Genomic DNA, 110,754 nt, shown 5'->3' with positions numbered 1-110,754 from the left:
CGTCGCGGTCGGAGTCCAGCCAGAACCGCGCACCGCCGGAGTGCGCGTCGAGACCGGCGAAGGTCCAGCCCACGGGCACGCTCTCCACGCACGGCACCCAGGCTGCCGTCGGCACCGCCTGCGCCATGAGGACGACGCCGTGGGCCGCGGTCGCGTCGTCCCCGCTCGCGCACGCCGGCAGCTCGTCGCTGACGCTGGTGCTGCCGCCGCCGCAGGCGGCGGCCGACAGCGGGGCGGCGAGCAGGGCGACCGCCGCGGCGGTGCGCCGGGCCCGGCTCACAGCGGCGACCCGAGCAGGTCGACCCCGACGGCGACGGCGAGCAGCAGCGCCAGCCCGGTGACCAGGCTCAGCCCGACGCGGCGCCAGGTCCACCGCTGGATGCGCACGGGCGGCAGCCGGTAGGGCAGCAGCCGGAGGAACTCCGCGTGCAGGTCGCGGCCCTGCGCCCGCAGCATCCGGCGCAGCTGCGAGGGCATGGTCAGCCCGCGGGTGGCCGCGAACGCCTCGGCGATCTCCTCGTCGGAGAAGTACACCCGGGCCCGGGCGTACACGCGCTCGGCGTCGGTGGCCAGCGCCAGGACCAGCATCATGTTGGCCAGGTCCACGGCCTCCCGCCACGGGCTGGGCCGCACCTCGGCGAAGGCCGAGTCGATGAGGAACAGCGTGCCGTCGCGCACCATCACGTTGGCCGGCTTGATGTCGCGGTGGGCCACGCCGACCTCCCACAGCCGCCGGACGACGGCCAGGCCCTGGTCGATGACGGCGTCGTCCACGACCGTCTCGGGGTCGCCGATCTCGCGGGCGCCCTGGAGGAACTCGGCGACCAGCAGGTACTCGCGCTCCGGGGTGATCTCCACGATGCCCAGCGGGTGCGGGACGGGGAGCCCGGCGTCGGAGAGCAGCCGCAGCACGTAGTCCTCGTACTGCACCAGCCGGCGGACGCTGTGGTAGGGCTTCTCGTCCTCCAGCCGGCCGTAGAGCAGCGTGCGGCCGAGCTTGAACCAGCGGTCGGAGCGGACGTGCGTGGCGGCGTAGAGCTTGCCGAAGACGCAGCTCTCGTCCTGCTCCGCGGCGTCGGGGGCCTTGACGCTGATCCTCAGCGGGGTGGAGCCGCCCGACCCGGCCAGGCCGAAGGGCGCGACCGCCGTGGCCACCAGCCCCAGCTGGTCCTGCAGCGCCCGGACGATGGCCTCCCCGCGCGCGCCCGAGACGTCCAGGTGCGCCGGGCTGCCGCGCCGGTAGACGACCGGGTAGACCTCGTTCGGCGTCAGCATCCGGAACGCGGCCAGCGGGGCCGCCACCCCGAGGACGACGCCGGCGAGGACGTCGGTGGGGTGGTCTTGGGCCAGGTAGAGCCGCGAGGCGGCGGTGACCACCAGCAGGCCGCACACCACCCACTTGCCGATGCCGCGCGCACGGCCCGCGGGGACCAGCGAGTACAGGGTGCTGACCAGCAGGGTGGCCAGGACGGTCATCGGCACCGACGGCATGGAGAAGCCCGACCACGGGCCGAGCACCTCCACCTCGTAGGGCCGCGGCCGCTGCAGCGCGGACGCCGCGGTGGCGGCGGTGTTGATGACGACGATGCCGACGCCGAGCCACACGAACAGGTGCCGCCAGCGCCGGAAGACGGCCAGGGCGACCAGGTCGACCACCCACAGCACGTGGATCGCCCGGCCGGTGGCGAGGACGCCGGCGACCTCGGCGACCTCGGTGAGCCCGGGGGAGCGGATCGTGCTGATCGCCTGCAGGACCCGGGTGTCGACCAGGTCGAAGAACGCCGCGCTGCCGGTGGCGACGACGACGACCCAGCTGACGAGCACGACGGCGCTCAGGCCCAGCCACCACTTGCCGGAGGCGTTGAGGTGCCGCGGCAGCGGCGGCGGCTCACCGGAGGGCCGGCGGCGGCGGTGGACGCGCTGGATCGGCGGTGGGTCGGGGCGACGGACGCCCCCCACCGCCGAGGCCGGCGCCGCGGGGGCCCGCGGTGCGGGTACCTGCGCCGCCGGCGTCCCTGTCGTGGCCGCCATGCCCGCCGATGCTGCACCCGATGCGTCCGCAAGACCATCGACCTTGGTCCCGTGCGCGGGCTAGCGTGACGAAGGACCCCCGTGCCCCACCACTCGCACGTTCGCGGCGGGCCCCTGCACGGGGGCCGTGGGCGGCTCCACCGCGGGGCGCCGCCTCCTGGAGGGGGTCTGCGATGCGGGGCCGAGTGCTCGCCGCCGTGCTGCTCCTGACGCTGGCCGTGTGCGGTTGCGGCGACACGCCCGCCGACCCCGCCCCGGCGGCGGAGGACGTCGTCCGCGTCGCCTCCTACGACTTCCCCGAGAACCAGACGCTGGCGGAGGTGTACGCCGAGGGGCTGCGCCGGGCCGGGCTGGCGGTGTCGGTGGAGCACGGCATCGGCACGCGGGAGGTGGTCCTCCCGGCGGTGGAGCAGGGCGTGGTCGACGTCGTCGTCGACTACCTCGGCACCGCGTCGGAGTTCCTGGAGTCCGGCGCGGGGTCGAGCAGCGCCGACCCGGCCGTGCTGCGGGACGAGCTGGCGCGCGACCTCGCGCCGCGGGGGATGACCGTGACCGCCGCCGCGGCGGCCGAGGACCAGAACGGCTTCGTCGTCCTCACCGAGCTCGCCGAGCAGCACGGGATGACCACGCTCTCGCAGCTGGCCGCGGTGGCTCCCGGGCTGGTGTTCGGCGGACCGCCCGAGTGCGCCGAGCGGCACTTCTGCCTGCCCGGCCTGCGCGAGGTCTACGGCCTGGAGTTCGCCGCCGTCCGCAGCATGCCGTCGCGGGCGGCCACCGTCGAGGCGCTGCTCACCGGGCAGGTCGACGTCGGCATGCTGGAGACGACCGACGCCCACCTCCTCGACGCCTCGCTGCTGCTGCTGCGCGACGACCGGTCGCTGCAGCCGCGCGAGAACGTGGTGCCCGTCGTGCGGACGGCGGTGCTCGAGCGGGCCGGCGAGCGGCTGCGCACGGCGCTCGACGCGGTCAGCGCCCAGCTCACGACGTTCGACCTGATCCGGCTCAACCGGGCCGTGGCCATCGACGGCCGCACCCCGGCCGAGGCCGCCGCCCAGTGGTGGGACGGCCGCTGACGGCCCCCGCGCAGGGGCCCGCCACGAGCTCGCGAGCGGTGGGGGGCGCGGGGGTCCTTGATCACGTGATGGCGCTGGTGCCGGTGATCGCGCGGCCGACGATGAGGCTGTTGACCTCGCGGGTGCCCTCGTAGGAGTAGATCGCCTCGGCGTCGGCCACGAACCGGCCCACGTGGTTCTCCAGCAGGATGCCGTTGCCGCCCATCAGTTCGCGGGCCCAGCCGACGGTCTCGCGCATGCGCATCGTGGAGTAGCCCTTCGCCATCGAGGCGTGCTCGTCGCGCAGCATCCCGCAGTCCTGCAGCTGGGAGGCCCGGGCGCACAGCGCGGCCGAGGCGGTGATGTTGCCCAGCATCCGGAACAGCAGGTCCTGCACGAGCTGGAAGGAGGTGATCGACCGGCCGAACTGGTCGCGCTCCAGGGCGTAGCGCAGCGCGTGCTCGTAGGCGCCGCGCGAGCAGCCCACCGCCGACCACGCCACGCTGACCCGGGTCGCCCGCAGCACGTTGGCGGTGTCGCGGAAGCTGTTGGCGTTCTGCAGCCGGTTCTCCTCGGGCACCCGGACGCCGTCGAGGGTGATCAGCGCGTTCTGCACCGCGCGCAGCGCGATCTTGTCCTCGAGGTCGACCGCGCTGAACCCGGGGGTGGGCTGCTCGAGGACGAAGCCGAGCACGCGGTCGGTGTCGACGTCGCGCGCCCAGATGATGACCAGGTCGGCGAAGCTGCCGTTGCCGATCCACTTCTTCTGCCCGTCGAGCACCCACTCGTCCCCGTCGCGGCGGGCCGTGGTCTGGATGCCGCGGGCGACGTCGGAGCCGTGCTCGGGCTCGGTGAGGCCGAAGGCGCCGATCAGCTCCATGCGGGCCATCGCCGGGAGCCAGCGCTCCTTCTGCTCGTCGGAGGCGCACAGCTGCAGCGTGCCCATGGCCAGGCCGCCGTGGACGCCCATGAACGTGGCCACCGAGGGGTCGCCGCGGCCCAGCTCCATCGAGACCATGCCGTCGAACAGCGACGAGCGGCCGGGGCAGCCGTAGCCGGAGTACTGGGCGCCGGCGATGCCCAGCTCGGCGATCCCGGGGATCAGCTGGCGCGGGAACTGGGCGCGGGTCCAGTACTCGTTGATGATCGGCTCGACCTGCTCGTCCATGAACGCGCGGACGCGGTGCAGCGTCTCGCGGTCCTGGTCGTCCAGCAGCGCCTCGAGCTCGTAGAAGTCCGACGTCACGGCGGTCCGGTCACCCACGGGTCTGCCTCCTCACGGCGGGGACGACGGCGTCCCGTCCGCCCGCCCTACCCGGTGACCAGCGGCACAACCGGCGCCCGGGCATGTGGGCGGACGGATCCGGGCAGGAACCCCGAGTTCCGTCCGCACGACCCGGAGGAGGGCCCCGTGCCCCGATCGATCGCCGACCAGACCGACGAGGAGCTGGGCGGCTCCGGCAGCGTGCTGGTGCGCCAGCGCGACGACCACGAGCAGCTCGACCGGCTCCTGCGCAAGCTCGACGGCAGCACCGGCCGCGCCCAGGAGGAGGTGCTCACCCGCATCGACCGGCTGGTGTTCAGCCACGCCTTCGCCGAGGAGACCGTCCTGTGGCCGGTCATCCGCCGGGTGCTGACCGACGGCGACGAGCTCACCCGCCGCATCGAGACCGAGCACCAGGAGGTCAACGAGCTCGTCGCCGCGCTGGAGGAGGGCGGTGTCGACCACCCGGATCGGCCCGCCCGGCTGGCCCGGCTCGTCAAGGTGCTGCAGGAGGACGTCCGCGACGAGGAGGACCTGCTGCTCCCGCGGCTGCAGGAACGCCTCGACCCCGCCGAGCTGCGCCGCCTGGGCCGGCAGTGGGCGCTGGTCCGACGGGTCGCACCGACCCGCCCGCACCCCACGGTGTCGCGCCGGCCGCCCGGCAACGCCCTGTCGGGCCTGCCGCTGTCGCTGCTCGACCGCAGCCGCGACCTCGTCGACGCCGTCGTCCGCCGGGTGCCGGGCCCGCTGGCGCCGGCCGGGACGGTGGTCAGCCGCGGGCTGGCCGCGGTGGCCGCCGCCGTCGAGCGGACTCCGCCGGCCCGCCGCGGCGACGGCCCGCCGACCGCCCGCTGACACGCCGGTGGCCCCCTCCCGGGCCGGGGAGGGGGCCACCGGCACGTGCTGGGTTCAGTTGGTGTTGCGGGGCTTGGGCTCGGCGCGGGCGTCGAGCTGGATCTCCTTCTCGGCCCCCGGGACGCCCTCCTGGAGCTCCTTGGTGCGCTCCTTCTCGGCGTCGAACTCGATGCCGAACAGCAGCGCCAGGTTGATCAGCCAGAACCAGATGAGGAACACGACCACGCCGGCCAGCGCGCCGTAGGTCTTGTTGTAGCTGCCGAAGTTGGCGACGTAGAACGCGAACGCGGCCGAGGCCACGACCGCGACCAGGATCGCCACGCCGGCGCCGGGGCTGATGAAGCGGAACCCGCGCAGCTTGACGTTCGGCGTCGAGTAGTAGAGGACGGCGATCATCAGCGCGAGGATCACGAGGATCACCGGCCACTTGACGACGTTCCACACGGTCAGCGCGGTGCTGCCCAGGCCGATGGCCGAGCCGATGGCCTCCACCACCGGGCCGCTGAGCACCAGCATCGCCACGATGACGGCGGCGAACAGGATGCCGATCAGGGTGACCAGCAGCTGCAGCGGCTTGAGCTTCCAGATCTTGCGACCCTCGGGCGTCTCGTAGACGACGTTCGAGGCGCGGGTGAAGGCGCCCACGTAGCCCGACGCCGACCAGATCGCGCCGACCAGACCGATGACCAGGCCGAGGCCGGCGGTGCTCTGGCTGCCGGCGACCTGCTCGATGACCGGGCCCAGGGTGTCCGCGGCGCTCGCGGGGACGACGGTGGTCAGCGCGTCGGTGAGCTGCTGCGGGGTCGTCAGCAGGCCCACGATCGAGGTCAGCGCGATGAGCGCCGGGAACAGCGCGAGGACGCCGTAGTAGGTGAGCGAGGCCGCCCAGTCGGTGAGGTTGTCCTCGCTGAACTCCTTCACGGTCCGCTTGACCGTGCCGAAGAAGGTGGGCTTGGTGTCGGTCCCGCGCGGCGCGTTGTCGAAGCGGGTCGAGTTGATCTTGTCGTCGTGCGGCACGGGGTCGCCGGCGCTGTTGCCGGAGAACCGTGCCTGCTTCGACGCCTCGGTGCTCGCGGCGCGGGAGCCGTGGGAACGGGCCATCGTCGTCCTCCGGTGCAGGGGGTGCGGATCGGGTGATCGGTTCCCCGGACGGACCACTTCCATGCAGCCCCGTGATCACCGGGCGCGTCGCGCCCGGGACCTCAGCGGATGCCCGAGACCGGCGACCACTCGCCGGCGCGCGCCGTCGCGTGCTCGACGTCGGCCAGGTCGTCGGGGTCGCCCGGGCCACGGCGGCGGGCCTGCACCATCCCCACGAGGCTGACCAGCGCGACGCCCGCGGCGGCCGCCGTGCCGAGCACCGCCACCCCGGTGAACGCCGACGCTCGGGGGAACCCGGTGGCCGGGTCCAGCGCGGCGCCCAGCAGCGCGACGGTGAGCGTGCTGCCGACCGCCTGGCCCAGCGAGCGCGCGATGGAGTTGACCGCGTTGGCCACCCCGGTCTCGCTGCGCCGGACCGCCCGGACGACCAGGGTCGGCAGCGCCGCGTACACCACGGTGACCCAGACCTGGCTGAGCAGCCCCGCGGTCACGACCAGCCAGGGCTGCGACCGGCCCAGCGCGAACACGGCGAAGCCGGCGACACCGGCGGCCGCCCCGCTGAGCAGCGTCGGCAGGGGACCGAGCCGGTCCACGACCGTGCCCGCCACCGGCGCCAGCAGGATGCCCACCACGCCGCCGGGCAGGAGGTAGACGACGGCGGCCTCGAGCACCCCGGCGCCGAAGCCGTAGCCGGCCGCGGGCGGCGTCTGCACGTACTGCATGAGGGCGAGGAACGAGACGAACAGCCCGACACCGGTCAGCAACCCGGCGAGGTTGGGCACCAGCATCCGCGGGTCGGTCAGCAGCGCCGGGCGCACCAGGGGCTGCGCGCGCCTGCGCTGCAGCAGCACCCAGCCGCCCAGCACGGCGACCGCCGCGGCCGCGCAGCCGAGCGTGGCGGAGGAGGTCCAGCCCCAGCCGTTGCCCTGGGAGACCGGCAGGAGCAGCAGGACCAGGCCGATGCCCAGCACGACGGCCCCGGCCCAGTCGACCCCGCCGGTGGCCGTCGCCGGGCGGTGGGGCAGCAGGACGGCGGCCAGCGCCAGCGACACCAGCGCCACACCCAGCCCGATCCAGAAGGGCCGGTGGTAGTCGCCGCCGTCGCCGGTGAGCAGCCCGGCCGCCACCAGCCCCACGACGCCGCCGACACCGAGCGTGCTGCTGACGACGGACATCGCCACGCTCAGCCGTTCCGGCGGCAGCTCCCGCCGCAGCACGCTGATCGACAGCGGGAACAGCCCGTAGGAGGAGCCCTGCAGCACGCGGGCCACGATCAGCAGGGGCAGCGACCGGGTGACGATGGCCAGCAGGGTGCCCAGCGCGACGGCGGCCAGGATGCCGAGGATGACCGGCCGCTCGCCGCGGGTGTCGCCGAGCCGGCCGAGCACCGGCGTGAGGACGGCGGCGGCCAGCAGGTTGGCGGTCAGCACCCACCCGGCAGCCGCGGGGGAGACGCCGAGCTGCTCGCCGATGGGGCCGAGGACGGGGACCACGAGGCTCTGCAGCAGCGACAGCGTCGTCACGGCCAGCGACAGGGCGAGGACCAGCAGGGCGGGGCGCGTCGGCGTCGGGGTGGACACGGCACCGGTACGGGGGGTTCCGGGACCGGCGGGCACGGTCCGATGACACCACGTGCCCACGGCGGCAGCCCGGCCAGGTCGCCCCCACCCCGGCGGGTGAGAACGGTCACCGACCGGCAGGTGAACAGCACCGACGATGGTTGAGACGGTGCCGGACGGGGGACTGGAGACCCTGACGATGCCGGCGGGTTCCGGATCCGCGGCTGCGAGACGGAGAGCAAGGGGACGTTCGAGATGGTGTTGTGGCCGGCTGTCGCCCTGGTCGGGTTCCTCGTCCTGACCGGACTGGTGATCGCGATGGGCACCTCGACGACCGCGCGCTACGAGCGCGAGCAGCGGGCTGCGGCCTCGCCGGCTCCCGCCCGGGCCGCCGAGCCCGTGGGGGCCCGCGCCGCCTGAGGAAGGACCCACTCGCCCCCCACGCCTCGCTCCGCTCGGCGCGGGCCCCTGCGAGGGGCCGTGCACACGACCTCCTGCGCCCCGCGCCTCCTGTCCGGAGTCGCGGGGCGCCGGTGTGTCCGGGGGCCGGCCGGTCGGGGTGGGGCTACAGGTGGGCGTCGGGGGTGTCGAGCACCGTCCGGTCCAGGGACTCCAGCAGGTCCAGCCAGGTGTGCACCTTCGGCAGCTCCCAGCGCTGGAAGAACCGCGCCGCCGCGCGCTTGCCCTCGTGGAAGTCGCTCGTCTCGTCCCGGGTGGCCAGCGCCTGCTCCAGCCACAGCCACGCGACGACCGTGTGCCCGGCGGCGTCGAGGTAGGCGCTGGCGTTGGCCAGGGCCAGCGCCGGGTCGCCGGCGCCCCACAGCGTGCCGGTCACCGCGACCAGCCGGGCGAGCGCGGCGTCGACGTCGGCGGCCAGGCCGGCGAACGGCGTGCCGGCCGCCCGCCGCGTCGTCGCGCCGATCGTCTCGGCGAGCAGCCGCAGCCCGGCCCCGCCGTGCACGGTGACCTTGCGGCCGAGCAGGTCGAGGGCCTGGATGCCGTTGGTGCCCTCGTGGATCGGGTTGAGCCGGTTGTCGCGGTAGAACTGCTCGACCGGGTAGTCGCGGGTGTAGCCGGCGCCACCGTGCACCTGGATGGCCAGGTCGTCGGCCACCGGACCCCACTGCGAGGGCCACGCCTTGGCGATGGGCGTCAGCGTGTCGAGGAGCAGGTGGGCCCGCTCGCGCTCCTCCTGCGTCTCGGCGGTCTTCTCCTCGTCGACCAGGCGCGCGCAGTACAGGCCCAGCGCCAGACCACCCTGGGCGTAGCTCTTGGCGGCCAGCAGCATGCGGCGCACGTCGGCGTGGTCGACCAGCCGCACCATCGGCGAGGACGGGTCCTTGCTGCTCGCCGAGCGGCCCTGGGTGCGGGTGCGGGCGTACTCCAGCGCGTGCAGCCAGCCGGTGTAGCCGAGCACGGTCGCGCCCATCCCGACGCCGATCCGCGCCTCGTTCATCATGTGGAACATGTAGGAGAGCCCCTTGTGCGGCTCGCCCACCAGGTAGCCGACGGCGCCGGCCCGCCCGCCGGGGGTGTGCACGCCCTCGCCGAAGTTGAGCAGGGTGTTCGTCGTCCCGCGGTAGCCCATCTTGTGGTTGAGCCCGGCCAGGACGACGTCGTTGCGCTCGCCGAGCGAGCCGTCCCCGCGCACCAGCACCTTGGGCACGATGAACAGCGAGATGCCCTTCACCCCGGGCGGACCGCCGGGGATCTTGGCGAGCACCAGGTGGACGATGTTCTCGGTCAGCTCGTGGTCGCCGGCCGAGATCCACATCTTGTTGCCGGTCAGCCGGTACGTGCCGTCGTCCTGCGGCTCGGCGCGGGTGGTGATGTCGGCCAGCGAGGACCCGGCCTGCGGCTCCGAGAGCGCCATCGTGCCGAACCAGCGGCCCTCGAGCATCGGCCGCACCCAGGTGTCCTTCTGCTCCTGCGAGCCGTGCGCGAGCAGCAGCCGCGCGTTGCCCATGGTCAGGAACGGGTAGCTCGACGTCCCGACGTTGGCCGCCTTGAACCAGGCGAAGGCCGCCTGCCCGACGGTCTGCGGCAGCTGCATGCCGCCGTACTCCTCGTCGAAGGTGCCGGCCATGATCCCCGACTCGCGGAACACCGCGAGCGCCTGCGCGACCTCGGGGATCATCTCCACCCGGCCGTCGACGAACCGCGGCTCGTTCTCGTCGGCCGTGCGGTTGTGCGGCGCGAAGTGCTCGGTGGCGATCTCCTCGGCGAGGTCCATCACCGCGTCGAAGGTCTCCCGCGAGTGCTCGGCGAAGCGGGCCCGCTTGGTCAGCGTCTCGATCTCCAGCCACTCGTGGAGCAGGAAGTCCAGGTCGCGCCGGGACAGGATGAGCGAGGGGGACACGAGGGGCCTCCACGGACGACGGTGGCGAGGAGCGCGGGCGCGGCGCCCGACCGGCCCACGATAGGCCCGCGGACGACGCCGTCCGGTCCGGCAGCCGTCCGGTCCGGCAGCCGTCCGGTTGGGCAGCCGCACCGGCCGGGTAGCCGTGCACCGGAGGCGCCGGAGGGGTGCCCGAGGGAGGACCCATGGACCTGGACCAGGTGCTCGGCCGGGCGACCGGGTGGGCCGCGCAGGCGGGTGGTGCGCTGCTGCGCGGGGTGCAGCACGTCCGCCTGCCCGGGGTCGGCCAGGCGTCGGTGACCGACGCCCCGGAGCGCGCCGCCCGCCGCTGGCGGGCGGTGACCGTGCTGCGCGACCCGGCCGACGTCGAGGCCGCGGCCCTGCCACCGCTGGCCGCGCTCGGCGACCGCATCGAGGTGCGCGTGACCGCGGCTCCCGGCGACCGCGGCGCCGAGCTGGCCGCCCGGTACCGCGGCACGCCCTCCGAGGACGAGGTCGGCGACCTGCGCGCCGCGCTGCGCGAGGCCAAGGCGCTGCTCGAGGTCGGCGAGGTGCTGCGGGTGGACCCGCAGCCGCACGGGAGGCGTGCGGCCACCCCGCAGGGTGCCGCGCTGGAGGGCGCCGCACAGGCGGCTCCGCGGGAGGGTGTGCTGTGAGGGCCGCGACCTGGACCGGCGTGAACGAGGTGTCGGTCGAGACCGTCCCGGACCCGCAGGTCCTCAACGACCACGACGTGATCCTGCGGGTGCGCCGGACGACGACCTGCGGCTCGGACCTGCACCTGCTCGGCGGCTACATCCCCGCGATGCGGGTCGGTGACGTGCTCGGCCACGAGTTCATGGGGGAGGTCGTGGAGGTCGGCCCCGGCGTCCGGGACCGCCGCGTCGGCGACCGCGTCGTCGTCAACTCCTTCATCGCCTGCGGCTCGTGCTGGTACTGCCGGCAGGAGCTGTACTCGCTGTGCGACAACGGCAACCCGAACCCGGGGATCACCGAGGGGCTGTGGGGCCAGAGCCCCGGCGGCTGCTTCGGCTACTCGCACGCGATGGGCGGGTACGCCGGGTCGCACGCGGAGTACGTCCGGGTGCCCTACGCCGACGTCGGCAGCTTCGTGATCCCCGACGAGGTCAGCGACGAGCGGGCGCTGTTCGCCTCCGACGCGGTCTCCACCGGGTGGATGGGCGCGGACATGGCCGGGACGAAGCCCGGTGACACGGTGGCCGTCTGGGGCGCCGGCGGGGTCGGGCAGATGGCCGCGCGGGCGGCGATGCTGCTCGGCGCCGAGCAGGTGTACGTGATCGACCGGCTCCCCGAGCGGCTGGCGCAGGTGCAGCAGCACGTCGGTGCCGAGGTCATCGACTACTCGGCCACCGACGTGATGGCCGAGCTGCGCGAGCGCACCGGCGGCCGCGGGCCCGACGTCTGCATCGAGGCGGTGGGCATGGAGGCGCACAGCCCCGGCGTCCACGGCCTCTACGACCAGGTCAAGCAGCAGCTGCGGCTGCAGACCGACCGGCCGAGCGCCGTCCGCGAGGCGATCACGGCCTGCCGCAAGGGCGGCAGTGTCTTCGTCCTCGGCGTCTTCGCCGGCCCGGTGGACAAGTTCCCGCTCGGTGCGGCGATGAACAAGGGGCTCACCCTGCGCGGCGCGCAGGTGCACGGCCAGCGCTACACGCCGCGCATCCTCGAGCACATGCGCCGCGGCGAGCTGGTCACCGAGCACCTGGCCACGCACGTCATGCCGCTGGAGGACGCGGCGCGCGGCTACCGCATGTTCAAGGACAAGGAGGACGGCTGCGTCCGGGCCGTCTTCACGCCCTGACCCACCGGCCGGTGGCCGACACGGTGCACCGCCGAGGACGACGCAGGCCCCTCCCCGCGGGTGCGGGGAGGGGCCTGCGTCGTGGGTGGGTGCTCAGTCGCGCGGTCGGCCGGCGCCGTCCCCCAGGTGGTCGGCGGGGACGGAGGCCAGGCCGGTGGGCACGTGGCCGCCCGCCTCGTGCCGGCCGGCCTGCTGCCGGCGGTGGGCGGCATCCTCGCCCTCCGGTGCGCCGCCGTCCGCGACGGCGTCTCCCGGCCGGCCGGCCGGCGGCGAGGTGGAGGTGGGGGCCGCGGCGCCCGCCGCCTGGGCCGCCTGCTCACCGGCGGCGTCGGCCTCCGGCTCGCCGGCGGTCTGGGCGGCCGCCTGGCGGGCCTGGATGCCCGACTTGTTGCTCAGCGCCAGCTGCGGCAGGAACAGGAACACGAGGAACCCGATCGCCGCCGCGCACGCGGCGATGAGGAAGACCAGGTCGATCGCGTTCGCGAACCCGGTCTTGAACGGCAGCGCGAGGAACGACGGCAGGCCCTGGATGAACGACGTGTCCGACAGGTCGCCGCTGCCACCCTGCAACTGACCGCTCTGCAGCGCCTGACCCACCCGCGGGTCGCTGGCCGCGGCCGAGGTCAGCGCCGACTCGATCTCCACCGGCAGCCGGCTGAACAGCACGGAGAGGAACGCGGCGGTGCCGACCGTGGCGCCCATCTGGCGGAAGAAGGTGACCGACGAGGTGGCCACCCCCATCTCGCTCGGCGGGACGGCGTTCTGCACGGCGAGGACGGCCGGCTGGAAGTTGAAGCCCAGCCCGATGCCGAGCATGATCATGAACGGCACCAGCGTCCAGATCGACGTCTCGGCACCGACGACGAAGGACAGCGACACCAGGGCCGCAGCCATCAGCACGGTGCCGGCCAGCGGGAAGACCTTGTACTTGCCGGTTTTGGAGATCGCGACGCCGGAGCTCATCGCGCCGATCATGATGCCGAGGACCAGCGGGATCATCTGCAGGCCGGCGACGGTGGCGCTGGACCCGTGCACGATCTGCAGGTACTGCGGCAGCAGCAGCAGGCCGCCGAACATGGCCGCGCCCACCACCACGCTGCCGGCGGTGGCGATGCTGAAGCTGCGGTTGCCGAACAGCCGCAGCGGGAGCAGCGCCTCACGGCCGTAGGCCCGCTCGGCCAGCAGGAAGAGCACGAGGCCGACCGCGCCGACGGCGTAGCAGACCAGGGCGCGGGTCGACGTCCAGCCCCAGATGCGGCCCTGCTCGGCCACGATCAGCAGCGGCACGATGAAGGTGATCAGCGCCAGGGCGCCGGGCCAGTCGATGCGGTGGTCCCGGCGCTCGTGCGGCAGGTGGAGCACCCGGAAGACGGCGGCGAAGGCGACGATGCCGAGCGGCACGTTGATGAAGAAGATCCAGCGCCAGCCGTCGAGGGCCAGCAGGGACGTCTGGCCGGCGAAGAACCCGCCGATGACCGGGCCCAGGACGCTCGAGGTGCCGAAGACGGCCATGAAGTAGCCCTGGTACCGGGAGCGCTCCCGCGGCGGCACGATGTCGCCGATGATCGCCAGGGCCAGCGACATGAGCCCGCCGGCGCCGATGCCCTGGACCGCCCGGAAGGCGGCCAGCTCGTACATCGAGCTCGCGATGCCGCAGAGCACCGAGCCGAGGACGAAGACGGCGATGGCGAACAGGTAGAAGGGCCGCCGGCCGTAGATGTCGGAGAGCTTGCCGTAGAGCGGCGTGGAGATCGTCGAGGTGATGAGGAACGCCGTCGTCGCCCACGCCTGGAGGTCGTAGCCGTCCAGGTCGTCGGCGATGGTGCGGATGGCCGTGGCGACGACGGTCTGGTCGAGGGCCGCCAGGAACATCGCGACCATCAGGCCGGCGATGATCGTGAGGATCTGCCGGTGGGTGAAGGCGCCGTCGTCCCCGGGGGCGGCGGCCGCCGCGCGGGCGTCCTGGCGCTCGGCCGCGCTGGTGCGGGTGGTCTGGGTCATGAGCTCTCTCTCGGGGACGGGGCGGTCGGCGCGGCGGACTCGGTGGGCAGGGACCCGGCGAGGTCGTCGACGAGGCGGCCGAACAGGGAGGTGAGGGCGCGCAGGTCCGCAGCGGACCACGCGGCCGTCACCCGGGCCAGGTGGGCCTCGCGCTCGGTGCGGAGCTGCTCCAGGGCGTCCCGTCCGGCCTCGGTGACGACGAGGAGGCTGGCCCGGCCGTCGGTCGGGTCGGCGACGCGCTGCACCAGCCCGTGCTCGATGAGGACCGCGACGTGGCGGCTGACGGTGGACGGATCGGCGTGCACCAGCTCGGCCAGGGCACCCTGCCGCAGCGGCCCGTGCCGGACCAGTGGGAAGAGCAGCACCAGCGCGGCGCGGTCGCGTCCCTCGGTGGCCTGCGCCTTGAGCGCGTGGACCACCCGGATGAAGCGGGGGAGCTGCTCGCCCAGGGAGCGCAGCTCGGCGAGCCGGTCGTCGGGGAGCGTCGTCGACCCGGGCGCTGCGGGGGAGGAGGGCACGGGACCTCCGGAGACGAGGTGGCGGGAACACGTGCACCGTACAACCCGTTGTCAGGGACAAGCAACCAGTTGTACGGCGCATGCAAGCGGGGCGGAGCACGTCCTGTCCCCCAGGGCGGGTGGGATCCTGAGAGGCGGTACCCGTCCGTGGACGGGTCACGCGCGAGGTCTGCGGCCTCCCCGCCGCCGCGTGCGCACCACCGGGGCGCCCCCGCACCGGCCCGCCACCACGATGAGGAGACCTGCGTGAGCACCCCGCCCGACGACCTGCGCGCGCGGCTGGCCGGGCTCACCCTCGACGACGAGCACCGGCTCGGCCGCCGGCTGGAGGCGCTGCGCCGGACCCGTGACGAGGCCGCGCGCGAGCGGGCGCTCGGGAAGATCGCCGCCGACGTCGCCGCCGCCGAGGAGCGGATCGCCCGCCGCCGCGCCGCCGTCCCCGCGGTCACCTACCCCGAGGCGCTGCCGGTCAGCGCGCGCCGCGACGACATCGCCGCCGCCCTCCGCGCGCACCAGGTGGTCGTCGTCGCCGGCGAGACCGGCTCGGGCAAGACCACCCAGCTGCCCAAGATCGCCCTGGAGCTCGGCCGTGGCGTGCGCGGGCGGATCGGGCACACCCAGCCGCGGCGGATCGCCGCGCGCACGGTGGCCGAGCGCATCGCCGAGGAGCTCGACACCCCCCTCGGCGGGGCGGTGGGCTGGAAGGTCCGGTTCACCGACCAGGTCGGCGACGGCACGCTGGTCAAGCTGATGACCGACGGCGTCCTGCTGGCGGAGATCGCCCGCGACCGGCTGCTGCGCCAGTACGACACCATCATCGTCGACGAGGCGCACGAGCGGAGCCTCACCATCGACTTCCTGCTGGGCTACCTCGCCCAGCTGCTGCCCCGCCGCCCCGACCTCAAGGTCGTCATCACCTCGGCCACCATCGACGTCGACCGGATCGCCAAGCACTTCGCAGGACCCGGCGACGGCGGGCAGGGCTCCGCGGACGGCGCCGACGTGCCCGTCGTCGAGGTCAGTGGCCGCACGTACCCGGTCGAGGTCCGCTACCGCCCCGTGGTGGACCCCGACGACCCGGACGCCGACCCCGACCGCGACCAGGTCACCGCGATCGGCGACGCCGTCGAGGAGCTGGCCGCCGAGGGGCCCGGCGACGTGCTGGTCTTCCTCGCCGGCGAGCGCGAGATCCGCGACACCGCCGACGTCCTCACCGAGCGGTTCCCCGGCGTCGAGGTGCTGCCGCTCTACTCGCGGCTGTCGGCCGCCGACCAGCACCGGGTGTTCCAGCCGCACACCGGACGGCGCGTCGTGCTGGCCACCAACGTGGCCGAGACGTCGCTGACCGTGCCGGGCATCCGCTACGTCGTCGACCCCGGCACCGCCCGCGTCTCCCGGTACAGCGCGCGCACCAAGGTGCAGCGACTGCCCATCGAGCCGATCAGCCAGGCCTCGGCGCGGCAGCGCTCCGGCCGCTGCGGCCGCGTCGCCGAGGGCATCGCGATCCGGCTGTACACCGAGGAGGACTTCGACGGCCGGCCGGAGTACACCGACCCGGAGATCCTGCGCACCAGCCTGGCCTCGGTGCTGCTGCAGATGGCCGCGCTCGACCTCGGTGCGGTCGAGGACTTCCCGTTCGTCGACCCCCCGGACCGGCGTGCCGTCGCCGACGGCCGCGCGCTGCTCGAGGAGCTCGGGGCCTTCGACGACCGCGGCCGGCTCACCGACACCGGGCGTGCGCTGGCCCAGCTCCCGCTCGACCCCCGGCTGGGCCGCATGGTGGTCGAGGCCGACCGGCGCGGTGTGCTGGAGGAGGTGCTGGTGATCGCCGCGGGGCTGACCATCCAGGACCCCCGCGAGCGGCCCGCCGAACACCAGCAGGCCGCCGACCAGGCGCACGCCCGCTTCGCCGACGAGCACTCGGACTTCCTCACCCTGCTCAACCTGTGGCGGTACCTCACCGAGCAGCAGGAGGCGCTGTCGGGCAGCGCGTTCCGCCGCACGATCAAGCGGGAGTTCCTGCACTACCTGCGCATCCGCGAGTGGCAGGACCTGCACGGCCAGCTGCGCGGCACCGCCCGCCGCCTCGGCATGACCCCCGGCTCCCCGGCCGCCGAGCCCGACGAGCGCGGCATCACCACCGCGCTGCTGTCCGGCCTGCTCTCCCAGGTCGGCCTCCAGCTGGAGGACACGAAGAAGCGGGACGGCGACCGGCGGCGTGGTGGCCGGGAGTACCTCGGCGCCCGCGGCGCCCGGTTCGTCATCGCCCCCGGCACGCCGCTGGCCAGGAAGCCGCCGCGCTGGGTGGTGGCCGCCGAGCTGGTGGAGACCAGCCGGCTGTTCGCGCGCACGGTCGCCCGGATCGACCCCGAGGAGGTCGAGCGGCTCGCCGGGCACCTGGTCCAGCGCGAGTACTCCGAGCCCCGGTGGGACGCCAAGCGCGGCTCCGTCGTCGCCACCGAGCGGGTCACCCTGCACGGCATCCCGCTCGTCGTCGGCCGGCGCGTGCAGTACGGCTCGATCGACCCGGTGGTGTCCCGCGAGCTGTTCATCCGGCACGCCCTCGTGCAGGGCGAGTGGACGCACCACCGCTTCTGGGCCGACAACCAGCGGGCCCTGCAGCGGGTGGCCGAGCTGGAGGAGCGGGCCCGCCGCCGCGGCATCCGGGTCGACGACGAGACCGTCTTCGAGCTCTACGACGCCCGCATCCCGGCCGACGTCGTCTCCACCCGGCACTTCGACCGGTGGTGGAAGCAGGCGCGACGGGAGACCCCCGACCTGCTCACCCTCACCCCGGAGGTGCTGACCAACGCGGCCGCTGCGGGGCAGGTGCGCGTCGAGGACTTCCCCGACGAGGTGCCGCTCACCCAAGGGCTGACCCTCCCGCTGTCCTACGCGTTCGCGCCGGGCACGCCGCAGGACGGCGTCACCGTCGACGTCCCGCTGGCCGTCCTCGACACCGTCGCCGAGCGGACGTCGGGGGAGTCGCTGGCCTTCACCGTGCCCGGCCTGCGGGAGGAGCTGGTGACGGCGCTGCTGCGGACGCTGCCCAAGCAGCTGCGGCGCGCGCTGGTGCCGATCCCCGACCGGGTCCGGGAGGTGCTGCCGCGCATCGACCCGGCCGAGCCGCTGCTCCCGGCGCTGGAGCGGGAGCTGCGCCGGTCGGCCGGTGTCGTCGTCCCGCCGGACGCCTGGGCGCCGGCGCAGGTGCCCGACCACCTGCGGGCCACCTTCCGCGTGGTCGACGAGCGCAACCGCACCCTGGCCCAGGGCAAGGAGCTGGCCGCGCTGCGTGCCGCGGTGGCGCCGCAGGCCCGGGCCAGCCTGGCCGCGGCCGCGTCCGACGTCGAGCGCACCGGGCTGACCGCCTGGACGATCGGCGAGCTGCCGCGCACCGTCGAGGTCCGCCGCGGCGGGCACGTGGTCACCGCGTACCCGGCGCTGGTCGACGAGGGCGCGACGGTCGGCGTCCGGGTGGTGTCGACCGAGCTCGAGGCGACCCGGCTGACCTGGCGCGGGGCGCGGCGCCTGCTGGTGCTGGTCGCCGGCTCACCGGCGCGGCAGGTGGTCAAGGGCCTGTCGCCGAGGACCCGGCTCGCGCTGCAGTTCAACCCCGACGGCGAGATCCCCGCGCTGGTCGACGACTGCGTGGACGCCGCCGCCGACGAGCTGCTGGCCGCCGCCGGCGGACCGCCGCGCGACGAGGCCGGCTTCGCCGCGCTGGTGACGACGGCGAAGCACCAGCTGCTGCCGCTGACGCAGGACGCCGTGCGCCGGGTCGAGGCGGTGCTCACCCAGGCCCGCGAGGTCGCCGTCGCCATCGGTGCCGCGCCGGGCCGCCGGGTGCCCGAGGCGGCGATCGCCGACCTGCGCCGACAGATGGGCGGGCTGCTGCACCGCGGCTTCGTGGCCGACGCCGGCCGCCGGCGGCTGCCGGACCTGGTGCGCTACCTGCAGGGGATGGCGCACCGGCTGGAGAAGCTGCCGGTCAACGCCGTCCGCGACGAGCTGTGGACGCAGCAGGTGGCCGCGGTGACCGCCGAGTACGAGCAGCTGCGCCGGCAGGTGCCCTCCACCGGGGCCCCGGACGACCCGGTCACCCGCGTCCGGTGGATGGTCGAGGAGCTGCGGGTCAGCCTGTTCGCGCAGGTCGTCGGCACCCCGCGGCCGGTGTCGGAGCAGCGGGTCTACAAGGCGATCGACGCGCTGACGCCCTGAGGGGAGCCCCGCGGGGCGGTGCCCGGGGTTCAGCCGACGGCGTCCTCGGGGGTGCGGGGTGCGCTCTCGCGCAGCAGGGCGGAGATCCGCTGGCGGGTGACGCCGAACAGCGTGGCGATGCGGTTGATGCTCACCCGCTCCTGCTGGAGGGCCCGGGCCTGGGCGCGCCGCCACGACGACCCGGCGCCGGAGAGGGAGGACAGCACGGTCGAGATCCGCTCGACGACCAGCGGGCGGGCCTCCGCGCTCACGATCTCCAGCCAGGTGTGCCCGGCCCGCCGCTCGGCGAGCAGGCGCTCCGCGCGCTCCCGGGCGTCCTGCAGCTCGACGGCGCAGCGGTCGATCTCGTGGAGCAGCTGCTCGAGCGCCCTGACCGCGGTGTCCTCGCCCACGGCGGCCTCCCCGGGCCCGCTCCCGTCCGCCGCCAGCATCTCCGCACTCGCCTCCACCGGACCCCCTCCGCGCCGCCGGCGCCGACCCACCGGACACCTGCACCCTAGCGCTCGCAATGCCCATTGCATGCAAGGGCTGTGGCATGCAAGGCGACATGCATGCAAGGCGGGTTGCACCGCCTGTGCGGACCTGGAATGGTCGCCTTCTATCCGGTCATGCGCAACCGACTGCCCCTGCGGTCGCTGGGAGACGAGCCTCGTGTCGACACTCACCACCCGCGTCGACCTCCTCCCGACAGCGGGCAGTGTCCCGGCGGCCCGCCACCTGGTGCGCGAGGTGCTGCGGGCGTGGGGAGCTCCCCAGGACGACGGGGACATCGCCCTGTTGGTCACCGAACTGGTCACCAACGTCGTCGACCACGTCGAGGGCGAGAGCGTCCTGTCCCTCGAGCTGGAGTTCTCCGACGGCTGGCTGCGCATCGCCGTGGCCGACGGGTCGGCCGTGCGACCCGTCGTCGGCGAGCTGCGGGGCGACCAGCCGCGGGGCCGCGGCATGCAGATCGTGGCGGCGATCGCCGACCGCTGGGGTGTCGAGGACACCGACGGCGGCAAGCGGGTCTGGTTGGTCATCGGGTCCGGGGCCGACTGACACCAGGGCCGCCGTCCGGGGTCGGCGTTTGGGGCAGGAGTCCGCCGGGGAGGGCTGGGAGGACCCCCACACGCTCGACGGAGGAGACGCGATGAGTGAGCCCACCAGCCACACCGAGGCCGCCGGCGAGGGCCTGAGCGACGAGGAGATGGTCGAGACCGTCGCCGGCCAGACCGACAGCGCCTCGGGCCACGCCTACAAGGCCGGCAAGGACTGGGACGGCGACGCGAGCGAGACGCCCGCGCCGCCGGACGACCCGGCCTGAGGAAGGACCCCCCTGCCCCTCCCGCTCGCGGGCTCGCGCCGGGCGGGAGGGGCAGGGGGGTCCGCGCGTGCGGACCGTTCCCGGGGCCCGGCGCCCAGACCCCACGCCGCTGCCGGCGGCGCCCGTCCGCGCGGGGATGGCGGAGCGGCACGACGTCCGAAATAGTGACCGGAGTCTCCCGCCGTCCCACGGAAGGTCAGCGCATGAGCATCCTCGGTACCCGCGTCGTCCGCACCGAAGACCCGCTGTTCCTCACCCGCGGGGCCACCTACACCGACGACCTGGCCGACGAGCGGCTCGCCGGGGCGCTGCACGCGACCTTCGTGCGGTCCACCGTCGCCCACGGCCGGCTGCTGTCGGTCGACACCTCCGACGCCCGCGAGGCGCCGGGGGTGGTCGCCGTCGTCACCGCCGAGGACCTCGCCGACCTCGTGCCGATCCCGCCGCCCTTCCCGTTCGTCAACGCCGCGATGACCCGGCCCTGGCTGGCCTCGGACCGCGTCCGTTTCGTGGGCGACCCGATCGCCGTCGTCCTCACCGAGGAGCGCTACCAGGGCGAGGACGCCGCCGAGATGGTCGCGGTCGACATCGACCCGCTGCCGGCGGTCGTCGGCACCGCCGCGGCGGCCTCCGACGAGGTGCTGCTCTTCCCCGAGGCGGGCACCAACGTGATGGCCGCCTTCGGCGAGCCCGCGCCGGCGGACTTCTTCGACGGCTGCGAGGTCGTCGTCACCCAGCCGATGGTCAACCAGCGGGTGGCGCCGGTGCCGCTGGAGGGGCGGGCCGCGGCCGCCGCCTGGAGCGAGGACGGCCGGCTCACCGCCTGGTGCACCAACCAGGGCGCCCAGCAGGCCCGCGGGCAGTTCGGCGACTGGCTGGGGATGGACCCCGACCTGATCCACCTGATCACCCCCGACGTCGGCGGCGGCTTCGGCGCCAAGATCGGCGCCGACCCCGAGTACGCCTTCGTCGCGTGGCTGGCCAAGCACGTCGGCCGGCCCGTGCGGTGGGCGGAGAGCCGCTCGGAGAACATGATCGGCATGCTCCACGGCCGGGGCCAGGACCAGGTGGTCACCATCGGCGGACGCCGGGACGGCACGGTCGAGGCGTACAGCATCGTGTTCGACCAGGACTGCGGCGCCTACCCGCGGATCGGCGCGGTGCTGCCCACCCTGACCATGCTCATGGCCCCCGGCGTCTACGGCTTCCCGAAGGTGCACGCCCAGGCCCGCGCCCTGGCCACCACGACGACGCCGATCGGTGCCTACCGCGGCGCCGGACGGCCGGAGGCGACCGCGGCGCTGGAGCGGGCGATCGACCGCTTCGCCGCCGAGATCGGCATGGACCCGGCCGACGTCCGCCGGAAGAACCTCCTGCCGGCGTTCGACGAGCCGCACACCACCCCGATGGGCGCCACCTACGACACCGGCGACTACACCGCCGCCCTGGACAAGGCCCTCGAGGTCGCCGGCTATGCCGACCTGCGGGCCGAGCAGGCCCGGCGCCGGGAGCGCGGGGACGTCCGGCAGCTCGGCATCGGGATGTCGGTGTACGTCGAGATCACCGGCGCCGACAACGGAGCGGGCACCGGCGAGGCCGCCTCCCTGGAGGTGCACCCCGACGGGACGGCGACCGTGCTCACCGGCACCTCCCCGCACGGCCAGGGGCACGCCACGGCCTGGGCGATGATCGCCAGCGACCAGCTCGGCATCCCGGTCGAGAAGATCACCGTCATCCACGGCGACACCGACCTCATCCCGCAGGGCGGCGGCACGATGGGCTCGCGCAGCCTGCAGCAGGGCGGCGCGGCGGTGCACCAGGCGGCCGTCGAGCTCGTCGAGCTGGCCAGGGAACGCGCCGCGGAACGTCTCGAGGTCGCCCCCGGCGACCTCGTGGTCGACCTGGGCATCGCCGGGCTCGCCGTCCGCGGGACGCCGGGGACGGGGGTCAGCTTCGCCGAGCTGGCCGGCGACGAGCCGCTGCTCGTGCAGACCCAGTTCACCGCCGCGGCCCCGACGTTCCCCTTCGGCGCCCACGTGGTGGTCGCCGAGGTCGACGTCGAGTCGGGCAAGGCCGAGGTGAGCCGGCTGGTCGCGGTCGACGACGCCGGCACCATCCTCAACCCACTGCTGGCCGAGGGGCAGCGGCACGGCGGCTACGCCCAGGGCGTGGCGCAGGCGCTGCTGGAGGAGGTCCTCTACGACGAGGACGGCAACCCGACGACGTCGACGCTGGCCGACTACCCGTTCGTCTCGGCCACGGAGCTGCCCAGCTTCGAGCTGGTCGAGATGGCCACGCCGACCCCGATGAACGTCCTGGGCGCGAAGGGCATCGGCGAGGCCGGGACGATCGGCGCCACACCCGCCGTGCAGAACGCGGTCATCGACGCGGTGGCCCACCTCGGCGTCCGGCACATCGACATGCCCACCACCCCGATGCGGGTGTTCCGGGCCATCCAGCAGGTACGGGGGGACAACTGATGCAGGTCTCGATCACCGTCAACGGGCAGCAGCGGACCGACGAGGTCGAGCCCAGGCTGCTGCTGGCGCACTACCTGCGGGAGGTGCGCGGGCTCAAGGCCACCAACATCGGGTGCGACACCACCTCCTGCGGCGCGTGCACGGTCATCGTCGACGGGCTGTCGGTGAAGTCGTGCACCGTGCTGGCGGTCCAGGCCGACGGCGCGCAGGTCACGACGCTCGAGGGCCTGGCCGGACCGGACGGCGAGCTGCACCCCGTGCAGCGGGCCTTCCGCGAGGAGCACGGCCTGCAGTGCGGGTTCTGCACCCCGGGCATGGTCATGGCGGCGGTCGGCCTGCTGGCCGACAACCCCGACCCCACCGACCGCGAGGTCCGCGAGGGGCTGGAGGGCAACCTCTGCCGGTGCACCGGCTACCACAACATCGTCCGGGCGGTGCGGTCCGCCGCCCAGGCCGGCCCGGCCGCCGGCCAGGTGCCGCAGGCGCAGGAGGTGGACGCATGATCCCGTCGCAGTTCGAGTACGTGCGGGTGCGGTCGGTGGACGAGGCCGTGGCCGCGCTCACCGAGCACGGCGAGGACGCCAAGCTGCTCGCCGGCGGGCACTCGCTGCTGCCGATCATGAAGCTGCGGCTGGCCATCCCGACCGTGCTGATCGACATCAGCGGCATCCCCGACCTGTCCTACGTCCGGGTGGAGGGGGACGAGGTCGCCATCGGTGCGGGGACCCGGCACCACGAGCTGGAGAGGGACGCCGTCGCCGCGGCGGCGGTCCCGATCCTGCCGTACGTGGCCGCCCAGGTCGGCGACCCGCAGGTGCGCCACCGCGGCACCCTCGGCGGCACGGTCGCGCACAGCGACCCGGCGTCGGACCTGCCGACGGCGCTGCTCGCCCTCGGCGGCACCATCGTCACGCAGGGCCCGGGCGGGCGCCGCGAGATCCCGATCACCGAGTTCTGGCTGGGCTTCTTCGAGACCGCCCTGCAGCCCGACGAGCTGATCGTCGAGATCCGGGTGCCGCGGACCGGCTCGGTCGGGTGGGCCTACGAGAAGTTCACCCGCCGGGCCAACGACTGGCCGATCGTCTCCGCGGCCGTGGTCGACGGCCGGGTGGCGCTGGCCAACATGGCCGGCTCGGTCGTGCGGGCCACCGCCACCGAGGAGGCCCTGGCCCGCGGCGCCTCCATCGAGGAGGCCGCGGCGCTGGCCGACCAGGGCACCAGCCCGGGCGCGGACATGCACGCCGACCAGGAGTACCGCCGGCACCTGGCCCGGCTGCTCACCCGCCGGGCGCTGGAGAAGGCGTCGGGGGGAGTCGCGGCCGCCGCCTGAACCCGGGACGCTCCCGCCGCGCCGCCTACCGGTGCGGCGGGAGCATCCCGGCGCCGACGGTGGCGTTGGTCGCCTCGTCGACGAGGATGAACCGCCCGGTGACCCGGTTGCGGTTGTAGTCGTCGACGAACAGCGGCTGCGTGGTCCGCAGCTTCACCCGGCCGATGTCGTTGAGGCCCAGCCCGGTGGCCTCGAGGTCGCGGTGCAGCGTGTTGACGTCGAGCCGGTAGGTCAGCTCCTTGACCACCGCCCGCACCGTGCGGGTGGTGTGCTTGACCGCCAGGCGCTGGCGCGGGCGCAGCGGCTCGTCGGCCATCCAGCAGACCAGGGCGTCGAGGTCCTGCGTCGCCTGCGGCACGTTGCCCGGACGGGACAGCAGGTCGCCGCGGGAGACGTCGAGGTCGTCGGTGAGCCGCACGGTGACCGCCATGGGCGCGAACGCCTCCTCGACCGGGCCCCGCGGGCCGTCGATCGCCGCGATCGTCGTCGTCAGGCCGCTGGGCAGCACCTGCACCTCGTCGCCGGGGCGCAGGACGCCGCTGGCCACCGTGCCGGCGTACCCGCGGTAGTCGTGGTGGGCGTCGGACTGCGGCCGGACGACGTACTGCACCGGGAACCGGACGTCGACGAGGTTGCGGTCGCTGGCCACATGCACGTGCTCGAGGTGGTGCAGCAGCGAGGGCCCCTGGTACCACGGCGCCCGGTCGGACCGGGTGACGACGTTGTCGCCGTGCAGCGCGGAGATCGGGACGACGGTCAGGTCGGGGACGTCGAGCTTGGCCGCGAACGCGCTGAACTCGTCGGCGATCGACTCGTAGGTGTCCTGCGACCAGTCGACGAGGTCCATCTTGTTGACCGCGACCACCAGGTGCGGCACCCGCAGCAGCGAGGCGAGGAAGGCGTGCCGGCGGCTCTGCTCGAGCATCCCCTTGCGGGCGTCGACCAGCACGATGGCGAGGTCGGCGGTGGAGGCGCCGGTGACCATGTTGCGCGTGTACTGCACGTGGCCGGGGGTGTCGGCCAGGATGAACGTGCGCCTCGGGGTGCTGAAGTACCGGTAGGCGACGTCGATGGTGATGCCCTGCTCCCGCTCGGCGCGCAGGCCGTCGGTGAGCAGCGCCAGGTCGACGTAGTCGCCCTTGCTGGCCCGCTCGATCGCCTCGTACTGGTCCTCGAACACGGCCTTGCTGTCGTAGAGCAGCCGGCCGATCAGGGTGCTCTTGCCGTCGTCCACCGAGCCGGCGGTCGCGATGCGGAGGATGTCCTTGCGCGCCGTCGCGAGCTCGGCCGCCTGCTCGGCGGCGGGGGAGTGGACGTCGACGACTGGCTCGGCCATGCCCCCCATCGTCCCAGCCGGGAGCGGACGACAGCGTCCGGGGCCGGATCAGGGGACGCTGGTGTGCGCACGGCCACGCTGGCCGGCGGGGAGGGGACGGCGTGGGCGCGTTCGTGTTGTTGGTCCCGGCGCTGCTGGTCGTGGTGGCCGGGTACGCCGTGGCCTACGTCGTCGCCGAGGCCCTGGGGGTCACCGCGCCGGAGGCGGTGGCCTGGCCGGGCGGGCTGCTGCTGCTCGTCGTCACCTGCTGGGCGCTGTGGCGCCGACGCCGCAGGCGAGCCCGTGGCCTCGGCGCAGGGGCCCGCGGGCGAGCGCGGTGAGTGACGGGAACGGCCTCGGTGCAGGAGCCCGCGCCGAGTGTGGTGAGTAGCTGGAACGGCCCTCCTGCAGGGTCCTGCGGTGGGCTCGCGAACCGTGGGGGACAGGAGGGTCCTCTCAGAAGTAGCCCTCCTTCTTCCGGTCCTCCATCGCCGCGTCGCTGACCTTGTCGTCGCCGCGAGTCGCGCCGCGCTCGGTCAGCCGGGTCACCGCGATCTCGGCGATGACCTCCTCGACCGTCCGCGCCCGGGAGCGCACCGCCGCGGTGAGGTTGGCGTCACCGACGGTCCGGTAGCGCACCGTCTCCCGGAAGACGTGCTCGCCGTCCCGGGGGCGGATGAACTCGTTGACCGCGTAGAGCATCCCCTGGCGCTCGACGACCTCCCGCTCCTGGGCGAGGTAGAGCGGCGGGATCGCGATGCCCTCGCGGGCGATGTACTGCCAGATGTCGAGCTCGGTCCAGTTCGACAGCGGGAACACCCGGATCGACTCGCCGAGGTGGATCCGGCCGTTGTAGAGGTCCCAGAGCTCGGGGCGCTGGTTCTTGGGGTCCCACTGGCCGAACTCGTCGCGGAAGGAGAACACCCGCTCCTTGGCCCGCGCCTTGTCCTCGTCGCGCCGGGCGCCGCCGAACAGCGCGGTGAAGCCGTGCTCCTCGACCGCGTCGAGCAGCACCGGGGTCTGGATCCGGTTGCGCGAGCCGTTGGGCTCCTCCTTGACCAGCCCCTGGGCCATGGCGTCGGGCACCGAGGCGACCACCAGCTGCACGCCGAGCTCGGCGACCCGCTTGTCGCGGAACTCCAGCACGTCGGGGAAGTTCAGCCCGGTGTCGACGTGCATCACCGGGAACGGGATGCGCGCCGGGGCGAAGGCCTTGCGGGCCAGCTCCAGCATGACGATGGAGTCCTTGCCGCCGGAGAACAGCAGCACGGGGCGCTCGAGCTCGGCGGCCACCTCGCGGATCACGTGGATGGACTCCGCCTCCAGCGTCTCCAGCTGGGTGAGCCGGTAGTCGGGGGTCGTCACGGCTCCAGTGTCCGCCACGCGGACCGGGCGACCCGGCCCGACCCCCTCAGCGGACGGCGGCGAGCAGGTCCCCGGCCAGCTCCGGACGGCACACGAGCAGGTCCGGCAGCGAGGGGTCGGGGTCGTTGTAGCGCAGCGGCGACCCGTCCAGCCGCAGCGCGGTCAGCCCCGCCGCCCGGGCGACGGCGACCGGGGCGGCGGAGTCCCACTGGTACATGCCGCCGGCGTGCACGTAGGCGTCGACCTCGCCGCGCACCACGGCCGTGACCTTCCAGCCGGCCGAGCCGAGGGGCACGAGCTCCCCGCCGACCGCCTCGGCGGCCCGGTCCGCCTGCGCCGGCGGGCGGGTGCGGCTGACCGCGATGCGCGGGGGCCGCGCGTCCGCCGGGGGCAGCACCGGGGCGGGGTCGGTGACCAGCACCTCGCCGACGGCGGGCAGCGCCACCGCGGCCGCGGACAGTCCTCCGCCGGCCCACAGGGCGACGTGCACGGCGAAGTCGGACCGGTCCGTCTCGCCGTACTCGCGGGTGCCGTCGAGCGGGTCGACGATCCACACCCGCCCCGCGGTCAGCCGGCTGCGGTCGTCGGCGGCCTCCTCGCTGAAGACCACGTCGTCGGGCCGGTGCGCGGCCAGCACCCGGGCGATCGCGGTCTGGGCGGCGGCGTCGCCGGCGTCGCCGAGCGCGCGGCCGCTCAGCCCGCCGGCGCGCAGCTCCACCAGCACGTCGGCGGCCGCCCGCGCCGCGGCGGCGGCCACCTCGACGTCCCTCACGCCCGGGCTCCCGACGGCGCGGTCGCGTCGGTGGGGCGCGACGGCGAGGCGTGCCGGCCGGAGGCGTCGGTGATCTCCGCGAAGTAGGCCGCGCGCAGCTCCTCCCGGGGCAGCACGAACAGGCCGCGGGCCTCCACCAGCGGGGTGCCCGGCGCCGAGGCCAGCGCGATGGTGCCGGTGACGACGGCCTTGCGGCCCGCGCTCCCGGCGACCGCGGCGCGCAGGACGACCGGCGTGTCCAGCGGCACCGGGCGGCGGTAGTCCAGCTCGAGCCGGGCCGTCATGCCCCACAGCCCGGCGCGGATGGCGGCGGCACCGAGGGCCTGGTCCATCACCAGGCCGCTCATCCCGCCGTGCAGGAACCCGGGCGGCCCCTCGTAGGCCGGCCCGAAGGAGGCCTCGGCCACCACGGTGCCGTCCTCCCCGTCGTCGGACGCCGAGCGGAAGTGCACCGGCGGCGCCAGCGCGCTGCCCACGCCGTTCACCGGGTTGTAGACGCGGCGGAAGGTCACCGGGTCGTCGAGCTCGGACAGCCGGGTCGCCGGGCGGGTGCGGACGGCCAGCCGCTCCCGGGCCGTGCGGACGACGGCGGCCACGTCCCGCAGCTCGGACGGCGGCACGGTGGTGCGCACGGAGGCGTCGACCAGGCCGCGCAGGGCCTCGCCGAGGTCGGCGACGGCGGCCATCAGCTCGGGGTCGTAGGGAGCGCCCTCGACGTCAGGAGTCACCCGCGGACGGTAGCCCGGGGCGCCCGGACGACGGCCGATCGGGCCCGGGCGGCTCCTGCGGGGCGGCCGGGACCGTGGCGTCCGGCACGGCCGGGCCCGAGCGCGGCAGCCGGACGGTGAAGACCGCGCCCCGGCCCGGGGCGGTGTCCAGCGCGACGTCGCCGCCGTGCGCGGCCACCAGCGCCGCCACGATCGACAGGCCCAGGCCGGTGCCCCCGCCGACGCGGCTGCGCGAGGCGTCGGCGCGGTAGAACCGCTCGAACACCCGGGCGGCGTCCTCGGGGGGCATGCCGGGGCCCTCGTCGGCCACCTGCAGCACCACCCGGTCGCCGCCGTCGCTGGTGTCCTCGCCGAGGGAGACGGTGACCGCGGCCGTGGGCGGGGTGTGCACCAGCGCGTTGGTCACCAGGTTGCCGACCACCTGCCGCAGCCGGGCCTCGTCGCCGAGCACCACCGGCACCTCGGTCAGCGACTCGTCCAGGCGCAGGTCGATCGGCCGGTGGGGCTGCAGCACCCGGGCGTCGTGGACGGCATCGGCGGCGACCTCGGCCAGGTCGACGGGGGTGATCGTCAGCGGCCGCTGCTGGTCCAGGCGCGCGAGCTGCAGGAGGTCCTCGACCAGCACGCCCATCCGCGACCCCTCGCTCTCGATCCGCTGCATGAGCCGGGCGGTCTCCTCGGGGCTGGCGACCGCACCCTGCCGGTACAGCTCGGCGAAGCCGCGGATGGAGGTGAGCGGGGTGCGCAGCTCGTGGCTGGCGTCGGCGACGAACCGCCGCATCCGCTCCTCCGAGGCGCGGGCCTGCTCCTCGGAGGCCTGCTGGGAGCGGAAGGAGCTCTCGATGCGGGCCAGCATGCCGTTGAGGGCCTGCGACAGCCGGCCGACCTCGGTGCGGCCGTCCCCGGCGGGCACGCGCTGCGACAGGTCGCCGGCCGCGATCGCCTGCGCCGTGCGCTCGACGGCGGTCAGCGGGCGCAGGCTGCTGCGCACCAGCCAGTAGCCGACCAGCCCGAGCAGCGCCAGCACGATCAGCCCGACGACGACCTCGATCGCGACCAGCTGGCCGATCACCCGGTCGTCGCGGTCGACGTCGCCGCCCGCCACCAGGATCAGTCCCTGTGGCAGCCGGGTGGCCGTGACCCGCCAGGCCCGGTCGCCGTCGGCGGAGGCCACCGTGGTCGCCGTGATCGCCGGCACGTCATCGGGGCCACGCGGACCGGGGCCGCGGTCGACCAGGGCGTCGAGGGCGGCGGCGTCGAGGTCCGGCAGCTCGTCGTTCGAGAGTGGCCCGGCGAGCACCAGCGGCTCGTCGCTCCCGGGGGCGAGACACGCGAAGTAGGTCCCGGGCCCGGTGAAGCGCTCCTGCTCCTCCCGCGTCCAGCAGGCGGCCAGGATCCCGCGGTCGTCGCTGAAGTCCCGCAGCGTGTTCCTCAGCTCCGCGTCCTGCTGCTGCCCGAGGTAGCGCTGCAGCAGTGAGGCGGCGGTGATGCCGGTGGCGCTGAGCGCGACGGCGACCAGCACGAGGAGCAGGGCGACCAGCGTGACGCGCAGGGGGACCCGCGACAGGCGGTTGCGCCGCGAGCTGGTCGCCGTGCTCACGCGCCGCGTGGCAGCCGCAGGGTGTAGCCCACCCCGCGGATGGTGTGCAGCAGGCGCGGCTCGGTGGTGTCGACCTTGCGCCGCAGGTAGGAGATGTAGGACTCCACGACGTTCGCCTCGCCGTTGAAGTCGTAGTTCCACACGTGGTCGAGGATCTGCGCCTTGGACAGCACCCGCCCGGCGTTGGCCATGAGGTAGCGCAGCAGCTTGAACTCCGTGGGGGAGAGGCTGACGACGGTGCCCGCCTTGACCACCTCGTGCGACTCCTCGTCGAGCTCGATGTCGGCGAAGGTCAGCCGGGGGCTCTCGACGGCGCGCTGCTGGCCCGTGCTGCGCCGCAGCACCGCCCGGATCCGCGCCAGCACCTCGTCGAGGCTGAACGGCTTGGTCACGTAGTCGTCGCCGCCGAGGGTGAGGCCGGAGACCTTGTCCTCGGCGGCGTCCCGCGCGGTGAGGAACAGCACCGGCGTGTGCCGGCCGCTCTCCCGCAGGCGCCGGACGACGCCGAAGCCGTCCAGGCCCGGCATCATCACGTCGAGCACGAGCAGGTCGGGACGGAAGGACGACGCCAGCGACAGCGCCTGCTGCCCGTCGGACGCCGTCGCGACCTCGAACCCGGCGTAGCGCAGGCTGGCCGAGAGCAGCTCGCGGATGTTCGGCTCGTCGTCGACCACCAGGAGGCGTGCCTCCGGGGTGGTGCCTCGTGAGGTGCGGGTCCCCGTCACGACCTCTCCCGTGGGACGCCTGGCTGCCGTCGTCATGTCCCGAGCCTCGCGCGCGGGGCTGCGCCCGTGCTGGACGCTACCTGTGAGCTCACTGGACGTCACGGTCCCCGTGCGCGCAGAGACCGTACGAGGGGCGGGCGGGTCCTCCCTCAGCCGGCGGGCGCCATCGCGCGGCCGCGCCGCCAGTACCCGATCGCGTGGTGCTGGGCGCGGGACAGACCCCACCGGCCGCGCAGGTCGGCGCGCACGGCCCGGACGGCCGCCGACTCCGCGGCGACCCAGGCGAAGAGGTCCTCGCCGTCGGGGCGGTCGAGCGCGGCGACGGCGTCGGCCAGCAGCGTGCTCCCGCCGGGCGGGGTGCCGCCGCGGTGCAGCCACCGCACCGCGACCCCCTCCGGTGCGGCCAGGGGCTGCTCCTCCCGCGGCCCGGCCACCTCGACGAGGGCGAGGCCGCGGGCGGCGGGATCGGCAGCGGCGAGGATGCGACTGATGGCCGGCAGCGCCGTCTCGTCGCCGGCCAGCAGCAGCGTGCCGGCGGGCCGGTCGCCCAGCGGCCCGCTGCCGGCCACCGCGAGCAGCGCGCCGGGAGCGGCGGCGGCGGCCCAGGCGGCGGCCGGCCCGTCGCCGTGCAGCACGAAGTCGATCTCCACCTCGCCATGCGCGGGGTCCTGCCGGCGGGCGGTGTAACTGCGCAGGCTCACCCCGTGCGCACCGGACGGCCAGACGATCCGCCCGTCGCGGGCCACGGCCGGCCAGCGGGGGGCCGTGTCGCCCACCCGGGGCACCAGCAGGTTGACCGTGGGGCCGGCAGCGGCCACGGCGTCCGGGCTGCCCGACAGCACGACCCGGCGCACCGACGGGGTGGCGTCGGCGACCGAGACGACGGTGAGGACGGCGACGGGGTGCGGGTCCCCGGGGAGGTCGCCGGCGGGAGCGGTCACGCGGGCGAGCGTAGAACCGGCGCCGACGTGGGCCGACCCGGCCGACCCCGGGGGAATGGGGTCGACCGGGCCGGCGATCGAGGACGGACTCCGTTACTGAGCGTGACCTCTGCTCGACTCTCAGCAGGAGGTTCGCTCAACCGGTCCCCGTCACCGTGCACGCTACGTGACTGCTGGCAGAGCGCCAGGACCCGACCGGGTGATCATGCGCCCCGGCTGTGTGATCTGGGTCTCTCGCGCTCCTGCGGCGTGTGCACAGCGCGCCATGTGTGCTCTCCCGACGGCGCGGGCACCGGGAGGGGCACGACCGAGACGAGGAGGACGGGGATGGCCGACGAGTTCGAGAAGGGTGACCACGTCACCTGGAAGAGCCACGGTGGCGAGGCCGAGGGCACGGTGAAGAGGAAGATCACCAAGGAGACCGAGGCAGCCGGCCGCACGGTCAAGGCCAGCCCCGACGACCCGCAGTACGAGGTCGAGAGCGACAAGAGCGGCAAGTCGGCGGTGCACAAGCCCTCGGCGCTGCACGAGAAGTAGGCGCGGCACCTGTACAGGCGCGGCACAGCAACCAGGAGGCGACCGTGAGCGAGACCGACGACCAGTTCGCCGGGGCATCATCGCGCAGCAACAAGCACAACCCGCGGCTCGACGAGGAGCTCGAGCACGAGATCCAGGGGATGCTCAAGGCCGAGCGGGCCACGCGCGCGCACGAGTGGCGTGAGGTGGAGCCGGTCGCCGAGGGCGAGCCGGACATCTCCGCCAACCCGGAGGGCGCGCTGGTCGGGGGCGTCCCGGTCGGGATGACCGAGGACGCCGTCGTCGCTCGTGCCGAGCTCGCCCGCTGGCTCGACCGCGCCGACTTCCCGAGCAGCGGTCCCGACCTCGTCGAGGCCGCGCTCGACCACCGTGCACCCGACGCGGTGGTCGACGAGCTGCGGCGGCTGCCCGAGGGGGAGACCTACGAGCGGATCGGCGACGTCGTCCGTGCGCTGGGGTACCCGACCGAGACCTGATCGGCAGGGCCCGGGGGAGGCTCAGGAGCCGGTGCGCTCCTGGGCCTCTTCCTCGTCCTCCCCGTCGCCGTTCTCGTTCTCGGCGATCTCCTCGGCCCCGCGCCGGCGGAAGAGCTTGGAGCCCGGGAACCCCTTCACCACCTGGCGCAGGTCCTGCATGGTGTCGACCAGGTCGTGCACGTCGGTGCCGACACCCTCCAGCGAGGACAGGACGGGGATGACCGTCTGGTCCAGCCCGTCGACGAGGGTGGGCAGCCGGTCCACCAGCGTGACCAGCGCCTCGACCTCGTGCGGTTCCAGCGTCTCGGCCAGGCGGTGCACCGACGGCGCGAGCCGGGTCAGTGGCTCCTCGTAGCGGGTCACCATCGGGTCGATCCGCCCGACCAGCCTCTCGGCGTCCCCGACCGCCTCCCCAGCGCGCCCCAGCGTGCCCTCCGCCTGCGCCACGGCGCCCTCGGCCCGCTCCACGGCACCCCGGGACCGGTCGATCGTGGTGCCGACCGCCTCGATGGCGGCGTCGGCGCGTTGCTGGGTGTCCTCGACGTTGCTGATCGCCGCATCGGCGCGCTGCTGGGTGTCCTCGACGTTGTCGATGGCCGCATCGGCGCGCTGCTGGGTCTGCTCGACGGCGCCGATGGCGGCGTCGGCGCGCTGCTGGGTCTGCTCGACCGCGCCGATCGCCGCGTCGGCGCGTTGCTGGGTGCCTTCGACGTTGCTGATGGCGGCGTCGGCGCGCTGTTGGGTCTGCTCGACGTTGCTGATGGCAGCGTCGGCGCGTTGCTGGGTGCCTTCGACGTTGCTGATGGCGGCGTCGGCGCGCTGTTGGGTCTGCTCGACCGCGCTGATGGCGGCGTCGGCGCGCTGTTGGGTCTGCTCGACCGCGCTGATGGCGGCGTCGGCGCGTTGCTGGGTGTCCTCGACCGCGCTGATGGCGGCGTCGGCGCGTTGCTGGGTGCTCTCGACGTTGCTGATCGCCGCGTCGGCGCGCTGCTGGGTGCTCTCGACGTCGCCGACCGCGGCGTCGGCCCGCGCGCGGGTCTGTTGCACGTCGCCGACCGCGGCGTCGGCCCGCGCGCGGGTGTGCTGTACGTCGCTGATCGCGGTGTCGGCCCGCTGCCGCGTCCCGCCGACCGCGTCGATCGCCTGCTCGGCCGCCTCGATGGTGCCGGCCGCGCGGGTCACCAGGCCGTCGGCGCGGTCGACCACGCCGTCGACGCGCGCCATCGCGCCGTCGACCCGGTCGACCACGCCGTCGACCCGGTCGAGCAGGCCCTCCAGTCGGGTGACCGCCGCCGCCAGCCGGGGCACCAGCGCGAGGGCCTCCGCCACCCCGTCACGCAGGCCCTCGACGGCGGAGACGACGTCGGACGGACCGGGGATGGACGGCAGCCTCACGAGCCGCACGCTACGGCCGCACGTCACCGGCCGCCTCGTCAGCGACCGGTGGGACCCCGGGCGCGGAGCCCCGGTGTGCGGTCGTCCCGGCGGGTCCGGTGTCGGGTTCCCGCTCCTGCGGCCCGCCAGCCGTATCGTTGTGTGCTGCCGCGCGTGCGGGGCGCAACGATACGGACACGACGATGGGATGCCGACACCGGTGGGGGACGAGCGTGGGCGCGACGGCCGGGCCGACGGTCACGGCGGTTCGGCCGACCCCGGGCCCATCACCGTCGAGCAGTTGATCGCCCGCTCCGGCAACGCCACCGGCCGTCGTGCGGCCCGCCGCACCGGCGAGGTGCCCATCCCGCTCGGCCCCGGTGAGTCCCTGCCCGCCCACCGCGGTCCCCTCCCGCCCGTCCCGGGTGAACGGTCCGCACCGTCCACCCCGCGGCCCGACGCCGTCCCGCACGCAGACGCGACCCCCCACGGTGACCCCGGCCCGCGCCGTGGCCTCCCGCCGGTCCCCGGCGTGCCGGTCGCCTCGCCGGTCGCCTCGCCGGCCGCCGTGCCGGCCCGCGCGCCCGCCGCCGGTCCGGTGCACCGCCCACAGCCGGTGCCGCCCCCGCCCGGTGCGCAGGGAGTGCAGTACTCGGCGCCGGTGCCACCGCTCCCGGGAGCCGCCGGCGTCCGGTACTCCGCGCCGGTCCCGCCGCTGCCGGGCCTGCCGGGCGCACCCGCCGCGGGTGTCCGCCTCTCCGCGCCGGTGCCACCGCTCCCCGGCACGCACGCGGCCGCTGCGCGTGCGGGACTCCCGTCGGTGGACCGGCCGTCCACGGTGCTGTCTCCGCACCGGTCGGTGCCCGTCCCGCCGATCCCCGGCCTGGACGCTCCTGCGATGTCCGGCGCCGGGAGCACCCGCCGCCCGGCCCTCGACCGCCGCGCCGCCCGGCGGGCGGCGCGCAGCCCCGCCCGGCGTCGGCTGATCCGCGCGGCGCTCGTCCTCGCCGCGCTCGTCGGTCTCGTCGTCACCTACCACCTGGGGCTCTACGTCTACGTCGACCGCGGCATCGACCGGGTGGCCGCCCTGGCCCCGGAGGGGCCCGAGGTCATCGCCCCGCAGCTGCAGGGCGGGTCGACCACCTACCTCGTCGTGGGTACCGGGTTGCCGGGCGCCACCGGCCCGGCGTCGGTGACCACCCTCCTCGTGCACGTCGACTCCGGCGGCGACCGGGCGGTGCTGGTCAGCGTGCCGCCGACGGCGCTGGTCGACACCCCCGGCTGCCGCACCGACGAGGGCACCGTCCGCGACCCGGTGTCGGAGGCCTTCGCCGCCTCGCTGCTGGCCGGGGGGCCGGCGTGCACGGTCCGCGCGGTGCAGCAGCTGTCGGGCCTGCGGGTCGACCACTACCTGGCCGTCGACCTCGGCCGGCTGCCCTCGCTGGTCGACGCGATCGGTGGGGTCAGCGTCTGTCTGCCCACCACCACGACCGCCGTCGCCGCGTCCGCCCGCCCCCTGCCGGCGGGCACCTCGGAGCTGACCGGGGCGCAGGCCGGCGAGTACCTGGCGCCCGGTGACGCCGGATCCGACGTCACCGGCGCGGCCGCGGCCGAGCGGACCGAGCTCCTGCTCTCGGCCACGCTGCGCTCGGCCCTCGCCGCCGGGACGCTGGGCAACCCGTGGGAGCTGACCCGCTTCCTCACCCGCGCCGCCGACGCGCTCACCCTCGACCAGCAGACCACCCTCGGCGACCTCCGCACGCTCGGCGTCGCCCTCGGTGACCTCGAGGGCGACGCCGTCCAGCGGGCGACACTGCCGGTCGCCCAGGTCGGCTACGTGCCCGCCGGTTCCGACCAGGCCTACGTCCTGCTCGACGGCGACGGCGTCCGGTCGCTGTTCGACAGGGTGATCGAGGACGGCGAGGTCCCCGCCGAGCTCGCCACCCCCGCCGTCTCGGCCGCCGCCCCGGCGCCCCCGGCGGCCGTCGAGGCCGCGGCGGCGACGACCGCAGCCGAGCAGTCGGCCGCCGGCCCCGCCGCCCAGCCGCTCACCGCCGCCCCGTCCGCCGTCACGGTCGACGTCCTCAACGGCACCGCCACCGCCGGCCTGGCGGGGACCGTGGGCGACCAGCTGCGCCAGCAGGGCTTCACGGTCGGCGAGGTCGGCAACGAGCGGGGCGTGGTGAACCAGACCGTCGTCCGCCACGGCCCGGGGGTCCTCGAGCAGGCGCGCACGGTGGCCGCCGCCGTCCCCGGTGCGGTGCTGCAGCCCAGCGACGCCATCGGCGACACCGTCCAGCTGGTCCTGGGGCCGGGCTTCTCCGGTGTCGTGCCGGTCCAGGTCGCCGCACCGGCGCCGGCCGCCGCGGCGACCCCGGCCGCGGCCAGCACTCCCGCGGCCAGCACTCCCGCGGCCAGCACTCCCGCGGCCAGCACGGAGCCCGTCAGCTGCAGCTGAGTGCGGACCGCCGTGTGCACAGGACGCCGAGCGCCCGGCCCGGCGTCCGCGCTCTCCCTCAGCCGAAGCGGCCGGAGATGTAGTCCTCGGTGGCCTTCTGGTCGGGGTTGCTGAAGATCTTCTCGGTCGGGTTGAACTCGATCAGCCGGCCGGGCTGGCCCACGCCGTTGAGGTTGAAGAAGCCGGTGGACTCGCTGACCCGCGCCGCCTGCTGCATGTTGTGCGTGACGATCACGATGGTGAAGCGGTCCTTGAGCTCGGTCATGAGGTCCTCGATCGCCAGGGTGGAGATCGGGTCCAGGGCGGAGCACGGCTCGTCCATGAGCAGCACGTCCGGCTCGACGGCGATTGCGCGGGCGATGCACAGCCGCTGCTGCTGCCCGCCGGACAGGCCCGACCCCGGGCGGTCGAGGCGGTCCTTGACCTCGTTCCACAGGTTGGCGCCGCGCAGCGACCGCTCGACGACGTCGTCGGCCTCGGCCTTCCTCATCCGCCTGTTGTTCAGCCGGTTGCCGGCGAGCACGTTCTCGTAGATCGACATCGTCGGGAACGGGTTGGGGCGCTGGAAGACCATGCCGATCTGCCGGCGGACGTCGACCGGGTCGGTGTCGGCGCCGTAGAGGTCCTGGCCGTCCATGACGACCTTGCCCTCGACGCGGGCGCCGGGGATCACCTCGTGCATCCGGTTGAGCGACCGCAGGAACGTCGACTTCCCGCAGCCCGAGGGGCCGATCAGCGCGGTGATGCTGCGCGGCTCGATGGAGACGTTGACGCCCTCCACGGCGAGGAAGTCGCCGTAGTAGATGTCGAGGTCGGAGACCTCGATGCGCTTGGCCACGTGGGGTTCCTCCGGGTCGGGTCGCTCAGCGACCGGTCTTGGGGGCGAAGAGGCGGCTGATCAGGCGGGCCACGACGTTGAGGACCATCACCAGGACGATGAGGACCAGAGCCGCGGTCCAGGCCCGGTCCAGGGACGGCTGCGGCCGCGCCCCGGGCTGGGTCAGCTGGTAGAAGGCGAACACCGGCAGCGTCGCCATGCGTCCGTCGAACGGGTTGAGGTTGGTGCCGGTGATCAGGCCAACGGTCACCAGCAGCGGCGCGGTCTCACCGACGACGCGGGCGACGGCCAGCGTCACGCCGGTGCCCAGGCCCGCGATGGCGGTCGGGACGACCACCTTGACGACCGTCCGCCACTTGGGCACGCCCAGGGCGTAGCTGGCCTCGCGCAACTCGTTGGGGACGAGCTTGAGGACCTCCTCGGAGGACCGCACGACGACCGGGATCATCAGCACCGAGAGCGCCACGGCGCCCATGACGCCCAGCCGCACGTCGTTGCCGAACAGCAGCGTGAACAGCGCGAAGGCGAACAGGCCCGCGACGATCGACGGGATGCCGGTCATCACGTCGACGAAGAAGGTGATCGCCCGCTTGAGCCGGCCGCGGCCGTACTCGACCAGGTAGATCGCCGTGAGCAGGCCGACCGGGACCGAGATGACCGCGGCGAGCGCGGTGATGACCAGGGTGCCGAGGACGGCGTGGTAGGCCCCGCCGCCCTCGCCGACCACCCGGAACATCGAGTTGCTGAAGAAGGTGCCGTCCAGCCGGGCGAGGCCGTTGTCGAGCACGGTCCAGATCAGCGAGACCAGCGGCAGCACGGCGATCGCGAACGCCGTCGTCACCAGGGCGGTGACCAGCCGGTCGGTGGCCTTGCGGCGGCCCTCGACGACGCGCGAGCCGACGTGGACGGCCAGCGTTCCGAGCACCGCCCCGTAGACGACGGTCAGCGCGACGCTGAACCCGGTGAGCGCGGACAGCAGCGCCCCGACGGCGACACCTGCGGCGTACAGGCCCAGCGGGGCCCAGCGCGGGAGGTGCGCACGGCGGGGGACCGGGCCACCCGCCACCTGGGCGACCTGCAGCCCGGGCTGCGTGGAGGTGCTCATCAGTTGGCTCCGGAGAAGTCGGCGCGCCGCTCGACGACCCAGCGGGCGAGCATGTTGACCGCCAGGGTGATCACGAACAGCACCAGGCCGCTGGCGATGAGCGTGTTGATGCCGATGCCGGTGGCCTCGGGGAACTGCAGCGCGATGTTCGCCGCGATCGTCGAGGGGTTGCTGCTGCTGATCAGGTTGACCGTGATGCCGCCGGAGCCCGACAGCACGATCGCGACGGCGAGTGTCTCGCCGAGCGCCCGGCCCAGGCCCAGCATGGCGCCGCCGATGACGCCGGACCTGCCGTGGGGGAGGACGGCCATCCGGATCATCTCCCAGCGGGTGGCGCCCAGGGCGAGCGCCGCCTCGCGGTGCAGGGCCGGTGCCTGACTGAAGACCTCCCGGGAGATGGCCGCGATGATCGGCAGGATCATGATCGCCAGCACCAGGCCGGCGGTGAGCATCGTGCGGCCGGTGGCCGAGGCGGGACCGGCGAACAGCGGGATGAAGCCGAGGTTGCGCTCCGCCCACGCGTAGAAGGGCACCAGTGCCGGCGCGAGGGCGGCCAGGCCCCAGAACCCGTAGACGACGCTGGGGATCGCGGCCAGCAGGTCGATGACGTAGCCCGTGCCCGCGGCCAGGCGGCGCGGGGCGTAGTAGGTGGTGTAGAGGGCGATCGCGACGGCGAGCGGCGTGGCGACGACCAGCGCGATGACCGCGGCGACCAGGGTGCCGAAGACGAGCGGCGCGACGTAGTGCCCGAGGCCCTCGCCGCCGGGGATGTCACCGGCGGGGGCGGTCAGCGCGGGGATCGCCTCGTTGATCAGGAACACGGCGACGCCGGCGAGGACGACCAGGATGAGGATGCCGGATCCGGTCGCGCTGGCGGCGAAGACCCGGTCGCCGGGCCGTCGCCTCGCCTCGTGCGTGGGTCGGGGCTGCGCCTTCATGGCTGTCACCGCGTGGCTCCGGTTCCGGTCGGGGTGCGGGGAGGGCCGCCCGTCCGGGCGGCCCCGTGGCCCGGGGTGTCCGGAGACACCCCGGGCCACGGGGAGGGTGCTGGTCGTCAGCCGGCGGTGATGGCGTCCACCGCGGACTGGCCCTCCTGGCGGAGCTCGTCGGAGATCGGCGCGCTGCCGGCGTTGTCGGCGGCGGCCTGCTGGCCGTCCTCGCTGATCACGTAGGACAGGAACGCCTCGACGTTGTCGGCCGTGGCCTGGTCGTCGTACCGGATGCAGCCGATGTGGTAGCTGACCAGGACGATCGGGTACTCGTCGGCGCTCTCGGTGGTGCGGTCGACCTCGATGGCGAAGTCGTACTGCCCGCGACCCTCGACGTTCGGGGAGTTCTCGACGACGGCCGCGGCGGCCTCGGCCGACGGGGCGACGAAGTCGCCGCCGACGCCGACCTCGACCACGCCCAGGTCACCGGCCTGGCTGGCGTCGGCGTAGCCGATGGTGCCGTTGCCGGCGCCGACCGCGGACACCACACCGGAGGTGCCGTTGGCGGCCTCACCGCCGGGCAGCGGCCACTCGCCGTCCGGCTCGGAGGTCCACACGTCACCGGCGGCCTGCGACAGGTAGTCGGTGAAGTTGGTGGTGGTGCCGGAGTCGTCGCCGCGGTGGACGGGGGTGATCGCGGTGTCCGGCAGCGTCGCGTCCGGGTTGTCCGCGGCGATCGCCGGGTCGTTCCAGGTGGTGATCTGGCCCGCGAAGATCCCGGCGATGGTGGCCGGCGCCAGGTTCAGGTCGTCGACGCCCTCGAGGTTGTAGACGACCGCGATCGGCGAGACGTAGTTCGGCAGCTCGAAGACGTCGCCGCCGCAGCGCTCCTGCGCCGCGGTGAGCTCCTCGTCGTCGAGTGCGGCGTCGGAGCCGGCGAAGTCGGTGGAGCCGGCGACGAACTGCTCGCGGCCACCGCCGGAGCCGACCGGGTCGTAGCTGAACTGCACGTCGGGGTGCTCGCCCGAGAAGCCGGCCTGCCAGGCCTCCATGGCCGCCTGCTGGCTGCTCGCGCCGGCGCCGACGAGGTCACCACTGAGCTGGGCGGCGCTCTCGCCGCTGCCGCCCGACGAGGCGTCCGACTCGTTGGCGGCGCCACAGGCGGCGAGCGCGAGGGTGCTGGCGAGCGCCGTGCCGAGGACGGCGGCGCGCGACCGGGTGCTGAGCTTCAAGCCGATGCCTTTCAAGGGAGCCCGGACGTCGTTGCCGGGCAGGCGGGACCGTCGAGAGGGGACGGTAGGCAGCCCAGGTGGCCGGTCCCGGGTCGATCGGTGAACGACGGGTGAACGGCCGCGGAGCCCTTGCCGACGGGGTGAGGGCGCCGTCACGACGGGTCGGTGAACGCGGGCGCGTCGGGTGGCGCCGGTCCCGCGGGTGCGGCAGCGCCGGACGGTCGGCGCCGCCCGGCTCAGCTCGAGGGGACGCGCCGCCAGGAGACGTCGACGGCGTACCGGGAGAAGCCGCGGCCCTCGTAGAGGTGCACCGCCGCGGCGTTGTCCTCCTCCACGTAGAGGAGGACCTCGTCGAGGCCGCGGCCGCGCAGGTGCGCCAGGCCGAGGTCGGTGAGCGCGCGGCCCAGGCCCAGGCCCTGCGCGCCGGGGTCGACGCCGAGGACGTACACCTCGCCGACGGCGTCCGGCCCGGCGTCCCCGGGCGGGTGCACCTTCGTCCAGTGCGAGCCGAGCAGCCCGCCGCCGGCGTCGGGGTCGCCGCGCCAGGCCAGCAGGAAGCCGGCGGGGTCGAACCAGGGTTCGGCCTCGCGCAGGTGCAGGTCCTCGGGCGTCCAGGAGCCCTGCTCGGGGTGGGTGGCGAAGGCGCGGGCGTTGACCCGCAGCCACGCCTCGTCGTCGCGGCCGGGCCGGAAGGCGGCCACGCGCACGCCGGCCGGCAGCGCGGGGCGGGGGTCGAGGTCGTCGTCGGTGAGGGGTTGGCGCATCTGCAGCAGGACCCGCGCGCGGGTGTAGCCGCGGGCGGTGGCCAGCGCGGTCGCCGCCGGCAGGTCGCCGTGGGCCCAGCCGCGCAGCGGGCGGCCGGCGGCCAGCTCCTCGACCCGGGCCAGCAGCGCCGTGCCCACCCCCCGGCCGCGGGCGCCCGGGGCGACGACGAGCTCGACCTCGGCGTCGTCGGCGGACCCGGGGGCGCCCAGCTCGAGGCGCGCGTAGCCGGTGAGCACGCCGTCGTCGGCCGTCGCGACGAGGTCGTGGCCACCCGGCGGGCCGCCGTGCTGCAGGCGCAGCTCGGCCTCCTCCGACAGCGGGCGGACGCCGTCGGCCTCGGCCGCGGCCCGCAGCAGGGCGAGGACCGCCGCGGTGTCGGCCGGGTCGAGCCGCCCGGGGTCGCGGACGGTGGGCGCGCTCAGAGGAGAGGCGCGGTGCTGCGCGCCGGGCCGGGGACGACGTCGCCGGGCTCGGGCTCGGCGCGGGCCGCGGCGGCGGTGGCGTCGGCGACCTGCTGGTCCAGCTTGTAGCCGACGTTGCGGACGGTGCCGATCAGCGCCTCGTGCTCGGTGCCGAGCTTGGCGCGCAGCCGGCGGACGTGGACGTCGACGGTGCGGGTGCCGCCGAAGTAGTCGTAGCCCCAGATCTCCTGCAGCAGCTGCGCGCGGGAGAAGACCCGGCCCGGGTGCTGCGCGAGGTACTTGAGGAGCTCGAACTCCTTGTAGGTCAGGTCCAGCGGCCGGCCGCGCAGCTTCGCCGCGTAGCTGTGCTCGTCGATGACGAGCTCGCCGGCCTGGGTGAGGCCGCTGTCGGCGCCGTCGGCCGGGGTCGCGGCCGCGAGCCGGCGGGCGGTGGCCCACCGCAGGCGCGCGTCGACCTCGGCGGGGCCGGCGGTGTCGAGCAGGACGTCGTCGACCCCCCAGTCGGCCGACAGCGCGACCAGCCCGCCCTCGGAGAGGACGGCGACCAGCGCCGAGGCCACCCCGGTCGAGGACAGCAGGCCGCACAGCGTGCGCGCCTGGACGAGGTCGTGACGGGCGTCGACGAGGACGACGTCCCCGGAGTCTCCGTCGAGCAGGCTGGACAGCTCGGGGGCGACCACGCGCACCTGGTGGCCGAGCAGCCCCAGCGCGGGCAGCACCTCGGTGGTCGCCTGACGCGCCGCGGTCATGAGCACGAGTCGCATGTCGTCTCCTCGGGGAGGGCATCGACGGCGCTGTCGAACGCGGGACAGCAGGATAGCCGACCGGCTCCGGGCGACTCGTGCACCGACGGTCACGACTGCGGAACGGTGTGGCCGGGCGCGGAGCGGCGCCGGCCCCGGACACGCCGGCCCGCACCGGCTGCGCCCGTCGAGCGTCCCGGCCCGGCGGCGTCTGCGACGATCGGGAGCGAGCGGGACCCCGCGGCGCCGCCGCGCGGGCCGGCCGGTCCGGCGAGGAGGGTGCGTGACCACCGCGCTGGAGAGCCGGCCCGGCGCCCGGGCCGGGCACCTCGGCTCCGCCGCCGCCGTCGCGGTCGCCACGGCGCTGCTGGTCCTCGCGCCGGACCTGCTCGGCACGGCCGGCCGCTCGGCCGCGGTGGTCGTCCTGCAGGTCGCGCTGGCCGCGGGCTGGGTCCTGGCCACCGTCCCGCCCGGGGCCCTCGGCGTCCTCGTCCTGGCCCTCGCCGCCGCCGGCGGCGCCGACCTGCTCGTCGGTCTGGCCGACCGGCCGGGCCCGGGCGTGCTGCTCACCGTCGCGGGCCCGGCCCTGCTCGCCGCCGTGCTGCACCAGATGCTGCGCCGGCCCCCGCGGCGCGACGTGGTGGGCTCCCTCGGCAGCACGGCGCTCCTGGTGGCGGCCGTGTGCGCCCTCGCGCTGCTCCTGCTCCCCGGGGTGGCCGGCGAGGAGGGGGAGCCGGTCGGCTCGCCGGTGCTGGTGGTGGGCGCGGCCCTGGCCGCCGGTCACCTGGCCGACGCCGCGCTGCCCCGGCCCGTCGTCGCGGCCGGGGTCGCCCGCGGGGTGCCGGGGCTGCTGCTGGCCCTGCTCGCCGGTGTCGCCGTCGCGCTGGCGGAGAGCGGCACCGGGGAGCTGGTCGACGTCCTCTCCGGGGTCACCACCGGGCTCGTGCTCGGGCTGGCCGCCGCGCTGGCCGGTCTGGCCACCTCCTTCGCCCTGACCGACGCCCTGACCGACGCCCTGACCGGCGCGCGCAGCGGCCCGGACGCCGACGCGGACGGTGCCCGGCCCGGCGCCGGCGTGCTGGTGGCGGCGGTCCTGCCGCTGGCCGTCTGCGCCCCGGTCCTGCTCGCGCTCGCGGTCGCCTGACCCGTGCGCGCACTGCTGGCCCTGCTCGCCGTCCTGGTCGTGGCCGTCCTGGTGGCCGACCCGGTCGCCGAGGGGATCGCGGAGGACCGGGTGGCCGCGCGGCTGCAGAGCGCCGGGGACCTCGCCGGCGCCCCGCAGGTCGACGTCACGGGCTGGCCGTTCCTCACCCAGGCGGTCGCCGGCACCTACGACGAGGTGCGCATCACGCTGACCGCCGCCGACCTCGGCCGGCCCGAGGGCACCCGCGCCGACGTCGCGCTGCACGGCGTGCACGTGCCGCTGTCGGACGTGCTGTCCGGCTCGGTGCGGGAGGTGCCGGTCGACCGCGTCGACGGGACCGCGACGCTGTCCTACGCGCTGCTGTCGCGGGAGCTCGGCGCCGACACCACCCTTGAGCGCGCCGGCGACGGGCTGCGGGTCACCCGCACCGTCGAGGTGCTCGGCTACACGGTGCCGCTCACCGCGGTCGGCGACGTCGTGCTGGAGGGTGACGAGCTCGTCGTCGAGGTCGACGACGCCGAGGCCGCCGGCGTGGACGTGCCCGACCTCGTCGTCGACCGCGCGGCCGCGATGCTGGACCTGCGGTACCCGGTCCGCCTGCCGTTCGGGCTGCGGCTGACCGGGGTCACGCCGGCCGACGACGGTGTCGTCGTCACGGTCGCGGCCACGGACACGGTCTTCCGCGCCACCTGACCGGGTGACCCGGGGAATGCCCGGCGTCCCGGCCGGGTTGGCGCCGGGGATGAGCGGGACCGGACTGCTGGTGCTCGCCGCCGCGCTCGTGCTCACCGCGGTGGCGGCCTGGTGGCTGCGCACCCGCGACGGGCGGCTGCGTGCCGCGGCCGACGCGACGGAGGAGGACGGCGTGGGGCCCACCGCGGTGCTCGAGGGGCTCGGGGTCCGGCCCGGCGACGCGGACCTGACCGTGGTCCAGTTCTCCACCGCCTTCTGCGGGCCGTGCCGCACCACCCGCGCCCGCCTGGAGCACCTGCGGGGTACCCGGCCCGGTCTGGCCTACGTCCACGTCGACGCCGAGAGCCACCTCGACGCCGTCCGCGAGCTCGACGTCCGGCGCACGCCGACGCTGTTCTGGCTCGACCGTCAGGGGCGGCTGCTGGGCCGCAGCAGCGGCGCGCCGCGGCCGGAGGACCTCACCGCCCTCGTCGACGCCCACACGGGAGCCCGGGCGTGATCGGTTACCCTCGCCGCGTGGGCACCCTGCTGACCTCGCGCCGCACAGTCGACCTGTGCCGCGTCGGCAGCTGCCTGTGTCACGCCTCCTGAGGGCGGCCCCGCTCCGCCCAGACGTGCCCCCACCGCCGTCCGGAGAGCCCATCTGATGCCCGACAGTCCCGCGCGCACGGTCGACGTGCGCGGTCCGCGCTTCGCCGCCTGGGTGACCAGCGCCGTCCTCGCCGTCGTCCTGCTGACCGCGAGCGGCTGGCTGGCCGCCGCACAGGCGGTCGTGTTCGCCGTCGGTGCCGCCGCCGGGCTGCGGTACGCGCCCTACGGGGTCCTCTTCCGCGCGCTCGTCGCGCCGCGGCTGGGCCCGGTGCGCGAGCGCGAGCCCGAGCCCCCGGTGCGCTTCGCCCAGCTCGTCGGCTTCGTCTTCGCCGCCGTCGGCGCGGGCGGGTACCTGGCCGGCGCCCCGGTGCTCGGCGCCGTCGCCACCGGCCTCGCGCTCGTCGCGGCCCTGCTCAACGCGGCCACCGGCTTCTGCCTGGGCTGCGAGCTGTACCTGACCGTCCGGCGGGCCCGCGCCCGCACCGTCTGATCGTCCGCACACCCACCACAGGGAGGAACACCCCCCATGAGCCGCAACGACGTGCTCGTCACCGCCGACTGGGCCCAGGAGCACCTCGGCGCCCCCGGCACCGTCTTCGTCGAGGTCGACGAGGACACCAGTGCCTACGACAAGGGCCACATCGAGGGTGCGGTGAAGCTGGACTGGAAGACCGACCTCCAGGACCCGCTGCGCCGCGACTTCGTGAGCCGGGAGCAGTTCGAGCAGCTGCTGTCCGAGCGCGGCATCAGCAACGACGACACCGTCGTCCTCTACGGCGGCAACAACAACTGGTTCGCCGCCTACGCCTACTGGTACTTCAAGCTCTACGGCCACTCCGACGTCAAGCTCCTCGACGGCGGCCGCAAGAAGTGGGAGCTCGACAGCCGCCCGCTGTCCACCGACGCCGTCTCCCGCCCCGCGACCCAGTACAAGGCCTCCGAGCCCGACACCTCGATCCGCGCCTTCCGCGACGAGGTCGTCGCCGCGATCGGCGAGAAGAACCTGGTCGACGTCCGCTCGCCCGACGAGTTCGCCGGCAAGCTGGTCGCCCCCGCGCACCTGCCGCAGGAGGGTGCGCAGCGCCCGGGCCACATCCCCACCGCGGTGAACGTGCCGTGGAGCAAGGCGGCCAACGAGGACGGCACCTTCAAGAACGACGAGGAGCTGGCCAAGCTGTACGCCGACGCCGGCCTCGACACCGGCAAGGACACCATCGCCTACTGCCGGATCGGCGAGCGCTCCAGCCACACCTGGTTCGTGCTGCGCGAGCTGCTCGGCCACCAGAACGTCAAGAACTACGACGGCTCGTGGACCGAGTACGGCTCGCTGGTCGGCGTCCCGATCGAGAAGGGGGCCTGAGCATGTGCGGTGCACCGAAGCAGGGCGGCGCCCTGGCCGGCATCGACCTCGCCACCCAGACGGTGATCCAGGGCCAGGTCTGGCACGACGGCGCCCCCGTCGCCGGCGCGTACGTCCGGCTGCTGGACTCGACCGACGAGTTCACCGCGGAGGTGGTCACCAGCCCGGAGGGTGAGTTCCGCTTCTTCGCCGCCCCGGGGGAGTGGAAGGTCCGGTCGCTGGCCCCGGTCGGCAAGGGGGAGCGCGCCCTCTCCGCCGAGGTCGGGCTGAACGAGACGACCATCGCTCTCGTGTGAGGACCACCCTTCCTCCCACGCCTCGCAGGCTCGGCGCGGGCCCCTGAAGGGTGGCCGTTCCATCGCGTCGCCAGCGCCCCTCCCGGCCCGGCCGGGAGGGGCGCTGTCGTGTCCAGGGCTACTCGACGGCTACTCGATGCCGGGCGGGAGCCGGTTGGGGCCGGCCTCGGGCGGTCGCGGACGGTCCTCGGGGTAGGTGCGGACGGCGACCAGCGCCACGTCGTCGCGGCCGTGCCCCGGGACCAGGCGGGCCAGCAGCGTGTCGCAGAGGCTCTCCAGCGGCTCCTCGCCCAGGTCGCGCAGGGCCTCCCGCAGCACCGCCGTGCCCTCGTCCAGGTCGAGGCCGGGCCGCTCGACCAGGCCGTCGGTGACCAGCAGCAGCGTCTGGCCGACGCCGAGCTCGGCGGTGTGGTCGGTGCGGCGGGCGCAGGGGTCGACGCCGAGCATCACCTCCGGGCGGGTGGTGAGCAGTGTCGTCGTCCCGTCGGGGTCGAGCAGCAGCGGCGGCAGGTGGCCGGCGTTGCTCCACCGCAGGAGGCGGGTGCCGGTCACGGGCACGTCCGGCAGCCGCTCGATGCGTGCCAGCAGCACGTGGCCAGCGTGCTCACGGCCAGGCCGCGGGCGACCCGCTCGGCGCGGGCCAGCGTCGCCGACGGCGGCTCGTCGACGTCGTAGGTCAGCGCCCGCAGCAGCCCGCGCAGCTGCCCCATCGCGGCCGCGGCGTCGCTGTCGTGGCCCACGACGTCCCCGATCGCCAGCACCGTGGCCCCGTCGGGCTGCAGGAACGCGTCGTACCAGTCGCCGCCGACCTGCGCACCGTGCGCGGCCGGCCGGTACCGCACGACCACGTGCAGGTGGTCGGGCTCGGGCGGCGGGGTCAGCAGGGCCTGCTGCAGCCGGTCGGACAGCGCGCGCTCGGCGGCGTTCTCCGCGGCCAGCCGCTGCAGCTCCGCGGCCTGGCGGCGGGCGGCCAGCCGGTCGGTGAGGTCGCGGAAGGAGACGACGACGCCGGTCACCCCGCCGTCCTCGACCATGGGGACGGCGATCAGCTCCACCGGGACCGGGGAGCCGTCGGCGTGCCAGAAGACCTCGTCGTCGGCGGCCACCGGCTGCCCGGTGGCCAGCGCCTGCCAGACCGGGCACTCCTCGCGCGGGTAGGGCGAGCCGTCGAGCCGGACGCCGTGCATGAGCTCGTGCTGGTCGTGGCCGAGCTGCTCGGGGGCGGGCCGGCCGGTGATCCGCTCGGCGGCCGGGTTGACGAACTCCACCGCCCGGCGTGGTCGAGGCCGTAGATGCCGTCGGCCACGTTGGCCAGGACGCGCTCGTAGCGGGCCGCCGTGCGGGCGAGCTCGGCCTCCACCGCGTGCAGCGGGTCGCCGTCCGGCACGGTCCGTCGGCTGTCGATGGCGCCGTCCCCTCCGCTCCGCCGGGGAGGTCCCCGGCCCGCCAGCGTGCACCACCGGTCCCGGTCGCGTCCCGGGCGGTCGCAGGTCAGGCGTCCGGACGGCGGCGGGCGCGCCGGGCCGCGGCGGCCATCGCGGCGGCGAGCAGGCCGTGCCACAGCGCCCACGCCGCGGCGCCGAGGAGGACGTCGACGGTGACGATCCCGAGGAGGCCGTGCGTCGGCCGGTCCGGGCGGCCGGGCGGGTGACAGGTCCGGGCCGGGCTCCCGGCCACGAGCGCCGGGGCCGGGAGCCCGGTGCGCAGCAGCGGCAGCACCGCCGCCTGGTGGCTCCCGGGGGACGGCACGCGACGCATCCTGCCCCACGCGCGGCGGGTCCGGCGCCGCCGGCCGGGGTGCGCGCCTACCGTGGCGCCGTGGTCGCCGCCTGGGTCCTGGTCGCGCTGTACGCGGTGGCGGCCCTCGCCTGCCTCCTCGCCGCCCGGCGCCTGGCCCGCCCCGGGCGCGCGGCGCGCCGGCAGCCGGGGGCGGCACCTCCCGGGCGCGCTCCGCGCGGCCGCTGAGCCGCCGTCCGCGGGCAGAGGCGGGCGGGCCCGCCGACTACGGTGGCGGTCATGCCTCCCCGGGACGCCGGCCGGTGACCGGCCCGACCGACCTGCCCGTCGCCGACACCGTCGACGTCCGCTCCGGCCCGGACGTGGCGCCCGGCCTGCTGTCGGTGCTGCCTCTCCTCGGCGAGTGGCACGGCGAGGGCGTCGCCGCCGGTGGGGACGCCGGCGACCGCCGCTTCGGCCAGTGGGTCCGCTTCGCGCACGACGGCCGCGACTTCCTCGCCTACGAGTCGCGCACCTGGCTGATCGGCGACGACGGCCGGGTCGAGGGGCCCGGTGTCCGGGAGTCCGGCTTCTGGCGGCCGCGCGGCCAGGACGACGTCGAGCTGCTGGTGACCAGCCCCGAGGGCATCGTCGAGCTCTACGTCGGGACGGCGCGCACGACCACCAGCTGGGAGCTCACCAGCGACGTCGTGGCCCGCACCCCCGACGCCCCGGACACCACCCGCGCCGTGCGGCTGTACGGCATCGTCGAGGGAGCGCTCATGTACGCCGTGGACCGGGCCGGGGCCGACACCCCACTGCGCCCCACCATGTCGGCCCGGCTGGAGCGCCTCCGGTGACCGGCCCGGCCGCCACGCCCCGCCAGGTCGCCGACCGCTACGTCGACGCGGTCTGCGACCTCGACCCGATCGTGGCCACGTCGCTGGGCACCCGGCCCGGCGACGACCGGCTGCCCGACCCCAGCCCGGCCGGCCTCGAGGCCGAGGCGGAGCTCACCCGGCGCACGCTCGCCGAGCTCGACGCCGTCCTCGCCGCCGACCCCGCCCTGGGCCCCGACGCCGTGGACGGGGACGCGGTCGAGCGCCGCTGCGCCCGCCTGCTGCGGGAGCGGCTGGGCGCCGAGCTGCTCGTGCACGACTCGGGCGAGGGCCTGCGCTCCCTGTCGAACCTGTTCAGCCCGGTGCACTCGATCCGCCAGGTCTTCCTGCTCATGCCGACGGCGACCGAGGAGGACTGGGCCGTCGTCGCCCGCCGGATGGCCCGGGTGCCCGAGGCCTACCGCGGCTACCTGCAGACCCTGGCCGAGGGCGCCCGGCGCGGGCTGCTCGTGGCGCCCCGGCAGGTGTCGACCGTCGTCGGCCAGCTCGGCGAGTGGCTGTCCGGGCCGTTCTTCGGCGGCCTGGCCGCCTCGGGCCCCGACGCGCTGCGCGGCGAGCTGGAGGCCGCGGCGCGGTCGGCGGACGCCGCGGTGGCCGAGGTGCGCGACTTCCTGCGCGACACCTACCTGCCGCGGGCCGAGGGGACGCCGGACGCCGTCGGCCGCGACCGGTACGCGGTCGCCGCGCGCCGCTGGAACGGGTCCGACCTCAGCACCGGGGACCGGCTGGAGGAGGCCTACGCCTGGGGCTGGTCGGAGTACCGGCGCATCCTCGGCGAGCAGCGGGCGGAGGCGCAGGCGCTGCGGCCCGGCGCCACGCCGGTCGAGGCGATGCGCTGGCTCGGCGAGCACGGCCCCGCGGTCGACGGCGTCGAGGCGATCCGCGAGCGGCTGCAGGCGATGATGGACGAGGCGATCGCGGCGCTGGACGGCACGCACTTCGACCTGGCCGAGCCGGTCCGCCGCGTGGAGGCGATGATCGCCCCGCCCGGCAGCGCCGCGGCGCCGTACTACACCCGCCCGGCGCAGGACTTCTCCCGCCCCGGACGCACCTGGCTGCCCACCCTGGGCCGCGAGCGCTTCCCGCTCTGGGACCTGGTGTCGATCTGGTACCACGAGGGCGTCCCGGGCCACCACCTGCAGTTGGCGCAGTGGGCGTACGTCTCGCGCGACCTGTCGACCTACCAGACGTCGCTGGGCTCGGTGAGCGCCAACGTCGAGGGCTGGGCGCTCTACGCCGAGCGGCTCATGGACGAGCTCGGCTACCTCACCGAGCCCGGCGCCCGCATGGGCTACCTCGACGCCCAGCAGCTCCGCGCGATCCGGGTGGTGATCGACATCGGCATGCACCTGCGGCTGCCGGTGCCCGACGACGCCGAGGGCGTGCTCGCCGAGCACCGGGGCCGGCCGTGGACGCCGGAGCTGGCGCGCGCCTTCGCCGGCGAGCACCTCGGCAGCGACCCGGCGTTCCTCGACAGCGAGCTGATCCGCTACCTCGGGCTGCCGGGGCAGGCGATCAGCTACAAGCTCGGCGAGCGCGCCTGGCGGGCCGGCCGGGACGCCGCGCGGCGGGCCCGCGGCGCGGACTTCGACCTCAAGGCGTGGCACATGGCCGCGCTGTCGCAGGGCTCGCTGGGGCTCGACGACCTCGAGGCGGAGCTCGCGCAGCTCTAGATGACTGATTCCAAGGGGTTCGGGCTGAAACCGGTGTGATCACGGGCGAGGGTGTTCAGGCTTGGCGTTGCTAACCCAACGTCGAGCCGGGAGGCCCTCGTGGACGCCGACCTGGACACCCTCGCCACGGCACTGTATGCCCGCACCGATGACCTGCTGAAGGCCGCGCCGCAGCGGCTCCCGTGGCGCCCGGCGGTGGGCATCGCTCCCCGGCTCAGCGATGCCGAGCTGGTGACCCTGGCGGTGTTGCAGGCGCTGCTGGGGTTCACCAGCGAGGCCCGCTGGCTGCGGTTCGCCGGCCAGCAGCTGCGCCCGCTGTTTCCCTACCTGCCGCACCAGCCCGGCTACAACAAGCGGCTGCGCCGCCTCGCCGGCACCGTGATCTGGCTGATCCGGGCCCTGGCGACCGACACCAGCCTGTGGGCCGATGACGTGTGGGTCATCGACTCCACGCCGATCGAATGCGCCCGCTCCCGGGAAGCGGTCCGCCGCTCGGAGCTGGCCGGCTGGGCCGAGTACGGCTACTGCGCCAGCCACACCCGCTACTTCTGGGGGCTGCGGCTGCACCTGATCGCCACCCTGCACGGACTGCCGGTCGCCTTCGCCCTCTCCGGCGCCACAGCCGACGAACGCCAGGTGCTGCTCGACCTGCTCGGCGCCGACCCCGCCCTCGTCTCGAGCCATCCCGGACAGATCCTCATCACCGACAAGCACGACTACGGCCGCCGCTTCGACGCCGAGCTGGCCGACGCCGGGCTGAGGCTGCTGCGCCGCCCCCGCCGCGGAGAACCCGACCGGCCCGGCGCATCGGTGTTCAAACCGCTGCGCCAGACCATCGAGTCGGTCTTCGACACCCTCAAAGGCCAGCTCGACCTCGAACTGCACGGCGGCCACACCCCAGCCGGCGTCCTGATCCGGGTGCTGCAGCGCCTGCTGGCCCTGACCGCGGTCATCTGGCACAACGACCACACCGGCCAATCCGTCCGCAGATCGCTACTCGCCTACGACCACTGACCCCTTGGAATCAGTCATCTTCGGCGGGCCCGAGGCCGACCAGGCGGGCCAGCTCGGCCGTCACCAGGTCGAAGTACCGGTCGGCGTCCTCGACGGAGCCGACCAGCTGGCCGAACAGCTCGAAGCCGACCGTGCCGAACAGCGCGCTGTAGGCCAGCAGGGCGCGCACCCGGACGGCGTCGTCGAGGGCGGGGTGGTCCTGGCCGAGGACCTCGACGGCGGCGTCGCCGAGCAGGCCGGGCTCCCGGCCCCCGCCGTCCCCGGTGAGCAGCCCCGCGCGGGCGGCGTCGCCGAGGACGCGGCCGAGCACGACCCCGACCCGCGAGGCCGGGGGGACGGTGTCGCGCGGCGCGGTGTAGCCGGGCACGGGGGAGCCGTAGAGCAGCGCGTACTCGTGCGGGTGGGCCCGCGCCCAGTCCCGCACCGCCGTGCACACGGCCGACCACCGCTGCTCCGGCGGCGCAGCCGGGTCGTCGGCGGCCTCGGCCGCGGCCCCGATGGCGTCGTAGCCGTCGATGATAAGCCGGGTCAGCAGGTCGTCGCGGCTGGGGAAGTAGCGGTACACCGCCGAGGAGGCCATCCCCAGCTCCCGCGCCACCGCGCGCAGCGACAGGGCGGCCGCGCCCACCTCGGCGAGCTGGTGGCGGGCCGCCGCGGTGATCTCGGCGGTGATCTCGGCGCGGACGCGGTCGCGGGCGGACGGCACCGGACCATGGTGGCGTGTCGAGAGCAGTGCGCGCAACCGTGAGCAGTGCTCTTGACGGATGCCGGCGACGGCGGGACGGTGGCAGGTGAGCGAGAGCACCGCTCTCGTCGGACCCCGAGGAGCGGACGTGGCGCTGCACGTGATCGTGGGCAAGGGACCGGTCGGCCGGACGACGGCGGAGCTGCTGGCCGACCGGGGCCACCGCGTGCGGGTGCTCTCGCGCAGCGGCGGCCCCTCGACCGAGCGGGTCGAGCACCGCCGGGTGGAGGCCGCCGACACCGCAGCGGTCACCGACGCGGCCGCCGGCGCCGCCGCGCTCTACAACGCGGTCAACCCCGCCTACCACCGCTGGACCACCGACTGGCCACCGGTGGCCGCCGCGCTGCTGGGCGCCGCCGAGCGCACCGGCGCCGTCCTGGTGACGATGTCGAACCTCTACGTCTACGGCCGCCCCACCGGGCCGATGACACCGGAGAGCCCGCTGGCCGCGACCGACGCCAAGGGGCGGGTCCGGATCGCGATGTGGCGCGAGGCGCTCGCCGCGCACGAGGCCGGCCGCGTCCGGGTGACCGAGGCGCGGGCGGGGGACTTCGTCGGGCCGCAGGTGCCGGCCGACCACTCCCACCTGGTCCGCCAGCTCCCCGCGCTGCGCCGCGGCCGCCGCGCCTGGGTGGTCGGCGACCCGGACGCGCTCCGCAGCTGGACGTACCTGCCCGACGTCGCCGCGACGCTGGCGGTCCTCGGCACCGACGAGCGGGCCCTCGGGCGGGCCTGGCACGTGCCCACGAACCCGCCGCGCTCGCAGCGGCAGGCCCTGGCCGACCTGGCCCGGGCGATGGGACGCGAGCCGGTCGCGGTCAGCGGCATCCCGTGGCCCCTGCTGCGGGCGGTGGGCCGGTTCTCGCCGACGGTGCGCGAGCTGGTCGACATCCGGCACCAGTTCGACCAGGAGTTCGTCCTCGACGCCACGGCGACGACGCGGGCGTTCGGCCTGGCGGCCACCCCGTGGGAGCAGGTGCTCATGGCGACCGCGGCCGCGACCGGGCCCGCGGCGGCGGCCTGAGGCGCTAGCGGGGCTCGACCGGGTTGACCGGGTCGCTGTCGGGGGTCACCGGGTCGCCCGGCTGCGCGGGGGCGACCTCCAGCCGGGTGGCGAGCAGGGCGTCGACGGCGTCGACGCTGCCCCCGACGTAGGTGCTCATCAGGGCCGGGTCGGTGACCACGCACCACGCCCGGTCGGCCGGCCACCACAGCGCCGCGCTCTGCTCCTGCGGTTCGGGGGCGAAGTTGGCGGTGGCCCGGTCCACGGGGCCGCGGACGAGCAGCAGGTCGCTGCGGGGGAGCCGCAACCGCGGCAGGTCGGCCGCACCGCCGTCGTCCCAGCCGAACCAGCACTCGCCGGGCGTGGCCGTCTCGGTGGCCAGCACGGCGGCGACCTCCCGGGCGACGTGCTCGACCAGGTGGCCCTCGGCGGGGGCGTCGTTCCACACCCCGGGCTGGTCGAGCTCGCTGACGAAGTCCCAGGAGCCGGTGACGCCCGGCCACTGCATGAGGCGGTGCGGGGTGGCGCCGTTGGCCGCGGCCACCTCGTCCCAGCGGACGTGGACGTCGTCGTCGCCGGCGTAGCGGACGGCGGGGTGGAACACGCGGGCGTAGGCGGGGAAGCGGGCCGGCACGAGGGCGGCCACGGTGTCGGGGGTGGCGGCGCGGACCGCCTCGGCGATCCAGCGTCCGGCCGGTGCACTGCGCGTGGCGGTGTCCACGGCCGCTCGGCCCTCCCCGGCGGGTGCGACTGGGGACCTGTCCCCAGGGACGGACGACCCCCGGGCTGCTCCACGGCGCCACCGCGAGGCGGCTGCGCGTGGGCCGACTGGACGAGTGTCGGCGGCCCGGGGGTCGGGTGACTGTCCGGTTCTCGCTCGCCGCCGTGCGACGGACGGGCGATCAGGATGCCGGCGTTCGGGTTCCACTCCGAACGGGCGGCCCATCTGGACGGCGGCTAGCGGACAGCCACCTCACGAGTCCGATAAGCATGCAAAGTACGGACCACCTCCTCTCTCGTGTACCTCGACGGTACGACGCGGTCCGGAGGTCGGCAACGACGTTCTTCAGCCGTCAGCGGAACCGCGGCGCGTCCCCGGCGCCCCGGGCGTGTCGGGGTCGCGCTGGTACACGTCGGGGATGCCGTCGGCGTCGGCGTCGACCCGCTCGAGCTCCTCGATCCGCCGGTAGCGCCGGTTGCGCAGCCGCAGCACGACCGTGGCCAGCAGCGCCGAGAGCACCGTGCCGACGAGAACGCCGACCTTGACGTGGTCGTCGCGCTCGGTGCCGACACCGAAGGCGAGCTCGCCGATGAGCAGCGAGACGGTGAACCCGATCCCGCCGAGCAGGGCCATGCCCACCAGGTCCGGCCAGCCCAGCTCGTCGGCGAACTCCGCCCGGGTGAACCGGGTGACCAGCCAGGTGGCGCCGACGATGCCGACGACCTTGCCGACGACCAGGCCCGCGACGATGCCCAGGGCCACCCGGTCGCCGAGGGACTCCACCAGGCCCGAGAGCCCGCCGACGGTGACCCCGGCGGCGCAGAAGGCGAACAGCGGCACCGCGACGCCGGCCGACAGCGGCCGGAACCGGTGCTCGAGGTGCTCGGCCAGGCCCGGCCCCGCCTCCGGACCGCCGGCCGCCTCGCTGCGCACGACGGGCACGGTGAAGGCCAGCAGCACGCCGGCCACCGTGGCGTGCACGCCGGACTCGTGGACGAGCACCCAGGTGAGCACCGCCAGCGGCAGCAGCAGCCACCAGGAGCGGACCCGCCTCTGCACCAGGAACCCGAACACCGCCAGCGGCACCAGGGCCAGCGCCAGCCAGCCGGCCGCCAGCGACGACGTGTAGAAGACCGCGATGATCGTGATGGCCAGCAGGTCGTCGACGACGGCGAGGGTGAGCAGGAAGGTCCGCAGCGCGCTGGGCAGGTGGGTGCTGATCACCGCCAGGACGGCGAGGGCGAAGGCGATGTCGGTGGCCGTGGGGATCGCCCAGCCCCGCAGCGCGCCGTCCCCGCCGAGGTTGACCAACGCGTAGAGCAGCGCCGGCACGGTCATGCCGCCCACCGCGGCGGCGACCGGCAGCACGGCCCGGCGCGGGTCGCGCAGGTCCCCGGCGACGAACTCCCGCTTGAGCTCGAGCCCGGCGACGAAGAAGAAGACCGCCAGCAGGCCGTCGGCGGCCCAGGTGCCCAGCGTCAGGTCCAGGTGCAGCGACGCCGGGCCGACGCGGGTGTCCCGCAGCGCCCCGTACGAGTCCGCCCACGGCGAGTTGGCCCAGACGAGCGCGACGACGGTGCCGGCCAGCAGCAGGACACCGCCGACGGTCTCCTTGCGCAGGACGTCGGCGATCCGGCGGGCCTCGGACCAGGAGCCGCGGGCGAAGACCCGGGTCGATCCGGCGGGGGTGGTCACGGGGCGGCTCCGCGGGGAGGGGTCGGGTGGGCTCTGCCCACTCAGGAGCAGCTCGCCGACCAGACTTCCCGGCACACCCGTCCCCACCGTATCGGGGCGGCCCCGTCGTCGCCGTCCCCGCACCGGGGGCCTCCGTAGAGTGGTCGCCGTGGACCCCCGCCCGGCGCCGCCCCCGCGGGAGCGCTCCCTCCGCCTGGCCGAGCTGGCCGGCCGGCGGGTCGGTGTGTGGGGGCACGGCCGCGAGGGGCGGGCCGCCGTCCGGGCCGCGCTGGCCGCCGGGGCCGCCGCCGTCCTGGTCGCCGACAGCCGCCCGGTCGACCCCGCGTCGCTGCCCGCCGGCGTCGCGACCGCCGGCGTCGCCGACCTCGCCGGCTGCGACGTCGTGTTCCGGTCGCCGGGCATCAGCCCGTACCGGGAGGACGCCCGGGCGCTGGCCGACCACACCGTGGTGACGACCGGCACCGGCGTGGCGCTGGCCGAGGCCGCCGACCGCGGGGTGCCGGTGCTGTGCGTCACCGGCACGAAGGGCAAGAGCACCACCAGCGCCCTGGCCGCCGCCGTCCTCACCGCCGCGGGCCGCCCGGCGGTGCACGCCGGCAACATCGGCACCCCGCTGCTCGACGTCCTGGCCGACGTCGGCGACCGCACGCTCGTCGTCGAGGTCTCCAGTTACCAGGCCGCCGCCGTCCCCGACTTCACCGGCCGTGGCGCGCTCACCTCGCTGGCGCCCGAGCACCTCGACTGGCACGGCTCGGTCGACACCTACTACCGCGACAAGCTGCGCGTCTTCGGCGCCTGCCCCGAGCGCTCGGTGGTCGTGAGCGCGCAGGCCCGGCCACTGGCGGTGCGGTTCCTCGACCCGGCGCAGCTGGTCGACCCGGCCGAGGTCGTCCCCGCCGGGCTGGCCGAGCGCGTCGTCCCGGTGCACCTGCCCGGCGCGCACAACCGCAGCAACGTCGTGGTCGCGCTGGGCGCCTGCGCGCTCATGGGCGCCGACCTGGCCGGCCGCGCCGACGCCGTCGCCGACGCCGTGGCCGGCTTCCGCGCGCTGCCGCACCGGCTCTCCCCGGTGGCCGCGCTCGGCGGGGTGACCTTCGTCGACGACACGCTCTCCACCACGCCGGTCTCGGTGCTGGCCGCCCTCGACGCGCTGGCCGGGCGCCCGGTCACGCTGGTCGCCGGGGGCCAGGACCGCGGCCTGGACTACACCGACCTGGCCCGCGCGTTGGTGGTCCGGCGGGACGCCGTCGCGCTGGTCACCATCCCCGACACCGGGGCCCGGCTGGCCGCCGACGTCCGCCGGGAGGCCGCCGGCGTCCCGGTGCGCCTGGCCGAGACGGCGTCGCTGGAGGAGGCGGTGGCGACGGCGGTCGCGACCACCCCGCCCGGCGGCGTCGTGCTGCTCTCGCCCGGCGCCCCCAGCTACAACCGCTTCCGCGACTTCGAGGAGTTGGCAGCCACCTATGAGCAGATCCTCGCCGACGCCGGCGCCGAGCGTGTCCGTGCGCTCTGAGACGGGCGCCTTCGTCGTCGCCGGCCGCTCGTTCGACCCGGCGACCGGCGAGGCCGCCTTCACCTACCGGCTCGGCGACGACGAGTTCACCGAGCGGCTGACCCTCGACCGCTCGCTGCTGACCGGGAGCGCCCCAGAGCAGGTGGAGGCCGCGCTCGACCTCGTCCACCTGGTCATGGGCACCAGCTACTACAAGCTCGCGGCGCCCGGCCGGGTGACCGTGGAGCGGCCGGTCACCGCCGCCCAGGCCGCCGTCGCCGCGGCCGCCTACACGCACGGGCTCGGTGAGTTCGCCGCGGTCAACGGGCTGGCGGTGCCGCACCGCGTCGAGTTCGACGTCGAGATCCGCGAGCCGGGCCCGGCGCCGGCCGGCGGCACCCGCGGAGCGCTGCTGCCGGTGGGCGGCGGCAAGGACTCCGCGCTGGCCCTCGTCGTCATCCCCGACGGGACCGCGCTGGCGGTCAACCCGACCGGCGCGCAGCGCGACGTCGCGCGGGCGGCCGGGGCGCCGCTGGTCGAGGTGCGCCGGCGGCTGGACCCGCTGCTGGCCGAGCGGACGGCGCAGGGGGGCCTGAACGGGCACGTGCCGGTGACCGCGATCAACTCGGCGATCTCGACGCTGGCGGCCGTCCTCGGCGGCTACGACCCGGTGGTGTTCGCCAACGAGCGCTCGGCCGACGAGGAGACGCTCACGATCGGCGGCGCGAGCGTCAACCACCAGTACTCGAAGTCCTTCGCATTCGAGCAGCTGTTCACCGCGGCCGCCGCGGAGCTCGGCGTCGGCTACTTCAGCCTCACCCGGCAGCTGTCGGAGCTGGCCACCGTCGCCGCCGTCGCCGCGCTGCCGCTGCGCGCGGACATCCTCAGCTGCAACCGCTCCTACACCCAGCGGCACACGGGCGGGCAGGCCGAGCAGCGCTGGTGCCTGCACTGCGACAAGTGCCTGTTCACCTTCCTCTGCTTCGCGGTCTTCCTCCGCCCCGCCGAGGCGGTGGAGATGTTCGGCGGCAACCCCCTGGACGACGTGTCGCTGGCCGACGGCTTCCGCGCGCTGTGGGCCACCGAGAAGCCGTTCGACTGCGTGGGGGAGCGGGCGGAGAGCGCGGCGGCGATGGCGCACCTGGCGGCCAGTGCGTCCTGGGGGAACGCCCCGGTCGTGCGGGCGGTCGGGGCGGAGGCCGCGGCGGCCGCCGAGGTCACCGGCGCGACCGTGGCCCGGTTCCTCGCCCCGCGCGGCGAGCACGCCGTCCCGGCCCGCTACCTGGAGGCGCTGTCCCGGGTGCTGGCCGGCGCCCGCAGCGCCGTCGCCTGACGGCCCCGTCCGGAGGCTCGCCCGAGCGTGCGAGGGGTGAGGGGGACGGGGTCCGTCCACACTCGCAGGCTCGCGGCGGGACCCTGCACGGGGGCCGACATAGGCTGGTCGTCGTGGCTTCCGAGCACGGTCCCGCTCCCCTGGCCGAGCGGCTGCGGGCCCGGGGCCTGCGGCTGACGCCCCAGCGCGAGCAGGTGCTCGCGGCCGTCTCCGCGCTCGACCACGCCACGCCCGAGGCCATCGGCGCGCGGCTGCGCGAGCAGGCGGGGCCCGGCGGCGCGGCACCCGACACGTCCACGGTCTACCGGACCCTCGAGCTGCTCGAGCGGCTCGGCCTGGTCTGGCACACCCACCTGGGCAAGGGGGCGCCGGTCTACCACTCCTCCGAGCACCCGCACCTGCACGTGGTCTGCGCCTCCTGCGGCGACATCGCCTCAGCCGACCCCGCGCTGCTCGACCAGGCCGCGGAACGTCTGGCGGCCGACCTGGGTTTCACCGTGGACGTGGGGCACGTCGCGCTGTCGGGGACGTGCCGCCGCTGCCGAGAGTCCGGGACGGAGCAGTCATGACCACCACCTCACCGCTGGCCGCGCGGCCGGGGGCCGTCGTCGCCGAGGGTGCGACCGCCGCCGCCCACCAGGTCGCTGTCCACTACGGCGACCCGCTGCGCGAGCAGCGGCTGCTCGCCGAGGGCGCCGGCCTCGTCGACCGCAGCGACCGCGACGTGCTCACCGTGCCCGGCGCCGACCGGCTGACCTGGCTGCACAGCCTGACCAGCCAGCACCTCGAGCGGCTGGCCGACGGCAGCGGCACCGAGGCGCTGGTCCTCTCGCCGCACGGCCACGTCGAGCACCACCTCGTCCTCGCCGAGCTCGGCGGCACCACCTGGGCCGACGTCGAGCCGGGCACGGGTGCGGAGCTGCTCACCTTCCTGCAGCGGATGGTGTTCATGCTCCGCGTCGAGCCGGCGCTGGTCACCGACACCTGGGCGCTGCTCGCGCTGGTCGGCCCCCGAGCGCCGGAGGTCCTGGCCGCCGCGGGGCTGCCCGCCCCCGACGCGCCGTCCGCCGTCGTGGCGCTGCCCGGCGGTGGCTTCGTCCGGCGCGTGCCGGCCCTCGGCGACGGCGCGGCGACGGCGTTCGACCTGCTCGTGCCGCGCGCCGAGCTGGCCGCCCGCGCCGACGCCCTGACCGCCGCCGGCGCCGGGGTCGCGGGCCTGGACGCCTACGAGGCGCTGCGGGTGGAGGCCCGCCGCCCGCGGCACGGCGTCGACACCGACCACCGCACCATCCCCAACGAGCTGGCGTGGCTCTCGACCGCCGTCCACCTCGAGAAGGGCTGCTACCGCGGGCAGGAGACCGTCGCGCGGGTGCACAACCTCGGCCGCCCGCCGCGGCGGCTGGTCCTGCTGCACCTCGACGGCGTCAGCGAGGACCTGCCCGTCCCGGGGACGCCGGTGCTGGCCGGCACCCGCGACGTCGGCCGGGTCGGCACCGTCGTGCGCCACCACGAGTTCGGCGTCGTCGCCCTGGCCCTGGTCAAGCGGTCGGTGGCCCCGGACGCCGCGCTGACCGTCGGTGGCTCGCGCGCCGCGCTCGACCCCGACGACGCCGCCGGTGACCGCGACGCGCGCGACGACACCCGGGCCGCGGCCCGCGACCGGGTCCGGGCCGTCCGGTCTGCCACCATCGGGCGGTGACCTCCGGAAGCTCCTCCCCGACCCCCGCCGGTGGGCAGGCCGTCGACGCGCTGCTGCACCCCGGCTTCCTGGAGGGCGTGGACGCGCGCCCCATGTCCGAGGTGCGGACGCTGCGCCGCCGGGCCGAGCAGGCGGAGGTCGACCTCTCCTACACGCGGCGGCTGCTGCAGGGGCGGCTCGACATCGTCCGCCGCGAGCTGCAGCGGCGCGCCGAGCACGACGGCCGCTCGCTGGTCGACCTGCTGCCGGAGATCCTCGCCGAGAAGGGCCGCGGCCCGGCGCACGGCCTGGGCCGGCACCAGACGGTGCAGCCGGCGTCCCCGGGCGGGGCCGAGTCCTGGGTGAACGGCCTGACGCCGGACGTCGACCTCTCCGCGGTCCCCGAGCTGCCCGACGCCGACCTCGAGCAGGCCGCCCGCGCGCTCGCCGCCGCCGAGGGCCAGCTGTCCGAGCGGCGCCGCGGCGTCCAGCAGGTCATGGACGCACTCGCCGGCGAGCTGGCCCGGCGCTACCGCAACGGCGAGGCCGACGTCGCCGCCCTGCTCGCCGACGAAGGTCGATGAGGGACCACGCTCCCCCCCACGCCTCGCAGGCTCGGCGCGGGCCCCTGGAGCGTGGCCGTTCCAGCACGTCACCGGGGTGGCCGGAGGCGCCGGTGCTCGTGGAGGTGTGGCGGTCGGGGTTCCTGGAGTCGGTGCACCGCGGCGCCGTCGTCGTCGTGGGCCCGGAGGGCGAGGTCCGCTGGTCGGCCGGCGACGTCGAGCGGCCGGTGCTGCCGCGCTCGGCCAACAAGCCCGTCCAGGCCACGACCTACCTGGCCGCCGGCTGGCGCCCCCGCTCGGAGGAGGAGCTGGCGATCGCCGCGGGCTCGCACTCCGGGGAGGACGGGCACCGCGACCTCGCCGCGGGCGTGCTGGCCGCCGCCGGGCTGGGCCCGGAGGCGCTCGGCTGCCCCGCGGCGCTGCCCGGGCACGAGCCGACCCGCGCCGCCTGGCTGGTCGCCGGCCGCGAGCCCGAGCGGCTGGCCATGAACTGCTCCGGCAAGCACGCCGCGATGCTGGCCGCCTGCGTCGCCGCCGGCTGGCCGACCGCGGGCTACCTCGACCGGGAGCACCCGCTGCAGCAGGCGATCGAGGCCCGGCTGGCTGCAGCGGCCGGCGAGCCGGTGGCCGCGGTCGTCGTCGACGGGTGCGGGGCACCCCAGCACGGGCTCTCGCTCACCGGGCTCGCCCGCGGCGTCGGCTCGCTGGTGGCCGCGCCGTCCGGGAGCCCGGAGCGCGCGGTGGCCGACGCGATGCGCGCGCACCCCTGGTACGTGGCCGGCACCGGCCGGGAGGACACCGACCTCATGACCGCCGTCCCCGGGCTGCTGGTCAAGGGCGGCGCCGACGGCGTGCACGTCGCCGCGCTGCCCGGGCAGGGTGCGGTGGCGCTCAAGCTCGACGACGGCGGTGACCGCGGGCGGACCCCGGTGCTCGCCGCCGCGCTGGGCCGTCTCGGCGTCGACGCCGGCGCGCTGGCGCGCTGGGCGGTCACCCCCGTGAGCGGCGGCGACGGGGTCGTCGGCGAGGTCCGGCCGTCGGCCGTCCTGGCCGGGCCCAGCCGGCCCGCCGGGGTGTGAGGGGACTCACGGGAGAGTGCTGGCGCCTGTGCTTGCAACAGCTAGCACTGCTGGTTACCGTGGAGTACGTGCAGACCCCCGGCGAGTTCGTGAGCGGTCAGGTGAGGTCGGTCCGCGAGAAGGTGGACCAGCTCGCCGGCAGCGTCGCGGAGACCGTCGCGGCCGAGGCCCAGTCGGTCTCGGCGGTGCGCTCGCAGGTGGGGGAGTACATCCGGGAGCAGCGCAGCGCCGCCCGGGTGTCCCTGCGCGAGCTCGCCCGCACCGCGGGGGTGAGCAACCCCTACCTCTCGCAGGTGGAGCGGGGGCTGCGCAAGCCGTCGGCGGAGATCCTGGCCGCCATCGCCCGGGGTCTGAAGATCTCCGCCGAGTCGCTCTACGAGCAGGCGGGCATCCTCGACCGGCGGGCCGGCAACCCCGACACCCTCGCGGCGATCCGGTCCGACGACCAGCTCTCCGAGCGGCACAAGGCCGTGCTGCTGGAGCTGTACGAGACCTACGTCCGCGAGCACGCCGCCGTCCGCGAGCGGACGGCGCCAGACACCACCGGCGCTCCCCCCGGCACCCCGGAGGACGCCGTCCAGGACCGCACCCCCGGGGCCGGACCGGCCCCCGCCCCCTCCAAGGAGTCCGCATGAGCACCACCGACACCGTCAAGCAGGTCGCCGAGCGCGGCCGCACCCCGCTGCTGGCCGCCGTCGGCGCCGGCGACCTGGCCGTCGAGCAGGCCCGCACCGCGCTCGCCACGCTGCGCTCCCGCGCCGAGGCCCTCCCCGGTGAGGCCCAGGTCCAGGTCGACCTGGCCGCCAAGGAGGCCCGCACGCGCGCCGAGCAGGCCGCCGACCGCGCCCGTCAGCTGGTCGTCGCCGTCCGTCCCGACACGGTCGCGAACAACGTCGCCGAGCTGCTCGAGACCGCTCGCACCCAGGCCGTCAGCACCATCGAGACGCTGGCCGACCGTGGCGCCGACGTTCTCCAGGAGCTGCGCCGCCAGCCGGCCTTCCGCCGGTTCGCCGGCCGCGCCGAGCAGGTCGTCGACCGCGTCGAGGACGTCGTCGAGGAGGCCATCGAGGAGACCGCCGAGGCCGTGAGCGAGGCCTCCGACGAGGTCACCTCGCTGGTCCAGAAGGCCGCCTCGAAGACCGCCAAGGCCGCCGCCAAGGCCGAGGCCGTCGTCGACGAGGCCGCCGACTCCGCGAAGGCGGCGATCGACGAGACTGCCGAGACCGTGGACGAGACCGTGGCCGAGGCCGCCCGCAAGCCGGCCACGCGCACCAGCCCGGCCGCCAAGACCGGCGCCAAGGGCACCTCGGCCCGCGTGAGCCGCGCCCGCAAGGCCACCAGCACCAACTGACGAAGGACCCCCTCCTCCCCACCCCTCGCACGCTCGGGGCGGTGCCCTGGAGGGGGCCTGAGGCCCAGGGCCCCGGAGCTGCACCCGCGCTCCGGGGCCCTGTGCCGTCCCGGGACTGCCCCCTCGGAGGGGGTGCCGGAGCCCACCCGGCGGGTACCCTCCGGGCATGTCCTTCGACGGGGTCCTGCTCGAGGGCCTGTACTGGCTCACCCTGGCGCTGGTGGCCTGGGCGCTCGTCGACGCGGTGGTCCGCCCGGCCACCGGCTACGTCGCGGCGGGCAAGCTCACCAAGCCGGCCTGGGTCGCGATCACAGCCCTCGCGGCCGTCGTGCTGTTCCTGCAGGGGCCGATGAGCTTCCTCGGCCTGCCGGCGGTCATCGCCGGCGTCGTCTACCTCGTCGACGTGCGGCCCGCGGTGCGCGGCGTCCAGCGGGGCAACAACTCCTGGTGAGTGTCGCGGCGGCCGGTCAGAACCGGTCGTCGCGCGGCATGACCAGCCACAGCACCAGGTAGGCGACGAACTGCGGCCCGGGCAGGATGCAGGAGATCACGAAGGCCAGCCGCAGGGCGCCCGTCGAGATGCCCAAGCTGCGGGCGAGGCCGGCGCAGACGCCGGCGATCATCGCGTGCTGGGTGTCGCGGGCGAGGCGGCGCGGGGCGGGGTGGGTCATGCCCCGACCTTAGGGCTCCCGGCCCCGTCCCGAGGCTCGTCCCGAGCTTGCGAGGGATGAGCCTCGGGACGGGGTCCTTCCTCAGCGGCTGAACACACCCGGAGGCGGCTCGGGGGAGGGCACGGCGTCGGCGTCGTGCACCGGCTGCGCCGTCCCGGTGAACCGGTCCAGGTCGTCCCCGGCCACCACCCGGGCCGGCATCGGGTCGGCGGCGCAGCGCCGGGTCAGGGCCGCGACCGGCAGCGGCGCGTCGGAGGCGACCGCGACCAGGTTGCCGAAGCGGCGGCCGCGCAGCGTCCCGGGCTCGGCGAGCAGGCACACGTGCCCGAACACCGCCCGCAGCGTGGCGACCTGTCCGCGGGCGAAGCGCAGCGGCGGGCCGTCGGCCACGTTGGCCGTGAGGACGCCGCCGGGCCGCAGCACCCGCCGCGCCTCGGCGGCGAACTCGACGGTGGTCAGGTGGGCCGGCGTGCGGGCGCCGGCGAAGACGTCGCTGACCACGACGTCGGCGCTTCCGGTGGGGAGGGCCGCCAGCCCGGCGCGGGCGTCGGCGGCCCGCACCCGCACGCGCGCCGCCCCCCGCGGCAGGGGCAGGTGGGTGCGCACCAGGTCGGTGAGCCGCCCGTCGAGCTCCACCACGCTCTGGCGCGAGCCCGGCCGGGTCACCGCCAGGTAGCGCGGCAGCGTCAGCGCGCCGCCCCCGAGGTGGACCGCGTCCACCGGCTCGCCCTCCGGTGCGGCCAGGTCGAGCACGTGGCCCATCCGCCGCACGTACTCGAACTCCAGGTGTGCGGGGTCGTCGAGGTCGACGTGCGACTGCGGGGTGCCGTCGACGAGCAGCACCCACGAGCCGTCGCGGTCGGCGTCGCCGAGGAGTTCGGCGGTGCCGCCGTCGACCGCCGTGGGGCCGGGCGGGACGACCGCCGGCCGCTCGCCGCGCCTCACGCGGGCGCGACCGCCGACCAGCGCACGGTCAGCTCCCCGTGCCTCCAGCGCCGGGTGGAGCCCACCAGCGGCCAGCCGTCGTCGGCGAGCGTCTGCACCGCCGCCGCCCACCGCTGCCGCGGGCCGAAGGTCGCCAGCCCCGCCGCGGCCGCCCACGCCGCGTCGAGGGCGCGCAGGAACCCGTGCACCGGCCGGCCGGGCACGTTGTGGTGGACCAGCGCCTTGGGCAGCCGCTCGGCGAGGTCGGACGGGCGGTCGAGGTCGGCGACCCGGGCGGCCAGCGTGAGCGTGAGCGGCCCGTCGGCGTCCAGCGCCACCCACGTGGCGCGGCGTCCCCACTCGTCGCAGGTGCCCTCCACCAGCAGCCCGCCCGGCCCCAGCGCGGCGCGCATGGTCTCCCACGCCCGCGCCGCCGAGGCCTCGTCGTACTGGCGCAGCACGTTGAACGCCCGCACCAGCACCGGCTGCAGCCCGGCCAGCTCGAAACCGCCGGTGCGGAAGTCGATCCGCGGCGGGTCGCGGTCCTCGGCGACGGCGGCGACCCGGGCCGGGTCGATCTCCAGGCCGACCACCTCGAGGCCGGGCACCTCCGGGGTCAGCCGCTCGGCCAGCTCGAGGGTGGTGACCGCCGAGGAGCCGTAGCCGAGGTCGACCACCAGCGGCCGGGCGGCGTCGCGCAGCCGGGGCACCTGGGTGGCGAGGATCCAGCGGTCGACGCGGCGCAGCCGGTTGGCGTTCGTCGTCCCGCGGGTCGGGAGGCCGAGGGCCCGCGCCCGGCCGGCCGCCAGGCGGGGGTGGGCCCTGCGCGGGGTGAGGCTCGCCCGGCGCTTGTGCTCGCCGCCCCCGTCGCTCACCGGTCCCGAGGGTAGCCCGCCTCCCGGGCCGGTTGGCGCCCCGCGGCTACCGTGGGACGGTGCTCGTCCGTTCCGACGCCCGTCTCGCCGACCTGACCACCCTCGGGATCGGGGGACCCGTCGGCCGGCTGGTCGAGGTCTCCGACGCCGCCGAGCTCGTCGCCGCGGTGCGGGAGGCCGACGAGGCCGGCCGGCCGCTGCTGGTGCTCGGCGGCGGGTCCAACCTCGTCGCCCCCGACGAGGGGTGGGACGGCGACGTCGTCGCCGTCCGCAGCCGCGGGGTCGAGCGGCGCGGCGACACCCTCGAGGTGCAGGCCGGTGAGGACTGGGACGACCTGGTCGCGCTGACCGTCGAGCAGGAGCTGGCCGGCATGGAGGCCCTCTCGGGCATCCCCGGCTCCACCGGCGCGACCCCCGTGCAGAACGTCGGCGCCTACGGGCAGGAGGTCGCCCAGACGATCACCGCGGTGCGCGTCTACGACCGCGCCGAGAAGACCGAGCGGACGCTCTCGAACGACCAGTGCGCCTTCGGCTACCGCGACAGCCGGCTCAAGCGCGAGCCCGGCCGCTTCGTCGTCCTCACCGTGGACTTCACGCTCGACCCCGGCCCGCTGTCGCGCCCCGTCGGCTACGCCGAGCTGGCCAAGCGGCTGGGCGTGGACCTCGGCGGCCGGGCGCCGCTGGCCGACGTCCGCGCCGCCGTGCTCGACCTGCGCCGCGGCAAGGGGATGGTCGTCGACCCGGCCGACCCCGACACCCGCAGCGCCGGGTCGTTCTTCACCAACCCCGTCGTCCCCGCCGAGCAGGCGGTGCCCGGCTGCCCGAGCTGGCCGGCCGGTGACGGGCGGGTCAAGCTCAGCGCCGCCTGGCTGGTGCAGTCGGCCGGCTTCGGGCGCGGCACGCGGGAGGGCCGGGTCGGGACGTCGTCGCGGCACAGCCTGGCGCTGACCACCGAGCCCGGGGCGACGGCGGCCGAGCTGATGGCCTTCGCCGACCGCGTCGTCGCCGCCGTCCGGGAGCGCTTCGGCGTCACGCTGGTCCCGGAGCCCACCCGGCTGTGACCGAGATCTGCACAGTGGTCGCCATCGATCGGCTGATGGCGACCACTGTGCAGATCTCGCGCGGGGCGAGGGCTGCTGGTCAGCCCTCGCGGTGCACCTTGTGCTGGGCGGCCTGCGCGCGCGGGCGGACGACGAGCAGGTCGACGTTGACGTGGTGCGGGCGGGTGAGCGCCCAGGCGATGCAGTCGGCGACGTCGTCGGCCACCAGCGGCTCGCGCACCCCGCGGTAGACGGCGTCGGCCCGCTCCTGGTCGCCGACCCGGTTGACCGCGAACTCCTCGGTGCGCACCATCCCGGGCGCGATCTCGATCACCCGCACCGGCTGGTCGAACACCTCCAGGCGCAGCGTCTCGGCCAGCGTGTGCACGCCGTGCTTGGCCGCGGTGTAGGACGCCCCGCCCTCGTAGCTGACCAGCCCCGCGGTCGAGCCGACGAACAGCACGTCGCCGGCGCCGGAGGCGACCAGCGCGGGCAGCAGCGCCTTGGTCAGCCGAACGGTGCCGAGCACGTTGACCTCGAAGGTCCGCGCCCAGGAGTCCAGGTCGGCCCGCGCCACCGGGTTGGCGTCGAACGCGCCCCCGGCGTTGTTCACCAGCACGTCCACGCGCGGCAGCTCGGCGACGAAGGCGTCGACCGAGGCGGCGTCGGTGACGTCGAGCGGCAGCGCGCGGGCGCCGATGGCGGCGGCCAGCTCGGTCAGCCGGTCCATCCGGCGCGCACCGAGGACGACGTCGAAGCCCTCGGCCGCCAGCCGGGTCGCGGTGGCGGCCCCGATGCCGCTGGAGGCACCGGTGACGACGGCGGTGCGCCCGGTCCCGGGCAGCGCGGAGGAGACGGGGGCGGACATGTGGTCATCCTGACCCTGTTGCAGGATGGGGAGTCGACAGGGGTGCTCTCACGGCGCCCGGGACGGGTCCTGGCGGGAGGTCGGTGTGCCTGCTCGCCGCCTGCTCACCCCGCGCGCGCCCCGGCGGGTGGCCACGGTCTCGGTGCACACCAGCCCGCTCGACCAGCCCGGCGCCGGCGACGCCGGGGGGATGAACGTCTACATCGTCGAGGTCTCCCGCAGGCTGGCCGCGCGGGGCATCGCCGTCGACGTGTTCACCCGGGCCACCTCCAGCGACCTGCCGCCGGTGGTCGAGATGAGCCCCGGGGTCACCGTGCGGCACGTCAGCGCGGGCCCGTTCGAGGGTCTGGGCAAGGAGGAGCTGCCCGCGCAGCTGTGCGCCTTCACCGCCGGTGTCCTGCGCGAGGAGGCGCAGCACGAGCCCGGCCACTACGACGTCGTCCACTCGCACTACTGGCTGTCCGGGCAGGTTGGCTGGCTGGCGCGCGACCGGTGGAGCGTCCCGCTCATCCACACCGCGCACACCCTCGCCAAGGTGAAGAACGCCGCGCTCGCCGCCGGCGACCGGCCCGAGCCGCGCGCCCGCGTCATCGGCGAGGAGCAGGTGGTCGCCGAGGCCGACCGGCTGGTGGCGAACACCGAGGAGGAGGCCCGCCAGCTCGTCGAGCACTACGGGGCCGACCCCCGGCGCACCCTCGTCGTCCCCCCGGGCGTCGACCTCGACCGCTTCCGCCCCGGCGACCGCGCCGCCGCCCGCCGCGCGCTGGGCGTGCCCGCCGACGCCGTCGTGCTGACCTTCGTCGGCCGGATCCAGCCGCTCAAGGCCCCCGACCTGCTGCTCGAGGCGGCCGCGCGGATGCTCGAGGACGATCCCGCCCTGCGCGGCCGGCTGCGGGTGCACGTGGTCGGCGCGCCGAGCGGGTCGGGCCTGGAGGCGCCGCGCCGGCTGGAGGAGCTGGCCGGGCGGCTGGGCATCGCCGACCGGGTGCGCTTCCTGCCGCCGCAGGCGCCCGACCGGCTGGCGCTGCACTACCGGGCCGCCGACGTCGCCGTCGTCCCGAGCCACAACGAGTCCTTCGGGCTGGTCGCGCTCGAGGCGCAGGCCTGCGGGACGCCCGTCGTGGCCGCCGCGGTGGGCGGGCTGCGGACCGCCGTGCGCGACGGCGTCTCCGGGGTGCTGGTCGAGGGCCGCGACCCGGCCGCCTACGCCGCCGCCATCCGCGCGGTGCTCGCCCGGCGCCCCCTGCTGGCCGCCGGCGCCCGCCGACACGCCGGGGACTTCTCCTGGGACCGCACCGCTGACGCGCTGGTGGCGGCCTACGGCTCCGCGGCCGCCGAGATGGCCGCGGCGGCGGCCGCCGCGCGGCGCGAGCGGGCCGTCGGTGCACTGTGGCCGGTGGCCGGGACCCAGGTGGCCTGGTGATGCGGGTGGCACGGTGAGCCGGGGAACGCGGTGAGCACCGACGGCGGCGCGCGGCCGGCGCGCGCGGACGTCGTCGCCGCGCTGGACGCGGTCATCGACCGGACGCTGCGGGATGCCGAGCTGGTGCACGAGCACCCGGCGCCGGGCCGGTGGCTGGTCGACCTGCCCGGCACCAAGAAGCTCAAGACGGTGTGCGGGCTCATCGTCGGCGAGCACGCGCTGCGGGTGGAGGCGTTCGTCTGCCGCCAGCCCGACGAGAACCGCGAGCAGCTGTGGACCTACCTGCTGCAGCACAACGCCCGCATGTACGGCGTCGCCTACTCGGTGGACCGGGTCGGGGACGTCTACCTGACCGGCCGGGTCCCGCACGCCGCGGTGACGCCCGACGAGCTCGACCGGCTGCTCGGCGCCGTCCTCAGCTACGCCGACGACCACTTCAACACGATGCTCGAGATCGGCTTCGGCAGCTCGATCCGCCGGGAGTGGGAGTGGCGGGTCAAGCGCGGGGAGTCGCTGCGCAACCTGGAGGCCTTCGCGGCCTTCGCGCAGGCCGGGAGCCGCTCGCAGACGCCGGGCGGCGCGTCCGGCCCGGCCCGGGGCGACGGGGGAGGGACCGCCCCGGACGGCGGGGCGTGACCGCGACCGGGCGGGACCGCGCGGCCGCGCCCGCCGCACCGCCCGCGCCCGCCGCACCGCCCGCGCCCGCCGCACCGGCCGCGGCGCCGGCCGGGGAGCGTCCGGGCCACGCCCGGCGGTGGTGGGTGCTGGCCACCATGACGGTCTGCCTGCTCGTGGTGATCATGGGCAACACGACGCTCAACGTGGCCATACCGACGCTGCAGCGCGAGCTCGGCGCGACCCAGGGCGAGCTGCAGTGGGCCGTGGACGCCTACATCGTCGTCTTCGCCGGGCTGCTGTTCTCCTGGGGCGTCATCGGCGACCGGATCGGCCGCCGCACGGTCCTGCTCATCGGCCTGACCGTCTTCGCGACGGGCTCGGTGCTGGCCGCCACCTCCGACAGCCCGCTGGAGCTCATCGCGTACCGGGCGGTGATGGGCGTCGGCGGCGCGGCCGTGCAGCCGACCACCCTCGCCGTCATCACCAACGTCTTCCCGGAGAGCGAGCGCGGCCGGGCGATCGGCATCTGGGCGGCCACCGCGGGCCTGGCCGTGGCCGGTGGGCCGCTGGCCAGCGGCGCGGTGCTCACCCACTTCTGGTGGGGCGCGATCTTCCTCATCGGCGTCCCGGTGGCCGCCCTCGGCGTGCTGGGCACCATCGCGTTCGTGCCGGAGTCGCGCGACCCCGAGCCGGGCCGGCTCGACGTCCCGGGGGTGCTGCTGTCGATCGCCGCCCTGGCCGGCCTGGTCTACGGGATCATCCACGGCGGCTCGGGGGTGGGCTGGGTGACGCCGGGCGTGCTCGTGCCGCTGGTCGGCGGCGTGGTGCTCATGGCGCTGTTCGTCTGGTTGCAGCGGCGGTCGACGCACCCGGCGCTCGACGTCTCGCTGTTCCGCCTGCCGGCCTTCTCCGCGGCGGCCGCGGCGCTGGGCCTGAACTTCTTCGCCCTGATGGGCGCCACCTTCTACCTCGTGTACTACCTGCAGGGGGCGCGCGGCTACGACCCGCTGCAGTCGGGTGCGGCGCTCATCCCGGTGGCACTGGGGATGGCCCTGATGGCGCCCTGCAGCTCCCGGCTGGCCGAGCGCCTGGGCGCCAAGGCCGTCTGCGCGGGCGGGTTCGTGCTCATCACGCTGTCCTTCCTGGGGTTCCAGCTGCTCGACCAGGACGCCCCGCTGTGGCTCCTGGTCACCGCGCTGAGCGTGCAGGGCCTCGGCATGGGCGCGGTGATGGCGCCGGCCACCGAGTCGATCATGTCGGTGGTGCCGCGGGAGAAGGCCGGCGCGGGCGCCGCGGTGAACAACACCGTCCGCCAGGTCGGCGGCGCCCTGGGCGTGGCCATCCTCGGCTCGCTGCTCGCCACCGCCTACGCGGCGAACGTCGGCCGGGCCGTCGACGTGCTGCCGGCCGCGGTGCGCGACGAGGCGAGCACCTCGATCGCGGCCACCCTCGAGGCCGCTCGGGTCACCGCCGTCGCGGCCCGCGCGGCCGGCGACGAGGAGCGGGCCGCCGCGGCCGAGGCGCTGGTCGGGGCCGCCCGCGAGGCGTTCGTGTCCGCCATGCACGTCACCGCCGTCGGGACGGCGACCGCCTCGGCGGTCGCCGCGGTCGTCGTCCTGGTCTGGCTCCCGGGACGGCGTCGTCCGCGGTCGACGCCGTCCTGAACACCCGCGCGTGGGCGTGCCCCGGCGCCTAGCGTGGGGCCGGTGACCGACCCGCCCGCGCAGCAGGAGCGCCTGGCCCGCGCGCTGATCGGCGTCGTCGCCGCCTCCGGGCTGGTCTACCCGCTGCTGCTGTGTGCGGTGCAGCTGGTGTTCGCCCAGCTGTTCGTCGTCGACGTGGCCGCGACCGCGCTGTGGCTGGGCGTCGCCGTCACCTGCTGCGTGGCGCTGGTCGCCGCGGTGCGGTGGGGCGCGGCCCGCCGGGTGCGCAGTCCGTGGCTGCTGGCCGGGCTGGCGCCGCCGGTCCTCTACGAGGTCTGGGTGCTCTGGCCGCTGGTGACCGGCTGAGCGCGGTTCGGGCAGGATGGGCCCGTGACGATGTCAGCGGTGAACGCCCCGGGCACCCTCGTGCTGCTCCGCCACGGCGAGAGCGAGTGGAACAAGGCCAACCTGTTCACCGGGTGGGTCGACGTCGAGCTGTCGGAGAAGGGCCGCGCCGAGGCTGCCCGCGGCGGGCAGCTGCTCGCCGAGCACGGCCTGCTGCCCGACGTCCTGCACACCTCGCTGCTCAAGCGGGCGATCACCACCGCCGAGCTCGCGCTGGCCGCCGCCGACCGGCAGTGGATCCCGGTGCGCCGGTCGTGGCGGCTCAACGAGCGGCACTACGGCGCGCTGCAGGGCAAGGACAAGGCCGCCACCCTCGCCGAGTACGGCGAGGAGCAGTTCATGGTGTGGCGCCGCTCCTACAGCACCCCGCCGCCGCCGATCGAGGCCGGCAGCGAGTACGCCCAGGACGGCGACCCGCGCTACGCGTTCCTGCCGCCGGAGGTGCGCCCGGCCACCGAGTGCCTGGCCGACGTCGTCGTCCGGATGCTGCCGTACTGGTACGACGCGATCGTGCCCGACCTCCGCAGCGGCGGCACCGTGCTCGTGGCCGCGCACGGCAACAGCCTGCGGGCGCTGGTCAAGCACCTCGACGGCATGGGGGAGGAGGAGGTCGTGGGCCTCAACATCCCCACCGGCGTCCCGCTGCGCTACGACCTCGACGCCGACCTCACGCCGGTCAAGCCCGGCGGTGAGTACCTCGACCCGGAGGCCGCCGCGGCCGCCATCGAGGCGGTCAAGAACCAGGGCAAGAAGTGACCGGTGGGCTCCGGCCCTGGGAGCCCCCGTTCACCGGCACCGAGACCGAGCACCTGCTGGGGGCGCTGGACCGGCTCCGCACCACGTTCCGCTGGAAGGCCGACGGCCTCGACGCCGCCGGCCTGCGGGCACGGGTCGGGGCCTCCGCGCTGACCCTCGGCGGGCTGTTGAAGCACCTCGCGCTGGTGGAGGACCTCACCACGACGTGGAAGCTGCGGGGGACCTCACCCGGGGAGCGCTGGGAGGCGGTCGCCCGGGCCGGTGACGTCGACCGGCCGTTCACCTCGGCCGCTGACGACGACCCCGCCGAGCTCTACGCCGTCTGGGACGACGCCGTGGCACGGTCCCGGGCGCGGCTGGCCGAGGCGGTGGCCGACGGCGGGCTCGACCGGCTCGTGCACCTCACGGGCCCCGACGGGCAGCCGGTGGGCCTGCGCCGGCTGGTGTGCGACCTCCTCGAGGAGTACGGGCGGCACACCGGGCACGCCGACCTGCTCCGCGAGGCCGTCGACGGCCGGGTCGGCGAGGACCCGCCGGAGGACTGGCGCCCCGTGAGCGGCCGGTACCGGCTCTAGCTCGCGGTCTCCTGCATCTGCCGCTCGCCGGTGACCAGGTAGACGACCCGGCGGGCGACGCTGACGGCGTGGTCGGCGAAGCGCTCGTAGTAGCGGCCGAGCAGCGTGATGTCGATGGCCGCCTCCATGCCGTGCGGCCAGCCGGGGCTCAGCAGCACGCCGAACAGCTGACGGTGCAGCGCGTCCATGAGGTCGTCGTCGCTCTCGAGCTCGGCGGCGGCCCGGACGTCGAGGCGGGCGATCACCGCGCCGGTCTTGGCGACCAGGCTCTGCGCGACGTGGCCGGCCTCGAGGAGGATCGGCCGCACCTCGGCGGGGACGGCCGACTCCGGGAAGCGCATCCGGGCCAGCTTGGCCACGTGGACGGCGAGGTCGCCCATGCGCTCGAGGTCGGCGACGATGCGCATGGCCGTGGTGATCGTGCGCAGGTCGGTGGCGACCGGCTGCTGACGGGCCAGCAGGGTGAAGCAGCGCTCCTCGATGCTCTCGCGCACCGCGTCGACGTGCTCGTCCCCGGCGATGACGAGATCGGCCAGGGACACGTCGGCGTCGAGCAGGGCGGTCGTGGCGGTGCTCATCGCCGAGCCCACCGAGTTCGCCATCTCCACCAGGCAGGCGTTGATGTCCTCGAGTTCTCCGCGGTAGTGCTCGCGCACGGGTCCTCCTCGTGGCCGGCCGCACGGAGGCCGGCGGCGGGTGCGGCCACCGTCTGATCCGGCGCGCCGTCGTCTGGATCTCGAGGGTAGGAGCCCTGGGCGTGGTGCGGATCCCCGCCCGGTGAACGGGCGGACACGCCCGCGTGAACAGTCCCCGCCCAGCGCCGCGCGGCCACCCCGACGGGGGACGACCGGGCCGCACCGCGGCTTAGCATCTGCCTCGTGAGCCCGCTGGTCGCCCTCGTGACCGGCCTCGTCGTCGGCGCGGTCGTCGCGGCCGCCGTCGTCCTGCTCGTCCGCCGCCCGGCCGGCCACCCCGAGCGGACGGCCGGCGAGCCCGACGGCGCGGCGCGGGAGGCGCAGCTGGCCCGGCGGCTGCTCGACCTCATGGACCCGGCGGTGCTCGTGCTCGACGTCGACGACGCCGTGGTGCTGGCCAACCCCGCCGCCCGCGGGCTCGGCATCGTCCGCGACCACCGGCTGCTGGTCCCCGAGCTGCTGCGCCTGGTGCGCGACGTCCGCGGCGGGGGCAGCCGCCGGGCGGACGTGACGCTGCCCGGCGACCTCGTCGGTGGCGGCCCGCGCACGGTCGGCGTCCACGGCGTGCGGCTGGAGAGCGGCCCGGCACCGGTGCCCGGCCCGGTCGCCCTGGTGCTGCAGGACGTCACCGAGGCCCGCCGGGTGGAGGCCGTCCGCCGCGACTTCGTCGCCAACGTCGGGCACGAGCTCAAGACGCCGGTCGGCGCGCTCGGGCTGCTGGCCGAGGCGGTGCAGGGCGCCGCCGACGACCCCGAGACGGTGCAGCGCTTCGCCACCCGCATGGCGCACGAGGCCGACCGGCTGGCCCGCCTGGTCCGCGAGCTCATCGACCTCTCCCGCCTGCAGGGCGCCGAGCCGCTGCCCGAGCTGGCGCCGGTCGACGTCGACACCGTGCTCGCCGAGGCCGTCGACCGCACCGGCCTCGCCGCCGCCGCCAAGGGCATCACCATCGCCGTCGGCGGTCGCCGGGGGCTCGTCGTGCGCGGTGTGGAGGCCCAGCTCTCGACGGCCGTGACCAACCTGCTGGCCAACGCCGTGGCCTACAGCCCGGACGACACCCGCATCGCCGTGGGCGCCCGGGCGCGCTCCGGCTTCGCCGAGATCGCCGTGACCGACAGCGGCATCGGCATCCCGCGCCAGGACCGGGGACGGGTCTTCGAGCGCTTCTACCGCGTGGACCAGTCACGGGCCAGCAGGACCGGGGGCACGGGGCTCGGCCTGGCGATCGTCAAGCACGTGGCCAGCAACCACGGCGGCTCGATCAGCGTGTGGAGCGAGGAGGGCCTCGGCTCCACGTTCACCCTGCGCATCCCCCTGGCGGTCGAGGACCGCCCGGACACCCCCGACGCGGCGCCCGGCGCCGCCCAGGTCCTCCAGGAAGGACGGTCATGACCCGAGTGCTGGTGGTGGAGGACGAGGAGTCCTTCTCCGACGCGCTGTCCTACATGCTCGGCCGCGAGGGGTTCGAGGCGGTCGTGGCCTCCACCGGCCCCGAGGCCCTGGCCGAGTTCGACCGCGCCGGGGCGGACATCGTCCTGCTCGACCTCATGCTGCCCGGGCTGCCGGGCACCGAGGTCTGCCGGGCGCTGCGCTCCCGCAGCAACGTCCCGATCATCATGCTGACGGCCAAGGACTCCGAGGTCGACAAGGTGGTCGGCCTGGAGCTGGGCGCCGACGACTACGTCACCAAGCCCTACTCGGCACGCGAGCTGGTCGCCCGCATCCGCGCCGTCCTGCGCCGCCGGGGGGACGTCGAGGTTCCCGCCGACGGCGCGCTGGAGGCCGGCCCGGTGCGCATGGACGTCGAGCGGCACGTCGTCGCCGTGGACGGTGAGGCGGTCGCGCTGCCGCTCAAGGAGTTCGACCTGCTCGAGCTGCTGCTCCGCAACGCCGGACGGGTGCTCACCCGCGGGCAGCTCATCGACCGGGTCTGGGGCTCGGACTACGTCGGCGACACCAAGACCCTCGACGTCCACGTCAAGCGGCTGCGCGCCAAGATCGAGCCCGACCCGGCCAACCCCAAGCACCTGGTGACCGTCCGCGGACTGGGCTACAAGTTCGAGCAGTAACACTGTCGGCCTACCGGCCGACACCGCGGCCAGGTGCCTCATCACCTGGCGCTGACCCGCTTCCCGTCAGCCCGGGGGTGGACCCTCCGGGCCCGCCGCCCGAGCTGACCGCCTGGCGGCGTCCGTACCCGTGGGGCCGGCCTCGGAGGTGTCGGTCTCGAACGACCACCTGACGGCGTCCGTCGGGGTCACTGGCCCCGGCCGGTCTCCTCCTGGAGCTCGTCGATCTTCCTCGAGGCGTCGGCCTTGGTGATGTCCTCCGGGACGTCCTCCCCGGCCTGGCGCGCCAGGGTGTGCAGGTAGCTCTTCTGCGCCCCGGTGGCGGGCTCGTCGCCGGTCACCCAGTCCGACGGGTCCTTCTCCGCGGTCGGGTCGCCGGCCTGTCCGGTGTTGACGTTCGATTCGCTCATGTGTTCGAGTCTAGGCGTGGGTGAGCTCCGCCGCAGGTCGAGCAGCCGCCACCGCGGCGCGGGCCTGCTCCCAGCGCCGGCCGGTCCGGTACACGTGCACGCTCCCGCAGGCGGGGCACTCGACCGACAGCGCGACGTGCGTCGGGTGGTTGGTGACCGATCGGATCCGCCGGTCGGCGACCAGCTCGTCGGTCCGGGTCACGGGGCAGGTGATCAGCAACATGGGAGGAGCGTGCTCCGGCTCGCGGAGTGCGACGAGTGGCGGATGTGACAGCGATCGCGTCTTTCCTGCCATGATGTCGGCGTGACCGGAACCGACCGCCCGCTCGTCGTCAGCCTGCTCGCCGGCGACGGCGTCCTGGGCGCCTTCGGCCTCGGCGTCGCCGCCGAGGTCTTCGGCTACGACTACCGCCGCCTGGGCATGCCGCGGTTCGACTTCGCCGTGGTCACCGACCGCCCGGGCATCGTGCGCACCGACACCGGCCTGGCGCTGTACGTCGAGCACGGCCTCGAGCGGCTGGACACCTCCGACGTCGTCCTGGTGACCGCGTGGGAGAAGCTGTCCGCGCCCGTCCCGCCGGCGGTCCTCGAGGCGCTGCGGGCCGTGCACGCCCGCGGTGCGCAGATCATCAGCCACTGCACCGGCGCCTTCGTCGTCGCGGAGGCCGGCCTGCTCGACGGCCGGCGGGCCACCACGCACTGGCGGTACGCCGGCGAGCTGGCCGCCCGCTACCCGCGCGTCGACGTCGACCCGCGGGTCCTCTACGTCGACGAGGGCACGATCATCACCGGCGCCGGCACGGCGAGCGGCGTCGACGCCCTGCTGCACTTCGTCCGGCGGGAGTGGGGCGCGACGGCGGCCAACGCGCTGGCCCGCGAGATGGTCGTCCCGCCGCACCGCGACGGCGGGCAGGCGCAGTACATCGACACCCCGGTCGCCCGCTGCGAGGACGACCTGCTGGGCATCGTGCTCGACTGGGCGCGGGCGCACCTGGCCGAGGACATCAGCGTCGAGGCGCTCGCGCGGCGGGCGCTGATGAGCCCACGCAGCTTCGCCCGCCGGTTCAAGGCCACCACCGGGACGACGCCGCACGCCTGGCTGCTCGCCCAGCGACTGGCCGCCGCCGAGGCGCTGCTGGAGGAGACCGAGGCGCCCGTCGAGGAGATCGCGCGGCTGGTCGGCTTCGGCACCGCTGCCGGGTTCCGCGAGCAGTTCGCCCGCCGCCGCGGGGTGTCCCCGCGGGCCTACCGGCAGACCTTCCGCACGGCCGCCGCGGTGCCGGCGGGTGAGGGCTCGGCCGCGTAGGGGCCGGCCCGCCGGTCACCGCGGGCCGCCCGGCCGCCGACCCCGCACCGCACGCGCTCGCGGTCAGGGACGGCGGGACGTCGCCCGTGCGGCGAGGCGCTCGCCCAGCCAGGCGTCCCGGCCGGTCAGCGCGGCTCGTGCCATGCCGGTGGGGTGACCGGTGAACCCGTGGGGTGACTCCGGGTACACGCGGACGTCGACGTCCACCCCCGCGGCGGAGAGCCGTGCCGCCATGACCAGGTTGTCCTCGAGCAGGACGTCCGACGCCCCGACGGTCACGAGCGTCGGCGGCAGGCCCCGCAGGTCGCCGAAGACCGGCGACACGTCGGGGACGGTGCGGTCGGCCACGTGGCCGGCGTAGGCCTCGAGGAACCACTCGTCGGCGATCCGCCGACCCGCCGGGGTCCGGCCGCTGAGGTCGTAGGTCCCGAACTGCAGGTCGGCACCGGCGAAGCGGTCCGCACGGCCCCGGTCCCGGAGCCGCAGCAGCGTCGTCACGGCGAGGGTGGCCCCGGCCGAGCTCCCGCCGATCGCCAGGTCGGTGGTGCCGAACCGGGCTCCGGCGTGCTCGACGAGCCAGAGCGCGGCGGCCTCGCAGTCGTCCGGCGCGGCCGGCCAGGGGTCCTCGGGCGCGAGCCGGTAGCCGACGCTGACGACGACGATCCCGAGCGACCCGGCGAGCGCCGCGTTGCGGGCGTCGGCGCCGGCCGTCGGCCCGAGGGAGAAGCCCCCACCCGGGATGTCGAGGTACACGCCCCGCACCTCCGCGGCCTCCGGCACCGTGATCCGCACGGGGACCTCCCGGCCCGGTGCACCCGCGACCCGCTCGGCGGTGACGCCCTCGCGCTGCGGAGCGGGGACGAGCGCGGCCCGGGCCTCCCGCAGCTCCTCCAGGGACGCGGGCCCTCGCCGCTCCCCGCGCGCGGCGTAGAACGCCCGGCTCTCCGGGACGTGCCGCAGGAGTCCTGCGTGCACCAGCCCGTCGAGACCGACCTGCACGGGATCTCCTCGTCCGCCGGGACACCGGTGCCCGGACCTGCGTGTCAGTCCAGGGGAACGGGCCGGGCCACCCCCACCAGGGAGTCCAGCCGGCCGGCGTTGGCCGGGGCCAGCGGGCTGCGCACGACCTGGGTCAGCGCGAGCCCGGCGCGGGCCAGCAGCACCGCGTGGGTGCGCGGGGTGAAGTGCCAGATGTGCTCGGCCGGCTTGAGCGTCCACCAGCGGGTGCCCAGCAGGCGCGCGGGCAGCGACGAGACGTACGGCGTGGAGAACAGGACGACGCCGTCGTCGGCCACCAGGGACCGCACCGTGCGCCAGAGGTCGAGCGGGTCGGGCACGTGCTCGACGGTGTCCCACGCGCAGACGACGTCGACGCCGGGCCGCAGCGGGGCCTCGGCGAGCTGGCCGCAGAAGACGTCGAGACCGAGCGTCTCGCGGGCGTGCCGGGCGCCGGTGCGCGACAGCTCCACCCCGCTGGTCTCCCAGCCGGCCCGCCGGGCGGCGTCCAGGAACAGCCCGTACCCGGCGCCGACCTCCAGCAGCCGGCCGCCGGGGCCGCGGCCGCGCACCCGGTCGAGCAGCGCCAGCCGACCGGCGGTCCAGGTGCGTTGCAGCAGCATCGCGGCGTCGAACCGCCGGGGCTCCCGGGCGGCGTCCCCGTAGACGCCGCCCTCGAAGTAGCCGACGTCGTCGTAGAGCCGCTGCAGGGCCGCCGGCGCCAGCCGCGGGCTGATGAAGACCAGGCCGCACCGGGGGCAGCGCACGACGCCGAAGGGGGCGAGGTCGTGCACGAGCCGGCCGCGCACGCCGCACAGGCAGCAGTCGACCTCCTCGGTGTCCTCGGTCGTCCAGGTCACCGGGGCAGTCACGCGGTCAGCCTACGGAGCCGCCGGTGTCGCGCCCGGGACCCGTCCGCGCCGCGCCGACCGGCGGTCCGGCCACGCCGACGGCGTCCTCGGTCCGGCCCTCGCCGTGCTCGGGGTAGCGCTGGGCCAGCAGCGTGCTGATCCGCCGGCGGACGGCGTCGGACACCAGGCCGCCCCCGTCGGAGGTGCCGTCGGCGCCCAGCAGCTCGCCCGGGACGACGACGTAGCGGTCGGGCGCGGCCTCGGCCTGGGCGAGGAACGCCGCGCGGACCGCGCCGGCGTCGGCGTCGGCCGGGCCGGCGGTGACGGGGGAGTCGACCACCACGGTGAGGTCGGGCAGCAGGCCGCGGGTGGCCCACAGCGAGGTGCGGAAGATGCGGTCGGCGTCCAGGCCCTGCCCGGCGCCGTGGAAGGCGATCGAGGTGTCCACGTAGTGGTTGCACACCACGACCTCGCGGCGGCCGAGCGCCGGGCGGATCACCGTGGCCACGTGCTCGGCGCGGTCGGCCGCGGCCAGCAGCGCCGCGGTGTAGGCGGCCACCGACCGGCCCTCGCCGTCGGTCACCGAGCGGTCGTCGGCCGGCTCGGGCGCCGGCGGGTAGAGCAGCCGGCGCACCTGCCGGCCCAGCGCGGTGTCGCTCGGCTCGTGGGTGGCCACCACCGGGCGGCCGGCGTCGCGGAGCACCCGGGCGAGGTCGGCGGTGTAGCGGCGGGTGAGGTCGCGGTCGGCGCCCTCGACGACGACGAACAGCCCGACCCCGCTCGAGGAGGCCGAGAGGATGTCCGAGCTGCCCCACAGGAGCCGCAGCGTGTCCCGCGGACGGGTGCGCGACCGGCCGCGCGGGGCCACCTGCCGCACGGCGTAGGCGCTGACCAGCAGGGCGATGACGCCGCCGATGAACAGGGTCAGGCCGGGACCGCTCAGGGTCAGCAGCAGCTCGCCGAAGCGCAGGTCGTGCGTGCCGAGGAGGCCGGCCAGGCCGGGCCCGACCGCGACGGCGAGCAGCAGCACGATCCGCACCGAGGAGATGACGAAGGCGAACACCCGCCCGCGCAGCCGGTCCTCGACCTCGAAGCCGATGAGCGTGTAGCCGATGATCCACGAGATCCCGGCGAACAGGCCGACCAGGAAGGCCGCGCCGGTGGCCAGGACGAAGTCCTGCAGCACCGACATCGCCAGCAGGGCGACTCCGGCCACGCCGATCGAGCGGGCGAACAGCGACCGCCGCGGCACGGTGGGCAGGATGCGCGGCCCGACCAGCATGCCCAGGGCCAGGCCGGTGAACACGATGCCGAAGACGACGCCGTACCCGGCCGTGCCGGCGTCCAGCGTGGCGATGTAGAGCTGCGCCACCCCGATGATCAGCCCGCCGGCCCCGAACGCGCCGATGACGCCGACGTAGAGCGCCCGCATGAGCGGCTGGTTGCGCAGGAAGGACACGCCCTCGACGACGAGGGAGAAGACGTTGGTCGGCGCCTCGCGGTCGACGGCCGTGGGCGGGATGAGCGCCCGCGAGAGCAGCACGGTGGTGGCCGAGACCCCGAAGCTCGCCGCGTTGAACAGCAGCGCGACGACGATCGCCGTCCGCGCGTCCGAGGTGCCGCCGCTGCCGGGGAAGACCCGGCTGACCGTGGACAGCAGCGCGAACAGCAGCGCGGCCACCGGGACCGCGCCGTAGACGCTGAACAGCGAGACCTGGTTGGCCACGGCCAGCCGCTCCCGCGGCACGATCGCGACCCAGATCGCCTGCTTGGCCGGGTTGGTGAACAGCCCGACGGCCTCGACGAGGAACTGCGCGACGTAGAGCCAGGTGAGCTCGTAGGTCAGGCCGATCGACAGGTACAGGCCCAGCGCCAGCAGGTCCCCGACGACGACGGTGGTGCGCCGGTCGAGCCGGTCGGCCAGGGCGCCGGCGAGCGGGCCGAGGACGAGGTCGGGCAGCAGCCGGGTCAGGATGACGCCGGAGATGGCCGCGCCCTGCACGGCGGTCGACTCCTGGCTGGTCAGCTGCTGGGCCATCGCGGTGGTGGCCAGCAGGCCCAGCCAGTCGCCCAGGCTGGACACGGCGATGGCCGCCCACATGCGCCGGAACACCGCGATGCGCAGCAGCGCCAGCAACGCGTTCTCGTGCACCGGCCCGCCGGCCGACGACCTCGACGCGCCCGCGCCGGAGCTCGCCGCCTGTCGGTCGCTCACAGTCCTCGCCGTCCGGTCGTCGCGGTGGTGGCGAGCAGGGTACTGGCGGACGGCGCGCTCCGGGCGCTCCCGCGGCCCGGGCGGGGCGTCGGGTCAGCCGGCCGGGTGACCCCGTCGCTGCAGGGTCAGGGACACCGGGGCGGGGCTGGCCGGGTGCGGCGCGACCAGGCCCTGGTCGAGCCGGGCCTCGGTCAGCCGGCGCAGCTCGGCGTACGCCGCCGGGCCGAGCAGCGCGGTCAGCTCGGGGCCGTAGGTGAGCACCAGCGGCTCGGGGGAGACGTGCGCGGCGGGGGAGCCGGTGCACCACCAGTGCAGGTCCGCGCCGCCCGGGCCCCAGCCGCGCCGGTCGAACTCGCCGATGGTGCTCACCAGCACGGTGCTGCCGTCGGGTCGCTCGACCTCCTCCTGCTCGCGGCGCACCGGCAGCTGCCAGCAGACGTCGGGCTTGGTGGTCAGCGGGTGGAGGTCCTCGCGCAGGGCCATGCGGTGCAGCGCGCAGCCGGTGCCGCCGGGGAAGCCGGGCCGGTTGAGGAAGACGCAGGCGCCGTCGACCAGGCGCGTGCGCAACGAGCGGACGCCGCCCTCCTCGGGGGCCTCGTCGTCGGCGGAGTCCTCCTCGGTCCAGGCGCCGCGCCCGACGGGGGCCAGCTGCCAGTCCTCGTCGTCGAGGTCGGCGACCGCGGCGGTCACCCGCATCAGGTCGTCCTCGTCGCTGAAGAACGCGCCGTGGCTGCAGCAGCCGTCGTCGGCCCGGCCGGGGACGACGCCCGCGCAGCCGCGGCCGAACACGCAGGTCCAGGCCGAGGAGAGCCAGGTGAGGTCGGCCCGCACCCGGTGCCGCGGATCGGCCGGGTCGGGGAACTCGACCCACTCGCGGGCGAAGTCGGGATCGACCTCGGGGGGCGTGTCGTGCACCGCCCCAGCGTAGAGAGAGGACCCCCTCCCCTCACGCCCCGCTCCGCTCGGCGCGAGCCTCCGGAGGGGGCCAGGCAGACTGACCGCATGCGGCTCGGGGTGCTGGACGTCGGCTCGAACACCGTCCACCTGCTGGTGGTCGACGCCCACCGCGGAGGCCAGCCGACCCCGCAGCACGACGACCGCTGGCTGCTGCGCCTCGCCGAGCACGTCGGGGACGACGACGTGCTGTCCAAGGAGGGCGAGAAGGCACTGGTCAAGGCCGTGCGCAAGGCGTGCGAGAAGGCCGAGGAGATGGGGTGCGAGGAGGTGCTCGCGCTGGTCACCTCCGCCATCCGCGAGGCGCGCAACGGCATGGAGGTGCTCGAGCGGGTCCGCCGGCAGACCGGCGTCGAGCTGCAGGTGACCAGCGGGGAGGAGGAGGCCCGGCTGACCTTCCTCGCCGTGCGCCGGTGGTACGGCTGGAGCGCCGGCCGGCTGCTGGTGCTCGACATCGGCGGCGGTTCGCTGGAGCTGGCCGGCGGCACGGACGAGGACCCCGACGTCGCCCTGTCCGTGCCGCTGGGCGCCGGCCGCATGACCCGCCGCTTCCTGCCCGAGGCGGCCACCGGCGGCCGGCCCGACCTCGCCGCGCTCACCGCCCTGGGGGAGCACGCCGCCGACGTGCTCCGGCCGGCGGCCAGGAAGCTGAAGGGCGCCGGGCCGCCGGACCTGGTGGCCGCCACGAGCAAGACGTTCCGCACGCTGGCGCGGCTGACCGGCGCCGCGCCCTACTCGGCCGGGCTCCGGGTGCACCGCGAGCTCACCGGCGACGGCCTGGGGCAGCTGATCGGCTTCGTGTCGCGGATCGAGTCGCGCGCCCTGGCCGAGCTGCGCGGCGTGTCGCCCGACCGCGCGCACCAGATCCCCGCCGGCGCGGTCGTGGCGCAGTCCGCGATGCAGGCGCTGGATCTACCCTCCGTGCGGATCTGTCCGTGGGCGCTGCGGGAGGGGGTCATCCTCCGGCGACTCGACTCGTTGGGGGACGTGGGATGAGCCAGCCGCCCAGGGACCCCGGGCCCCGCCGCGACCCGGACACCGGCGGTCGCCCGCTGGCCGACATCCTCCGCGAGGCCGGCATCGAGGCGCCGCGCAGCGTCCGGCGCCGGGGCCGCGGCGAGGACACCGGCGAGACCCCCATCCGGCAGCGCCGGCGCGATGCCGACACCGACGCCGGCCGGCCCCACCCCGGCCGGCGTGCCAGCGACACGGGCCGGGTCACCGACACCGGACGCCTGGCCCGCGACACCGGAGGGGTCCCCGGTGCCGGGCGCGTGTCCCGCGACACCGGACGGGTGTCCCGCGACACCGGACGGGTGGCCGGCGCCGGGCGCTCGTCCCGGGACGTCCCCCCGCCCGCCGCGGCCGGGAAGGGGCCGGCCGAGCCGTCCACCGCGGCCATCCCGGGGCTGCGGCCCACCGGCGGCAAGCCCGGGGTCCCGGGTGCCGCCGGAGACGCCGCGCCGGCCACCGGCCCCATCCCGGTGACCCGGGCCGACCAGCCCGAGGTGCTCGAGGACGAGCCGCTCGGCGCCCGCGAGGGCGTGGTCGCCTGGCTGCGATTCGCCGGCGAGCTGGTCCTGGCCCTGGCCGCCGGGGTGGGCATCTACTTCCTGTCCACCGTGGTCTGGGAGCAGCTGCCCCAGGTCGCGGTCGTCCTCGCGCCGCTGGCGGTGACCGCGCTGGTCGCCGGGGTGGCCGCGTGGCGGCAGCGCGCCGGCCGGGAGCCCATGGGCCCGCGGCTGGTCGCCGTCCTCGTCTTCGCCGGCACGCTGCTCACCATCGCCCCGGCGGCCGGGCTGCTCGCCGCCGCCGGCTGAGACGCCGGCGGCGGTCCCTCACTCGTCCTCGTCGTCCCCGTCGGTGGCGCCCTGCGCGAACTGCTCGACGATCGCGGCGTCGAAGGCGTCGAGGTCGTCGGGGTTGCGGCTGGTGACCAGGTTGCCGTCGACGACGACCTCCTCGTCGACCCACTTCGCACCGGCGTTGCGCAGGTCGGTCTGCAGCGAGGGCCACGACGTCATCCGCCGGCCGCGCACGACGTCGGCCTCGGCGAGCACCCACGGCGCGTGGCAGATCGCCGCCACCGGCTTGTCGGCGTCGAAGAACGCCTTCACGAAGGCGACCGCGTCGGCGTCGGCCCGCACGAAGTCGCCGTTGATGACGCCGCCGGGCAGGACCAGCGCGGCGTAGTCCTCGGGGTCGGCCGAGGCGACGGTCGTGTCGACCTTCTTCTGGTCGCCCTTGTCGATGTGCTGGTACATCGTGATCGTGCCGCCGCCGAGCGACACCAGCTCCGGCTCGGCCCCGGCCTCCTCCAGGGTCTGCCACGGCCGTTCGAGCTCCACCTGCTCGACGCCGTCGGTCGCGAGCACGGCCACCTTCATCCCGTCCAGTTCTCCTGCCATGCGGCGGCGGCTACCCGGGGCCGCGAGGTGGCACACGCCCGGCGCACTACGGTCCGACCGGGACATCGACAGGCGGGAGCAGGACATGAGCGAGCGGCGGGGCCTGGCGGTCCTGGGCGGCGGGAAGATGGGCGAGGCGCTGCTGGCCGGGCTGGTCCGGCGGTCCGGGCCCGGGGGCGTCGTCGTCTGCGAGAAGCACCCGGAGCGCGGGCAGGAGCTGGCGCAGCGGTACGGCGTCGAGGTCGTCGGCCTCGAGGAGGCCGCCGCCCGCTCGCGCGTGCTGCTGCTGGCGGTCAAGCCGCAGGACCTGCCGGCGCTGCTGCGCCTGCTCGCCCCCTCGGTCACCCCCGGGCACCTGGTGGTCAGCATCGCCGCGGGCGCGTCCACCGCCACGATCGAGGGGGCCCTGCCGGCCGGGGTGCCGGTGGTGCGGGTCATGCCGAACACCCCCGCGCTGGTCGACGAGGGCATGAGCGTGCTGTCGGCCGGGGCCTCGGCCGGGGAGGCCGAGCTCGACGAGGCCGAGGCGCTGCTGTCGACGGTCGGCCGGGTGGCCCGGGTGCCCGAGCACCAGCAGGACGCGGTGACGGCGCTGTCGGGCAGCGGCCCGGCCTACTTCTTCTACCTGGTCGAGGCGATGGTCGACGCCGGCGTGCTGCTGGGCCTGCCGCGGGCGCTGACCACCGAGCTGGTGGTGCAGACCGCGCTGGGGTCGGCGGTGATGCTGCGCGAGTCCGGCCAGCACCCGGCCCAGCTGCGCGACGCGGTGAGCAGCCCCGGCGGGACGACGATGGCCGGCATCCGCGAGCTGGAGCGCCACTCCGTCCGGTCGGCACTCATCTCGGCCATCGAGGCGGCCGCGCAGCGCTCGGTCGAGCTCGGCCGGGCCGACGGGAGCCGCTGACCGTAACCGCTACGACACGGCCGAGGGAGGACGCTGCGTCACCGAGTCGACACAGCACCTTGACGACGCGCCGATACGGCTGTGCATCGTGTTGCCTACGTGTAGTTCTGCCCAGGACGGACCGTTCCGCCTGTCCGTTTCTTCCATCGCATCTGTCACGCCGGTCCCCCTACTCTCTGTATCAGCACGTGCGTGTCCCGTAGTCGGTGGGGAAGCCGACGCCCGACGCGTGCTAGGTCTGGAGACTGATCATGACCATGCCCCAGCGCACCCACGCCGCCTACGTCCGCCCGGCCGTCCCCGGCCCGCGTCCGATGAGCCGCCCGATCCCGGCCGCCACCATGGCCCGCCCCGTCGGCCCGCAGCACCCGGCCGCCGTCCCGGTCGGCCGCCCGGTCGTCCCGCAGCAGCGCGCGACGGTCACCTTCCTGACCGTCGCCGAGGTCGCCAGCATGATGCGCGTCTCCAAGATGACCGTGTACCGCCTCGTGCACGCCGGCGAGCTCGCCGCCGTCCGCGTCGGCCGCTCCTTCCGCGTCCCCGAGCGCGCCGTCCAGGACTACCTGCGCGACGCCTACACCGACATCGCCTGAGGAAGGACCTCCCTGCCCCCCACGCCTCGCTCCGCTCGGCGCGGGCCCCTGCAGGGAGGCCGCCCTGCCCCCGCCACTCGCACGCTCGCGGCGGGACCCTGCAGAGGGGCCGCCCTGCCCCCCACGCCTCGCCTGCTCGGCGCGGGCCCCTGCAGGGAGGCCGCGCGATCCCCTCGAGTGGTGGGATCGATCCCGGCCCGGTTCCCGCGGCAGCGTCGCCGCGGGGGCGCCGGGTAGGCTCGGGCCCCGAGCGACACCCCGGCCCCGGCCGGAGCCGTCGCACACGAGCTGATCCACACTCGCGTGGCGCCCGGTTCCGCCCCTGCGGTCCGTGCCACGCGGCCACGACGTCGGGAGCAGGACATGGGTTCGGTCATCAAGAAGCGGCGCAAGCGGATGGCGAAGAAGAAGCACCGCAAGCTGCTCAAGAAGACCCGCGTGCAGCGTCGCAACAAGAAGTGAGCTGACGCTCGTGCCGCCTGCCGTCGTCCTGGTCACCGGTGTGAGCCGGTGGCTCGGCGGTGCGCTGGCGGCCGAGCTGGCTCGCGACCCCGCCATCGGGCGGGTCATCGGGGTGGACACCGTCCCCCCGTCGGCCGAGCTGCTCCGCCGCCTCGGTCGCACCGAGTTCGTCCGCGCCGACATCCGCAACCCGCTGATCGGCAAGGTCATCAGCACGGCGGGGGTCGACACCGTCGTGCACATGAACATCAGCTCCACGCCGGCCGGGTCCGGCGGGCGTGGGCCGATGAAGGAGCTCAACGTCATCGGGACGATGCAGCTCCTCGCCGCCTGCCAGCGCGCGCCGTCGGTGCGCCGGCTGGTGCTCAAGTCGACCAGCGCCGTCTACGGCGCCTCACCGCGCGACCCCGCCGTCTTCACCGAGGCCATGCAGGCCCGCCGGGTGCCGGCGGGCGGGTTCGCCAAGGACAGCCTCGACATCGAGGGCTACGCGCGGTCGTTCGCGCGCCGCCGTCCCGACGTGGGGGTCGCCGTCCTGCGGTTCACCAACTTCATCGGCCCGCGGATCGACTCGGTGCTCACCGGCTTCCTGCGCATGCCGGTCGTCCCGACCGCCCTCGGCTACGACGCCCGCGTGCAGCTGCTGCACGAGGACGACGCGCTGGGCGTGCTCACCCGGGCCACCACCGGCGAGTTCGCGGGAACGGTCAACGTCGGGGGAGAGGGCACGTTGCTGCTGTCGCAGGTCATCCGCCGGCTCGGCCGGCTGCAGCTGCCGGTGCCCTCGCCCGCGTTGGGCTCGCTGGGCCGGCTCACCCGCCGGTTCGGCTTCGTCGACTACTCCCCGGAGCAGATGCGCTTCCTCAACTTCGGCCGCGTCGTCGACACGACCGTGCTGCGCACCGAGTTCGGCTACACCCCCCGGTACAGCACGGAGGCCGCGCTGGACGACTACGCGCGCACCGTGCCCCCCGTCGTCCCCAAGGACCTCGTCGGTGAGGTCACGACGCAGGCCGAGGCGCTGGTGGCCCGCGCCGGTGCGCTGACCTCGTCGGTCGGCGGCGCGGTCCACGGCCGGCTGCGGCCGGCGCCGGCGTCCCCCGGCCTGCGGGCGGTGCGCGATGCCTGAGGCGCGCGTCATCCCGCTGCGGCCCGACGACGAGCAGTCGCACGTCCCCCCGGCGTCGGACCCGACCTGGGACGAGCAGGTGGTCGGCGGGCTGGAGTTCCTCCGCCGCCGGATGACCGGCGAGTACGGGACCGACGAGTTCGGCTTCGACCCCGACCTCACCGACCACGTGCTGCTGCCGCTGCTGCGGCCGCTGTTCCGCCGCTGGTTCCGGGTGGAGACCCACGGCGTCGAGAACGTGCCGGCGGACGGTGGGGCGCTGGTCGTGGCCAACCACTCCGGCACGATCCCGGTCGACGCCCTCATGGCCACCGTGGCGCTGCACGACGACCACCCGGCGCAGCGGCGGTTCCGGCTGCTCGGCGCCGACCTGGTCTTCGACCTGCCCGCGGTCGGCTCCCTGGCCCGCAAGTTCGGCGCCACGCTGGCCTGCACCGAGGACGCCGAGCGGTTGCTGACCGGCGGGGAGCTGGTCGGCGTGTTCCCCGAGGGGTTCAAGGGGATCGGCAAGCCGTTCCGCGACCGGTACACCCTGCAGCGCTTCGGCCGCGGGGGTTTCGTCACAGCCGCGCTGCGCACCGGCAAGCCGATCGTCCCCTGCGCCATCGTGGGCGCCGAGGAGATCTACCCGATGGTCGGCAACGCCAAGACCGTCGCCCGGCTCTTCGGCCTGCCCTACTTCCCGATCACGCCGACGTTCCCCGCGCTCGGCCCGCTCGGGCTCGTGCCGCTGCCGTCGAAGTGGCTGATCGCCTTCGGCCGCCCGATCGAGACGGCGTCCTACGGGCCCGCCGCCGCCGAGGACCCGATGCTGGTCTTCAACCTCACCGACCAGGTGCGCGAGACCATCCAGCAGTCCATCTACCAGCTGCTCCTGCAGCGCACCTCCGTGTTCTCCTGACATGGTCGGCCTCCCGGCCGACACCGCGGCCAGGTGCCGTCCTCGACCTGCGTTGAGCCCTGCCTGCCGCTCGGTCGCGGGAGCCTCCGGCCCCCACTCCTCACGGCACCTCGCAGGGCGGCTCTCGGTGGCACCCGCGGCCGAGTGCCGTCCCCGGCCGGGCGCCGCGGCCATCGTCCTGCTCCTCGTCGGGGACCCTCCGGGCCCGCTCCTCAGAGCAGCCGGCGGCGGCGGATGGCGATCGTGCCGCCGACGACGCCGCCGGTGAGCGCCGCGGCCGCGACGGTGGGGACGCCGATCCGCGCCGCCTTGCGACCGGTGCGGAAGTCGCGGATCGTCCACCCCCGCGAGCGGGCGACGGCGCGCAGTTCGCTGTCGGGGTTCACCGCCACGGCGGTCCCGGTGAGGGTGAGCATCGGCAGGTCGTTGGCCGAGTCGCTGTAGGCGGTGCACCGGGACAGGTCCAGACCCTCCCGCTCGGCCAGCGCCCGCACCGCCTCGGCCTTGGCCTCACCGTGCATGAGCTCGCCGACGAGCCGGCCGGTGTAGCAGCCGTCGACCACCTCGGACACCGTGCCGAGGGCCCCCGTGAGGCCGAGCCGGTGGGCGATGATCCGCGCCAGCTCGACCGGTGTGGCGGTCACCAGCCACACCCGCTGCCCGGCGTCGAGGTGCTGCTGGGCGAGGTTGCGCGTGCCCGACCAGATCCGGTCGGCCATGAGCTCGTCGTAGATCTCCTCGCCGGCCTGCACAATCTCGGCGACCTCGCGGCCGGAGACGAAGGCCAGCGCGCTCTCGCGGATGGTGTGCATGTCGCCGGCGCTCTCGTTGCCGGCGATGCGGAACTTGGCCTGCTGCCACACGAACCGCTTCAGGTCGCGCGAGGTCAGGTACTTGCGCGAGGCCAGGCCGCGGGCGAACCAGAACAGCGAGGCGCCCATCATCATCGTGTTGTCGACGTCGAAGAACGCGGCCGCGGTCCGGTCGACGACGACGGCCGGGACGGGCTCGACCTCCGCGGCGGCCGCGGACGCCGCACCGGCGACGTGCGCCCGGGTCTCCTCGTCCGGCACGACCTCGGCAGCCCGCCTGCGGCGGCTCCGGAACGGCAGTCCCGGCACCGGCACCTCCCTGCTCTCCCCCCGGCCGCACGGAGGCGGCACCTCCGCGACCCTAGCCGGGCCCGGGTGGCCGGGCCGACCGGGTGCTCAGCACACCACCGGTGGGAGGCACAGGGGCAGCGGCGTGTCCAGGACGGGCCCGGACGGTCCGCCGGGAGCCGGTGCCGGCGAGGTCGGGGAGCTGCCGGTCCCGTCGGGCGGCGGGTCCGACGGGTCGGGCTGCTCGCCGCCGGGCACGGCGGCCGACGACGTCTGCGCGGGCGTGCTCCCGCCCGTGGGCGCCGCGGAGGAGTCCGCGCCACCGTCGCCGGAGGGGGCGGCCGAGGTGGGCGCCGAGGCGCCGGAACCCGGCGTCGGGTCGGGCGCACCCGAGGGCTGGTCGGCGGTCGGGGGAGTCGGGTCGGGAGTGCCGGCGGACGGGGGAGCCGGGCTGGGCGGCGGTGTCGCAGGGGTCTCGCAGGAGGGAGCCGGCAGCGGGCCGAGCTCGTCGTTGCCCGTCGTCGCCGGGCCCGTGGGGCACTCGAGCACCGCCTGCAGGTCGCCGGCGCGGGTACCGACCTCGGTGACCAGGCCGAGCGAGTGGCCGGCCGCGGTGCCGGTGTCGGCGGGCAGCGCCTGCTCCAGCTCGGACAGGCCCGAGCGCTGCTCCTGCGCCCAGCCGCTGAGCACCGTCAACGTCGCGGCGTCACCGGCGTCGACCGCACGGGAGAACACCAGGGCGGCGCCCTCCTCGGTCTGCGCGTCCATGGTCGCCAGCGTGTCGCGCACCAGGTCCGCCGGTGGCGTCCCGGGAGGGCCCTCGACCAGCTCGTCGAGCTCCTGCAGCCGGGTGCTCGCGAACCCCAGCAGGGTCAGTCCGCGCTCGTCGCCGGCCAGGGCCAGCCGGGTCTGCTCGGTGCCGCGCTTGAGCCCGTAGAGCGCGTCGCCGGGCTGGGCGTCGGTCGCCAGCGCGACGAGCGCGCCCAGCGCGGTGACGGTCAGGGCGGCACCGGCCAGGCCGGCGGTCAGCCGCGCCCGCCAGAGCCGCGCCGGACCGCGCGGGATGAGCCGGCACAGGCGCCGCGGCGCCGGCGCCGGGGACCGGACGGCGGCCATCGCGACCAGCCGGGCGCGGGTGGCCGCGCGGAACCCGGGGGCCGGTTCGTCGTCGAGGTCGGTGGCGAGCGCGCGCAGGCGGCACTCCAGGGCCGCCTCGCGGTCGGGCACGGGCGCGCGGTGCGAGCCGCCCGCGCCGCCGTGCTCGGGGCTCACCGTGGTCCTCCGGTCGGTCGGGTGTGCGGTCGACCGGAGCAACGAGGCCGCTCAGGGCCCGTTGCGGCATACCGTGAGGTGACAACGCGGCAGGTGACGACGCGGGGTCCTCCGGAGTGGGTGGCGCACGTCACCGCAGCCCCTCCGGCAGCAGGCCGGCCAGCCGCCGCACCGCCCGGTGCTGCAGCGCCTTGACCGCGCCGTCCTTCTTGCCCATGACGGCGGCCGTCTCGGACACCGACAGTCCCTGCAGGAAGCGCAGCGAGATGCACTCCTGCTGCTCGCCGCCCAGTTGGCGGATGCAGGCCAGGAGCTGCTCGTTGGTCAGGCGCGCGACGACGGCGTCCTCGGGGCCGTCGGTGGCCCGGTCGGCGTCGCGCATGTCCGCGGTGACGACCTCGAGCCGGAAGCGGCCGCTCTTCACGTGGTCGCGGATGAGGTTGCGCGCGATCGTCACCAGCCACGCCGCGACGTCGTGGCCCTGGAACGACAGCGAGTCGATGCCGCGCAGCGCCCGCACGAAGGTCTCGCTCGTGAAGTCCTCGGCCTGCGCGCGGTCGCCCACCCGGTGCAGCACGTAGCGGTGGACCAGGGTCACGTAGTGGTCGTAGAGCCGGCCGAAGGCCTCGGCGTCGCCGGCCTGGGTGCTGCGGACGAGCTCCCAGACGTCGACCCGGTCGGCAGGTCGCTCCTCCCGGGGGGCGGCCGCCTTCCCGGCGGCCGCGCCGTCCTGGTCCGCGCCGTCCTGGTCCGCGCCGTCCTGGTCCGCGCCGTCCTGGGCAGCGCCGTCCTGGTCCGCGCCGTCCCCGGGCAGCTCGGCGACCACGTTCGGCTCGCGGGTGCCCGGACCGGCCGACCGCGTGACTCGGGAGTCGGCGTCGACGTCCTCCCCGGGAGCGCCGGCCGGTGCGGCGGTGCCCTCCACGTCGGAGTGGGGGAGCGGTGCGGGGCGCGGGCTGGGCCGCCGGGCCGGGACGGCGGGCGACCGCGCGTCCACCGGGCGCGACTGCGGCATGCGGGCGTCGTCCTCCTCGTCGGCCCGCCGAGCCGCGGCGGCTCGCCCGACGGGGGTCTCGCAGCCCGACGGGTGCCTGCGGCGCTGCGTGTCTTCCCCCATGGTGACGCCATCGTCGCTCCGCGTCCACATCGGCCGGTCGAGACCACCTCCACGTCCCCGTGCCCGAGGTCGGGGGTCCGACGCCGTCGCCCTCCCCACCCGCTGCGGGGCGGCGACGTCGACGGCCTCCCGCCGGTCCTGCCACACTCGCCCACCGGCGAGGTCGGCCGAGCGGGCCGGCCGCGTGGACCGGCCCCGCCCGAGGACGCCGTCACCGACGGGAGCGCACCGTGACCACCGATCCCCCCGTGCGGCTCGAGCTGCTCACCCGCGCCGGGTGCCACCTGTGCGTGACCGCCCGGGAGACGCTCACCCGGGTCGCCGCCGAGGCCGGCGTGACCAGTCGCGAGGTCGACGTCGACACCGACCCGGAGCTCCGGGCCGAGTACGGCGACCGGGTGCCGGTGGTGCTGCTCGACGGCCGCGAGCACTCCTACTTCACCGTGGACGTGTCCCGCCTGCGCGGCGACCTCGGGATCGCCTGACCGGCCGGTCACCGGCTGGAACGGCCCCTGCAGGGTCCCGCGCAGAGCGCAGCGTGGCGCGGGGGCGAGGGGGTCCTTGTTATGGTGTCGGACACAGGCAGGGCCCGTCCGTGCTGGCCCGGGACCCGGTGAGGTCACCGGGACTTTGTTCCTGCGTTCACAAGCGGCTACCGTGGCAGGCACCGGGCGGCGTTCCGTCCGGATCCCCGATGCCGTCCACCCCCCTCGGCTCCCGCCGTCGCCCGGGTGCGACCACTGTGGAGTAGGCCCGTGATGCAGCCGCGGCCCCGGATCCCGGAGGCCACCGTCGCCCGCCTGGCCGTGTACCTGCGGGTGCTCACCGGGCTCGCCGACGGCGGTCGCGGCACCGTCTCCTCCGGCGAGCTCGCCTCGGCGGCCGGCGTCAACCCGGCGGGGCTGCGCAAGGACCTCTCGCACCTGGGTCCGTGCGGCACCCGCGGCGTCGGCTACGAGGTGGCCACCCTGCGCGACCGGATCGCCGGGGTGCTCGGGATGGAGACGGCGCACGCCTGCGTCCTCGTCGGTCTGGGCAACCTCGGGTCGGCGCTGGCCGGCTACGGCGGCTTCGGCAGCCGCGGCTTCGAGTTCGTCGGCCTCTTCGACGCCTCGCCGGCCCGGGTGGGACAGCAGGTCGGCGGCCGGCCGGTCCGGCCCATCGAGGAGCTCGACGAGGTCGTCGCCGCCACCCGGGCGACGATCGGGGTCATCGCGACACCGGCCGAGGTGGCCCAGCAGGTCTGCGACCGGCTGACCGCGGCCGGGGTGAGGAGCATCTTGAACTTCGCGCCCGTGGCGCTCACCGCGCCCGCGGGGGTCGACGTCCGCCAGGTCGACCTCTCCGTGGAGCTGCAGGTCCTCGCCTTCCTCGACAAGCAGCGCGGGCCCGCGCCCGCCTCCTCCGCGGTCCTCGCCGGAGGGATGGCATGAGCCTGCTCGCCGTCGGCATCAGCCACCAGACCGCGCCGGTCGCCCTGCTCGAGCAGTTCGCGATGTCGCGCGACGACCAGGTCAAGGCGCTGCACGAGCTGGTCGAGAGCGACCACGTCAGCGAGTCGCTGGTGCTGGCCACCTGCAACCGGGTCGAGGTCTTCGCCGAGGTCGACCGCTTCCACGGCGGCGTCGCCGAGGTCAGCCGCGTGCTGGCCCGCCAGGCCGGCGCCACGGTCGAGGAGCTCTCGCCCTACGTGACCGTCCACTACGAGGACCAGGCCGTCGCCCACCTGTTCACCGTCGCCGCGGGCCTGGACTCGATGGTGGTCGGCGAGACCCAGGTGCTCGGCCAGCTGCGCGCCGCCTACGCCCTCGCCCAGGAGCTGGGCACGGTCGGCCGCGAGCTGCACCCGGTCGCCCAGCACGCCCTGCGCGTGGGCAAGCGCGTGCACGCCGAGACCGGCATCGACCGCGCCGGCGCCAACCTGGTGACCGTCTCGCTCGACCACGCCGAGGCCCGCGTCGGCCCGCTGGCCGGCCGGCCGGCGCTGGTCGTCGGTGCCGGGTCGATGGGCGCGCTGGCCGCCACCACGCTGTCCCGCCGCGGCGCGCTGGTCACGGTCGCCAGCCGGTCGCCGGAGTCGGCCGCGCGGCTGGCCGCCGCGGTGGACGGCGACACCGCCGAGCTGGCCGACCTGCCGCGGGCGATCGCCTCCGCCGACGTGCTGGTCACCTGCACCGGCGCCACCGGCCTGGTCGTGAGCACCGACGCCGTCGCCACCGCGATGGCCGGGCGCACCGGCCGGCCGCTGGCCGTCGTCGACCTGGCGCTGCCCCGCGACGTCGACCCCGGCGTCGCCGCGCTGCCCGGCGTGCACGTCGTCGACCTGGCCCTGCTGCAGGGGGAGCGCTCGGCCGCCGGCGGTGACCCGGTCACCGGGCCCGTGGGTGCCGACGACGTCTCCGCCGCGCACGTGCTCATCGAGGCCGAGACCGCGCTGCTGCGTGCCGAGCGGCAGGCCGCCGCCGTCGCGCCCACCGTGTCGGCGCTGCGCAGCCAGGCCGCCGAGGTCGTCGACGCCGAGCTGCTGCGGCTGTCCACCCGCCTGCCCGACCTCGACGCCCGCGCCCGCAACGAGATCGCCCGCACCGTGCGCCGCGTCGTCGACAAGCTGCTGCACGAGCCGACCGTGCGGGTCAAGGAGCTGGCCAGCACCCCGGGCGGTGTCGACTACGCCGACGCGCTGCGCGCCCTGTTCGGGCTGGGCATCGACGCCGAGGTCCCCACCGACGGCACGCGGCTGGCCGAGGCGGTCACCGTCGACCCCGACGAGCTGCGCCCCGGCGGCGCGGCATGACCCTCACCGCCACGGGCACGCTGCGGCTGGGCACCCGCGCCAGCCAGCTGGCCCGCACCCAGTCGCAGACGGTCGCCGACGCCATCACCGCGGCCAGCGGCGTGCCGGTCGAGCTGGTGCACATCAGCACCGAGGGAGACCGCTCGGCCGCGGCCATCGCCCAGCTCGGCGGCACCGGCGTCTTCGTCACCGCGATCCGCCGCGCGCTGCTCGAGGGCACCGTCGACGTCGCCGTGCACAGCTACAAGGACCTCCCGACCGCGCCCGAGCCGGGCCTGGCGCTGGCCGCCGTCCCCCCGCGGGAGGACCCGCGCGACGCCCTCGTCGCCCGCGACGGACTGACCCTGGGCGAGCTCCCCGTCGGCGCCCGCGTCGGCACCGGCGCCCCGCGCCGGGTCGCCCAGCTGCGCGCCCTCGGCCTGGGCCTGGAGGTCGTGCCGATCCGCGGCAACGTCGACACCCGCATGGCGCGCGTCGTCCCGGGCGACCTCGACGCCGTCGTCCTCGCCCGCGCGGGCCTGGGCCGCCTCGGCCGGCTCGACGCGGTCACCGAGACCCTCGACCCGCTGCAGGTGCTGCCCGCCCCGGCGCAGGGCGCGCTGGCCGTCGAGTGCCGGGCCGACGACGCGCGCACGCGCGAGCTGCTCGCTCCGCTCGACGACGCCGGCACCCGCGCCTGCGTGGTGGCCGAGCGGGCCACGCTGACCGCCCTCGAGGCCGGCTGCAGCGCTCCCGTCGCGGCGTACGCCGAGCTCGCCGAGGGCGACGACGGCCTGGAGCTGTGGCTGCGCGCCTCGGTCACGGCGATCGACGGCAGCGACGGCGTCCGCGACTCCGTCACCGGCCCCGTCGCCGACGCCGAGCGGCTGGGCCGTGCCCTGGCCGCCGAGCTGCTCGACCGCGGCGCCGCCGAGCTCATGGCGGCGTCCCGGTGACCCCCTCCGCCGGGCAGCCCGCCCCGGCGCCCACGACCCCCGCACACGCCCTCCCGGGGGCCACGACACCCACAAGGACCAGGAGCTCGCGATGACGCGCTTCCGCAAGACCCCAGGCCGCGTCGTCTTCGTCGGCGCCGGCCCCGGCGACCCCGGCATGCTGACCGCCCGGGCCACGGCTGCCCTGGCCGAGGCCACGGTGGTGCAGGTCGACCCCGACGTCCCCGCCGCCGTGCAGGACGCCGTCCGCGACGGCCGCCCCGGCCTCGAGCTCACCGCGGTCAGCGGCGAGCCGGCCGACGTCGCCAAGGCCGCCGTCGCCGCGGCCAAGGGCGGCGAGGTCGTCGTCCGGCTGGTCGCCGGCGACCCGTTCACCTCCGACGCCGCGGTCAAGGAGGTGCTCGCCGTCGGCCGCACCTCGGTGTCCTTCGACGTCGTCCCCGGCGTCGCGCCGGCGACCGCCGTCCCGGCCTTCGCCGGCGTCGCCCTGGGCGGCACCTCGCTGACCGCCGACCTGCGTGCCGGCGACGTCGACCTGCCGGCGCTGGCCGGTGCGGCCGGCGCGCTCGGCGCCCCGATCGTGCTGCAGGGCGCGGTCGAGGAGCTGCCCGACGCCGCCGCGCGGCTGGTCGAGGGCGGCCTGTCCGGCAGCACCCCGGTGGTCGTCACCAGCGGCGGCTCGGGCACCGGCCAGCGCAGCGTCGTGGCCAAGCTGTCGGCCGTCGCCGAGAAGACCGCCGGGCTCGACCCGTTCACCGGCCCGGTCGTGGCCACCGTGGGCTCGGCCGTCGACAAGCGCGGCAAGCTCTCCTGGTGGGAGAGCCGGCCGCTGTTCGGCTGGCGCGTCCTCGTGCCGCGCACCAAGGACCAGGCCGGCGAGATGAGCGACCGGCTGCGGGCCTACGGCGCGGTGCCGGTCGAGGTGCCGACGATCGCCGTGGAGCCGCCGCGCAGCGCCGCCCAGATGGACCGCGCCGTCAAGGGCCTGGTCACCGGCCGCTACGGCTGGATCGTCTTCACCTCGGCCAACGCGGTGAAGGCCGTCCGCGAGAAGTTCGCCGAGCTGGGCCTCGACGCCCGCGCGTTCGCTGGCGTCAAGGTCGCCTGCGTGGGCGAGCAGACCGCCGAGTCGGTGCGCGCCTTCGGCATCGTGCCGGAGCTGGTGCCCACCGGGCAGCAGTCCAGCGAGGGCCTGCTGGCCGACTTCCCCGACTACGACGACGTCCTCGACCCGATCAACCGGGTGCTGCTGCCGCGCGCCGACATCGCCACCGAGACCCTCGCCGCGGGCCTGCAGGAGCGCGGCTGGGAGATCGACGACGTGACCGCCTACCGCACCGTGCGGGCCGCCCCGCCGCCGGCGCCGGTGCGCGAGGCCATCAAGGGCGGCGGCTTCGACGCGGTGTGCTTCACCTCGTCGAGCACCGTGCGCAACCTGGTCGGCATCGCCGGCAAGCCGCACGCCAAGACCGTCGTCGCGGTGATCGGCCCCGCCACCGCCGCCACCGCGCAGGAGTTCGGCCTGCGCGTGGACGTGCAGCCCGAGACCGCCGCGGTCGGCCCGCTGGTCGACGCGCTGGCCGAGTTCGCCGAGGCCCGGCGGGCGGAGGCCGGGGAGTGACCGCCGCGCAGGGCGGGGCGAACCCGGGCTTCGCCCGCGGGCGCCGGCTGCGGTCGACCCCCGCGCTGCGCCGGCTCACCGCGCAGACCCGGGTGGCCCCGGCCGACCTCGTGCTGCCGGTCTTCGTCAAGGAGGGCATCGACGAGCCGGTCGCCATCGGCTCGATGCCTGGCGTCGTCCAGCACACGGTCGACTCGCTGCGGAAGGCCGCGCACGAGGCCGCCGAGGCCGGCATCGGCGGGCTCATCCTCTTCGGCATCCCGGCGGAGAAGGACGAGGTCGGCTCGCAGGCCGACGCCGCCGACGGCGTCGTCAACGTGGCGCTGCGCGAGCTGCGGGCCGACCTCGGCGACGAGCTGGTGCTGATGGCCGACCTGTGCCTGTGCGAGTACACCTCGCACGGGCACTGCGGCCTGATCACCCCGGCCGGCGTCGTCGACAACGACCCGACGCTGGACCGCTACGCCGCCGTGGCGATCGCGCAGGCGCGGGCCGGTGCCCACGTCATCGCCCCCAGCGGGATGATGGACGGGCAGGTGGCGGCCATCCGCCGCGCGCTGGACTCCAGCGCCTTCACCGAGACGCCGATCCTCGCCTACGCCGCCAAGTACGCCTCGGGCTTCTACGGGCCCTTCCGCGAGGCGGCCGAGGGCGCGCCGCAGTTCGGCGACCGCTCGACCTACCAGATGGACCCGCCCAACGCCGACGAGGCGCTGCGCGAGGTGGCCCAGGACCTCGCCGAGGGCGCCGACGCGGTCATGGTCAAGCCCGCGCTGCCCTACCTCGACATCGTCGCCCGGGTCGCCGACGCCGTCGACGTCCCGGTCAGCGCCTACCAGGTCAGCGGCGAGTACGCGATGGTCGAGGCGGCCGCCCGCAACGGCTGGATCGACCGCGAGCGGGCCATCCTGGAGACGCTGACCGCCATCCGGCGGGCCGGTGCCGGCCAGGTCCTGACCTACTGGGCGGTCGAGGCCGCGCGCCTGCTGCGCCGCTGATGTCCTTCGTCGAGCCCGGGGGCTCCTGGCGGCCGTCCTGGCTGACCGCCGGGGCCCTCGGGCTCCTCGCCGTCCTCGACCTGCTGCTGCCCGGGATCGACGTGCCGCCGCTGCTGTGGCTGGTCGCGGTGGCGGTGCTCGGGATCGTCGCCTCCGTCTGCTCGGCGGCGCGCCGCGTCTGGACCGTGCGGGTCGACCCGCGGGGCCCCGACGGGGCGCTCACGGTGGGCCGCGAGCGGGTGCCGCTGGCCGACGTCGACGCCGCGCACCTGCGTGCCGTCCGCGACGGGACGGCGGGCGTGGACGCCGGTGCCCCCGTGCTCGGCGGCGGCTGGTCGGTGCCGCGCGGCCGCACCGGGCTGCCGCTGCGGCTGGCCGACGGGCGCACCGTGCTCGTACCCACCCGCGACCCCGCCGCGCTGGCCGCGGCCCTGCTCGGGTCGGTGCCGGGGAGCCCGACGTCACAGGCCGCCGACCCCGACACCCCCGGCAGCCGCTCCGGGGCGAGGGGGACACTGGGGCCGTGACCTCGCTGGACACCGCTCGGTACGACTACTCGGCGCCCGTCTCGGCCGACCTGTTCGCCCGTGGGCAGCAGGTCATCCCCGGCGGCGTGAACTCCCCGGTCCGCGCCTTCCGGGCCGTGGGCGGTACCCCGCGCTTCATGGCGCAGGCCCAGGGTCCCTACCTCACCGACGCCGACGGGCGCCGCTACGTGGACCTCGTCGCGTCGTGGGGGCCGATGATCCTCGGCCACGCCCACCCGGCCGTCGTCGAGGCGGTGACCGCGGCCGCCCGCCGCGGGCTGTCCTTCGGCGCGCCCACCGAGGGCGAGCTGGAGCTGGCCGAGGAGATCATCGCCCGGATGCGCCCGGTGGAGCGGGTCCGGCTGGTCAACTCCGGCACCGAGGCGGTGCTCTCCGCGGTGCGGCTGGCCCGCGGCGCCACCGGCCGGCCCCTGGTGGTCAAGTTCGCCGGCTGCTACCACGGCCACGTCGACGCGCTGCTGGCCTCGGCCGGCTCCGGCGTCGCCACGCTGGGCCTGCCCGACACCCCGGGCGTCACCACCGGCGCGGCCGCCGACACCATCGTGCTGCCCTACAACGACGTCGCCGCGGTCGAGCAGGTCTTCGCCGAGCGCGGTGCCGACATCGCCGTCGTGGTCAGCGAGGCCGCGCCGGGCAACATGGGCGTCGTCCCGCCGCTGGACGGCTTCAACGGCCACCTGCGGCGGATCACCGCCGCGCACGGCGCGCTGCTGCTGCTCGACGAGGTCATGACCGGCTTCCGGGTGTCGCGCTCGGGCTGGTACGGCCTCGACCCCGTCGACGCCGACCTGTTCACCTTCGGCAAGGTCATGGGTGGCGGGCTGCCGGCCGCGGCCTTCGGCGGCCGCGCCGACCTCATGGACCACCTCGCCCCGACCGGGCCGGTGTACCAGGCCGGCACGCTGTCGGGGAACCCGGTCGCCGTCGCCGCCGGCCTGACCACGCTGCGGCACTGCACCGAGGAGGTCTACGCCCGCTGCGACGAGGTGGCCGTCGTCCTGCGCGGCGCGACCAGCGCGGCGCTGTTCGCCGCCGGCGTCCCCCACCGGGTGCAGCAGGCCGGCTCCATGTTCTCGGTGTTCTTCCTGCCCGACGAGCGCCAGGTGCGCGACTACGAGGACGCCCGCACCCAGGACACCGCCGCGCACCGCGCCTTCTTCCACGAGATGCTCGCCCGCGGGGTGTACCTGCCGCCCTCGGCCTTCGAGTCCTGGTTCGTCAGCGCCGCGCTCGACGACGAGGCCGTGGAGCGGGTGCTCGCCGCGCTGCCGGCCGCCGCCCGAGCGGCCGCGGCCGCCGACCCGGCCGACGCGCCGCCCGCCGAGGTCGCCAAGGACGCCCAGGAGCTGCAGCCCTGATGGAGACGACCGTCGTCCACCTGCTCCGGCACGGGGAGGTGGACAACCCCCGGGGCGTCCTCTACGGGCGGCTGCCCGGCTACCGGCTGTCCGCGGCCGGCGAGGCCATGGCCCGGACGGCGGCGGAGTGGTTCACCGGCCGCGGCGTCACGCACCTGGTGTCCAGCCCGCTGGAGCGCGCCCAGCAGACCGCGGCACCCCTCGCCGAGCGGCTGGACCTGCCGGTGGCGGTCGACGATCGGCTCATCGAGGCCGGCAACGCCTTCGAGGGGCTGCGGGTCGGTGTCGGCGACGGCGCGCTGCGCTCGCCACAGCACTGGTGGAAGCTGCGCAACCCGCTGCGGCCGTCGTGGGGCGAGCCCTACGTCGAGATCGCCGCCCGGATGCTGGCCGCCGTCGAGGCCGCCCGCGACGCCGCGCGCGGCAGCGCCGCCGTCTGCGTCAGCCACCAGCTGCCCATCTGGACGCTGCGGCTGCACCTGGAGGGCCGCCGCTACGCCCACGACCCGCGCCGCCGGCAGTGCGGGCTGGCCAGCGTCACCTCGGTGACCTACGACGGCGACCGGGTCACCGGCGTCAGCTACGCCGAGCCCGTCGGGGCCACCGACCCCGACGCGGTACCGGGCGCATGACCACCCCGCGGAGACGCTCCGCCGGCGCTCCACGTCTCCGCGGGGGCCCCGGGAGGCGTGCCCTGCTCGCCGCGACCGCGGCGCTCGCCGTCCTCACCGGCTGCTCCACCGGGGAGGGCCAGGTCGACGTCACCAACGGCGGGGAGTTCCGCTTCGTCGCGGGCACGCCCGCCGGGGAGGTCATCCCGGCGGCCGAGCGGGCCGCGGCGCCGGACTTCGGCGGCACCCTGCTCGGCGGCGGGGACTGGACCTCCGACGCGCTGGCGGGGGAGGTCGCCGTCCTCAACTTCTGGGGCTCCTGGTGCCCGCCCTGCCGGGTGGAGACGCCGCAGTTCCAGGAGGTCTACGCCGACGTCCGCGACCGGGGCGTGTCCTTCCTCGGGCTCGACGTCAAGGAGGCCGACGAGCAGTTCGCCCAGGCGTTCGTCGACAGCCAGGGCATCGAGTTCCCCTCGCTCTACGACCCCGCCGGCGAGGTGGCCCTGGCGTTCCGGGACTACCCGGCCACCGCCATCCCGTCCACCATCGTGCTGGACCGTGACGGCCGGGTGGCCGCCGTCTACACCGGCGAGGTCGCCCAGGACGACCTGCGCGCGGTGATCGACCGGCTGCTCGGCGAGGAGGCCTGAGGTGGGGCAGGAGTTCGCCGCGCTCGTCACCGACGGCCCGCTGCTCGTCGCCGCCGCCGTCGCCGCCCTCGTCGGGCTGGTCAGCTTCGCCTCGCCCTGCGTGCTGCCGCTGGTGCCCGGCTACCTCTCCTACGTCACCGGCCTCGTCGGCAGCGGGGCGGCCGGCGGCGCGCGGACCCGGGCCCCCGCACCCGCCGGGGACGGCGCCGGCGCGACCGCCACCGCCGTCCGCACCGACGAGCGCTCCCCCCGCGGGCGCATGGTCCTCGGCGCGGTCCTCTTCGTCCTCGGCTTCACCGCGGTGTTCGTGACCGTCGGCACCGCCCTGGGCGGGCTGGGCCGCCTGCTCGTCCGGTACGACGACGTCATCACCCGCGGGATGGGCGTCGTCGTCATCGTCGTGGGCCTGGCCTTCCTCGGCCGGCTGCCGTTCCTGCAGCGCACCCGGCGGCTCTCGGTCCGGCCGGTGGCCGGGCTGGCCGGGGCGCCGCTGCTCGGCGTGGTCTTCGGGCTGGGCTGGACGCCGTGCCTGGGCCCGACGCTGTCGGCGGTGTACTCGCTGGCCTACACCGAGGCCACCGCGGGCCGCGGGGCGCTGCTGTCGGTCGCCTACTGCCTGGGGCTGGGCGTCCCGTTCGTGCTCGTCGCCCTGGGCGCCCGCTGGGCGGTCGGGGCGACGACGTTCCTGCGCCGGCACGCCCGGGCCGTGACCCGCTTCGGCGGCGCCGTCCTCGTGCTGGTCGGGCTGCTGCTGGTCACCGGCGCCTGGAGCGAGATGATGGCGTGGCTGCGCGCGTGGCTCGCCGCCACCGGCCTGGGGGAGTCGCTGCTGTGACGGTCACCGCTCCGCCCCGGCCGGCGGCCGCCCCTCCGCCGCCCGCGCGCCCCTCTGCCGTCCGCCGGCTGGCCGGGTTCCTGCTGCGCCAGTGGCGCCGGCTCACCGCGATGCGCACGGCGATTGTGCTGCTGTTCCTGCTCGCGCTCGCCGCCATCCCGGGCTCGCTGCTGCCGCAGCGCTCGCTGTCGCAGAGCAAGGTCAGCCAGTACGCCACCGACCACCCCACGCTCGCGCCGCTGCTCGACCGGCTCTACCTCTTCGACGTCTTCAGCTCACCGTGGTTCGCCGCGGTCTACCTGCTGCTGTTCGTCTCGCTGATCGGTTGCGTGCTGCCCCGCGCGCTCGAGCACGCCCGCGCCCTGCGCACCCCGCCGCCGCCCGCCCCGCGCCGGCTCTCGCGGCTGCCCGACGCCGCGGAGCTGTCCACGCCGCTGCCCGCGGCGGCCGCCCTGGACGTCGTCGAGGAGGAGCTGCGGGTACGCCGCTACCGCGTCGTCCGCCGCGAGCGCGGGGGCGTGCCGGAGCTCTCGGCGGAGAAGGGGCTGCTCAAGGAGGCCGGCAACCTGGTCTTCCACCTGGCCCTGGTCGCCCTGCTGCTGGCGCTGGCCGGCGGCAAGCTGTGGGGCTACGAGGGCAGCATCCTGGTCACCGAGGGCCAGCGGTTCTGCAACTCCTTCCAGCAGTACGACACCTACTCCGCCGGCGCGCTCGTCGAGGGCAGCGACCTGACGCCGATCTGCGTCGGTCTCGACGACTTCCGCGCCGAGTACGAGGAGGACCTGACCGCGGCCTCGTTCACCGCCGACGTCACCTACGGCGCGCCGGGGGAGGCCGGCCGGCCGACGACGATCGGCGTCAACGACCCGCTGCGCGTCGACGGCGACCGGGTCTACGTGACCGGCCACGGGTTCAGCCCGACGTTCACCGTGACACTGCCCGACGGGACCACCTTCGACGACGTCTCCGCCCCGTTCCTGCCCACCGAGCAGTCCACGATGGCCAGCGAGGGCGCGCTCAAGCTGCCCGACCTCGGTGCCGGCGCGGAGGACCAGCTGGCCCTGCAGGGCTTCTTCGCCCCCACCGGCCTGGTCCAGGGCGGGATCCTCACCTCGATCGACCCGCGGCCGCTGGCGCCGCAGGTGGCGATCGTGGCCTACCAGGGCTACCTCGGCCTGGACTCCGGCCTGCCGCAGTCGGTCTACTCGCTCGACGCGTCGCAGATCGAGCGCGGCCGGCTCAGCGAGGTCGGCAGGGGCAACCTGTCGGTCGGGGAGTCCCTCACGCTGCCCGACGGGACGACGGTGACCTTCACCGGCGCCAAGGAGTTCGCCTCCCTGCAGTTTTCGCACGACCCCGGCCAGGTCTGGGTGCTCGCCGCCGCGATCGCCGTCCTGGCCGGCCTGCTCGGCATGCTCCTGCTGCGCCGGGAGCGCGTCTTCGCCCGCGCCGACACGGCTGCTGGGGACGGCGGTACCGTGCTCGGCGTCGGGGTCCTGACGCGCGGCAGCGGCGACGGCACACCACGCTTCACGGCGCTCACCGACGACCTGCGGGCGGCCCTGGCCGCCCGCGCCACCACCCGCGCCCCGTCCGCCGACGGCGGCGCACCGCGACCGGAGGCCTCCCCGCGTGACCGCTGACCAGCTGGCCGCCCTGTCCGACACGCTGTTCACGATCAGCGTCGGTCTTTACTCCCTGGCCGTCGTGGCCTCCTGCGCGCAGCTGGCCTTCGGCCGGCGCCCGCTCCGAGCTCAGGAGCTGGTGGGCGCCGGCGCCCCGGCCGGGCCGGTTGCCCCCGCGCCGGCCGCGGACCCCGCGCTGGACGCCGATCCCGCGCCGGTGCGCCGCTGGGGACAGGCGGCCATGGCGCTCACCGGGCTCGGGGCGCTGACCCACGCCGGCGTCCTGGTGACCCGCGGGATGGCCACCGGCCGGCTGCCCTGGGGCAACATGTACGAGTTCGCGACGGCGGTCGTGCTCATCGCCGTCGTGGCTTTCCTGGTGCTGGCGCTGCGCTCGCCGGGCCTGCGCCACGCCGCCGTGTTCGTGCTCGCGCCCGTCGTGGTCAGCCTCGTGGCGATCGGGCTGTTCCTCTACGCCGAGGCCGGCCCGCTGGTGGCCGCGCTGCGCTCGAGCTGGCTGGCCGTGCACGTGACCACGGCGATCCTCGGCTTCGGCGTCTTCTTCGTCAGCGGCATCGCCAGCGTCCTGTACCTGGTCCGGTCGCGGTACGAGGCCCGCGGCGGCGACGCCTCGGGGCTGGCCGCCCGCCTCCCCACCGCGGCCGCCCTCGACCGGGTCGCCCACCGCACCGCCGTCTTCGGGTTCCCCGTCTGGACCTTCGCCGTCATCGCCGGCGCCATCTGGGCCGAGAGCGCCTGGGGCCGGTTCTGGGGCTGGGACCCCAAGGAGACCTGGGCCTTCATCGCCTGGGTCGTCTACGCCGCCTACCTGCACGCCCGCACGACGGCGGGCTGGCGCGGCCGGCCCGCGGCGTGGGTGAACGTGGTGGGCCTGGCGGTCATGGTCTTCAACCTGCTCTACGTGAACATGGTGTCGACCGGGCTGCACAGCTACGGCGGGCTGAGCTGACCGCACCTCATCCGCCCCACCCGGTCACACCCGTCGCCCCTGCGCGGGGGCGTGGGCGCGTGAGGTCGGTTGCGTGCTTCCATTTCCCCATGACCGCACGCACGGGGGAGCGCCGGGGAGGACGCCGTGGGTAGGCACGCGGCGCCCGACGACGCCGGCACCGACCCCCTCGTCGCCGCCGCGCTCGCGCAGCAGCCGGCCGGCGCACCCGCCACCCGGCACGCCCCCCGCGCCGGGGGCACGGAGAGCGGCCTCGGCTGGCCGGGGGACACCACGACCGGCGGCGGGCTGGGCTGGCCCGGGTCGACCGACACCGCCTCCGGCGACACCGCACCGGGCGGGCACGACGAGACCGCCCGCATGGACGCCGTCCCGCCCGTGCCCGCACCCGGGGACGAGCCCGAGCCGCCGGGTCCGCGTGGCGGCTGGCGTCGGCTCTTCGGCGGCCGCGCGGCCTGATCGAAGGACCCCTCTGCCCCCCACGCCTCGCAAGCTCGGCGCGGGCCCCTGCAGAGGGGCCGTTCCGGCACCTCACCGGGCTCGGCGCGGGCCCCTGCAGGGAGGCCGTTCCGGCACCTCACCGGGCTCGGCGCGGGCCCCTGCAGGGAGGCCGTTCCGGCACCTCACCGGGCTCGGCGCGGGCCCTGCGGGGCCCGCCCGGGTGGCGCGCTAGGCGGGGGAGCCGTCGTCGCGGCGGACGCGGCGGCCCAGCTCGCGGAGGAACTCCGGATCGTCGTCGGGAGCCATCGGGCGGGCGGCGCGCGGCGGGCGCGGACGGCGGGCCGGGTGCTGCTGACGCAGCCCCCTCCCGGCCACGGCGGTCGCTCGCACGACGAGCACGACCACGGCCACCGCGACCGCCAGAAGCACCACGAACGCCACCGGCGCACCTCCTCGACTCGGCCTCACCGCCAATGTACGTCCGCTGGGATACTCGGGGGTGGAGCGCGACCCGCCCCGCCAGGCACCGACACGGAGGGCCCCATCGACGCCGTCGACCGGCAGCTGATCGACCTGCTGCGCGCCAACGGCCGGGCCAGCTACGCCGAGCTGGCGCGCCAGGTGGGCCTGTCCGCACCGGCGGTGCACGAACGGGTGGGCAAGCTGGAGGCCGCGGGAGTCGTCACCGGCTACCGCGCCGTCGTCGACCCCGCAGCCCTCGGCCTCGACGTGACCGCACTGGTCGGCGTCATCGAGAGCGACTCGGTCGACGACACCGGCGTCGAGGCCGCGCTGCGGGAGATGCCCGCGGTCGAGGACTGCTGGCGCGTGGCCGGCAGCGAGGGCTACGTGCTCAAGGTCAGGGTGACCGACATCCCGGCACTGGAAGCGGCCATCAGCGCGTTGAACAGGATCAAGGGCGTCGCCCGCACCCGCACCACCGTCGTCCTCTCCACCAAGTGGGAGGGGCGGACGGCGTGACGCCCGACCGCAGTCAGGAGGACCCCACGATGGCCGAGAGCCCCACCCCCAGCGCCCCGTCCGGAGGCCCGGCGACGCCGCCGCGGATCGCCCCGTGGCTGCTGCTGTACACGCTCGGCCGGCTGGTCGTCGCCGTCGTGCTCATCTCGCTGATCTGGCTGGTCGGCCTGCCCGGCTTCCCGGCGCTGCTGTTCGGCCTGCTGCTGTCGATGCCGGTGGCCTACGTGCTGCTGCGCCCGGTGCGCGACCGGCTCACCGAGGCGCTGGCCGCGCGCAACGTCGCCCGGCGCACCCGCAAGGAGCAGCTGCGCGCACGGCTCAGCGGGGACGCCTCCGCCTGATCGGCGGTCAGCCCGACAGCGCCAGCCCGGCGGCCAGCAGCACGCCGGTGGCCAGGGTGAGCAGGCCGGTGGACTGCAGGGCCGCGATCAGCGCCGGCCCGCGCCCGCCGGAGAGCACCACCCGCGACGGCGGCAGCGCCAGCGGTGCGGCCAGCAGGCCCAGCAGCGCCCACGGCCGCACGACGCCGATCGCGACGACCACGGCGAACGCGACCGCCAGCAGGCCGACGTAGAGCAGCCGGGTGGCGTGGTCGCCGAGCAGGACCGCCAGCGTCCGCTTCCCTACCAGGGCGTCCCCGTCGACGTCGCGCAGGTTGTTGACCACCAGCAGCGCCACCGACAGCAGCCCGACCGGCACCGCCGCGGCCAGCGCCAGGCCCTCGACCCGGCCGGTCTGCGCGAACGTCGTCCCGGTGACGGCGACCAGGCCGAAGAAGACGAAGACGAAGACCTCGCCCAGCGCCCGGTAGCCGTAGGGCAGCGGGCCGCCGGTGTAGGTCCAGGCGGCGACCAGGCACACCGCGCCGACGGCGACCAGCCACCAGCTCGACAGCGCGGCCAGCGCCAGCCCCGCCACCCCCGCGACGGCGAAGGCCAGCAGCGCCGCGACCAGCACCGCGCGGGCCGAGGCCGCGCCCGAGCCGACCAGCCGCATCGGCCCGACCCGGTCGGCGTCGGTGCCGCGCCGCCCGTCGGAGTAGTCGTTGGCGTAGTTGACCGCCACCTGCAGCGCCAGCGCCACGAGCAGGGCCAGCAGCGCCGCGACGAGCCGGAACCCGTCGAGCGCGGCGGCCGCGCCGGTGCCCACGAGCACGGGGGCGAGCGCGGCGGGCAGCGTGCGGGGCCGGGCACCGGCCACCCACTGCGCCGGGGTGGCCATCACGAAGGACCCCCCTGCCCCCCGCCACTCGCAGGCTCGCGGCGGGACCCGGCAGGCGGGCCGTTCCCGTCCCTCACTGCGGCGGCGACGCCGCGCCGGTCGGGCTTGCCGGTGTGCAGCGTGGGCACCGCGTCGACCAGGTGCAGCTCCCGGGGGGCCGACGGCGCGCCGAGCCGCTCGACCACCCACGGCCGCAGGGCACCCAGGTCGGGCACCGCGCCGGGTGCGGGCACGACGGCGGCCACCACCCGCTGCCCCCACTCCTCGTCGGGCCGGCCGAACACCACCGCGTCGGCCACCGAGGGGTGCTCGCGCAGGACGCCCTCGACCGCCTGCGGCGCGACGTTCACCCCGCCGGTGACGACGACGTCGTCGAGCCGGCCGGTGACGGTGAGCCGGCCGTCGGGCCGGATCGTGCCGGCGTCGCGGGTCCGGAACTCCCCGCCGGCGAACGCCTCCGCGGTGCCCCGGGGGTCGCGCCGGTAACCGAGGGCGAGCACCGGCCCGGAGATCGCGACGGCTCCTCCGCCGGGTCCTGCGGCACCGCCGTCGCCGCCCACCCGCACCCGCACGCCGTCGAGGGGGACGCCGTCGTACACGCAGCCCCCGGCGGTCTCGGTCATGCCGTAGGTGGTCACCACGGCGACGCCCTCGGCGCGGGCCCGTGCCAGCAGGGCGGGGTCGGTGGCCGCGCCGCCGACGAGGACGGCGTCGAAGGCGCGCAGCGCGTCCGGTTCGCGGTCGAGGTACCGGCGCAGCTGGGTGGGGACCAGGGCGGTGTAGCGCCGGTCGCCCTCCATGCGCGCGGCCGCGGCGGCCAGGTCCTCGCCCGGTCCGAGGACCGCGGGCACCGTGCCGGCCAGCACCGAACGGCACAGCACCTGCAGCCCCGCGATCGCCGACACCGGCAGCGCCAGCAGCCAGGTGCCCGGACCGCCGAGGCGGTCCAGCGTCGCGGTGCCCGACGCCCGCAGCGCCGGGGCCGGCAGCAGCACCCCGCGGCTGCGCCCGGTCGACCCGGACGTGACGACGACGAGGTCGGCGCCGTCCTCGAGCGGCTCGTCGGCGGCGAGCGCCGCGCGGGCCGCGCCCGCCGCCGGCCCGGCGGGCAGGACGGCGAGCGGCGCGCCGCCGTCGAGGCAGGCGCGGACGGCGGGCAGCACGGTGCCGAGGACGGCGCCGGGGGAGTCCGGCGCGGGGAGGACGGTCAGCTGCCGGGGCACGTCGAACGAGACTACGGCGAGCCCGACATACGCTGGTCGGCGTGATCACCCCCGCCGGCCTCCCCGAGGGGATCGAGCAGGTGGCGGTGTGGTCGGTGCCGATGCGGACCCGCTTCCGCGGCATCGACGTCCGCGACGGCGTCCTCGTGCGCGGCCCGGCCGGCTGGGGCGAGTTCTCCCCGTTCTGGGACTACGGCACCGTCGAGAGCCGGCGCTGGTGGGTCGCCGCCGCGGAGTCGGCGCTGACCGGCTGGCCGGCCCCGGTGCGCGACCGCGTGCCGGTGAACGTGACGGTGCCGGCGGTGGACGCCGAGCGGGCGCACGCGATCGTGGCGGAGTCGGGCTGCCGGACGGCGAAGGTGAAGGTCGCCGAGCCCGGGCAGACGCCGGCCGACGACCTCGCCCGCGTGGAGGCCGTGCGCGACGCCCTGGGTCCGGCCGGTGCGGTCCGGGTCGACGCGAACGCCGCGTGGGACGTCGACGCCGCCGTCGCTCGCATCCGGGAGCTCGACCGGGTGGGCCTGGAGTACGTCGAGCAGCCCTGCGCCACCCTCGACGAGCTCGCCGCGCTGCGCCGGCGGGTCGACGTCCGGGTGGCCGCCGACGAGGTGGTGCGGCGGGCCGACGACCCGCTCGCGGTCGACCTGCGCGCGGCCTGCGACGTCGTCGTCCTCAAGGTGCAGCCGCTGGGCGGGGTGCGGGCGGCGCTGCGCGTGGCCGAGGCGCACGGGCTGCCGTGCGTCGTCTCCTCGGCGCTGGAGTCCTCGGTCGGCATCGCGGCCGGGGTCGCGCTGGCCGCGGCGCTGCCGGAGCTGCCCTTCGCCTGCGGGCTGGCCACGGTCGCGCTGCTCTCCGGCGACGTCACCGACGCACCGCTGCTGCCGGTCGACGGCGCCCTGCCGGTGCGGGCGGTGGCGCCCGACCGGCTGGCCTCCGTGGCCGCCGCGCCCGACGTCACCGGCCGGTGGACCGGGCGGCTGACCGCGGTGCTGGCCGCGTGAACCCCTCCACCGCACTGGCCCGCGTGCTGGTCGACGAGCTGCTCCGCGGCGGGGTCACCGACGCCGTCGTGGCGCCCGGCTCCCGCTCCGCGCCCGTCGCGCTCGCCCTGGCGGCCGCGGAGCGGGAGGGCCAGCTGCGGCTGCACGTGCGCATCGACGAGCGGACGGCGTCCTTCCTCGCCCTCGGTCTGGCGCGCGCGTCGGGCCGGCCGGTGCCGGTGCTCACCACCTCGGGGACGGCGACGGCGCACCTGCACGCCGCCGTCCTCGAGGCCGACGCGAGCGGCGTCCCGCTGCTGGCGCTCACCGCCGACCGGCCGCCGGAGCTGCGGTCCACCGGGGCCAACCAGACCATCGAGCAGCCCGGCCTCTACGGCGGCGCGGTGCGCTGGGCGGCCGACGTCGGCGTCCCCGAGTCCGGCCGCGAGGAGGCGCAGAACCGCTACTGGCGCTCGGTGGTGTCGCGGGCGCTGCTGGCGGCCACCGGCGGGCTGT

117 protein-coding genes (2 of these 117 cut by a window edge) are annotated in these 110,754 nt (G+C 75.8%); 70 read left to right on the top strand and 47 right to left on the bottom strand.

Annotated features, from left to right (window positions below; translation table 11 throughout):
- Both ACU616_RS05995 and ACU616_RS05990 read right to left on the bottom strand, forming a co-directional pair.
- Positions 1 to 280: the 5' end (the start) of a hypothetical protein gene (locus ACU616_RS05995; RefSeq protein ID WP_446757563.1), read on the bottom strand. It extends 326 nt beyond the left edge of the window; 280 of the gene's 606 nt are visible here — the first part of the coding sequence; it begins with the start codon at positions 278 to 280; the stop codon falls past the left edge of the window.
- Entirely contained in the window at positions 277 to 2,031 is a 1,755-nt protein-coding gene (locus tag ACU616_RS05990) for a phosphatase PAP2 family protein (protein WP_446757562.1), read from the bottom strand. The genes ACU616_RS05995 and ACU616_RS05990 overlap by 4 nt, the downstream gene beginning before the upstream one ends.
- Positions 2,032 to 2,204: 173 nt before the next feature.
- On the opposite strand from ACU616_RS05990, the gene ACU616_RS05985 reads away from it, so the two are divergent.
- The gene (locus tag ACU616_RS05985) at positions 2,205 to 3,104 is read left to right on the top strand and encodes an ABC transporter substrate-binding protein (protein ID WP_446757561.1); all 900 of its coding nucleotides are present in this window, start codon (positions 2,205 to 2,207) and stop codon (positions 3,102 to 3,104) included.
- Between the two features lie 61 nt (positions 3,105 to 3,165).
- On the opposite strand, the gene ACU616_RS05980 is transcribed toward ACU616_RS05985, so the two are convergent.
- Complete coding sequence (locus ACU616_RS05980) at positions 3,166 to 4,347, bottom strand: acyl-CoA dehydrogenase family protein (RefSeq protein ID WP_446757560.1); 1,182 nt, start codon at positions 4,345 to 4,347, stop codon at positions 3,166 to 3,168.
- A 147-nt stretch (positions 4,348 to 4,494) separates the two neighbouring features.
- Between ACU616_RS05980 and ACU616_RS05975 the strand changes: the two genes are divergently transcribed.
- Positions 4,495 to 5,202 (top strand): hemerythrin domain-containing protein, encoded by a 708-nt coding sequence (locus ACU616_RS05975; protein ID WP_446757559.1) that lies wholly within the window; start codon positions 4,495 to 4,497, stop codon positions 5,200 to 5,202.
- Between the two features lie 54 nt (positions 5,203 to 5,256).
- On the opposite strand, the gene ACU616_RS05970 is transcribed toward ACU616_RS05975, so the two are convergent.
- Together ACU616_RS05970 and ACU616_RS05965 are read right to left on the bottom strand one after the other, a co-directional pair.
- Entirely contained in the window at positions 5,257 to 6,303 is a 1,047-nt protein-coding gene (locus ACU616_RS05970; protein WP_446757558.1) for a YihY/virulence factor BrkB family protein, read from the bottom strand.
- Positions 6,304 to 6,404: 101 nt separating this feature from the next.
- Complete coding sequence (locus tag ACU616_RS05965; protein ID WP_446757557.1) at positions 6,405 to 7,883, bottom strand: MFS transporter; 1,479 nt, start codon at positions 7,881 to 7,883, stop codon at positions 6,405 to 6,407.
- A gap of 234 nt (positions 7,884 to 8,117) precedes the next feature.
- On the opposite strand from ACU616_RS05965, the gene ACU616_RS05960 reads away from it, so the two are divergent.
- Positions 8,118 to 8,282: a hypothetical protein gene (locus ACU616_RS05960; protein ID WP_446757556.1), complete on the top strand. Its 165-nt coding sequence runs from the start codon at positions 8,118 to 8,120 to the stop codon at positions 8,280 to 8,282.
- A gap of 145 nt (positions 8,283 to 8,427) precedes the next feature.
- Here the strand turns inward: ACU616_RS05960 and ACU616_RS05955 are convergent, their stop codons facing one another.
- On the bottom strand, positions 8,428 to 10,221 hold the full coding sequence (locus tag ACU616_RS05955) for an acyl-CoA dehydrogenase (RefSeq protein WP_446757555.1): 1,794 nt from the start codon (positions 10,219 to 10,221) through the stop codon (positions 8,428 to 8,430).
- Between the two features lie 185 nt (positions 10,222 to 10,406).
- On the opposite strand from ACU616_RS05955, the gene ACU616_RS05950 reads away from it, so the two are divergent.
- Complete coding sequence (locus ACU616_RS05950; protein ID WP_446757554.1) at positions 10,407 to 10,877, top strand: hypothetical protein; 471 nt, start codon at positions 10,407 to 10,409, stop codon at positions 10,875 to 10,877.
- Positions 10,874 to 12,043: a zinc-dependent alcohol dehydrogenase gene (locus tag ACU616_RS05945; RefSeq protein ID WP_446757553.1), complete on the top strand. Its 1,170-nt coding sequence runs from the start codon at positions 10,874 to 10,876 to the stop codon at positions 12,041 to 12,043. Before ACU616_RS05950 ends, ACU616_RS05945 begins: the two co-directional genes overlap by 4 nt.
- A gap of 93 nt (positions 12,044 to 12,136) precedes the next feature.
- Here the strand turns inward: ACU616_RS05945 and ACU616_RS05940 are convergent, their stop codons facing one another.
- Positions 12,137 to 14,044, bottom strand: a complete 1,908-nt coding sequence (locus tag ACU616_RS05940; protein ID WP_446757552.1) for an MDR family MFS transporter — start codon at positions 14,042 to 14,044, stop codon at positions 12,137 to 12,139.
- Positions 14,041 to 14,562, bottom strand: coding sequence for a MarR family winged helix-turn-helix transcriptional regulator (locus ACU616_RS05935; RefSeq protein WP_446757551.1), 522 nt, complete (start codon positions 14,560 to 14,562; stop codon positions 14,041 to 14,043). The genes ACU616_RS05940 and ACU616_RS05935 overlap by 4 nt, the downstream gene beginning before the upstream one ends.
- Before the next feature lie 246 nt (positions 14,563 to 14,808).
- On the opposite strand from ACU616_RS05935, the gene hrpA reads away from it, so the two are divergent.
- On the top strand, positions 14,809 to 18,780 hold the full coding sequence (gene hrpA / locus ACU616_RS05930) for an ATP-dependent RNA helicase HrpA (protein ID WP_446757550.1): 3,972 nt from the start codon (positions 14,809 to 14,811) through the stop codon (positions 18,778 to 18,780).
- A 29-nt stretch (positions 18,781 to 18,809) separates the two neighbouring features.
- Here the strand turns inward: hrpA and ACU616_RS05925 are convergent, their stop codons facing one another.
- Entirely contained in the window at positions 18,810 to 19,172 is a 363-nt protein-coding gene (locus tag ACU616_RS05925) for a hypothetical protein (protein WP_446757549.1), read from the bottom strand.
- A 259-nt stretch (positions 19,173 to 19,431) separates the two neighbouring features.
- Between ACU616_RS05925 and ACU616_RS05920 the strand changes: the two genes are divergently transcribed.
- The 5 genes from ACU616_RS05920 to ACU616_RS05900 all read left to right on the top strand — a co-directional run bounded on the left by ACU616_RS05920 (position 19,432) and on the right by ACU616_RS05900 (position 23,896).
- Positions 19,432 to 19,821 (top strand): ATP-binding protein, encoded by a 390-nt coding sequence (locus ACU616_RS05920; RefSeq protein WP_446757548.1) that lies wholly within the window; start codon positions 19,432 to 19,434, stop codon positions 19,819 to 19,821.
- Between the two features lie 91 nt (positions 19,822 to 19,912).
- Positions 19,913 to 20,086 (top strand): hypothetical protein, encoded by a 174-nt coding sequence (locus tag ACU616_RS05915; protein WP_446757547.1) that lies wholly within the window; start codon positions 19,913 to 19,915, stop codon positions 20,084 to 20,086.
- A 203-nt stretch (positions 20,087 to 20,289) separates the two neighbouring features.
- On the top strand, positions 20,290 to 22,566 hold the full coding sequence (locus ACU616_RS05910) for a xanthine dehydrogenase family protein molybdopterin-binding subunit (protein WP_446757546.1): 2,277 nt from the start codon (positions 20,290 to 20,292) through the stop codon (positions 22,564 to 22,566).
- Positions 22,566 to 23,069: a (2Fe-2S)-binding protein gene (locus ACU616_RS05905; RefSeq protein WP_446757545.1), complete on the top strand. Its 504-nt coding sequence runs from the start codon at positions 22,566 to 22,568 to the stop codon at positions 23,067 to 23,069. The genes ACU616_RS05910 and ACU616_RS05905 overlap by 1 nt, the downstream gene beginning before the upstream one ends.
- Entirely contained in the window at positions 23,066 to 23,896 is an 831-nt protein-coding gene (locus ACU616_RS05900; protein WP_446757544.1) for an FAD binding domain-containing protein, read from the top strand. Before ACU616_RS05905 ends, ACU616_RS05900 begins: the two co-directional genes overlap by 4 nt.
- A gap of 25 nt (positions 23,897 to 23,921) precedes the next feature.
- Here ACU616_RS05900 and ACU616_RS05895 read toward each other — a convergent pair whose 3' ends face one another.
- Positions 23,922 to 25,232: a sulfate adenylyltransferase subunit 1 gene (locus ACU616_RS05895; RefSeq protein WP_446757543.1), complete on the bottom strand. Its 1,311-nt coding sequence runs from the start codon at positions 25,230 to 25,232 to the stop codon at positions 23,922 to 23,924.
- A gap of 101 nt (positions 25,233 to 25,333) precedes the next feature.
- On the opposite strand from ACU616_RS05895, the gene ACU616_RS05890 reads away from it, so the two are divergent.
- A complete protein-coding gene (locus tag ACU616_RS05890) occupies positions 25,334 to 25,552 on the top strand; it encodes a hypothetical protein (RefSeq protein ID WP_446757542.1) in 219 nt (72 codons plus the stop codon).
- Positions 25,553 to 25,667: 115 nt separating this feature from the next.
- Here the strand turns inward: ACU616_RS05890 and cysD are convergent, their stop codons facing one another.
- From cysD to ACU616_RS05860, 6 genes are all read right to left on the bottom strand, one after another.
- On the bottom strand, positions 25,668 to 26,576 hold the full coding sequence (gene cysD / locus ACU616_RS05885) for a sulfate adenylyltransferase subunit CysD (RefSeq protein WP_446757541.1): 909 nt from the start codon (positions 26,574 to 26,576) through the stop codon (positions 25,668 to 25,670).
- Positions 26,577 to 26,622: 46 nt separating this feature from the next.
- Complete coding sequence (locus ACU616_RS05880) at positions 26,623 to 27,348, bottom strand: inositol monophosphatase family protein (protein WP_446757540.1); 726 nt, start codon at positions 27,346 to 27,348, stop codon at positions 26,623 to 26,625.
- Positions 27,345 to 28,076: a PaaI family thioesterase gene (locus ACU616_RS05875; RefSeq protein ID WP_446757539.1), complete on the bottom strand. Its 732-nt coding sequence runs from the start codon at positions 28,074 to 28,076 to the stop codon at positions 27,345 to 27,347. Before ACU616_RS05875 ends, ACU616_RS05880 begins: the two co-directional genes overlap by 4 nt.
- The gene (locus ACU616_RS05870) at positions 28,066 to 29,676 is read right to left on the bottom strand and encodes a sensor histidine kinase (protein ID WP_446757538.1); all 1,611 of its coding nucleotides are present in this window, start codon (positions 29,674 to 29,676) and stop codon (positions 28,066 to 28,068) included. Before ACU616_RS05870 ends, ACU616_RS05875 begins: the two co-directional genes overlap by 11 nt.
- Complete coding sequence (locus ACU616_RS05865) at positions 29,673 to 30,401, bottom strand: response regulator transcription factor (RefSeq protein ID WP_446757537.1); 729 nt, start codon at positions 30,399 to 30,401, stop codon at positions 29,673 to 29,675. Before ACU616_RS05865 ends, ACU616_RS05870 begins: the two co-directional genes overlap by 4 nt.
- Before the next feature lie 149 nt (positions 30,402 to 30,550).
- Entirely contained in the window at positions 30,551 to 31,342 is a 792-nt protein-coding gene (locus ACU616_RS05860) for a siderophore-interacting protein (RefSeq protein WP_446757536.1), read from the bottom strand.
- Between the two features lie 327 nt (positions 31,343 to 31,669).
- On the opposite strand from ACU616_RS05860, the gene ACU616_RS05855 reads away from it, so the two are divergent.
- Positions 31,670 to 31,879, top strand: a complete 210-nt coding sequence (locus ACU616_RS05855; RefSeq protein WP_446757535.1) for a DUF2945 domain-containing protein — start codon at positions 31,670 to 31,672, stop codon at positions 31,877 to 31,879.
- A 44-nt stretch (positions 31,880 to 31,923) separates the two neighbouring features.
- Complete coding sequence (locus tag ACU616_RS05850; protein ID WP_446757534.1) at positions 31,924 to 32,355, top strand: DUF2795 domain-containing protein; 432 nt, start codon at positions 31,924 to 31,926, stop codon at positions 32,353 to 32,355.
- Between the two features lie 21 nt (positions 32,356 to 32,376).
- On the opposite strand, the gene ACU616_RS05845 is transcribed toward ACU616_RS05850, so the two are convergent.
- Positions 32,377 to 33,750, bottom strand: coding sequence for a hypothetical protein (locus tag ACU616_RS05845; RefSeq protein ID WP_446757533.1), 1,374 nt, complete (start codon positions 33,748 to 33,750; stop codon positions 32,377 to 32,379).
- A gap of 877 nt (positions 33,751 to 34,627) precedes the next feature.
- Between ACU616_RS05845 and ACU616_RS05840 the strand changes: the two genes are divergently transcribed.
- A complete protein-coding gene (locus tag ACU616_RS05840; RefSeq protein WP_446757532.1) occupies positions 34,628 to 36,187 on the top strand; it encodes an LCP family protein in 1,560 nt (519 codons plus the stop codon).
- Between the two features lie 58 nt (positions 36,188 to 36,245).
- Here ACU616_RS05840 and pstB read toward each other — a convergent pair whose 3' ends face one another.
- From pstB to ACU616_RS05810, 6 genes are all read right to left on the bottom strand, one after another.
- Complete coding sequence (gene pstB, locus ACU616_RS05835) at positions 36,246 to 37,025, bottom strand: phosphate ABC transporter ATP-binding protein PstB (RefSeq protein ID WP_446757531.1); 780 nt, start codon at positions 37,023 to 37,025, stop codon at positions 36,246 to 36,248.
- 25 nt (positions 37,026 to 37,050) lie between these two features.
- The gene (pstA, locus tag ACU616_RS05830; RefSeq protein WP_446757530.1) at positions 37,051 to 38,130 is read right to left on the bottom strand and encodes a phosphate ABC transporter permease PstA; all 1,080 of its coding nucleotides are present in this window, start codon (positions 38,128 to 38,130) and stop codon (positions 37,051 to 37,053) included.
- Positions 38,130 to 39,068, bottom strand: coding sequence for a phosphate ABC transporter permease subunit PstC (gene pstC, locus ACU616_RS05825; protein ID WP_446757529.1), 939 nt, complete (start codon positions 39,066 to 39,068; stop codon positions 38,130 to 38,132). Before pstC ends, pstA begins: the two co-directional genes overlap by 1 nt.
- Before the next feature lie 116 nt (positions 39,069 to 39,184).
- A complete protein-coding gene (gene pstS, locus ACU616_RS05820; RefSeq protein ID WP_446757528.1) occupies positions 39,185 to 40,291 on the bottom strand; it encodes a phosphate ABC transporter substrate-binding protein PstS in 1,107 nt (368 codons plus the stop codon).
- Positions 40,292 to 40,527: 236 nt separating this feature from the next.
- Positions 40,528 to 41,478, bottom strand: a complete 951-nt coding sequence (gene mshD, locus ACU616_RS05815; protein ID WP_446761456.1) for a mycothiol synthase — start codon at positions 41,476 to 41,478, stop codon at positions 40,528 to 40,530.
- Positions 41,475 to 42,242 carry a winged helix-turn-helix transcriptional regulator gene (locus ACU616_RS05810; RefSeq protein WP_446757527.1) on the bottom strand — a complete coding sequence of 256 codons (768 nt, stop codon included), beginning with the start codon at positions 42,240 to 42,242 and terminating at the stop codon, positions 41,475 to 41,477. Before ACU616_RS05810 ends, mshD begins: the two co-directional genes overlap by 4 nt.
- Positions 42,243 to 42,504: 262 nt before the next feature.
- Here ACU616_RS05810 and ACU616_RS05805 point away from each other — a divergent pair, with 262 nt between their 5' ends.
- The 6 genes from ACU616_RS05805 to ACU616_RS05780 all read left to right on the top strand — a co-directional run bounded on the left by ACU616_RS05805 (position 42,505) and on the right by ACU616_RS05780 (position 46,305).
- Positions 42,505 to 43,365, top strand: a complete 861-nt coding sequence (locus ACU616_RS05805; protein WP_446757526.1) for a hypothetical protein — start codon at positions 42,505 to 42,507, stop codon at positions 43,363 to 43,365.
- Between the two features lie 3 nt (positions 43,366 to 43,368).
- Positions 43,369 to 44,058, top strand: a complete 690-nt coding sequence (locus tag ACU616_RS05800) for an LmeA family phospholipid-binding protein (protein ID WP_446757525.1) — start codon at positions 43,369 to 43,371, stop codon at positions 44,056 to 44,058.
- Between the two features lie 49 nt (positions 44,059 to 44,107).
- Positions 44,108 to 44,557, top strand: a complete 450-nt coding sequence (locus ACU616_RS05795; RefSeq protein WP_446757524.1) for a thioredoxin family protein — start codon at positions 44,108 to 44,110, stop codon at positions 44,555 to 44,557.
- 147 nt (positions 44,558 to 44,704) lie between these two features.
- Complete coding sequence (locus ACU616_RS05790; protein ID WP_446757523.1) at positions 44,705 to 45,139, top strand: DUF4395 domain-containing protein; 435 nt, start codon at positions 44,705 to 44,707, stop codon at positions 45,137 to 45,139.
- Between the two features lie 36 nt (positions 45,140 to 45,175).
- The gene (locus tag ACU616_RS05785; RefSeq protein WP_446757522.1) at positions 45,176 to 46,009 is read left to right on the top strand and encodes a sulfurtransferase; all 834 of its coding nucleotides are present in this window, start codon (positions 45,176 to 45,178) and stop codon (positions 46,007 to 46,009) included.
- 2 nt (positions 46,010 to 46,011) lie between these two features.
- Positions 46,012 to 46,305, top strand: a complete 294-nt coding sequence (locus ACU616_RS05780; RefSeq protein WP_446757521.1) for a DUF1416 domain-containing protein — start codon at positions 46,012 to 46,014, stop codon at positions 46,303 to 46,305.
- Between the two features lie 129 nt (positions 46,306 to 46,434).
- Here the strand turns inward: ACU616_RS05780 and ACU616_RS05775 are convergent, their stop codons facing one another.
- From ACU616_RS05775 to ACU616_RS05765, 3 genes are all read right to left on the bottom strand, one after another.
- Complete coding sequence (locus tag ACU616_RS05775; RefSeq protein WP_446757520.1) at positions 46,435 to 46,896, bottom strand: PP2C family protein-serine/threonine phosphatase; 462 nt, start codon at positions 46,894 to 46,896, stop codon at positions 46,435 to 46,437.
- On the bottom strand, positions 46,854 to 47,573 hold the full coding sequence (locus ACU616_RS05770; protein ID WP_446757519.1) for a PP2C family protein-serine/threonine phosphatase: 720 nt from the start codon (positions 47,571 to 47,573) through the stop codon (positions 46,854 to 46,856). Before ACU616_RS05770 ends, ACU616_RS05775 begins: the two co-directional genes overlap by 43 nt.
- 223 nt (positions 47,574 to 47,796) lie before the next feature.
- A complete protein-coding gene (locus ACU616_RS05765) occupies positions 47,797 to 48,054 on the bottom strand; it encodes a DUF4184 family protein (RefSeq protein ID WP_446757518.1) in 258 nt (85 codons plus the stop codon).
- 69 nt (positions 48,055 to 48,123) lie between these two features.
- On the opposite strand from ACU616_RS05765, the gene ACU616_RS05760 reads away from it, so the two are divergent.
- The 4 genes from ACU616_RS05760 to ACU616_RS05745 all read left to right on the top strand — a co-directional run bounded on the left by ACU616_RS05760 (position 48,124) and on the right by ACU616_RS05745 (position 51,607).
- The gene (locus ACU616_RS05760; RefSeq protein ID WP_446757517.1) at positions 48,124 to 48,270 is read left to right on the top strand and encodes a hypothetical protein; all 147 of its coding nucleotides are present in this window, start codon (positions 48,124 to 48,126) and stop codon (positions 48,268 to 48,270) included.
- A 74-nt stretch (positions 48,271 to 48,344) separates the two neighbouring features.
- Positions 48,345 to 48,881 carry an FABP family protein gene (locus ACU616_RS05755; protein WP_446757516.1) on the top strand — a complete coding sequence of 179 codons (537 nt, stop codon included), beginning with the start codon at positions 48,345 to 48,347 and terminating at the stop codon, positions 48,879 to 48,881.
- Complete coding sequence (locus ACU616_RS05750; RefSeq protein WP_446757515.1) at positions 48,878 to 50,593, top strand: DUF885 domain-containing protein; 1,716 nt, start codon at positions 48,878 to 48,880, stop codon at positions 50,591 to 50,593. The genes ACU616_RS05755 and ACU616_RS05750 overlap by 4 nt, the downstream gene beginning before the upstream one ends.
- Positions 50,594 to 50,692: 99 nt before the next feature.
- Entirely contained in the window at positions 50,693 to 51,607 is a 915-nt protein-coding gene (locus ACU616_RS05745) for an IS982 family transposase (protein WP_446757514.1), read from the top strand.
- Positions 51,608 to 51,617: 10 nt separating this feature from the next.
- Here ACU616_RS05745 and ACU616_RS05740 read toward each other — a convergent pair whose 3' ends face one another.
- Positions 51,618 to 52,313, bottom strand: a complete 696-nt coding sequence (locus ACU616_RS05740; protein WP_446757513.1) for a TetR/AcrR family transcriptional regulator — start codon at positions 52,311 to 52,313, stop codon at positions 51,618 to 51,620.
- 127 nt (positions 52,314 to 52,440) lie between these two features.
- On the opposite strand from ACU616_RS05740, the gene ACU616_RS05735 reads away from it, so the two are divergent.
- The gene (locus ACU616_RS05735; protein ID WP_446757512.1) at positions 52,441 to 53,376 is read left to right on the top strand and encodes an NAD-dependent epimerase/dehydratase family protein; all 936 of its coding nucleotides are present in this window, start codon (positions 52,441 to 52,443) and stop codon (positions 53,374 to 53,376) included.
- Between the two features lie 4 nt (positions 53,377 to 53,380).
- Here ACU616_RS05735 and ACU616_RS05730 read toward each other — a convergent pair whose 3' ends face one another.
- The gene (locus tag ACU616_RS05730) at positions 53,381 to 54,076 is read right to left on the bottom strand and encodes a hypothetical protein (RefSeq protein ID WP_446757511.1); all 696 of its coding nucleotides are present in this window, start codon (positions 54,074 to 54,076) and stop codon (positions 53,381 to 53,383) included.
- 345 nt (positions 54,077 to 54,421) lie between these two features.
- Positions 54,422 to 55,771, bottom strand: coding sequence for a Na+/H+ antiporter NhaA (nhaA, locus tag ACU616_RS05725; protein ID WP_446757510.1), 1,350 nt, complete (start codon positions 55,769 to 55,771; stop codon positions 54,422 to 54,424).
- A 148-nt stretch (positions 55,772 to 55,919) separates the two neighbouring features.
- Between nhaA and murD the strand changes: the two genes are divergently transcribed.
- From murD to ACU616_RS05680, 9 genes are all read left to right on the top strand, one after another.
- Positions 55,920 to 57,284 (top strand): UDP-N-acetylmuramoyl-L-alanine--D-glutamate ligase, encoded by a 1,365-nt coding sequence (gene murD / locus ACU616_RS05720; protein ID WP_446757509.1) that lies wholly within the window; start codon positions 55,920 to 55,922, stop codon positions 57,282 to 57,284.
- Complete coding sequence (locus ACU616_RS05715) at positions 57,274 to 58,596, top strand: hypothetical protein (RefSeq protein WP_446757508.1); 1,323 nt, start codon at positions 57,274 to 57,276, stop codon at positions 58,594 to 58,596. Before murD ends, ACU616_RS05715 begins: the two co-directional genes overlap by 11 nt.
- A 113-nt stretch (positions 58,597 to 58,709) precedes the next feature.
- Positions 58,710 to 59,165, top strand: coding sequence for a Fur family transcriptional regulator (locus ACU616_RS05710; RefSeq protein ID WP_446757507.1), 456 nt, complete (start codon positions 58,710 to 58,712; stop codon positions 59,163 to 59,165).
- Positions 59,162 to 60,295, top strand: coding sequence for a CAF17-like 4Fe-4S cluster assembly/insertion protein YgfZ (gene ygfZ, locus ACU616_RS05705; protein ID WP_446757506.1), 1,134 nt, complete (start codon positions 59,162 to 59,164; stop codon positions 60,293 to 60,295). The genes ACU616_RS05710 and ygfZ overlap by 4 nt, the downstream gene beginning before the upstream one ends.
- Positions 60,292 to 60,858, top strand: a complete 567-nt coding sequence (locus ACU616_RS05700; RefSeq protein ID WP_446757505.1) for an RsiG family protein — start codon at positions 60,292 to 60,294, stop codon at positions 60,856 to 60,858. Before ygfZ ends, ACU616_RS05700 begins: the two co-directional genes overlap by 4 nt.
- Positions 60,859 to 60,950: 92 nt before the next feature.
- Positions 60,951 to 61,916 carry an asparaginase gene (locus tag ACU616_RS05695; protein WP_446757504.1) on the top strand — a complete coding sequence of 322 codons (966 nt, stop codon included), beginning with the start codon at positions 60,951 to 60,953 and terminating at the stop codon, positions 61,914 to 61,916.
- A gap of 68 nt (positions 61,917 to 61,984) precedes the next feature.
- A complete protein-coding gene (locus tag ACU616_RS05690) occupies positions 61,985 to 62,551 on the top strand; it encodes a helix-turn-helix domain-containing protein (protein WP_446757503.1) in 567 nt (188 codons plus the stop codon).
- Positions 62,548 to 63,267 (top strand): hypothetical protein, encoded by a 720-nt coding sequence (locus ACU616_RS05685; protein ID WP_446757502.1) that lies wholly within the window; start codon positions 62,548 to 62,550, stop codon positions 63,265 to 63,267. Before ACU616_RS05690 ends, ACU616_RS05685 begins: the two co-directional genes overlap by 4 nt.
- Before the next feature lie 166 nt (positions 63,268 to 63,433).
- Positions 63,434 to 63,718, top strand: coding sequence for a DUF2516 family protein (locus ACU616_RS05680; RefSeq protein ID WP_446757501.1), 285 nt, complete (start codon positions 63,434 to 63,436; stop codon positions 63,716 to 63,718).
- Between the two features lie 16 nt (positions 63,719 to 63,734).
- Here ACU616_RS05680 and ACU616_RS05675 read toward each other — a convergent pair whose 3' ends face one another.
- The 3 genes from ACU616_RS05675 to ACU616_RS05665 form a co-directional block, all read right to left on the bottom strand.
- The gene (locus ACU616_RS05675; protein ID WP_446757500.1) at positions 63,735 to 63,938 is read right to left on the bottom strand and encodes a PspC domain-containing protein; all 204 of its coding nucleotides are present in this window, start codon (positions 63,936 to 63,938) and stop codon (positions 63,735 to 63,737) included.
- An 81-nt stretch (positions 63,939 to 64,019) separates the two neighbouring features.
- Positions 64,020 to 64,883 carry a spermidine synthase gene (locus ACU616_RS05670; protein ID WP_446757499.1) on the bottom strand — a complete coding sequence of 288 codons (864 nt, stop codon included), beginning with the start codon at positions 64,881 to 64,883 and terminating at the stop codon, positions 64,020 to 64,022.
- Complete coding sequence (locus ACU616_RS05665) at positions 64,880 to 65,737, bottom strand: class I SAM-dependent methyltransferase (protein WP_446757498.1); 858 nt, start codon at positions 65,735 to 65,737, stop codon at positions 64,880 to 64,882. Before ACU616_RS05665 ends, ACU616_RS05670 begins: the two co-directional genes overlap by 4 nt.
- Before the next feature lie 59 nt (positions 65,738 to 65,796).
- On the opposite strand from ACU616_RS05665, the gene ACU616_RS05660 reads away from it, so the two are divergent.
- The gene (locus ACU616_RS05660) at positions 65,797 to 66,798 is read left to right on the top strand and encodes a UDP-N-acetylmuramate dehydrogenase (RefSeq protein ID WP_446757497.1); all 1,002 of its coding nucleotides are present in this window, start codon (positions 65,797 to 65,799) and stop codon (positions 66,796 to 66,798) included.
- 79 nt (positions 66,799 to 66,877) lie between these two features.
- Here the strand turns inward: ACU616_RS05660 and ACU616_RS05655 are convergent, their stop codons facing one another.
- On the bottom strand, positions 66,878 to 67,645 hold the full coding sequence (locus tag ACU616_RS05655; protein ID WP_446757496.1) for an SDR family oxidoreductase: 768 nt from the start codon (positions 67,643 to 67,645) through the stop codon (positions 66,878 to 66,880).
- 85 nt (positions 67,646 to 67,730) lie between these two features.
- Between ACU616_RS05655 and mshA the strand changes: the two genes are divergently transcribed.
- Genes mshA through ACU616_RS05625 form a run of 6 tightly spaced genes read left to right on the top strand, consistent with a single transcriptional unit; the run spans position 67,731 to position 73,065 of the window.
- Positions 67,731 to 69,068, top strand: coding sequence for a D-inositol-3-phosphate glycosyltransferase (gene mshA, locus ACU616_RS05650; RefSeq protein WP_446757495.1), 1,338 nt, complete (start codon positions 67,731 to 67,733; stop codon positions 69,066 to 69,068).
- 30 nt (positions 69,069 to 69,098) lie between these two features.
- On the top strand, positions 69,099 to 69,704 hold the full coding sequence (locus ACU616_RS05645; RefSeq protein ID WP_446757494.1) for a YbjN domain-containing protein: 606 nt from the start codon (positions 69,099 to 69,101) through the stop codon (positions 69,702 to 69,704).
- Positions 69,701 to 71,350, top strand: coding sequence for an MFS transporter (locus ACU616_RS05640; RefSeq protein ID WP_446757493.1), 1,650 nt, complete (start codon positions 69,701 to 69,703; stop codon positions 71,348 to 71,350). Before ACU616_RS05645 ends, ACU616_RS05640 begins: the two co-directional genes overlap by 4 nt.
- 42 nt (positions 71,351 to 71,392) lie before the next feature.
- A complete protein-coding gene (locus ACU616_RS05635; RefSeq protein WP_446757492.1) occupies positions 71,393 to 71,695 on the top strand; it encodes a hypothetical protein in 303 nt (100 codons plus the stop codon).
- A gap of 30 nt (positions 71,696 to 71,725) precedes the next feature.
- Positions 71,726 to 72,490 (top strand): phosphoglyceromutase, encoded by a 765-nt coding sequence (locus ACU616_RS05630; RefSeq protein ID WP_446761455.1) that lies wholly within the window; start codon positions 71,726 to 71,728, stop codon positions 72,488 to 72,490.
- Entirely contained in the window at positions 72,487 to 73,065 is a 579-nt protein-coding gene (locus ACU616_RS05625) for a mycothiol transferase (protein WP_446757491.1), read from the top strand. Before ACU616_RS05630 ends, ACU616_RS05625 begins: the two co-directional genes overlap by 4 nt.
- Here ACU616_RS05625 and phoU read toward each other — a convergent pair.
- On the bottom strand, positions 73,062 to 73,721 hold the full coding sequence (gene phoU / locus ACU616_RS05620) for a phosphate signaling complex protein PhoU (protein WP_446757490.1): 660 nt from the start codon (positions 73,719 to 73,721) through the stop codon (positions 73,062 to 73,064). The genes ACU616_RS05625 and phoU overlap by 4 nt on opposite strands.
- A 222-nt stretch (positions 73,722 to 73,943) precedes the next feature.
- Here phoU and ACU616_RS05615 point away from each other — a divergent pair, with 222 nt between their 5' ends.
- On the top strand, positions 73,944 to 75,152 hold the full coding sequence (locus ACU616_RS05615; RefSeq protein WP_446757489.1) for a sensor histidine kinase: 1,209 nt from the start codon (positions 73,944 to 73,946) through the stop codon (positions 75,150 to 75,152).
- Positions 75,149 to 75,829, top strand: coding sequence for a winged helix-turn-helix domain-containing protein (locus ACU616_RS05610; protein WP_446757488.1), 681 nt, complete (start codon positions 75,149 to 75,151; stop codon positions 75,827 to 75,829). The genes ACU616_RS05615 and ACU616_RS05610 overlap by 4 nt, the downstream gene beginning before the upstream one ends.
- Before the next feature lie 188 nt (positions 75,830 to 76,017).
- On the opposite strand, the gene ACU616_RS05605 is transcribed toward ACU616_RS05610, so the two are convergent.
- A complete protein-coding gene (locus tag ACU616_RS05605; RefSeq protein WP_446757487.1) occupies positions 76,018 to 76,239 on the bottom strand; it encodes a DUF3072 domain-containing protein in 222 nt (73 codons plus the stop codon).
- A 10-nt stretch (positions 76,240 to 76,249) separates the two neighbouring features.
- A complete protein-coding gene (locus tag ACU616_RS05600) occupies positions 76,250 to 76,462 on the bottom strand; it encodes a hypothetical protein (protein ID WP_446757486.1) in 213 nt (70 codons plus the stop codon).
- Between the two features lie 81 nt (positions 76,463 to 76,543).
- Here ACU616_RS05600 and ACU616_RS05595 point away from each other — a divergent pair, with 81 nt between their 5' ends.
- Positions 76,544 to 77,545: a helix-turn-helix domain-containing protein gene (locus ACU616_RS05595; RefSeq protein WP_446757485.1), complete on the top strand. Its 1,002-nt coding sequence runs from the start codon at positions 76,544 to 76,546 to the stop codon at positions 77,543 to 77,545.
- 63 nt (positions 77,546 to 77,608) lie between these two features.
- On the opposite strand, the gene ACU616_RS05590 is transcribed toward ACU616_RS05595, so the two are convergent.
- The 4 genes from ACU616_RS05590 to ACU616_RS05575 all read right to left on the bottom strand — a co-directional run bounded on the left by ACU616_RS05590 (position 77,609) and on the right by ACU616_RS05575 (position 82,522).
- Complete coding sequence (locus tag ACU616_RS05590; protein WP_446757484.1) at positions 77,609 to 78,544, bottom strand: alpha/beta hydrolase; 936 nt, start codon at positions 78,542 to 78,544, stop codon at positions 77,609 to 77,611.
- Between the two features lie 44 nt (positions 78,545 to 78,588).
- Positions 78,589 to 79,413: a class I SAM-dependent methyltransferase gene (locus ACU616_RS05585; RefSeq protein ID WP_446757483.1), complete on the bottom strand. Its 825-nt coding sequence runs from the start codon at positions 79,411 to 79,413 to the stop codon at positions 78,589 to 78,591.
- A 4-nt stretch (positions 79,414 to 79,417) separates the two neighbouring features.
- The gene (locus ACU616_RS05580; protein WP_446757482.1) at positions 79,418 to 81,607 is read right to left on the bottom strand and encodes a bifunctional MFS transporter/dTMP kinase; all 2,190 of its coding nucleotides are present in this window, start codon (positions 81,605 to 81,607) and stop codon (positions 79,418 to 79,420) included.
- A 93-nt stretch (positions 81,608 to 81,700) separates the two neighbouring features.
- A complete protein-coding gene (locus tag ACU616_RS05575; protein WP_446757481.1) occupies positions 81,701 to 82,522 on the bottom strand; it encodes a hypothetical protein in 822 nt (273 codons plus the stop codon).
- Positions 82,523 to 82,609: 87 nt separating this feature from the next.
- Here ACU616_RS05575 and ACU616_RS05570 point away from each other — a divergent pair, with 87 nt between their 5' ends.
- Positions 82,610 to 83,557: a Ppx/GppA phosphatase family protein gene (locus ACU616_RS05570; protein WP_446757480.1), complete on the top strand. Its 948-nt coding sequence runs from the start codon at positions 82,610 to 82,612 to the stop codon at positions 83,555 to 83,557.
- Positions 83,554 to 84,381 carry a hypothetical protein gene (locus tag ACU616_RS05565; RefSeq protein ID WP_446757479.1) on the top strand — a complete coding sequence of 276 codons (828 nt, stop codon included), beginning with the start codon at positions 83,554 to 83,556 and terminating at the stop codon, positions 84,379 to 84,381. The genes ACU616_RS05570 and ACU616_RS05565 overlap by 4 nt, the downstream gene beginning before the upstream one ends.
- Before the next feature lie 18 nt (positions 84,382 to 84,399).
- Here ACU616_RS05565 and ACU616_RS05560 read toward each other — a convergent pair whose 3' ends face one another.
- A complete protein-coding gene (locus tag ACU616_RS05560; protein ID WP_446757478.1) occupies positions 84,400 to 84,969 on the bottom strand; it encodes a type 1 glutamine amidotransferase domain-containing protein in 570 nt (189 codons plus the stop codon).
- 85 nt (positions 84,970 to 85,054) lie between these two features.
- Here ACU616_RS05560 and proC point away from each other — a divergent pair, with 85 nt between their 5' ends.
- From proC to ACU616_RS05535, 5 genes are all read left to right on the top strand, one after another.
- Positions 85,055 to 85,873 (top strand): pyrroline-5-carboxylate reductase, encoded by an 819-nt coding sequence (gene proC / locus ACU616_RS05555; RefSeq protein ID WP_446757477.1) that lies wholly within the window; start codon positions 85,055 to 85,057, stop codon positions 85,871 to 85,873.
- Positions 85,874 to 86,124: 251 nt separating this feature from the next.
- Positions 86,125 to 86,466, top strand: a complete 342-nt coding sequence (locus tag ACU616_RS05550) for a helix-turn-helix domain-containing protein (protein WP_446757476.1) — start codon at positions 86,125 to 86,127, stop codon at positions 86,464 to 86,466.
- 363 nt (positions 86,467 to 86,829) lie between these two features.
- Complete coding sequence (locus tag ACU616_RS05545; RefSeq protein WP_012854759.1) at positions 86,830 to 86,928, top strand: 30S ribosomal protein bS22; 99 nt, start codon at positions 86,830 to 86,832, stop codon at positions 86,926 to 86,928.
- Between the two features lie 10 nt (positions 86,929 to 86,938).
- On the top strand, positions 86,939 to 88,057 hold the full coding sequence (locus tag ACU616_RS05540; protein WP_446757475.1) for an NAD-dependent epimerase/dehydratase family protein: 1,119 nt from the start codon (positions 86,939 to 86,941) through the stop codon (positions 88,055 to 88,057).
- A complete protein-coding gene (locus tag ACU616_RS05535) occupies positions 88,050 to 88,958 on the top strand; it encodes a lysophospholipid acyltransferase family protein (protein WP_446757474.1) in 909 nt (302 codons plus the stop codon). Before ACU616_RS05540 ends, ACU616_RS05535 begins: the two co-directional genes overlap by 8 nt.
- Before the next feature lie 212 nt (positions 88,959 to 89,170).
- Here ACU616_RS05535 and ACU616_RS05530 read toward each other — a convergent pair whose 3' ends face one another.
- The 3 genes from ACU616_RS05530 to ACU616_RS05520 all read right to left on the bottom strand — a co-directional run bounded on the left by ACU616_RS05530 (position 89,171) and on the right by ACU616_RS05520 (position 92,345).
- A complete protein-coding gene (locus tag ACU616_RS05530) occupies positions 89,171 to 90,079 on the bottom strand; it encodes an HAD family hydrolase (protein WP_446757473.1) in 909 nt (302 codons plus the stop codon).
- Positions 90,080 to 90,166: 87 nt separating this feature from the next.
- Positions 90,167 to 91,330, bottom strand: coding sequence for a DUF5667 domain-containing protein (locus ACU616_RS05525; RefSeq protein ID WP_446757472.1), 1,164 nt, complete (start codon positions 91,328 to 91,330; stop codon positions 90,167 to 90,169).
- Between the two features lie 130 nt (positions 91,331 to 91,460).
- On the bottom strand, positions 91,461 to 92,345 hold the full coding sequence (locus ACU616_RS05520) for a sigma-70 family RNA polymerase sigma factor (RefSeq protein ID WP_446757471.1): 885 nt from the start codon (positions 92,343 to 92,345) through the stop codon (positions 91,461 to 91,463).
- A gap of 332 nt (positions 92,346 to 92,677) precedes the next feature.
- Here ACU616_RS05520 and ACU616_RS05515 point away from each other — a divergent pair, with 332 nt between their 5' ends.
- The 14 genes from ACU616_RS05515 to ACU616_RS05450 all read left to right on the top strand — a co-directional run bounded on the left by ACU616_RS05515 (position 92,678) and on the right by ACU616_RS05450 (position 105,851).
- Positions 92,678 to 92,932, top strand: a complete 255-nt coding sequence (locus ACU616_RS05515; protein ID WP_446757470.1) for a glutaredoxin family protein — start codon at positions 92,678 to 92,680, stop codon at positions 92,930 to 92,932.
- Positions 92,933 to 93,205: 273 nt separating this feature from the next.
- Entirely contained in the window at positions 93,206 to 93,880 is a 675-nt protein-coding gene (locus ACU616_RS05510) for a redox-sensing transcriptional repressor Rex (RefSeq protein ID WP_446761454.1), read from the top strand.
- On the top strand, positions 93,877 to 95,241 hold the full coding sequence (locus ACU616_RS05505; RefSeq protein WP_446757469.1) for a glutamyl-tRNA reductase: 1,365 nt from the start codon (positions 93,877 to 93,879) through the stop codon (positions 95,239 to 95,241). Before ACU616_RS05510 ends, ACU616_RS05505 begins: the two co-directional genes overlap by 4 nt.
- Complete coding sequence (gene hemC, locus ACU616_RS05500) at positions 95,238 to 96,176, top strand: hydroxymethylbilane synthase (protein WP_446757468.1); 939 nt, start codon at positions 95,238 to 95,240, stop codon at positions 96,174 to 96,176. The genes ACU616_RS05505 and hemC overlap by 4 nt, the downstream gene beginning before the upstream one ends.
- A 91-nt stretch (positions 96,177 to 96,267) precedes the next feature.
- On the top strand, positions 96,268 to 97,797 hold the full coding sequence (locus tag ACU616_RS05495; RefSeq protein ID WP_446757467.1) for a uroporphyrinogen-III synthase: 1,530 nt from the start codon (positions 96,268 to 96,270) through the stop codon (positions 97,795 to 97,797).
- Entirely contained in the window at positions 97,794 to 98,795 is a 1,002-nt protein-coding gene (gene hemB, locus ACU616_RS05490; protein ID WP_446757466.1) for a porphobilinogen synthase, read from the top strand. Before ACU616_RS05495 ends, hemB begins: the two co-directional genes overlap by 4 nt.
- Positions 98,795 to 99,322: a hypothetical protein gene (locus tag ACU616_RS05485; protein ID WP_446757465.1), complete on the top strand. Its 528-nt coding sequence runs from the start codon at positions 98,795 to 98,797 to the stop codon at positions 99,320 to 99,322. Before hemB ends, ACU616_RS05485 begins: the two co-directional genes overlap by 1 nt.
- A complete protein-coding gene (gene hemL / locus ACU616_RS05480) occupies positions 99,319 to 100,701 on the top strand; it encodes a glutamate-1-semialdehyde 2,1-aminomutase (protein WP_446757464.1) in 1,383 nt (460 codons plus the stop codon). Before ACU616_RS05485 ends, hemL begins: the two co-directional genes overlap by 4 nt.
- Entirely contained in the window at positions 100,701 to 101,333 is a 633-nt protein-coding gene (locus ACU616_RS05475; protein ID WP_446757463.1) for a histidine phosphatase family protein, read from the top strand. Before hemL ends, ACU616_RS05475 begins: the two co-directional genes overlap by 1 nt.
- Positions 101,330 to 101,962, top strand: coding sequence for a TlpA family protein disulfide reductase (locus tag ACU616_RS05470; protein ID WP_446757462.1), 633 nt, complete (start codon positions 101,330 to 101,332; stop codon positions 101,960 to 101,962). Before ACU616_RS05475 ends, ACU616_RS05470 begins: the two co-directional genes overlap by 4 nt.
- Before the next feature lies 1 nt (position 101,963).
- Complete coding sequence (locus ACU616_RS05465) at positions 101,964 to 102,797, top strand: cytochrome c biogenesis CcdA family protein (RefSeq protein WP_446757461.1); 834 nt, start codon at positions 101,964 to 101,966, stop codon at positions 102,795 to 102,797.
- Positions 102,794 to 104,440, top strand: coding sequence for a cytochrome c biogenesis protein ResB (resB, locus tag ACU616_RS05460; RefSeq protein WP_446757460.1), 1,647 nt, complete (start codon positions 102,794 to 102,796; stop codon positions 104,438 to 104,440). The genes ACU616_RS05465 and resB overlap by 4 nt, the downstream gene beginning before the upstream one ends.
- Positions 104,430 to 105,392: a c-type cytochrome biogenesis protein CcsB gene (gene ccsB / locus ACU616_RS05455; RefSeq protein ID WP_446757459.1), complete on the top strand. Its 963-nt coding sequence runs from the start codon at positions 104,430 to 104,432 to the stop codon at positions 105,390 to 105,392. Before resB ends, ccsB begins: the two co-directional genes overlap by 11 nt.
- Before the next feature lie 126 nt (positions 105,393 to 105,518).
- Positions 105,519 to 105,851, top strand: coding sequence for a hypothetical protein (locus tag ACU616_RS05450; RefSeq protein WP_446757458.1), 333 nt, complete (start codon positions 105,519 to 105,521; stop codon positions 105,849 to 105,851).
- Between the two features lie 210 nt (positions 105,852 to 106,061).
- Here the strand turns inward: ACU616_RS05450 and ACU616_RS05445 are convergent, their stop codons facing one another.
- A complete protein-coding gene (locus tag ACU616_RS05445) occupies positions 106,062 to 106,274 on the bottom strand; it encodes a hypothetical protein (RefSeq protein ID WP_446757457.1) in 213 nt (70 codons plus the stop codon).
- 102 nt (positions 106,275 to 106,376) lie between these two features.
- On the opposite strand from ACU616_RS05445, the gene ACU616_RS05440 reads away from it, so the two are divergent.
- Both ACU616_RS05440 and ACU616_RS05435 read left to right on the top strand, forming a co-directional pair.
- Positions 106,377 to 106,814, top strand: coding sequence for an Lrp/AsnC family transcriptional regulator (locus ACU616_RS05440; RefSeq protein ID WP_446761453.1), 438 nt, complete (start codon positions 106,377 to 106,379; stop codon positions 106,812 to 106,814).
- A gap of 29 nt (positions 106,815 to 106,843) precedes the next feature.
- Entirely contained in the window at positions 106,844 to 107,155 is a 312-nt protein-coding gene (locus tag ACU616_RS05435; protein ID WP_446757456.1) for a DUF4229 domain-containing protein, read from the top strand.
- A 7-nt stretch (positions 107,156 to 107,162) separates the two neighbouring features.
- Here ACU616_RS05435 and ACU616_RS05430 read toward each other — a convergent pair whose 3' ends face one another.
- Positions 107,163 to 108,035 carry a 1,4-dihydroxy-2-naphthoate polyprenyltransferase gene (locus ACU616_RS05430; protein WP_446757455.1) on the bottom strand — a complete coding sequence of 291 codons (873 nt, stop codon included), beginning with the start codon at positions 108,033 to 108,035 and terminating at the stop codon, positions 107,163 to 107,165.
- Complete coding sequence (locus ACU616_RS05425) at positions 108,035 to 109,258, bottom strand: AMP-binding enzyme (protein WP_446757454.1); 1,224 nt, start codon at positions 109,256 to 109,258, stop codon at positions 108,035 to 108,037. The genes ACU616_RS05430 and ACU616_RS05425 overlap by 1 nt, the downstream gene beginning before the upstream one ends.
- A 41-nt stretch (positions 109,259 to 109,299) precedes the next feature.
- Here ACU616_RS05425 and ACU616_RS05420 point away from each other — a divergent pair, with 41 nt between their 5' ends.
- Both ACU616_RS05420 and menD read left to right on the top strand, forming a co-directional pair.
- Positions 109,300 to 110,259, top strand: coding sequence for an o-succinylbenzoate synthase (locus ACU616_RS05420; RefSeq protein WP_446757453.1), 960 nt, complete (start codon positions 109,300 to 109,302; stop codon positions 110,257 to 110,259).
- Positions 110,256 to 110,754, top strand: the 5' portion of a protein-coding gene (gene menD / locus ACU616_RS05415) for a 2-succinyl-5-enolpyruvyl-6-hydroxy-3-cyclohexene-1-carboxylic-acid synthase (protein WP_446757452.1). 1,178 nt of this gene lie beyond the right edge of the window; the window shows 499 of its 1,677 coding nt (coding positions 1–499); its start codon is at positions 110,256 to 110,258; its stop codon lies beyond the right edge, outside the window. The genes ACU616_RS05420 and menD overlap by 4 nt, the downstream gene beginning before the upstream one ends.

It is taken from the genome of Geodermatophilus sp. URMC 62, from assembly GCF_052931475.1.
Note: the sequence above shows the minus strand (reverse complement) of the source record. Positions and strands in the feature narration are given on the sequence as shown.

Excerpts from the sequence above, each read along its gene's own strand:
- ACU616_RS05675 (WP_446757500.1), bottom strand. The coding sequence starts at position 63,938 with ATGACCCACCCCGCCCCGCGCCGCCTCGCCCGCGACACCCAGCACGCG.
- ACU616_RS05855 (WP_446757535.1), top strand. The coding sequence starts at position 31,670 with ATGGCCGACGAGTTCGAGAAGGGTGACCACGTCACCTGGAAGAGCCAC.
- ACU616_RS05520 (WP_446757471.1), bottom strand. The coding sequence starts at position 92,345 with ATGCCGCAGTCGCGCCCGGTGGACGCGCGGTCGCCCGCCGTCCCGGCC.
- ACU616_RS05570 (WP_446757480.1), top strand. The coding sequence starts at position 82,610 with ATGCGGCTCGGGGTGCTGGACGTCGGCTCGAACACCGTCCACCTGCTG.
- ACU616_RS05915 (WP_446757547.1), top strand. The coding sequence starts at position 19,913 with ATGAGTGAGCCCACCAGCCACACCGAGGCCGCCGGCGAGGGCCTGAGC.
- ACU616_RS05960 (WP_446757556.1), top strand. The coding sequence starts at position 8,118 with ATGGTGTTGTGGCCGGCTGTCGCCCTGGTCGGGTTCCTCGTCCTGACC.
- ACU616_RS05795 (WP_446757524.1), top strand. The coding sequence starts at position 44,108 with ATGAGCGGGACCGGACTGCTGGTGCTCGCCGCCGCGCTCGTGCTCACC.
- ACU616_RS05940 (WP_446757552.1), bottom strand. The coding sequence starts at position 14,044 with ATGACCCAGACCACCCGCACCAGCGCGGCCGAGCGCCAGGACGCCCGC.
- ACU616_RS05485 (WP_446757465.1), top strand. The coding sequence starts at position 98,795 with ATGTCCTTCGTCGAGCCCGGGGGCTCCTGGCGGCCGTCCTGGCTGACC.
- proC (WP_446757477.1), top strand. The coding sequence starts at position 85,055 with ATGAGCGAGCGGCGGGGCCTGGCGGTCCTGGGCGGCGGGAAGATGGGC.
- ACU616_RS05900 (WP_446757544.1), top strand. The coding sequence starts at position 23,066 with ATGATCCCGTCGCAGTTCGAGTACGTGCGGGTGCGGTCGGTGGACGAG.
- pstA (WP_446757530.1), bottom strand. The coding sequence starts at position 38,130 with ATGAGCACCTCCACGCAGCCCGGGCTGCAGGTCGCCCAGGTGGCGGGT.
- pstC (WP_446757529.1), bottom strand. The coding sequence starts at position 39,068 with ATGAAGGCGCAGCCCCGACCCACGCACGAGGCGAGGCGACGGCCCGGC.
- ACU616_RS05435 (WP_446757456.1), top strand. The coding sequence starts at position 106,844 with ATGGCCGAGAGCCCCACCCCCAGCGCCCCGTCCGGAGGCCCGGCGACG.
- ACU616_RS05630 (WP_446761455.1), top strand. The coding sequence starts at position 71,726 with ATGTCAGCGGTGAACGCCCCGGGCACCCTCGTGCTGCTCCGCCACGGC.
- ACU616_RS05985 (WP_446757561.1), top strand. The coding sequence starts at position 2,205 with ATGCGGGGCCGAGTGCTCGCCGCCGTGCTGCTCCTGACGCTGGCCGTG.
- ACU616_RS05510 (WP_446761454.1), top strand. The coding sequence starts at position 93,206 with ATGCAGCCGCGGCCCCGGATCCCGGAGGCCACCGTCGCCCGCCTGGCC.
- ACU616_RS05905 (WP_446757545.1), top strand. The coding sequence starts at position 22,566 with ATGCAGGTCTCGATCACCGTCAACGGGCAGCAGCGGACCGACGAGGTC.
- ACU616_RS05990 (WP_446757562.1), bottom strand. The coding sequence starts at position 2,031 with ATGGCGGCCACGACAGGGACGCCGGCGGCGCAGGTACCCGCACCGCGG.
- ACU616_RS05600 (WP_446757486.1), bottom strand. The coding sequence starts at position 76,462 with ATGTTGCTGATCACCTGCCCCGTGACCCGGACCGACGAGCTGGTCGCC.
- ACU616_RS05780 (WP_446757521.1), top strand. The coding sequence starts at position 46,012 with ATGTGCGGTGCACCGAAGCAGGGCGGCGCCCTGGCCGGCATCGACCTC.
- ACU616_RS05470 (WP_446757462.1), top strand. The coding sequence starts at position 101,330 with ATGACCACCCCGCGGAGACGCTCCGCCGGCGCTCCACGTCTCCGCGGG.
- ACU616_RS05495 (WP_446757467.1), top strand. The coding sequence starts at position 96,268 with ATGACGCGCTTCCGCAAGACCCCAGGCCGCGTCGTCTTCGTCGGCGCC.
- ACU616_RS05950 (WP_446757554.1), top strand. The coding sequence starts at position 10,407 with ATGGACCTGGACCAGGTGCTCGGCCGGGCGACCGGGTGGGCCGCGCAG.
- ACU616_RS05685 (WP_446757502.1), top strand. The coding sequence starts at position 62,548 with ATGAGCACCACCGACACCGTCAAGCAGGTCGCCGAGCGCGGCCGCACC.
- ACU616_RS05895 (WP_446757543.1), bottom strand. The coding sequence starts at position 25,232 with ATGGCCGAGCCAGTCGTCGACGTCCACTCCCCCGCCGCCGAGCAGGCG.
- ACU616_RS05565 (WP_446757479.1), top strand. The coding sequence starts at position 83,554 with ATGAGCCAGCCGCCCAGGGACCCCGGGCCCCGCCGCGACCCGGACACC.
- ACU616_RS05790 (WP_446757523.1), top strand. The coding sequence starts at position 44,705 with ATGCCCGACAGTCCCGCGCGCACGGTCGACGTGCGCGGTCCGCGCTTC.
- ACU616_RS05970 (WP_446757558.1), bottom strand. The coding sequence starts at position 6,303 with ATGGCCCGTTCCCACGGCTCCCGCGCCGCGAGCACCGAGGCGTCGAAG.
- ACU616_RS05545 (WP_012854759.1), top strand. The coding sequence starts at position 86,830 with ATGGGTTCGGTCATCAAGAAGCGGCGCAAGCGGATGGCGAAGAAGAAG.
- ACU616_RS05610 (WP_446757488.1), top strand. The coding sequence starts at position 75,149 with ATGACCCGAGTGCTGGTGGTGGAGGACGAGGAGTCCTTCTCCGACGCG.
- ACU616_RS05560 (WP_446757478.1), bottom strand. The coding sequence starts at position 84,969 with ATGGCAGGAGAACTGGACGGGATGAAGGTGGCCGTGCTCGCGACCGAC.
- ACU616_RS05535 (WP_446757474.1), top strand. The coding sequence starts at position 88,050 with ATGCCTGAGGCGCGCGTCATCCCGCTGCGGCCCGACGACGAGCAGTCG.
- ACU616_RS05810 (WP_446757527.1), bottom strand. The coding sequence starts at position 42,242 with ATGCGACTCGTGCTCATGACCGCGGCGCGTCAGGCGACCACCGAGGTG.
- ACU616_RS05505 (WP_446757469.1), top strand. The coding sequence starts at position 93,877 with ATGAGCCTGCTCGCCGTCGGCATCAGCCACCAGACCGCGCCGGTCGCC.
- ACU616_RS05550 (WP_446757476.1), top strand. The coding sequence starts at position 86,125 with ATGACCATGCCCCAGCGCACCCACGCCGCCTACGTCCGCCCGGCCGTC.
- ACU616_RS05430 (WP_446757455.1), bottom strand. The coding sequence starts at position 108,035 with ATGGCCACCCCGGCGCAGTGGGTGGCCGGTGCCCGGCCCCGCACGCTG.
- ACU616_RS05475 (WP_446757463.1), top strand. The coding sequence starts at position 100,701 with ATGGAGACGACCGTCGTCCACCTGCTCCGGCACGGGGAGGTGGACAAC.
- ACU616_RS05785 (WP_446757522.1), top strand. The coding sequence starts at position 45,176 with ATGAGCCGCAACGACGTGCTCGTCACCGCCGACTGGGCCCAGGAGCAC.
- hemC (WP_446757468.1), top strand. The coding sequence starts at position 95,238 with ATGACCCTCACCGCCACGGGCACGCTGCGGCTGGGCACCCGCGCCAGC.
- ACU616_RS05605 (WP_446757487.1), bottom strand. The coding sequence starts at position 76,239 with ATGAGCGAATCGAACGTCAACACCGGACAGGCCGGCGACCCGACCGCG.
- ACU616_RS05910 (WP_446757546.1), top strand. The coding sequence starts at position 20,290 with ATGAGCATCCTCGGTACCCGCGTCGTCCGCACCGAAGACCCGCTGTTC.
- ACU616_RS05680 (WP_446757501.1), top strand. The coding sequence starts at position 63,434 with ATGTCCTTCGACGGGGTCCTGCTCGAGGGCCTGTACTGGCTCACCCTG.
- ACU616_RS05840 (WP_446757532.1), top strand. The coding sequence starts at position 34,628 with ATGTCCGGCGCCGGGAGCACCCGCCGCCCGGCCCTCGACCGCCGCGCC.
- ygfZ (WP_446757506.1), top strand. The coding sequence starts at position 59,162 with ATGACCACCACCTCACCGCTGGCCGCGCGGCCGGGGGCCGTCGTCGCC.
- ACU616_RS05655 (WP_446757496.1), bottom strand. The coding sequence starts at position 67,645 with ATGTCCGCCCCCGTCTCCTCCGCGCTGCCCGGGACCGGGCGCACCGCC.